This is a genomic window from Noviherbaspirillum aridicola (genome assembly GCF_019656455.1).
Lineage (GTDB): Bacteria > Pseudomonadota > Gammaproteobacteria > Burkholderiales > Burkholderiaceae_D > Noviherbaspirillum > Noviherbaspirillum aridicola.
In genome coordinates this window covers 171,006-257,166 of sequence record NZ_BPMK01000006.1, presented here as the reverse complement: position 1 = coordinate 257,166, position 86,161 = coordinate 171,006, and the positions used below count along the sequence as shown (strand labels likewise).

The following is an 86,161-nucleotide window of genomic DNA, read 5'->3' as shown; positions in this document are numbered from 1 at the left end:
GAGCGCGCCGAAATGCTCCATCAGTGGAACCACCACTACAACTGGCACCGCCCGCACCAAGGTATCGGCGGCAAAGCACCAATGTCCAGACTCTCAACCAACCGAAATAACCTCTTGCAACTTCACAGCTAGAGCGCGCCGGGCGCGTCCGAGCCGCTCGGCTGCGCGGGGCCTTTCTGGCCGGGATTGAGGCCCTTGTCGTCCGGGTTGTGCTGTTTGACCGGCACCTCCTCCCGTGCAACCCGCTCGCGCGCAAGCGCGTTGTCCAGCGCGTCCTTGCCGTTGCCGTTGCCGGGGCCGCCCGGCGTATCGCTGCCTGTCGCCATCAGATTTCTCCTTGTCGGGTGGACGGCGCCTGGCCGTCGCCCGCGTCGCCATCATTGTCCTGGGGCAGATCGCCGCTTTCGAGCGCCTCGATCAGCAGATCCGCCGCCTCGTCGAGTTCCGCCAGCAATTGCGCGATCCTCAGGCCCAGCATCTGCCGGGCCTGAAGCGCGACCTTGCGCTCACGCATCTTCATTTGCCTTCCCTCCTTGAATGCGGCCCGGACGCTGCGCGGTCGCGGGATCGGCTGCCCTTTCCTGCGCGCCCGAGGCACTGCCGGTGGGACTTGCGCCGCCGGCAAAAGATTCGCGCGGTTACGCCGCCTGAGCAGATTTATAACTGGAACTGAAATGGATCAACACCGTCTCAGTCACGCTTGCCCCGCTGCCTGTCCTTCTCGCCCTTTGTCCCGGATCGCCGTGTCTACGCTCGCTTCATTCAGTACCTCCGAAACCAGCATCTGCATCAACGCCTCCTGCGCCGAACTCGCGCTGCTGATACGCGCCAGCAAGGACAGCCTCCTGTCCACCTGGCGGACGGCGCTGCGCGCGCGCATGGCGGCGACGTGCGGCATGAGCCGACCGGCGCTCGACGACCATATCCCCGTGCTGCTCGACGAAATCGTCGCCGCCCTGGAGCGCGCGGAGGATGTGGCCGGCCATCCGCAGGTGGGCCGCAGCACCTCGTCCGATCACGGCCTGCAAAGGCTGGCCGACGGATTTTCGGTGGAGGAAGTCGTCACCGAATACAACATCCTGCGCGACTGCATGCACGATCTCGCCGAGCGCAACGGCCGCGGGCTGTCGGGCAAGGCGCTGCATATCCTCAACGGCGCGCTCGACACCGCGATCGGCACCGCGATCAAGGCCTACGTCGCGCAGCAGGCGCGCGACACGCGCCAGCGCCGCGAAGACTACCTCGCTTTCCTTGCCCATGACCTGCGCACGCCGCTGAGCGCGGTCGCCGTGTCGGCGCACCTGATCGATGCCGACACTTCATCGCACGCGCCGTCGTCGCGGCTGCGGCGGGCGCTCGATACCCTGCAGCGCAACGTGGGCGCACTGACCCGCCTCGTGGACAAGGTGCTGGAGGAGAATGCCGGGCTCGACGACGACATCCGCCTCGAGCGGCGCGATCTCGCGCTATGGCCGCTGGCCGAATCTCTCGTGCGCGAACTGCAGCCGATCGCCGACGCCGGCCGCACCGTCCTGTTCAACCAGGTGCCGGAAACCCTGCGCGTGAGCGCCGACGCGACCATGCTGCGCCGCATCCTGCAGAACCTGGTCAGCAATGCGATCAAGCACGCCCATGGCGGCGAGGTCCGTATCACCGCATCGGAACGGGATGGAGAACCGGGCACCGTGGTCTGCGAAGTCGCGGACAACGGCTCCGGCATCCCGGCCGATCGTCTGCCGCACATCTTCGAGAAGTTCGAGAGCGACGACAGGGAGCAGGGCGACCTGGGACTGGGGCTGACGATCTGCAGGAGTTTCGTTCAGGCACATGGCGGCGAGATCGCCGCCGGCGCCCGGGCGGGCGGCGGCACGGTGATGCGCTTCACCTTGCCTGCACAGCGCGACTGAGCGGCGGCGGGCGCGCCCGGCGACGGGCAGGCACCGGCGCACCCGTCGTACAATACGCGCCATGTACATCGACTCCCATTGCCACATCAATTTTCCCGAGCTTGCCGAGCGCCTGCCGGGCATCTTCGGCAAGATGGCCGAAAACAAGGTGACGCATGCGCTGTGTGTCTCCGTCAACCTGCCCGAGTTTCCGCAGGTGCTCGCGCTGGCCGAGCAGCATCCGAACGTGTTCGCCTCGGTCGGCGTGCATCCCGACTATGAAGACACGCCGGAGCCGGATGTCGAGCAACTGGTGCGGCTGGCCGACCATCCGAGGATCGTCGCGATCGGCGAGACCGGACTCGACTACTACCGCCTGGAGGGCGACCTGGAATGGCAGCGCGAGCGCTTCCGCACCCATATCCGGGCGTCGCGGGCCTGCGGCAAGCCGCTGATCATCCACACCCGTTCCGCCTCGGAGGACACGCTGCGCATCATGCGCGAAGAGGGCGCCGGCAGCGACGCCGGCGGGGCGGCGGGGGTGATGCACTGCTTCACCGAGTCGCTCGAGGTAGCGCGTGCGGCGATGGACATGGGCTTCTACATTTCCTTCTCGGGCATCGTCACCTTCAAGAGCGCGAAGGAGCTGCAGGCGGTGGCGCAGGAAGTGCCGCTGGAGCGCATGCTGATCGAGACCGATTCGCCGTACCTGGCACCCGTGCCGTATCGCGGCAAGACCAACGAGCCGGGCTATGTCTGCCATGTGGCCGAGTTCATCGCCAGGCTGAAGAACCTGCCGCTCGAGCAGGTGGCGCGCCAGACGACCGAGAATTTCTTCACGCTCTTCAAGGCGGCCGCATGATGAACGCATCCTCGCCCGCCGCTTCCGCGCGCCGGCGCGGCCTGCGCCTGCTGGCATCGCTGCCCTTGCTGGGCGTGTTGCCGGGGCTGGCGCTTGCCAGTTCCTATGTCGATTTCTTCCGCGCGGTGAAGATCGATCACGCGCCGAAGGTGAAGGAACTCCTCGCGCGCGGCTTCGACCCCAATGCCATCGAGGAGAGCCGGGGCGATACCGGCATGATCGTGGCATTGCGGGAGGAGGCGATGAATGTCTTCAGCCTGCTGCTGAACACGCCCGGCGTCGACATCGAAGCCAGGGCCTTCAACGGCGACACGGCGCTGATGACCGCCTGCTTCAAGGGCAATCTGCCGGCGGTGCAGGCGCTGCTGGAGAAGGGCGCCGAAGTCAACCGGCCCGGCTGGACGCCGCTGCATTACGCGGCCTATTCCGGCAGCACCGAGATCGTGCGGCTGCTGCTCGACAAGTCGGCCTACATCGACGCCGAGTCGCCGAACAAGACCACGCCGCTGATGATGGCGGCCATGGGCGGGAACATCCACACCGTCAAGCTGCTGCTCGACGAGGGCGCCGACCTGACGCTGCGCAACGAAGCCGGCATGAACGCGGTGGACTTCGCGGTCAAGCATGAACATCCGGACATCGCCGAGGGCCTGACCTGGCGCCTCAGGAAGATGGGCAAGCTCTAGTCCTGCCTCAGGCGATCGGCAGGATGAGCGTCGCTTCCAGTCCGCCTTCGGGATGGTTGCGCAGCTGTATGGCGCCGCCGTGCTGGACGGCGATGTTGCGGGCGATGGTCAGGCCCAGCCCGGTGCCGCCGGTATGGCGGGAGCGCGAGCTTTCGACACGGTAGAAGGGCTCGAAGACCTGCTCGATCTCCTGCTCCGGAATGCCGGGGCCCTCATCGCGGATACGGATCACCGCCTTGCCGCCCTCGCGCGCGACCCGTACCGACGCCCGCCTGCCGTATTTGGCCGCATTGTCGATCAGGTTGCCGAGGCAGCGCCGCAGCGCCAGCGGCCGCGCCATCACCGAGGCGGCGGTGGCGCCGTCCTTGCTCACCTCCTGGCCCGCATCCGACGCATCGTCGCAGACGCTGTCGATCAGCGAATCCAGGTCCATCTTCTGCACGGCCTCGGTCGATTCCATGCTGCGCACGAGTTCCAGCCCTTCGCGCACCATGCCCTGCATCGCCGCCACGTCGCCCGCCAGTTTTTCCTTGAGCTGGGCGTCCTCGATCTTCTCCAGCCGCAACCGCATGCGCGTGAGCGGCGTCTGCAGATCGTGGGTGATCGCGGCCAGGATATGCGCCCTCTGGCGAATGTGCTTGCGCACCTGCGCCTGCATCGCATTGAAGGCGGCGGCGGCCTGGCGGATTTCGAGCGCGCCTTTTTCGGGCAGGGGTTCGCGTTCGATGTTGTGCCCCAGTTCGGTGGCCGCGCGCGCCAGGTGCTGCAGCGGACGCATCGTCATGCGGGCAACGAAGGCGGCAAGCACGCCGAGCCCGGCGAGGAACAGCAGGGCGTAGACCGGGTCGATGCGGGGAGCGAGCGGGGCGGGGCGCGGCGGCAGCACCGCCAGCCGTACCCGCCCGCCGTCCTCGAGCGTGATCAGCAGGGCCTCGCAGCGGCCGGCGCGGTCGGGATGGCGGCGCGCCAGCCGTCCGGGCGGCGGCTCGCAGTCGCCGGGGCGGGTCGCGGTCGAGGCAACCTGATAATCGCCCGCCATGCGCTCGCCGAGGAGGCGGGCCAGGCGCGACTGTTCTATCGCCGGCTCCGCGCGGTCGACCAGTTGGGCCTGCATGCCGAGACCGGCGGCGGCGTCGAGGAAGGGTGCGCGCAGATGGGACGGCACGGTTTCGAGCGTCTGCACGAACTGCGTGACTCTTTCCACCGCATGGAAATCGCGGAACTGGCTGACCATCCGCTGCCGCTCGCCGAAAGACAGGCCGAGCGTCAGCGCCACCGTCAGCAGCACGCCGGCGAACAGCACCAGGAAGACCCGGGTGCTCATGGACTGGAAGAATGCCTTCATTCCCTGGTCACCGGCACCGACAGCACATAACCCTCATTGCGCACGGTCTTGATGATCTGCGGCGAGCGCGCGTCGTCGCCCAGCTTCTGGCGCAGGCGGCTGATCTGCAGATCGATGGAGCGGTCGAACGGATCGGCGTCCCGGCCCTGGGTCAGGTTGAGCAACTGGTCGCGGCTGAGGACGCGGTTCGCGTGTTCGATGAAGATCTTCAGCAGGCGGAATTCGGCGCCCGACAGCGCCACCACCACGCCGTCCTTGCTGATCAGGTGGCGCGCCGTGAAATCCATGGTCCAGCCGGCGAAGCGCGCCTGGCGGTCGGCCGGCTCCTGCATCTTCGGCGGCAGCGCGTGGGTACGCCGCAGCACGCTGCGGATGCGCGCGAACAGTTCGCGCGGCTCGAAGGGCTTCGGCACGTAGTCGTCCGCGCCCATCTCCAGGCCGAGGATGCGGTCGACCGGTTCGCCGCGGGCGGTCAGCATGATGACCGGCAGCGAGGAGCGCGCGCGCAGGTTGCGGCACAGCGTGAGTCCGTCTTCGCCGGGCAGGTTCAGGTCGAGCACGATCAGGTCGATGCGGGAATGATCGAGCACCTTCCACATCGCGGCGCCGTCCGCCGCCGTGGAGGTGCGGTAGCCGTTCTTTTCCAGGTACTCGGCAAGCAGGGAGCTGATGTCGCGGTCGTCGTCGACGATGAGAATGTGTGCGGGCGTGTCCATGGAGCGGATTATGGCAAGGTGCGGCGAGGGAGTTTTAGCGAATTGTATCCTGCTGTTTCCCCCGGAACAGGCGACACACAAGGATACAAAGGCGGCGTCCCGGCGGTACAAGCCGCAATACGGCCGACAATGACGGGATACAAAGCGGTCGCATCATGCCAAGCGTGCCGGGGGCACTGTAATCAACACTCTCACGCAAAGGAAGCATGATGACCACACTACGCAAAAGCATGATGATCGGCCTGCTGGCAGTCGGACTCGGCGCGGGCACCGCCGGCGCCTGGGCCGACATGGGCGAAGGTGGCTTCGGCCACGGCCGCCACGGACATGGCGGTGCGCGCATGCACTCGCCGGAACAGATGAAGCAGGCCTTCGAGAAGCGCCAGCAACAGCTGCATGACAAGCTCAAGCTCGACGCACGGCAGGAAACCGCCTGGAAGACCTATGTCGACACCATCCGCCCGGCCGCGCCCGCGACGCGCCCGAGCCGCGAAGAGCTGGCGAAGCTGCCGGCGCCGGATCGGCTGCAGAAGCGCATGGAATTCCTGCAGGAGCATGAAAAGCGCCTCGCCCTGCGCATCGCCGCCACCCGCGAGTTCTACGCGGTGCTGACGCCGGAGCAGAAGAAGGTGTTCGATGCCGGGTTCGCGCACGGCCCGCGCGGCGGCCGGGACCGCGAGCGCGGCCACCACGGCCCGCACGGCGAAAAGTCCTGACGGTCGGGCAGCCGGCCGTGCCGTGAAAATGCCGGTCTTCGGGGCCGGCATTTTTTTGCCGCCTCACTGTGTCGGCACGCGCCTTGCCGCTATTCGAGGTGAATATCGCGCAGTCAATCAGTGCAGCTTGATCCTCGGATTGCGCGCCCAGTTGATCGTCTCCGCCCAGGTTCCCAGCCAGGTCCGGAAGAATCCGTTCACGACGATCTGGTGATGCTTGTGCAGCCACCAGTACATCCACTTCGCGATCGTGCCCTCGATGAACACCGAGCCGCGCGCGACCGCGCCCATCAGGCTGCCGACGGTGCTGTAATCCCCTAGCGACACCAGCGAGCCGTGATCGCGGTAGACGAACTCCAGCAGCGGCTTGCCCTGCAGCCGGCGCACCAGCGACTTCGCCAGCGTCGCCGCTTCCTGGTGGGCGGATTGCGCGCGCGGCGGGACGGAAGGTTTGCCTTCTCCCTGCGGAATCGCGGCGCAGTCGCCGATGGCGAAGATGTTCGGGTCGCGCGTGGTCTGCATCGTGCGGTGGACCACGAGCTGGTTGATGCGGTTGGTCTCGAGGCCGTCGATCTCCTTGAGGAAGTCCGGGATCTTGATGCCGGCCGCCCACACCACGATGCCGCTCGGGATGAAACTGCCGTCGGCCAGCCTGACGCCTTCGCGGGTGACCTCGACCACGCGCGCGTTGGTGATGACTTCGATGTCGAGTTCGGTCAGTTCGTGTTCGACCGCGCTCGACAGCTTTTCCGGCAGCGCGGCGAGCAGGCGCGGCGAGGCGTCGATGACGACGATCTTGATGTCCTTTTCGGGATCGAAGTTGGCCAGGCCGTAGCTGGAGACGATCTTCGCGGTCATGTGCAGTTCGGCCGAGAGTTCGACGCCGGTGGCGCCGCCGCCGATGATGGTGACGGTGAAGCGGCCTTCGCCCGGCGCGCGTGCTCTCGCCTGGGCGCGCAGGCAGGCATTCACGAGGCGGTCGTGAAAGCGCTCGGCGGACTCCGGGGAGTCGAGCATGATGCTGTGCTCGTGCACGCCCGGCGTGCCGAAGTCGTTGGTCTGGCTGCCCAGCGCCATCACGAGGGTGTCGTAGGGAATGGTCTGGGGCGGCAGCACTTCCTCGCCCTGTTCGTCGTAGATCGGCGCGAGATGGATTTCCTTGCGCGCACGGTTGAGCCCGATCATGCGGCCCAGCCGGAAGTGGAAATGGTGACGCCTCGCGATCGCGAGGTACTCCATCTCGTCCTCGTGGCTGTCCAGCGTGCCGCCGGCGACCTGGTGCAGCAGCGGTTTCCACAGATGGGTGCGCGAGGCGTCCACCAGGATGATCTCCGCCTTGCCCCGTCTGCCCAGCTTCTTGCCCAGGCGTACCGCCAGCTCGAGGCCGCCGGCGCCGCCGCCGACGATGGTGATGCGGTGTGGTGACGTTGCGGTAGGGTGGTTCAATCGCTTCTCCTGACAGAGTGTTTGCTCGCGCTGCTATCGAAACGACAAGAGCGCCGCGCGATAATTCCCGGCCCGTGCAAGGCGGCATTCGCACCGCATGGCGGCCAAGCCGGAGGGCGTTGACTCAGGTCAAACAAATTGCGGGGCGCGTTTGCTAGATTCAAGCCCGCATGCCGCCGGAGCGGCGCAAGACCCACGGAAAATAAAATGACCGCCAAACCCGCCGCCCGCGACTTCCTGGCCCGGCTGCCGTTGTTCGACGAACTCGCGCCCGCCGAACTGGAACAGATCGGCCGGCATACCGCCGACCTCCATGTGGCCAAGGGCGACATCATCTTCCGCCGCGGCGATCCCTGCTCGGGCTTCCATATCGTCATCTACGGCCAGGTCAAGCTTGCCTTCGTCTCGGCGGAGGGCAATGAAAAGGTGGTCGAGATCATCGGCCCCGGCCACAGTTTCGGCGAAGCGCTGATGTTCATGGAAAAGCCCTACATCGTGACCGCGCAGGCGCTGGCCGATACGCTGTTGCTGCATGTGCCGAAGACGGTGATCTTCGAGGGGCTGGAGCGCGATCCGAAGTTCGCGCGCAAGATGCTCGCGGGCCTGAGCCGGCGCCTGCACGGGCTGATCTGCGATGTCGAGGCGTATTCCCTCAGTTCGGGCACCCAGCGCGTGATCGGCTATCTGCTGAAGGAGGCGGAGCGGGCGGAGGACGGCGGTCGCGTCCATCTGGAGGTGAGCAAGGTGGTGCTGTCGTCGCGCCTGAATCTCACGCCGGAGCATTTCTCGCGCATCCTGCATGACCTGAGCGCGCGCAAGATGATCAGCGTGGACGGCCGCGACATCACCATCCTCGACATCGAGCGGCTGCGGAACTACGAGGGCCGCTGAGCCAGGGTTTTGCGGTACAGCAGCACGGCCCGCAGGAGATTCCAGCCCAGCAGCGCGGACGACAGTGCGAACGCGAGCGCGGCCGGGCGCGACAGCGCCTGCGGCCAGACCGCCGCCGCCAGCAGCAGCAGGAGCGCGGCGAGATGCGCGCGGCACTGCCGCATCGCACCGGCGTCGCTGATGATCTGGCGCATGTTCGGCGCCTTCGCGCCCGCCAGCTGTTGCTGCAGGTGATGCCAGACCAGGAAGGGCACGATCTTGTAGAGCATGCCGCTGACGATGGAGGCGCCGAAGCCGACGATCATGAGTATGCCGAGCAGCAGGCCGCGCGCCTCGCCCGCATGCTCGCCGGCCCACAGCAGCAGGCTGCATGCGATACCGCTGGCCAGGCCGATGCGCCAGAACCAGGTGGTGGCATCGGGATTGGGCCGCTTCCGCTGGCGCAGCAGGCGCAGGGTGTAGCCGCAAAAGAGCGCGAGCAGGGCGGCGCCGAGCGCCGACAGCGCGTCGGCGGGCCAGGATGCCGGCATGGCACCGGGCCACCCGGCCAGGCTCCACAGCGGCAGCACGACAAACATGGCCGGCGCGAGCCAGCGGGTCAGTGTGCGCGGATAGACGGGCGTGACCTGGAACATGGGTACCACCTGGTAAGCGACGCCGGCGACCAGGATCAGAAGCCAGCCGCCGAGGCCCCAGGCGGCGTGCGCATCGGTGAGCGCCATCAGCGGCAGACCGAGCGGCCAGGCAAAGGTGGTGGCCGCCGCGGCGCCGAGCGCGACCGTGCCGGCCAGCGCCGCCGTCGCCAGGCGTATCCCCTGAAGCATCTCGCCGCCGGATGCCTTTTGCCACAGCCCGCGCAGGGCGACGCCGAACAGCAGGCCAAAGCCGAGCGGCAGCAGGACGAGGGCCGCCCTGAACGGCAGCGGGGCGCCGCTGAGGAAACCGGCGGCCAGCGCCAGCGTGCCGCCGATCAGCAGCAGATGGATGGCGCCCGCGCCGCGCCTCCCACCGGGAATGTCGATGCCCGACACCACCGGCAGAATCTGCAGCAGCGCCCCGATCATGGTCATGCTCAGGAAACCGAGCGTGAGCAGATGGGTCGCGGCGAGCGTGAGCGGCGACCAGCGCGACGTCATCGCCTGCGGCCCGTACCAGAGCAGCAGCATGGCGGCCGCGAGCGCGAACACCGGCGCGCCGAGAAAGAAACGCAGGGGCACGGAGAGGCCCGGCGTCTGCTCCAGCGACAGGATGCGTTGCATCAGGCGGCGCGGATCAGTATCTCGAACAAGCCGTCGTCGCGCGCGACGGTTTCATGCAGATAGCCGTTCTGGTCGAGGATGCGGTACAGCGGAAACGGCTGCCGCGGGATCAGCACGCGCAGCTGCTGCGCCGGCTGCAGGCGCCCGAGCGCATCGAGCACACGTTCCAGCGGCTCGGGCGGCTCGAGTCCGCAGACGTCGAGCAGGAGATCGTCGGGCGCGTTCATTGTGCTGTCGCGATGGCCTGCATCGCATCGATGAGTTGCGCCGACTCGCCGGCGAGCTGGCGATCGGCGAGGGGATAGAGTACGCCTTCTTCCTTCATGTTGTGCTGCTGAAGCAGCAGATTGAACGTCTCCGACAGGCCGAGGAACAGTTCGCGGTCGCGCGCGCCGAGCGCGGCGTTCATGTCGTCGAGCAGCGCGCGTATCTGCGCATGCTCCTGGCGCATGACCATGGTCGGGCCGAAGCCGGGACCGGTCGTCGATTCCAGGGCGGGAAAGAGAATGTCTTCCTCCATGCCGAAATGACGTTCGAGCAGGGCGGCGAATTCATCGAGCCGCGTCTGCGCCTGCGCCCACTGGGAGCGCGCCACCCCGGTTTCCGCCGCAGCGAACAGCGTGTCGCATTCGTCGTGGCCGTTTTCGAGATAGCTGGTGATGCTGTTCATGTGATGCCTCGCTGTAAAACCCGTGGTCATTGTCGCGGGCGGACCGCTTGGCAAACCTTGATTCAGGTTAAGGAATCCCCGGTCCCCGGGCCGTTAGAGTGATGCCGATCCTGCAAGACCGTGCATAAAATTTGTCGTTTTCCGTCAAGCCGGACGTACTTGACTGAGATCAAACAAATTGAATTTCCGCTTTGCTACATTCGCTCGTCTCATTCAACCCGGAAGGACCCCCGTGCTGCAATCCCCATTCAAATCCCTGCTCGTCAAGGGCAAGTCCCTGCTTCCCATCGTCCAGGGCGGCATGGGGGTCGGCGTCTCCGCGCATCGGCTCGCAGGCTCCGTGGCAGGGCTCGGCGGCGTGGGCACGATCTCCAGCGTGGACCTGCGCCGGCACCATCCCGACCTGATGGCCGAGACCGGCAAGTCGCGCAACAAGGAATTGATCGACAAGGCCAACCTCGTCGCGCTCGACCGCGAGATCGCGGCCGCGAAAGCGCTGGCGCAGGGCAGCGGCATGCTGGCGGTGAACATCATGCGCGCGGTGGAGCAGTACGCCGCCTATGTGAAGCAGGCCTGCGAGAGCGGCATCGAGGCGGTGGTGGTGGGCGCGGGCCTGCCGCTGGACCTGCCTGAACTGACCGCCGAGCATCCGAAGGTCGCGCTGATCCCCATCTTGTCCGACGTGCGCGGCATCGCGCTGATCCTGAAGAAATGGATGCGCAAGAACCGCCTGCCGGATGCGATCGTGATCGAGAATCCGAAATACGCCGCCGGCCACCTCGGCATGGCCCGGCTCGAGGATGCCGACCAGCCGCAGTATGCGTTTCCGGCGGTGCTCGAGGGCACGCGGGAATTGTTCAAGGAACTCGGCATCGAGCGCGAGCGCATTCCGCTGATCACCGCCGGCGGCGTCAACACGCACGAGCAGGTGCGCGAGCTTTTCTCGATGGGCGCGGACGCGGTCCAGCTCGGCACTGCTTTCGCCGTGACGGAAGAGGGCGACGCCCACATCAACTTCAAGAAAGTGCTGGCCGAAGCCAGGCCGGAAGACATCGTGACCTTCATGAGTGTGGCCGGCCTGCCGGCGCGCGGGGTGCGCACGCCCTGGCTGGCCAATTACCTCGACAAGGAAGCCAAGCTGCAGCGCAAGGCGGGGCCGAAGCAGTGCACCGTCGGCTTCGACTGCCTGCATCAGTGCGGCCTGCGCGACGGCATCGCCAAGTCGGGCCAGTTCTGCATCGATACCCAGCTGGCCTTCGCGCTCGAGGGCGACGTCAAGCGCGGCCTGTTCTTCCGCGGCTCCGAGAAGCTGCCGTTCGGCAGCGAGATCCGGCCGGTGAAGGAACTGGTCGAATACCTGCTGACCGGCGTGCGCTCGATCGCCGGCGCCGTCAAGGCACCGGCTGCGCCGGGCATGGTCCCGGCATGAGCGCGACGATGGAACTGGTGTGCCCGGCCGGCAGCCTGCCGGCGCTCAAGGCGGCGGTGGACAACGGCGCCGACTGCGTCTATCTCGGATTCCGCGACGCCACCAATGCCCGCAATTTCGCGGGACTCAATTTCGACGACGCGTCGATCGCCGAGGGCATCCGTTATGCGCACGGTCGTGGCGCCAGGGTGCTGCTCGCGCTGAACACCTATCCGCAGGCGGACAACTGGCAGCCGTGGCGCAACGCGGTCGACCGCGCGGCGCAGGCAGGCATCGACGCCATCATCCTCGCCGACCCCGCACTGATGGCCTATGCGCACGAAAAATATCCGCAGCTGCGCCTGCACCTGTCGGTACAGGGCTCGGCGACGAATTTCGAGGCGATCAACTTCTATCACCAGCGCTTCAACATACAGCGGGCGGTGCTGCCGCGCGTGCTGTCGATGGAGCAGGTGGAGTACGTAACGAAGAACACGCCGGTCGAAATCGAAGTGTTCGGCTTCGGCAGCCTGTGCGTGATGGTCGAAGGCCGCTGCGCGTTGTCTTCCTATGTGACCGGCGAGGCGCCGAACACCCATGGCGTATGCTCGCCCGCCCGTGCCGTACGCTGGCAGCAGACCCCCAGGGGACTGGAATCCCGTCTCAACGGCGTGCTGATCGACCGCTACGACGATGGCGAGAACGCGGGGTATCCCACGCTGTGCAAGGGCCGCTTCGACGTCAACAACGAGAACTACTACGCGATCGAGGAGCCGACCAGTCTCAACACGCTGGAACTGCTGCCGCAACTCGCCGCACTCGGCGTGCGCGCGATCAAGATCGAGGGCCGGCAGCGCAGCCCGGCCTATGTCGCGCAGGTGACGAAAGTCTGGCGCGAGGCGATCGACAACTGTCTCGCCGCTTCCCAGCGCTATTCGGTCAAGCCGGCCTGGATGGCCGAACTCAACAAGGTCGCGGAAGGCCAGCAGCACACGCTCGGCGCCTATCACCGCCCCTGGAAATGACGGAGATCCTGTCTTGAAACTGGCTCTTGGGCCCATCCTGTACTTCTGGCCGCGCAACACCGTATTCGAGTTCTATCAGCAGATCGCGCAGGCGCCGGTCGATATCGTCTATCTCGGCGAGGCGGTCTGCTCGCGCCGGCGCGAACTGCGCCTGTCGGACTGGCTCGACATCGCCGACCTGCTGGCGGAATCCGGCAAGGAAGTGCTGCTGTCCACCCAGGTGCTGCTGGAATCGAAGACCGACGTCGGCACGCTGCACCGCATCGTCGACAACGGCCGCTACGGCATCGAGGCCAACGACATGGGCGCGGTGAACTGCCTCGCCGGCAAGCAATCCTTCGTCGCCGGGCCGCACCTGAACATCTTCAATCCGCCCACGCTGGAGTTCATCGCGCAGACCGGCGCGCGCCGCTGGGTGATGCCGCTGGAAATGAGCGCCGCCAGCCTCGCCCACATGCAGCGGGCGCGGCCGGCGGGACTGGAGACCGAGGTGTTCGGCTACGGGCGCATGCCGCTCGCGTTCTCGGCGCGCTGCTTCACCGCGCGGCATCACAACCTGCCCAAGGACGACTGCCAGTTCATGTGCATGCAGTATGCGGACGGACTGCCGCTGAAGACGCGGGAAGGGCAGCATTTCCTGACGCTCAACGGCATCCAGACCCAGTCCGCGCTGGTCTACAACCTGGTGCGCGAACTGGACGCGATGCGCGGGCTCGGCGTGGACGTGCTGCGGATCAGCCCGCAGGCGGAGCACACGCCGCAGGTCCTGGCCGCGTTCCGCGATGCGATCGACGGCAGCCTGTCGGCCAGCCAGGCCTTCGATCGGATCGCGCGCCTGATGCCTGACGAGGCCTGCGACGGCTACTGGCACGGCAAGCCCGGCCTCGAGCGCATCGCCGCCTGACATCCACGGAAGGATAGAAAAACATGAGTCAAGGCCGCTTCCTGTTGCCCGCCCCGGTGGGCAAGCTGCTTTCCTGCCTGCCGGTCTATCCCGGCTCGCTGCTGTTCTCCACCGGGCTCAACCTGGCCCTGCGCGACACGCTGCCGGCCGACGTGCAGCAGGCCTTGCAGGGCAAGCGCCTGCGCATCCGTGTCAGCGACGCCGGCGTGAGCTTCGACTTCAGCTTCGACGGCGGACGTTTCCGCGCCTGCCAGGGCGACGCCACGCCCGACCTCACGATCAGCGCCAGCGCGCATGACTTCCTGCTGCTGGCGCGCCGGGAGGAGGATCCGGACACGCTGTTCTTCAGCCGCCGGCTGTCGATGGAAGGCGATACCGAGCTCGGGCTGCTGGTGAAGAACACGCTCGACGCGATTGAACTGCCGACTTTCGAGCTGCTGAAGCAGCTGCCCGCAAGGGTGCTGGGGCGCGTGCGGTCGTAGCCGCGGGGCGCTTTTGCCGATCCGGTAGAGCCGGCGTCCCTGCCGGCCCAAAGCAAGTAAGTCCGGAGAGAGTGTGATACGCGGATCGCGACCCAATGAAGGTCGTGCGACCTCCGCCAGGCCGGCACGGAGGCCGGCCCCACTTACGTCGAGTCGGTAGGGCCGGCGTCCCTGCCGGCCCAAACCAGGTGCGTCCGGAGAGAGTGTGATACGCGGATCGCGATCCGATGAAGGTCGTGCCACCTCCGCCAGGCCGGCACGGAGGCCGGCCCCACTTACGTCGAGTCGGTAGGGCCGGCGTCCCTGCCGGCCCAAACCACGTGCGTCCGGAGGGAGCTTGATACGCGGATCGCGACCCAATGAAGGTTGTGCCACCTCCGCAGGCCGGCACGGAGGCCGGCCCTACTTACATCGGGTCGGTAGGGCCGGCGTCCCTGCCGGCCCAAAGCACGTGCGTCCGGAGAGAGCTTGATAGGCGGATCGCGACCCAATGAAGGTTGTGCCACCTCCGCCAGGCCGGCACGGAGGCCGGCCCTACTCAGGCCGGGTCGGTAGGGCCGGCGTCCCTGCCGGCCCAAACCAGGTGCGTCCGGAGAGAGTGTGATACGTGGATCGCGACCCGACGAAGGTCGTGCCACCTCCACAAGGCCGGCACGGAGGCCGGCCCCACTCACGCCGAGCCAATCGTGCCGTCGTCCTTGCCTTCACACCCGGCGTTTCGGGAGCGCCTGATGCGCATGCCCTGACTACGCCGGCCGGAAGCTGAAGGAGGGGAACAAGCCCGCTATCCGGTCGAGCAACGGCTGCAGGCTTTCCGCATTCCCGTTGCCGCTGTTGCGCAGGCCCTTGTCGCGGCAGCCCTGCGGACGGAACATCTGCAACGCATAGTTGCGCACGCCCATGCCGTGCAGGTCTTCGGCGAGCGTCGCCATTTCTTCCGGCGACAGCAGGCCCGGATGCCAGGTGCTGCGGAATTCATGCGGCACGCCGCTCGCCAGCAGCGCCTGCACGCATTGCAGCGCCTGCTCGCCGCTGCCGGCGATGCCGGTGACCCGCTCGTACAGGCCGAACGGCGCCTTCACATCCAGCGCCACCCAGTCGGTCAGGGGCAGGACGCTTTCGAGCCGGTTGGGATAAGCGCCGCCGCACTGCAGTCCGACCGCCAGGCCGAGCCGGCGCACGTCCTGCATCGCAGACGCCAGGGCCGGGTCGAGCGTGGGTTCGCCGCCCGAGAAGACGACGGCGTCGATCTCCCCGGCGCGCTGCGCGAGCAGGGAGAGGATCTTGGTCCATTGCAGCGGGCTGTGATGCAGGCGCAGCTGAAGATGGGGATTCTGGCAGTAGCCGCATTTCCAGGGACAGCCCTGGACGAAAATCACCGCGGCCCGGCGGTCCGGAAAATCCGTGAGCGACATCGGCGTGACGCCGCCGACCTTGAGCGAACGGTTGCCGGCTTCAATCGTGGAGGCGGAGGGGCGGCGCGTGGCGGCGGTGAGGCTCATCGCGCAAACCTAGCCGGCACAGCCGCACTGGCCGCAGCGGCCGCTGCAGCCGTCGTTGCTGGCCTGGCCGAGGTTCAGCTTGCGCACGCCGTAACCCGCCTTCTCCAGCACCGCGGCCACTTCCCTCGGCGCGGTCAGCTGTTCATCGAACTCGACGATGGCGCGATTGCCGGGATAGGAGACGGCCACGGTGCCGACGCCGTCGATCGTCTTGATCGCGCGCATCACGGTCTCGGTACAGTCTTCGGAGTTCATGCCGGTCACGTCCAGTACTTCGGTTTGCATCTTGCTTCCTTTTGTTGCAGTGATACGAATGGCCGCGATCCTAATGGATGCGGCCATCGGTGCTGAATGATCGAGATCAAATTTCCCCGGACTCGCGCCGGCACCCGATCAGTGCGACATCAGCACCGGCACCGTCATCGATTCGAACACGGTGCGGGTCACGCCGCCGAGCAGGATTTCGCGGAAACGGGAATGACCGTAGCCGCCCATGACCATGAGGTCGGAGCCGAGATCGGTGGCGATCGACAGCAGCGCATTGCCGACGTCGATATCGGTCTTCTGACGTACGACGTTGACCTTGACGCCGTGGCGGGCGAGGTAGAGGCCGATGTCGGCGCCCGGCTGCTCGCCGTGCGCTTCCGGACGCTTGTCGGCATTGAAGACGACCACGTCGACGTTCTCCGCGCGCTTGAGCAGCGGCAGCGCGGCGGTCACAGCGCGGGTGGCGCTGGTGCTCGCGTCCCAGGCGATCAGCGCGCGCCGGCTGACGGTCTCGAAGCTGCCGGCATAGGGAACGACCAGTACCGGACGGCCGGCGTTCATCACCACGAATTCCGGGAAGTCGGCGAGCGTGCCGGCCGAGGGTTCGTCGGGATCCGTCTGGCCGATGACGACCAGGTCGCTGTAGCGCGCCTGCAGGCTGACGCCGCTGCCGGCCTCGTCGTCGACCTGGCGTGCCTCGTAGCTGCGCACGCCGGCGCGGCGGGCGATGTCTTCGAATCCGTCGAGCGCGCCCCGGGCGCGGCGGCGCAGTTCCTCGATATGCTGGTCGAGGCCGTTGGCCGAGCCGCCTTCATAAATGAAGCGCGACTGATAGATGAAACGGGAAACGCCGCTCGGTGCGGCACCGATAAGATGGGCTTCCTCGGCGCATGCGATGCGCGCCGCGATATCGATGCGCTTGCCTGCATGCTTGTCGGAGTCGACGTGTACGAGAATGGTCTTGTACGACATGGTTCTTGTTCCTTCTGAATGGTGATTACGCACGTCGCGGGTCACGTGTCGGCCTTGCCCGCAGTGCCTGTTAGCGTAGGGGCTGCCATGGCGCCAGTCCAGTGAAACAGAAGGGCATCAAATCATGTTTCGGGCATTTTTGACTCAGATCAATTTTCCAAAAAGCCCTGCTTCTTAACATGCAAAGCCATTGGATGATGCGGTCCCCTTGCCCGGCGCGCGGCAAGAACGCGGTGGCCGGCGAGGCATCAAACAATCGGTTTTTTCCGCCCCGTGCGCCCAACCCTCGATACGGACCGTCATGACCATCCGCAATCTCAAGCAATTGTTCGAGCCCGCATCCGTCGCAGTCATCGGGGCTTCCGACCGTCCGCACAGCGTCGGCGCCACGGTGCTGCACAACCTGGTCGCCGGCGGCTATATCGGCCGCATCTTTCCGGTCAATCCCAGGCACAAGATGCTGGCCGGCCTCGAGGTCGTGCCCTCGGTCACCCGCCTGCCGCAGGCGCCGGACCTGGCCGTGATCTGCACGCCGCCGCACAGCGTGCCCGGCATCATCAAGGACCTCGGCAAGCTCGGCACGCGCGCCGCGATCGTGCTCACCGCCGGACTGTCGAGCACGCACGATGCACTCGGCCGCAGCATGCGCGACCTGATGCTGGCGGCGGCGAAGCCCCATCTGCTGCGCATACTCGGTCCGAACTGCGTGGGGCTGCTGGTGCCGGGCATCGGTCTCAACGCCAGCTTTGCCCACACCGGCGCCTTGCCGGGCAAGATCGCATTCGTTTCACAGTCGGGAGCGATGGTGACCGGCGTGCTCGACTGGGCGCGCTCGCGTCATATCGGTTTTTCCCGCTTCATCTCGCTCGGCGACAGCGCGGATGTCGACTTCGGCGACGTGATCGATTATCTGGCGACCGATCCCGAGACCGAAGCCATCCTGCTGTACATCGAAGCGGTCACGCATGCCCGCAAGTTCATGTCGGCCGCGCGGGCTGCCTCGCGCAGCAAGCCCACCATCGTGATCAAGGCCGGCAGGGCGCCCGAGGGGGCGAAGGCCGCGGCCTCGCATACCGGCGCGATGATGGGCGCCGACGATGTCTATGACGCCGCGATCCGCCGCGCCGGCATGCTGCGCGTCTACACCACGACCGATCTGTTCGACGCCGTCGAGACCCTGGCGCGCACCCGTCCCGCGCGCGGCGACCGGCTGGCCATCCTGACCAACGGCGGCGGTCCCGGCGTGCTCGCCACCGATGCGCTGATCGGCAAGAAGGGGCGGCTGGCGTCGCTGTCGCCGGAGGTGCTGCAGCAGCTGGACAGCTTCCTGCCCGCGACCTGGTCGCGCGCCAATCCGGTCGACATCATCGGCGACGCCCCCGCGGAACGCTATCTGCGCGCGATGGAGGCGCTGCTGCGCGAACCGGAGGCGGATGCGCTGATGTTCATTCATGCGCCCACCGCGATCGTGCCGAGCGCCGAGATCGCGAGCGCGGTGGCGCCGCTGGCGAGGCAGGCCGGGCGCAATGTGTTCGCCTGCTGGCTGGGCGGCGATTCGGTCGCGCAGGCGCGCAGCGTGTTTTCACAGGCCGGCATCGCCACCTACGACACGCCGGAGGAAGCGGTGCGCGGCTTCATGCAGACGGTCGAGTACCACCGCAACCAGCAGCTGCTGATGGAAGTGCCGGCCTCGCCGTCGGACGGCCTGAACGAAGACCGCGAGGCGGCACGCCGGGTGGTGCGCGCGGCGCTGGCCAGCGGTCGCGGCCAGCTCAGCGAGCCGGAGGCCAAGCAGGTGCTGGCGGCCTACGGCATCCCCGTGGTGCAGACGCGGGCCGCGGCCGATGTCGGGGAAGCGGTGCGGTGCGCGCGCGAGATCGGGTTTCCGGTGGCGCTCAAGATCCTGTCGCCGGACCTGACGCACAAGTCCGATCTCGGCGGCGTGGTGCTCGACCTGGAGACGCCCGAGTCGGTCGAGGCGGCCGCGGTCGCGATGCAGCGCCGCCTGCACGAGCTGCGCCCGGAGGCGCGCCTGCGCGGTTTCTCGGTGCAGACCATGGTGCGCCGGCCGGAGGCGCGGGAACTCATCATCGGCGTGTCCACCGATCCGGTGTTCGGGCCGGTGATTCTGTTCGGGCAGGGCGGCGTCGCGGTGGAAGTGGTCGCCGATCATGCGATCGCGCTGCCGCCGCTGAACATGGTGCTGGCGCGCGACCTGATCTCTCGCACCCGCGTGTCGCGCATGCTTGCGGCATATCGTCATTGCGGCGCGGCCGACGTGGATGCCATCTGCCGCGTGCTGATCCATGTCTCGCACCTGATCGTCGATATCCCCGAGATACGCGAACTCGACATCAATCCGCTGCTGGCCGACGCCGGCGGCGTGATCGCGCTCGACGCCCGCATCGCGGTGGCGGAGGCAGACAGGCGCGGCGTCGACCGGCTCGCCATCCGTCCCTATCCGGAAGAACTGGAAGAGTGGATAGCGTGGCAGGGCGGCCGCGTGCTGCTGCGCCCGATCAAGCCGGAGGATGCGCCGCAGCACGTCGCCTTTTTCAATGCGCTCGACCCCGAGGATGTGCGGATGCGGATGTTCGTGCGCATGCGCGAACTCTCGCCCGCGCAACTCGCGCGCATGACCCAGATCGACTACGACCGCGAGATGGCCTTCATCGCCACCCGCAGCCGGGAAGACGGACAGCCGGAAACCCTCGGCGCGGCGCGGGTGATCTTCGATCCAGACATGGCGAGCGCGGAGTTCGCCATCAGCGTGCGCTCCGACCTCAAGGGCAAGGGTCTCGGCTGGCTGCTGATGAACAAGCTGATCGGCTACTGCCGCGAGCGCGGCGCCGACGAGATCGTCGGCGAGTGCCTGAGCTACAACCAGGGATTGCTTGCGCTGGTGCGGCAGCTCGGCTTCGAGGCGCGCCATGCGATCGGCAGCGACACCATGCAGCTGCGCCTGCCGCTGCGCGACTAGCCCGCCGCGCTTGCTTTTGCCGGCGCGGGTCTTTAAGATGCATAAGAAATGAATCTTTAAGAGGCCGGTCATGTCCGTCATCATCATCGAAGAGCCCGTCAAGCGCGGCGAAGCCCGGTCGGGCCTGTTGCATCATCCGCTTTTCCGGCTCGGTTTCCGTCCCTTCTATCTGCTGGCCGCGCTGCTCGCCGCCGCCGCGATTCCGCTGTGGATCGCGCGCTGGTACGGCGTGCTGCCGGGCCTGGCCCGCATCGATCTGAACTGGCATATGCACGAGATGGTGTACGGGTTTGCGCTGGCGGTGATCATCGGCTTCCTGTTCACCGCGGGCCGCAACTGGACCGGGCTGTGGACGCCGAGGCGCGGCCATCTCGCCGCGCTCGCCGGCCTGTGGCTGGCGGGGAGGGCGGCCATGCTGCTGCTGCCGCCGGTCTTCGCCGCGGTGGTCGACCTGCTGTTCGTTCCGCTGGCCGCCTGGCCGATGTACCGGGTGCTGCAGCGCGCCGGCAACAAGCGCAACATGTTCCTGGTCGGCCTGCTCGGACTGCTGACCGCGATCAATCTCGCGTATCACCTGTCGGTCCTCGGCTGGCTGTCGATGCCGCCGATGCATGCGATGCAGGCGGCCATCCTTGTCATCGTGCTCATCGAGGCCGCGATCGGCGGACGCGTGATCCCGGGCTTCACCCGCAATGCGGTCGCGGGCAGCAACCCCGTCGTGCACGAGCGTCGCGACCGGGTCACCATGGCGGTCACCGCCGCCGCCGCGCTCGGCTGGGTCGCGGGCGTGCCCGCGCCGCTGGCCACCGGACTCGCGGTGGCGGCCGGCTGCGCGCAACTGACCCGGCTGATCGGCTGGCAGCCGCACCTGACCCTGTCCAATCCGCTGTTGTGGATTCTGCATGCATCCTATGCGTGGATCGCCGGCGGCTTCCTCCTGCTGGGGCTTGCCGCCGCCGGCGTGATGAGCGAGAGCGCGGCCTTCCATGCGCTGGCGGTCGGCTCGATGGCGGGCCTGATCATCGGCATGATCACCCGCACCGCGCTCGGCCATACCGGGCGGGCGCTGAAATCCGGGCCGGTGGAGCTGCTGATGTACCTGCTGATCCAGGCGGGGGCGCTGGTCCGCGTGCTGGCGGCCGCCGGCGTCGGCGGCCAGGCCATGCTGGGCGTGGCGGCACTCTGCTGGAGCGCCGCCTTCCTGCTCTACGTCGCGGTCTACGGACCTTACCTGTTGCGCGCCCGGATCGACGGACGCGAGGGATGATTGACAAGATGGCCGGGTACGTTTACGGCATCCGGCCATTTTTGACTTAGATCAAGGCTGCGATTTCCGGCCGAAACGTACACTGCAAGCCATTCCGAAGGTGTCCCGACAGGGGGCGCCGGGCAGCAGGAGTCCTAAACCATGGCAGTCGCCACCAATGCAGTTCCCGTCATCCCCAACGTGCAGTTCGATGCACCGCTGATCCGCAAGCTCAGCCAGCAGGGGCCGCGCTACACCTCTTACCCGACCGCGGACCGCTTCAATGAAGCGTTTGGCATGGGGGACTATCTGCAGGCGGTGAACAATGTACGCGCGATGGGCGCGCGCAACCCGATCTCGCTGTACGTGCACATCCCGTTCTGCGACAAGCTCTGCTACTACTGCGCTTGCAACAAGATCATCACCAAGAACCGCAGCAAGGCCGAGGTCTACCTCACCTACCTCAAGCGCGAGATCGAGATGCAGGGCAAGCTGTTTGCCGACATGAATACCGTCGAGCAGCTGCACTTCGGCGGCGGCACGCCGACCTATCTGTCGCATGAGCAGATGGGCGAGCTGCTGGCGCACCTGCACAAATGGTTCCGTTTCGCCCCCGACGAGGCGGGCGAGTATTCGATCGAGATCGACCCCCGCACCGTTTCGCCGGAGCGCATCCATGCGCTGCGCTCGCAGGGCTTCAACCGCATCAGCTTCGGCGTGCAGGATTTCGATCCGGACGTGCAGAAGGCGGTCAACCGCATCCAGTCCGAGGAGCTGACCCTGGGCGTGATGAACGCCGCGCGCGAGGCCGGCTTCCGCTCGATCAGCATCGACCTGATCTACGGCCTGCCCAAGCAGAACCTGGTGACGATGAACCAGACCCTGGCCAAGGTGATCGCCGCCAGCCCGGACCGCATTTCGATCTACAACTATGCGCACATGCCGGCGCTGTTCAAGTCGCAACGCCGCATCGCCGAGGAAGACCTGCCGAGCGCCGAGACCAAGCTCGACATGCTCTCGCTGTGCATCAAGCGGCTCACCGATGCCGGCTATGTCTATATCGGCATGGATCATTTCGCCAAGCCCAACGACGATCTCGCCATCGCCCAGCGCCAGGGCCGCCTGCACCGCAACTTCCAGGGCTACTCCACGCATGCGGAAGCCGAGATGGTGTCGGTCGGCGTTTCGGCGATCAGCGCGGTCGGCTCGACCTACAGCCAGAACGAGAAAACCCTCGAAGCCTATTACGAGCGCATCGAGCAGGGCGAGCTGCCCATCGTGCGCGGAACCAAGCTCAACGTCGACGATCTACTGCGCCGGATCATCATCCAGAAGCTGATGTGCAATTTCGAGCTGTCGATCCGTTCGCTGGAGCTGGCCTATCCGATCACCTTCGCCAACTACTTCGAAAAAGAGCTGGCGAAGCTGCGCGAACTCGAGATCGACGGCCTGCTCACCCTCGACGAGGACTGGCTGACGGTGACGCCGAAAGGGCGTCTGCTGATCCGCAATATCTGCATGGTGTTCGACCGCTACCTCGGCATGAAGCGGGAAGAACCGCTGCAGCGGCTGCGTTATTCGAAAACCATCTGACCTGGCCGTGCGAACCCCGCGGACGCCCCGGCGGCGTCCGCCTCTACCGGACCTTCAATTGACCGACCTGCATCTTTTCTCCGTGTTCCTGATCGGCCTGCTCGGCGGCGTGCACTGCATCGGCATGTGCGGCGGCATCGTAAGCGCCTTTTCGGTCGCGTCCGGCCGCCGCGTGATCCCGATCGCGGCCGCCGGCGGCGCCGGCGCGCTTGCGCGCGGCGCGGCAGTCGAGGACATGGTGCGGGTGGTTTCCTACAACGCCGGCCGGCTGGCCAGCTATGCGACGGCGGGCGCGATCGCCGGCGGCATCGCCGAAGGCGCGCGCACGCTTTCCTTCATGTCCGGCCTGCAGGTCGGCGGATACTGGCTTGCCAACCTGATGCTGGTGGCCCTGGGGCTGTACCTGATGGACACCTGGCGCGGCCTGGCGAAGCTGGAATCGGCGGGACAGATCCTGTGGCGCCGCCTGCAGCCGATGGTCGGCCACCTGCTGCCGATCGACAGCGCGGCCAAGGCGTTCGCGCTCGGCGGGCTGTGGGGCTGGGTACCCTGCGGCATGGTGTACAGCGTGCTGCTGACGGCAATGATGAGCGGCTCGGCCGTCTCCGGCGCCAGCGTGATGCTGGCCTTCGGCGCCGGCACGCTGCCGCTGCTGCTGACCATGGGCATGCTCGGTAGCCGCCTGCAGACCGCCATCCGCAAGCGCGGCGTGCGCGTCGCGGCGGGGCTGCTGGTGCTCGGCTTCGGCCTGCTCGGCCTGGCGCGCGCCGCCAACGGCGTGTCCTTCGGCTGGCTCGACGCGCTGTGCCTGACGCCGCCGCCCGCGCTGCACGGAGGCCATTGATGGGCGAGAACGCTTCCTGCTTCCATTGCGGCCTGCCGGTGCCTGCCGGCAGCAGCTGGTCGGTGCGCATCGCCGACGAAGACCGCGCGATGTGCTGCCCGGGCTGCGAGGCGGTCGCCAGGACCATCGTCGACAACGGCCTGTCGGCTTACTACCTCAACCGGGAAGGCTATTCCAGCACCGGCGACGAGTCGCTCGTGCCGGAAGAACTGCGCCTGTACGACACGCCCGAGGTGATGGCGCAGTACGGCACCGCCGGCGACGGCCAGCAGTGCGACGCCCTGTTCTCGGTGGAAGGCATCCGCTGCGCCGCCTGCGTATGGCTGATCGAGCGCCGGCTGGCGCGCGTGCCGGGTGTGCAGAAAGTCAACCTCAACGTCGCGACCGAGCGGCTGCAGGTGCAATGGCGGCAAGACCGCTGCAAGCCGAGCGATATCCTGGCCGCGGTGCGCGAGGTCGGCTACGCCGCCTATCCGTTCGACGCCGCGCGGCATGACGCGCAGCTGCGCAAGGCCGAGAAAACGCTGTTCCGCCAGGTCTTCATCGCCGGCCTGTCCATGATGCAGGTGATGATGTACGCGGTGCCGGTCTACATGGCCACCGACGGCACCATGGACGCCGACATGGAAAAGCTGATGGAATGGGCCAGCCTGCTGCTGACGCTGCCGGCGGTCTTTTATTCCGCGCTGCCTTTCTTCCGGGGCGCATGGGCCAATCTGCGCGCCCGCGCGCTGGGCATGGACGTGCCGGTCGCGCTCGGCATCGCCGCGGCTTTCGGCGGCAGTCTCGCCGCCACCTTCAGCGGCAGCGGAGACGTGTATTACGACTCCGTCACCATGTTCATCTTCCTGCTGCTCTGCAGCCGTTACCTCGAACTGATGGCTCGCCGCAAGGCCGCCTCCGCGCTGGAGCGCCTGCAGCATGCGATGCCGGCCTCGGCCTCGCGCATGAAAGCCTATCCGGCCGATCGCGGCACCAGCATGGTGCCGGCGGCGCAACTGGCCGAGGGAGATTTCGTGCTGGTCAAGCCGGGCGAGGCGGTTCCCGCCGACGGCGTGATCGTCGAGGGCAGCACCGCGATCGACCTGTCGCTGCTGACCGGCGAGAGCCGGCCCCAGCCGCACGCCGTCGGCGACCGTCTGCCGGGCGGCGCCGTCAATGCGACACAGGCGATCGTCGTGCGCATTGCCAAGCCGGTCGGAGAAAGCACGCTGTCGACGCTGGTCAAGCTGATCGAGCGGGCAGGGCAGGCCAAGCCGCAACTGTCGCTGTGGGCGGACAAGGTCGCCGCCTGGTTCGTCGCCGCGCTGCTGGTGTTCGCCGTGGCGATCTTCTTCGCCTGGCAATGGATCGACCCGTCGCGCGCCTGGCCCATCGCCATCGCGGTGCTGGTCGTGTCCTGTCCGTGCGCGCTGTCCCTGGCGACGCCGAGCGCGCTCGCGGCGGCCACCGACCGCCTGGTCCGCCAGGGCGTGCTGGTCGTGCAGCCGCACGTCCTGGAAACCCTGCACCGCACCACGCATGTCGTTTTCGACAAGACCGGCACCCTCACGCTGGGTCGCCCCGCGCTGCGCGCCACGACGGGATTCGCCGCGCACGGCGAGGCCTGGTATCTGCGCGCCGCCGCCGCGCTCGAGGCGGGCAGCGCCCATCCGCTGGCGCATGCGCTGATCGAGGCCGCCGCGCGGCAGGCGGGCGCGCCGCTGAAGGCGGTCGAGGTGGTGCACCGCGCCGGCCAGGGCCTGGAGGGCATGGTCGAGGGCCTGCGCCTGCGCCTGGGATCCGAATCCTTCGTCGCCGAGCTGACCGGGGCGCCGCCGCCCGCGCTGCCCGAGGGATACGCCGCCACGCCGGTATGGCTCGGCACCGCCCACGGATGGCTGGCGCGCTTCGATCTCGAGGACGCGCTTCGGGCCGATGCGCGCGACGTGGTCGCGCATTTCAGGAAACGCAACAAGCAGGTGATCCTGCTCAGCGGCGACCAGCAGGCCGTCACGGCACGCATCGCCGCCGAACTCGGCATCCCCGTCGCGCTCGGCGAGCAGCTGCCGGACCAGAAGCTGGCCTACGTGCAGGATCTGCAGAAGCAGGGCGCGGTGGTCGCGATGGTCGGGGACGGCATCAACGATGCCGCGGTGCTGCGCGCGGCCGATGTCTCTTTCGCAATGGGCGGCGGCGCCGCGCTGGCGCAGACGCATGCCGACACGGTGCTGCTGTCGGGCCAGCTGCATTCGGTGGCCGATGCAGACCAGGCGGCGCAGCAGACCATGGCGGTGATCCGCCAGAACCTTACCTGGGCCACGCTCTACAACCTGCTGGCGATTCCGGCGGCCGCGGTCGGGCTGCTCAATCCCTGGCTGTCCGGCATCGGCATGTCGCTCAGCTCGGCCGTCGTCGTGATCAATGCGCTGCGCCTGCGCCGCATACCGCGCGCCGCGCGCCTTCGTGCCGATGCTGCCGTCGCTGCCGATCATGCCGGCCTGCGGCGGCAACAGCCCGCCTGACGAATCGCCATGGAATCCCTCTACCTTCTCATCCCCCTGAGCGTCCTCATCGTGTTCATCGCGATCTGGATCTTCTTCCGCGCCTCCGACGGCGGCCAGTTCGACGACCTCGTCGGACCGGGCATGCGCATCCTGCAGGATGACGACCGCGGCCAGGTGGTGGAAGACGGCGCCAGGCAGTCGGACCGCGTCGGAGAGCGCCAGCCTCCCGCCGCCGGCACCGACGCCTCCCGCTGAAAAAAGCACCACGTCTCCCGCCTCTCTTTGCCTATTTTTTAGGCATAAAAACACCTCTTTTCAGAGGGAAGAGGGCGTTCCGGACCAATTTGATTCAGGTCAAAGTTTTTTGGGGGTCAGACTCGTAACCTCGCCTCCATCCTTACCAACCGGGAGATCGTACGTGGATACATCACTGAACTACAACTACAAGGTCGTGAAGCTGTTCACGATCGCTACTGTAGTGTGGGGCGTGGTGGGCATGCTGGTCGGCGTTTTCATCGCCGCCCAGCTTGCCTGGCCAGCCCTCAACTTCGACATCGCATGGCTGAGTTATGGCCGACTGCGACCGCTGCACACCAATGCCGTGATCTTTGCATTCGGCGGCTGTGCCCTGTTTGCCACTTCCTACTTCGTCGTCCAGCGCACCTGCCAGGTGCGGCTGTTCTCCGATGCGCTGGCCGCCTTCACCTTCTGGGGCTGGCAGCTGGTGATCGTCGCCGCCGCGGTCTCGCTGCCGCTCGGTTATACCTCCGGCAAGGAATACGCCGAACTGGAATGGCCGATCGACATCCTGATCACGCTGGTCTGGGTCTCCTACGCGCTGGTGTTCTTCGGCACCATCGTCAAGCGCAAGGTCGCCCACATCTACGTGGCCAACTGGTTCTTCGGCGCCTTCATCCTGGCCGTCGCGCTGCTGCACGTGGTCAACAGCGCCGCGATCCCGGTCACCGGCATGAAGTCCTACTCGGCCTACGCCGGCGTGCAGGACGCGATGATCCAGTGGTGGTACGGCCATAACGCGGTCGGCTTCTTCCTGACCGCCGGCTTCCTCGGCATGATGTATTACTTCATCCCGAAGCAAGCCGACAAGCCGGTGTTCTCGTATCGCCTGTCGATCGTCCACTTCTGGGCGCTGATCTTCACCTACATGTGGGCGGGTCCGCACCACCTGCACTACACCGCGCTGCCCGACTGGACCCAGTCGCTCGGCATGGTGTTCTCGCTGATCCTCCTGGCGCCGTCCTGGGGCGGCATGATCAACGGCATCATGACCCTGTCCGGCGCCTGGAACAAGCTGCGCAACGACCCGATCCTGAAGTTCCTGATCGTTTCGCTGTCGTTCTACGGCATGTCGACCTTCGAAGGCCCGATGATGTCCATCAAGACCGTCAACGCGCTGTCGCACTACACCGACTGGACCGTCGGCCACGTGCACGCCGGTGCGCTGGGCTGGGTCGGCTTCATCACCATGGGCGCCGTCTACTACCTGCTGCCGCGCCTGTCGGGCAAACAGCAGATGTGGAGCACCCGCCTGATCGAAGTGCACTTCTGGGTCGCCACCGTCGGCATCGTTCTGTACATCGCCGCCATGTGGATCGCCGGCGTCATGCAGGGCCTGATGTGGCGCGCGGTGAACGCCGACGGCACGCTGACCTACACCTTCGTCGAGAGCGTCAAGGCAACCTATCCGTACTACGTGATCCGCTTCACCGGCGGCCTGCTGTACCTCGGCGGCATGATCCTGATGGCATACAACACCTTCATGACCGTCCGTGACGGCAAGGCAGTCGTGGCCCGCATTCCGGCACTGGAACCCAGCCACGCCTAAAGCCCGATCACACATCAAGGAACTGCAATGAAAAAGTTTACACATGAGTTAGTCGAGAAGAACCCCTGGGTCCTGATCGGTCTGGTGCTGCTGGTGATCTCCATCGGCGGCCTGGTCGAGATCGTGCCCCTGTTCTTCCAGAAGTCGACCACCGAGCCGGTGGCGGGCCTGAAGCCGTACTCGGCGCTGCGCCTGGCCGGACGCGACGTCTACATCCGCGAAGGCTGCTACAACTGCCACTCGCAGATGATCCGTCCGTTCCGTGCCGAGACCGAGCGCTACGGCCACTACTCGGTCGCCGCCGAGTTCGTCTACGACCGTCCGTTCCAGTGGGGCTCCAAGCGCACCGGCCCGGATCTCGCCCGCGTCGGCGGCCGCTACAGCGACGAATGGCATCGCACTCACCTGAACAACCCGCGCGACGTGGTGCCGGAATCGAACATGCCCGGCTATCCGTGGCTCGAAAAGGCCAAGGTGGATCCGGCCTCGGTGGGTCCGAAGATGGCGGCGCTGCGCAAGCTCGGCCATCCCTACACGGATGAGGAAATTGCCAACGCCGCCAAGGAAGTCGAAGGCAAGACCGAGCAGGACGCCCTGGTGGCCTACCTGCAGGGTCTCGGCGTGCTGATCAAGGCGAAGAGGTAATCATGAACTTCGAACAACTGATTTTCGACGCGCGCAACCTGGTCACGGTGCTGAGCTTCCTGAGCTTCATCGGCATCGTGCTGTGGGCGTACAGCGCCCGCCGCGGCGCGGACTTCGAAGCGGCAGCCAACCTGCCGTTCGCGGATGAAATGAACATGCAAGAGGCGGACAAAAATCATGGCTGACTTTACTAGTGAATTCTGGAGCATCTACGTCACGGTGCTCACCGTACTCGGCATCGCCGGCTGCGCGCTGCTGCTGTGGCAGCAGTCCAAGGCCAAGATCGTCATCGAGGAAGGCAAGGAAGCCAACACCACCGGCCACTCCTGGGACGAAGGCCTGCACGAGCTGAACAACCCGATGCCGCGCTGGTGGATGTGGATGTTCTACATCACCATCGTCTTCGGCGTGATCTACCTGGCGCTGTATCCGGGCCTGGGTTCGTTCAAGGGCAAGCTGGGCTGGGCATCGACCGGCGCCTATCAGAACGAGCTGAAGAAGGCTGATGAAGACTTCGGTCCGATCTTCGCCAAGTACCAGTCGCAGGACATCCCGACGGTGGCGGCCGATCCCCAGGCCCGCGCCATCGGCGAGCGCCTGTTCCTGACCTACTGCTCGCAGTGCCATGGTTCCGACGCCCGCGGCAACAAGGGCTATCCGAACCTGACCGACGGCGACTGGCTCTACGGCGGCGAGCCGGACGTGATCAAGACCACGATCATGAAGGGCCGCAACGGCATGATGCCGCCGATGGCCGCGGCCGTCGGTTCCGAGAAGGACGTCGAGAACGTCGCCCACTACGTGCTGAGCCTGTCCGGCTCGACCGCGGACCCGATCAAGGCCGCGTTCGGCAAGGAGAAGTTCGCGGCCTGCGCAGCCTGCCACGGCGCCGGCGGCCAGGGCAACCCGGCACTGGGCGCGCCCAACCTGAGCGACAAGACCTGGCTGTACGGCGGCAGCGCCGACACCATCATGGAAACCGTCCGCAAGGGCCGCACCAACCAGATGCCGGCATTCGACGAATTCCTCGGCGAAGCCAAGGTGCATCTGCTGACCGCCTATATCTGGAGCCTCTCCAACGGCAAGCAGACGGTCGCACAGAAGTAAGCGCAGTACCCATACGAAGCAGTACATGGCGATCCGCGGCAATGGCGGCGCGGATCGCCGAAACCTGGCAGTACATGGCGGTCGGCGGCAACGGCGCCGCGGCTGGCCGAAGGAAAGAGCTCCGAAATGAACGAACCTGCACCAAAGGTTTCGGTAATCAGAATGTATGAGGCACGCGCGGAAATCTATCCGCGCGAGGCCAAAGGCTGGTTCTCCAGCTGGCGCTGGGTCTGCGTGTGGCTGACCCAGATCGTCTTTTACGGCTTGCCCTGGCTCTCATGGAATGACCGGCAGGCCGTCCTCTTCGATCTCGCCGCGCGAAAGTTCTACATATTCGGCCTCGTGCTGTGGCCGCAGGACTTCATCTATCTCGCGCTGCTGCTGATCATCTGCGCCTATGCGCTGTTCCTGTTCACCGCGATCGCCGGCCGCCTGTGGTGCGGCTATGCCTGCCCGCAGACGGTCTACACAGAGATCTTCATGTGGATGGAGCGCAAGATCGAGGGCGATCGCAGCGCCCGCATGCGGCTCGACAAGCAGCCCTGGGGCGCCAACAAGATCGCGCGCAAGACCGCCAAGCATGCGGCATGGATTCTCTTCGCGCTGTGGACCGGCTTCACCTTCGTCGGCTACTTCTCGCCGATCGACGAACTCGGCCGCTCGCTGCTGGCGCTCTCGCTCGGCCCCTGGGAGTGGTTCTGGGTGCTGTTCTACGGCTTCGCCACCTACGGCAACGCGGGCTGGATGCGCGAGCAGGTGTGCAAGTACATGTGCCCGTACGCGCGCTTCCAGAGCTCGATGTTCGACCCCGACACGCTCACCGTCACCTATGACCAGAAGCGCGGCGAACCCCGCGGCGCCCGCCGCAAGGACCAGCCGACCAGTCTCGGCGACTGCATCGACTGTACGATGTGCGTGCAGGTCTGCCCGACCGGCATCGATATCCGCAACGGCCTGCAGTACGACTGCATCGGCTGCGGCGCCTGCATCGACGCCTGCAACACGGTGATGGACAAGGTCGGCGCGCCGCGCGGCCTGATCCGCTACACGACTGAAAACGGCATGCGAAATGCGCTGTCGCCGAAGGAGATCCGCCGCCGCACCATGCGTCCGCGCGTCCTGGTCTATACCGCGATCCTGCTGCTCATCATCGCCGGCGTGTTCGGTTCGCTCGCCATGCGCACCAACCTCAAGGTCGACGTGATCCGCGACCGCGGCTCCATGGGCCGCGAGGTCGAGGACGGCATGATCGAGAACGTGTACCGGCTGCAGATCATGAATACGGATGAACGTCCGCACCGTTTCAGGATCAGTGTCATGGGTCTCGACACCATCGCCATGGCATCCGAGGATGTGGTCGAACTGGCAGCGACCGAATCGCGTGCGGTGCCGGTGCGGGTGCGCACCGCCCACGGCAAGGGCGAGAAGGGCTCGAACAAGATCATGTTCGAAGTGAAGGCCCTGGACGACGACGACATGCAGGTCAAGGAAAAAGCGGTATTCATCGTGCCGCGCTAAGGAGCAGAACATCATGCAAAGCAACGCAACACTGAAGACCCCCGGCAAGGACACCGCACCCTGGTACGCGCACCGCTGGCCCTGGCTGCTGATGCTCGGTCCGGCCGCGGTCGTCGTCGCCGGCGTCCACACCACCTATCTCGCCTATTCCAACCAGGATGCGCTGGTGGTCGACGACTATTACAAGCAGGGCAAGGCGATCAATCACGACCTCAGCCGCGACCGCGTGGCGGCGGGCATGAAGGCGGAAGCCGGGCTCGGCTACGATGCGGCGCGCGGCCAGCTCAGGGGCAGCCTGCGCAGCTTCGGCCAGCCGCTGAGCGGCAAGTTCACGCTGCAGCTGGTGCACTCCACGCAGCCGGAAAAGGATGTGCGCCTGACGGTCGAAACCGACGCCGGCGGCGCATTCACCGCGCCGCTGCCGATGCTCGACATCGGCCGCTGGGCGGTCCAGATCGAGCCGGACCAGCGCGCCTGGCGCCTGCATGGCGAATGGAACTGGCCGCAGGAACGCGAGATCCGCCTGCTGCCGCCCGCGCCGTAACAAAGGAACAAGGCGGCCGCGCCACGCGGTCGCCGAATTGTCCGTGCAACAGCGCGTGCTCTGTTGCACAATACAGCCGGAGACCTTTTCTCAAATCTTCGAAACGCTTCCCGGATTTGAGAACTGAATACCGCGATCAACGCGGACCCGGCTTGCCGCAAAGACAAGCCAAAACCTCAGGAGATGGAGGGCAGCAGCATGGCGCGACTGATGATGGTGGTCTTGTGGCCGTCTTTTCTGGTGGCGATCGTGGCCGAGGGTTTTTTCTTCTCGTTCTTCGACCCGCACGAACTGGCCTTGTCCGGCATCCACATAGAGCTGCCGGCGATCGCGATCTACACGATCGGCTTCTTTTGCTTCTGGGTTTTCTGCGCGCTGGCGAGCATGCTCAGCTGCTATCTCGCCAACGTCCCCAACGACAGGCGCATTCCTTTCTGACCCGGGCTCGCGGCCCGGCGAACGACATCGCGCCCGCCCGCCTGCGCGGGCGGCGTATCAGTTGCAGGTCTCGGTGCCCGCCGCCACGGCCTTGAGCGTATTCGGCTGGAGCAGCTCCAGCTCGCGGTTGTTGACCTTGATCCAGCCCTGTTTCTTGAACTTGGACAGCAGGCGGCTGATGCTTTCGATCGTCAGGCCGAGATAATTGCCGATTTCTTCACGCGTCATCCGCAGCTGGAAGGCGGTCGACGAATAGCCGCGCGCGGAATAGCGCGACGACAGGTTGGTCAGGAAGGCGGCGAAACGCTGTTCCGCCCGCATGTTCCCGAGCAGGAGCATCACGCCCTGCTCGCGGGTGATTTCCTGGCTCATCATGCGATGGAAGTGGTGCAGCAGCCTCGGCATCTCGGCGAACAGGCCTTCCAGCCGGGAAAACGGAATCTCGCATACCTCGCTGTCTTCGAGCGCGATCGCGTTGCAGTGATGGCGGTCGGTGCTGATGGCATCCATGCCGAGCAGTTCGCCCGCCATCTGGAAGCCGGTCACCTGCTGGTCGCCGCTCGGGTTGATCTGCATGGTCTTGAAGTGGCCGAGACGGATCGCATAGAGATTGGTGAACGGATCGCCGACACGGTAGAGATGCCCGTCCTTGGGCACCTTGCGGCGACGGCCGATGATCCGGTCGAGCTTGTCCATGTCCGATTCGCCCAGTCCCATCGGCAGGCAGAGCTCATGCATGCTGCAGGCAGAGCATCGGGTATGGTCCTTCGGCGCCGACGCGGACGGCGGGGGGAAGGGGACGGACTGGGTCATGTCGGAAGTGTTCATGCGATGCAGGATCATTTTTTTGCTCGCTTTCTAAGCTGCGGTCTCGAACCCTGGAAATTGAGCCAGGTCAAGAAATCCAATGCAAAGGCCGTGCCACCCGCCGGAACCCGCGCCAGATCAAGGAAAGCCGGGAAAACGCAGGCGGCCGCGTTCCCGAAGCCGGGAATGCGGCCGCTGTCGCCCTGCCAATTGCAGGAAAGCTCAGTCCTTCCCGAGATTCAGAAAGATGTTCGCGGCGAAGGCGAGGATGCTGAGCGCGGCCACGATTTCGCCGATCGCCAGCACGGGAATGAGTTGCCGCTGTCCGTGCAGCACCAGGGCCAGCGCGACCGACATCACCGGCAGCGACAGGTTGGCGAGCCAGAAGTGCAGGCGGCCGAGGCGGGTGTTTCCGGCGGCGGGAAACACGCAGTAGATCAGACCGGCGAGCGCCATCGTCGCCCAGCCGAGCAGGTTGACATGCGCGTGGACGGGACGCAGCGTGAAGTTCTCGCTGGCGCCCATCATGATGCCCATGCCGACGCCGACGATCAGATAGAGGACGGCGAGACGGAGCCAGAGGATGCCGGTATCGGCAAGGACGGTCCGGGCGGGGTTCAGGCCTGGCATGATGAGGGTCTCCTTGTTCAGACGGTTTCGGGAATGAGAGTGGATGCGCGCACGCTGTCCAGGGCGGCGGCGGCGATCGCGTCGGGCTGGGGCAGGAAGGCCTGTTCGAGCGGCCAGCTCGCCGCGGCGGGCGCGTCCGGTCCGGTCAGCCGCCGTACCGGCGACCGGAGCGCGTCGAACGCCTGCTCGCCGACGATGGCGGCGACCTCCGCGCCGACGCCGCACATGCGGCTCGCCTCGTGCACGATCAGCAGCCGGCCGGTCTTGCGCACCGAGCGCAGGATGGCCGCCTCGTCGAGCGGCTTGAGCGAGCGCAGGTCGATCACTTCCGCGTCGACGCCCCGGTCCGCCAGCGTGGCGGCCGCCTGCAGGCAGCTGTCGACCATCTTGGCGTAGGAAACGATGGTGATGTCGCTGCCGGCGCGCCGCACCGCTGCTTTGCCGAGCGGGACCAGGTGTTCGCCCGCCGGCACCTCGCCCGCAACGTAGCCGAGTGCGAGGTCGACGAAGAACAGCACCGGATTGTCGTCGCGAACGGCCGCCTTGAGCATGCCCTTGAAATCCGCCGCGGTGGACGGCATCGCGACCTTCAGACCCGGGCTGTGCACGAACCACGATTCCAGGTTGTGATTGTGCTGGGCGCCGACGCCCCAGCCCGCGCCGGTCATCGCGATGACCACCATCGGGAAGGCGAACTGGCCGCCGGAGAGATAGCGCAGCTTGCCGGCGCTGTTGACGATCTCGTCCATCGCGAAGCAGAGGAAGGGCGCGAACAGCAGGTCGACGACCGGACGCAGGCCGCTGGCGGCGGCGCCGGCGGCAGTGCCGGCGATGATGCCTTCGGCCAGCGGCGTATTGCGCACCCGGGCCGGGCCGAATTCCTCCAGCAGTTCGCGGCGCTTGGTGGCCACGCCCTCGCCGAACATCAGCACGCGCGCATCGCGCCGCATTTCCTCGGCCAGCGCCTGGCCCATGGCTTCATTGACGGTGATCTGCATGGTGCGCTCCTCAGGCGTAGACATCGGTGGTGAGTTCGGACAGGGCGGGGAAGGGCGAGGACCGGGCGTAGTCCAGGGCCGCGGAAATCGTGTCCCGGACGCGCGCTTCCATGGCGGGGAGTTCTGCGGCGCCGAGGCGGCCGTCGGCGAGCAGCCTGCGCCGCAGCGCGGGGATGGGGTCCCGCTCCCGCCAGCCCGCCAGCTCGGCCGCGTCCACATAGGACTGGTCGTCCGGCTCGAAATGCCCGCGCAGCCGGTAGGTGCAGGTCTCGAGCAGGAAGGGCTTGCCCTCGGCGCGCACATACGCTACGGCCTCGGTAGCGGCGGCGAGCACCGCCTCGGCGTCGTTGCCGTCGACGGTCATGCTGCGGATCCCGTAGCCGGGCGCCCAGCCGCTGACATGATCGCCCGCCATGGTTTCGCGCCGGTGCACGAAGGCCTGCCACTGGTTGTTCTCGCATACGTACAGCAGCGGCAGCTGCCATACGCTGGCCAGGTTCAGCGATTCGTGAAAGATGCCCTCGCAGGCCGCGCCGTCGCCGAAGAAGCAGGCGACGATGCCTTCCTCGCCGAGCATCTTCTTCGCGAGGGCAACACCGGTGGCCAGCGACAACTCGCCGCCGACGATGGTGGAGGTGAGCACCACGCCGAGTTCGGCCGCCGAGACGTGCAGGGATCCGCTCTTGCCCTTGCAGTAACCGGTGGCGCGGCCGAGCACCTCCGCCATCAGGCGGCCGGGGTCGGCGCCGCGGGCCAGCAGGTGGCCCGCGCTCCGGTGGTTGGTCAGTATCTTGTCCTGCGGGCCGAGCGCCCGGATCACGCCGACGGCGGAGGCTTCCTGGCCGACGGCGGTGCAGATCCCCGCCGCCGCGCCCTCGGCCTGCAGCGCCGCGAGCCGTTCTTCATAGGCCCGGATCAGCATCATGCATTCGAGCATGGACGCCGGGCGCCGATCGCTGTTTATTGCTGTCATCTTCGTCCTTTCTTGCGCTTGCTGCCGTCATCGGGGCGATGCGGCATGAAGGGAACGAAGCTTACTGCGCGTACGGGGGCGGCGGACGCGGCGGCATCCGGCTTAAGCTTTTTTTAAGATTTGTTGAATGAAGTTTTAAGAATTCAGGCAGGGGCGGCGCCCGGCTGCAGCCGCAGGGGCCGGTCCACCTGCAGGCGGAAGCGGCCGCGTCCGGTCTTTTCGATGCGCAAGGGGGCCTCGCGTTCGACCAGGCGGCGGCCGAGCAGCACCAGCCGCGCTTCCAGGTTGTCGCTCACGCCCGGCAGGCGGATCCGGGGATCGACCCGCAGTTCGCGGTTGGAAAACTCGACCCGCTGGCGCGCCGCATAGTCCTGCAGCAGGGTCCAGAGGATGGAGCCCGCCACGCCCTTGATCAGGTAGTCGCCGTCGAGGAAGACCGAATCGTTTTCCGCATAGTGCCGCACGATCACCGGCGTGCCCTCGGGGCGCGCCGGCAGGCCGGGCGGCGCCGGCGATTCTTCCGCGCAGTCGGCGGCGCTCTGCAGCAGCTGGATGGCCAGCCCGAGCTGGGCGGCCAGGCTGACCAGCGCGTCTTCATCGTCGTAGCTGAAGCGCAGCTCCTGCGGGCTTTCCACGTACAGGACCCCGAGCAGATGCTGTCCCGCCATCACGGGTACCGCCAGCTTGCTGCCGGGCGCGGGCAGGCCGGGCAGCGGGATCTCGGTCTCGAGCGCCCCGGCCATGCCGCCATGCTCGGCGCTGTGGCGGATGGCGCGGCTGTAGCCGTACTCGGCCGTCATGTGGCCAATGCGGATGGCAGCATGGGCGCGGGCGGCGACGCCGATGACGCCCTGACCGAAGGCGATCTCCGAACCGACGCCCGAGCTTTCATAGCCGCGGCTGGCGACGGTGTACAGCCGGCCGGCGGCCTCGTCGGCCATCAGCAGCATCGCATGGCTGATGCCGAACTCCCTGTCCAGGCAGGCGAGGGACTCGGCCAAAAGTTTTTCGAGGTCGTTGCAGGCGGCGAGCCGGGCGCTTGCCGTGCGCAGCGCCGCGAGAAGGTTGCGCTGGGCCGGGGGCGCCGGCATCAGCGCGCCGGGCAGGGGCTGGACCTCGTGCACGCGGAAGATGTCCGCACCGAGCAGCCGGAAGATGCCGCTCATGCCGGTATGGGACGCGATGCCGGCGAGGCGCGCCTTCATGTTCTCGAACAGCGGTCCGGAAGTCTCGGTATGCAGGTATTCCAGCCGCAGCCGGTACTGCTGCAGGGTGGCCGGATTGACGACCACCAGGGAGGCGCGCGGATCGGCGAGGATGTTCTGGCGCGTCTTGTTGAAGAACTGCCAGGACAGGGCCACGTGCCGGCTGTCCACATACTGGACCTGGGACAGATAGGCCACGTTGGGCGTGCCGTCGGCGGCGGCGGTCGCCATGGTGCCGGGGATGACGCCCTCGAGGCATTCGCGGATGGCGTCGAGCTGCACGCTCATGACCTGCTTTGCAGCCGTTCGCCGGCCTGCGGTCCCGGCGTCTGCACATAAGCCTCTGCCAGGGTGAAACGGATGGCCACCACTTCCGATGCCGGGAAACCGAGCAGGGTTTCCACCTGCTCGGCCCGGAAACCGATCGTCGCCAGGTCGGCGGCAAAAGCCTGGCGGTAGCGGATGATCAGCGCGGCGTCGCCCTCATCGAGCGGCACCAGGCGCGCGTCGCGTCCCTTGAGCTGTATGGTGCGGTGGGTGGACGGCTGGCTGAAGGCGGCGGCGATCAGGCCGTTGTCGCGCACGCAATCCAGCACCGGCGCCGCCTGCTGCATCGAAACGAAGACGGTGACCCGCCGCAGGTCCGCCGAGATCCGGCATCCCGTGCCGCGCGCCAGGGTCGGGTGCCTCCCCGGGCCGCAGGCGCCGATCGACATCGAGACGCCGCCCTGGATGAAGGCGGCATGCTGGGCGTCGATCAGCGGTTGCGGCGGGCTCACGGCGGGCGGGGTTCTCGAAATCGGGATGTCGGGATGATAACCGGGAAATCGGCTCACGCGCGCACCGCCGCACCGGGCGATTCTGATAGAGTTGCTCGCCATGGCAAAACTCACTTTGGATCGCATCCTGCAGTCGCAGGGCTTCGGCAGCCGCAAGTACTGCCGCGAACTGGTCGAAGACGGCGAGGTGGCCGTCAACGGCGTTGTTGTAACCGACTGGCGTTCGACGCCGGATACGAGCGGTCTGGTGCTGCGCGTTTTCGACGAAGACTGGACCTATCGGGAGCGGCTCTACATCGCGCTCAACAAGCCGGCCGGCTACGAGTGCTCGCGCAAGCCCAGCCACCATCCGGCGGTGCTCACGCTGCTGCCCGAACAGTTCGGCTGGCGCGACGTGCAGCCCGTCGGCCGCCTGGATCATGACACCACCGGTCTACTTCTGCTGTCCGACGACGGCGCCTTCATCCATGCGCAGTCGTCGCCGCGCCGGCATGTCCCCAAGCGCTATCTCGCGACCACCCACGCCCCCGTCACCGAGCCGCTGCTTCAGGCATTGCGGGAGGGCGTGCAGCTGCATGACGAACCGGCGCCGCTCAGGGCGCTGTCGTGCGAGGCGGTCGGCGAACGGCAGATCGAGATCGTGCTGGAGCAGGGCAAGTACCACCAGGTCAAGCGCATGCTGGCGGCGGCCGGCAACCATTGCGAGGCGCTCAGGCGGATTTCGGTGGGCGGGCTGACCCTGGACATGCTGGGCCTGGCCGAGGGCGAATGGTGCTACCTGGAGGAGGCGCAGCTGGCGCTGTTGCGCGCCGGCTGATTTTCCTCAAGTCAATGCAGATTCCGTAGAGAAACCTGTAACAAGCCTGTACGATTCCGCATACTATATAAGCCATCGTCCCGCATACCGTTTCACCGCTTTTCGCACCTCATGGCAGACACCGAATACAAGCGTCTCATCCAGGTTTCCAAGGACCGCGCCCTGTTCGGATTCCTTGCCGTCGCGCAGCGCGCCATCCAGGACGCGGAGCGGGCGGCGGCGGACCAGCAGTCGGCCGCGCGGTCCGGGGCCGACCGCACGGCGCTCGCCGCGGTCCGCCATTTCCTGCGGCAGGACAGCGCGCAGCTGCTGCGCCGCGCCGAAGCCCTGTACCGCGGCTATCTCGACCGGGCGTTCCAGACCATGTACGTGGACCTGCGCCCGGGCATGCGCAAGCTCAGCGCGGATGAACTCACGCTGATCGACGACGAAGTCGTCAACCACCAGATCGAAGTCGGCCGGCTGGCCGAGCGCATCCGCGAGGCGAACGAAGAAACCATCGGCCGCCTCAACGTCATCGTCGCCCAGCTGCACGGCCAGACGGAGGCGCGCGAGCGCGAGAATCCGTTCCGCCCCTACCTGGTGGCGCGCGCGCTGTACGAGGCGGTGAAGGATGCCGTATCCGACGATGCCCGCGCCAGGACCGCCTTCGAACTGCTCTCGGCCGCGGCACTGGCGCACCTGCCGGGTTTCTATCAGTCGGTGCGCGATGCCTTCGGCAGCCTTGGCGTGCAGGGCAAGTTCGTGATGCAGCGCTCGCGCAACCCGCACAATCCGCGCCACTATCAGGGCCCGACCGCCGAGGCGGCGATGGCCAGGCTGATGCCGGGCCTGCAGCGCCTGGTCGAGACGCTGCAGGTCTCGCACGCCGCAGCGCCCTCCGGCGGCATCGGAACGTCCGTTGCCGCTGGCGGCGGCCAGCAGCCGGATATCCAGGATTTCATCCGCCGCATGTTCAGCGGGCCGCGCGGTCTCGCGGGACTCGCCGGCGGTAACCGGCCCGCGGCGCCGCCGGTCAACCCGCTGGTGGCCGAGCTTGGCAGGCATCAGAAACAGGACCCGGGCGCGGACATCGCCCGGCTGCGCGAGAGCCTCAGCCTGGACAAGGCATCGATGATGGAGCGGATGACGGTCGATGTCGTATCGATGCTGTTCGATTTCATTCGCGAGGACGACAAGATTCCGGTCGCGCAGCGCCAGGCGATCGCGCGTCTGCAGATACCGCTGCTCAAGGCGGCCGTGCTCGAGCCCGACCTGCTGCATGACGAGGGCCATCCCGCGCGCCAGCTGCTCAACCGGCTCAGCAGCGCGGCGGCCGCCGCCGACCCGTCGGACGAAGGCGGCCGCGCGGTCGGCGCCGAGATCGGCCGGGTCGTGCAGCGCGTGCTCGACGAATTCGATACCGACTGCGCCGTCTTTGCCGACTGCCTGCAGGCGTTCGACCGCTTCATGAGCGGTCACCTGCGCCAGGACGACACGGCCGCCCGGCGGGCGACCGAGGCGGTGGAAGCGGCCGAGAGATTCAGCATCCTGCTCACCCGCACCACCGGCGCGCTGTGCGACGTGCTGCTGCCGATGAACGTCGACAAGCGCATCTCCGACTTCATCATCCACGCATGGCCGCACGTGCTGGTCCACGCCAGCTGGCAGGATGTGGAAGCCGGGCGCGGCGGCGATCATCCGCAGAGCCTTTATCGCCAGTATCACGCGGTGCTGGCGGACCTGGTATGGAGCGTGCAGGATAAGCAGACACCGCCGGAGCGCAATGCCCTGATCCGGCTGCTGCCCGACCTGGTGCGCCGGCTGCGCGGCGGGCTGGCGCTGATCCAGATGGAGGAAAGCGAAAGCAAGTCCATGCTCGACCTGCTGATGGACATGCATACCCAGATACTGCGGGGCGCCGCCGGGAGCCAGGCCGCCGCCCGGAATTCGCTCGAGGAACTGCGCGGCGAATTCGCGCGCGTGGTGGTCAACTGGGAGCGCGCCTCCTGGGAACAGGCAGAGCCGCCGCAGCCGCGCGCATCGCTGATCGAGGAAGTCTTTGCCCGCCGCGGCGTCGCCGCCGAGCTGCGGCTCGACGCGGCTTTCGCGGGCGCGAGCGCGGACGAACGCGAATTCCTCGCCCGTACCTGGCTGCTCGGAACCCGCGTCGCCTTCGCCGCACCCGACGGCCAGCAACTGCCCGGCCGGCTGGTATGGATCAGCACCCACCGCTCCCTCTACCTGTTCCGCAGGGAAGGGGGCGAGCTGACGCTCTATACCTATGCCTCCCTGCTGGAAGCGCTGCGCGACGAGTCGCTGGCGCCGGTCGAGTACGCGCCCGTCTTCGAGCGCGCGGTGGAATCGCTGCTGTTCGGCGCGGGCCGGCTCGCGCAGCCGGCCTGACGGCCGGCCGTGCGCGTTATTTGATGACCCGGTAGCAGGGGTTGTACTGCTTGCCGGGCAGCTTCATCCTGTGCTGCGCGACGAACGACGCCAGCAGTTCGTCCATCGGTCCCATGATGCTGCGGTCGCCATGGATCTCGAATGGTCCGTACTGCTCGATCGCGCGGATACCCTGGTCTTTCACGTTGCCCGCCACCACGCCCGAGAACGCGCGCCGCAGGTTGGCGGCGAGCAGGTGCGTCTGCTCCCCCTTGTGCAGCTTCAGGTTGCGCATGTTTTCATGCGTCGGCATGAAAGGCCGCTGGAATTCCGGGTCGATGCGCAGGCCCCAGTTGAAGTAATAGGCGTCGCTGCGTTCCTTCCGGTATTCGCGCACCTGCCGGATGCCGGCCAGCATCTGGCGCGCCACCTCGGCCGGATCGTCGACGATGATCTGGTAGCGCTGGCGGGCGAGCGGGCCGAGCGTCTCGCCGATGAACTGGTCGATGCGGGCGAAATACTCGCGCGCGTTCTCCGGGCCGGTGAAGATCAGCGGGAAGGGCGCCTGCGCATTGTCAGGATGAAGCAGGATGCCGAGCAGATAGAGGATTTCCTCGGCCGTGCCCGCGCCGCCGGGAAAGACCACGATGCCGTGTCCGACGCGCACGAAAGCCTCGAGACGCTTCTCGATGTCCGGCATGATCACCAGGTCGTTGACGATGGGATTGGGCGATTCGGCCGCGATGATGCCGGGCTCGGTGATGCCGAGGTAACGTCCGTTCATGATGCGCTGCTTGGAATGCGCGATGGTGGCGCCCTTCATCGGCCCCTTCATCGCGCCCGGGCCGCAGCCGGTGCAGATATCCATCGCCCGCAGTCCCAGCTCGTAGCCGACCTTCTTCGTATAGTCGTATTCCTCCCGCGAGATGGAGTGCCCGCCCCAGCAGACGACCAGGTTGGGATTGGTCATCGGGCGCAGCACGCCGGCGTTGCGCAGGATATGGAAGACCGAGTCGGTCACACCTTCGCTCGAGCCGAGATCGAAACGCGGGTTGCCGATGATCTCGTCGTTGACGTAGATGATGTCGCGCAGCACGGCGAACAGATGTTCGTGAATGCCCTTGATCATCTTGCCGTCGACGAAGGCATTGGCGGGGGCGCCGCGGATGTCGAGCTTGATGCCGCGCTCGCGCTGCAGGATGCTGATTTCGAAGGAGGCGTAGCGCTCCAGCAGTTCCTTGCCGTCGTCCAGCGTGCTGCCGCTGTTGAGCACGGCGAGCGAACAGTTGCGGAAGACCTGGTAGAGACCGCCCTGGCTGGAATCGAGGAGTTTGGCGACTTCGGCCTTGGAAAGGATTTCGAGACGTCCTTCGGGAGAGATTTGTGTGTCGACTACCTTTTGTTCCATACGCGTTCTCTGTGTTGGGGAGGGAGAGGGAATATCCCGGTGGCATTTAGCTTACACGCATATGCGCCGCAGTGACCATAGCCGCGGCGCAAGAAGGCAATGACGTGGATCACATGCGCGCGCGTCAGTCTGAACATGCGCGACGCCGCCCCATCGAAAAGCGACACACCACCGCCGGTCGCGAGGACGCGCCGGCGATGGCCACCGGATGAAAGAGGAATGGCGGCGACCGAAGAACATCTGAGGCTTGAGGCGCTGAAGGGATATCGGATCTTGGATACCCTGCCCGAGGCGCAGTTCGACGATATCACCATCCTGGCGTCGACGATTTGCGATACGCCGATGGCGATCATCACCCTGGTGGACGAACACCGGCAGTGGTTCAAGGCCCGCGTCGGCATCGACGTGACCGAAACGGCCCGCGAGATCGCCTTCTGCAATCACACCATCCGCGGGCGGCAGCCTTTCATCGTCGGCGATGCCCTGGCCGACCCGCGCTTCGCCGACAATCCCCTGGTCAACGACGAGCCCCGCATCCGCTTCTATGCCGGCGTCCCGCTGCTGACACCGGACGGTTATGCGCTCGGCTCGCTGGCGGTGCTCGACCGCCGCCCGCGCAAGCTGACCCCGCCGCAGGAGCAGGCGCTGCGCCTGCTGGGGCGCCAGGTGGAGATGGAACTGGAACTGCGCAGCAGTCTTGCCGGCCGTACCCAGGCCCTGGCCGAGCGCGACCGCGCCCAGGAACAGCTGGTCGCCTCGCACCGGCAGCTGGAGCAACTGGTGCGGGAACGCACCGGCGAGCTGAGGGCGGTCAACGCGGCGCTGCACGAACGGATCGAGGAAAGCGGCAGGGAAGCGCGCGAGGCGCAGGCCATCCTCGACAGCCTGCCCGGCATCTTCTACATCATCGGCGCCGACCGCCGCTTTCTGCGCTGGAATCGCAACCTCGAGCTGGTGCTGGGACGCAGCGCGGAAGACATACGCGAGGCGCACGCGGAAGCCTTCGTCCATCCCTCCGACCGCGAGCTGGTGATCGAGCGCATCGCCGAAGTGCTGGACAAGGGCTGCGCGACGACCGAGGCGGCACTGCTGGCGCGCAACGGCGATGCCGTTCCCTACTATCTCAGCGGGGTGCGCATCGACTACGGCAACCGCCCCTGCGTGGCGGGGATGGGCATCGACATCACCGCCCGGCGCAACGTCGAAGAAACCCTGCGGCTGCGCGACCGCGCGATCCAGTCGAGCGTGAACGCGATCATCATCACCGACCTCGCTGGCAACATCGAATACGTGAACCCGGCCTTCGAGCGCATCACCGGCTACCTGCCGCACCAGGCGATCGGGCGCAATTGCCGGTTCCTGCAGAACGGCGACCGCGAACAGGCGGGCGTGGCCAGGCTGCGGCGTGCGATCCAGGCGCGCGAGGAAGGCTCGGCGCTGCTGCGCAATTACCGCAGCGACGGCCAGCTGTTCTGGAACGACGTGCATATCGCCCCGGTGCGCGATGCCTCGGGCGAGGCCACGCATTTCGTCGGCGTGCTCAATGACGTGACGGCGATCAAGCATGCCGAGGAACAGCTCGAACGCCAGGCGAACTTCGACCCCCTGACCGCGCTCGCCAACCGCAACGTGCTCAAGGACAGGATAGAGAAGGCCATCGCTGGCGCCGCGCGGCATGGCGAGCGGGTCGCGGTGGGCTTCATCGACCTCGACAACTTCAAGGTCATCAACGACAGCCTCGGCCACAACATCGGCGACGAGTTGCTCAAGCAGGTCGCCGAGCGGCTGTCGGCATGCCTGCGCGAGCAGGATACGGTCGCGCGCTACGGCGGCGACGAATTCGCCTTCGTCCTCCCCGACCAGCACGAGGAGAACGGCATCGGCGGTCTGATGGAGCGCATCCTCGATACGATCGGCATGCCGTTCCGGGTGGATGGCCATGATTTCTATATCAGCTGCAGCATCGGCGTCAGCTTCTATCCGCGGGACGGGCGCGACGCCGACACCCTGCTCAGGAATGCCGATGCCGCCATGTATCGCGCCAAGGAGCGGGGACGCAACAATTTCCAGTTCTATACGGCGTCGATGAACGAGCGGGTCAGCGAGCGGCTGTCGCTGGAATCGATGCTGCGGCAGGCGGTCTCGCGCGGCGAGTTCGCCCTGCATTACCAGCCCAAGGTCGACCTGCGCAGCGGGCGGGTCGTCGGCGTCGAGGCGCTGCTGCGCTGGCAGCGCGGGGACGGCGCCCTGGTGCTGCCGTCGACCTTCATTTCCCTGGCGGAGGAAACGGGGCTGATCGTGCCCATCGGCGAATGGGCGCTGCAGCAGGCATGCCGCGACAACAAGGCGTTGCAGGAGGCCGGGCTGCCCCCGCTGCATGTGGCGGTCAACATCTCCGCCCGCCAGTTCGGCGGCGGCGTTCTCGCCGGCCGGGTGAAGGCGGCGCTCGAGGGCGCCGGCCTCGGCCCGGAGTGGCTGGAGCTGGAGCTGACCGAGAGCCTGGTCATGCAGAATCCCGAGGAGGCGGTGCGCGCCCTGCATGAGCTCAAGGATCTGGGCGTGCGGCTGGCGATCGACGATTTCGGCACCGGGTATTCCAGTCTCAGCTACCTGCAGCGGTTCCCGATCGATCATCTGAAAATCGACCAGTCCTTCGTGCGCGACATCGGCGCCGATCCGAACGACGCCATCATCGCCCGCGCCGTGATTTCGCTCGGCCACAGCCTCGGCATGCAGGTGGTGGCGGAGGGCGTGTCGAGCGAAGAACAGCTGAGCTTTCTGCGCCGGCACGACTGCGACCAGATGCAGGGCTTCCTTTTCTCGCGGCCGTTGCCGATCGCCGCGCTGTCGGGGCTGCTGGAGCGCGCGGGCCTGCAGCACGGTTATCGGGCGTAACCGGCGCACGGCGGGAACCGCCGGTTGACTTGCCGCAACTGCCGGAACTAAACCCCTCTCTTTTGATCTTTTAGCAAAGGAATGCGGTGATGCGCCCGGCGGCGCGTGCCGTCCAGCCTGCGGCGTACAGGATGCACTCTAACGGATCTGGTCTCGTGTCGGACCTGTCACTCTCCATCACCGGGCAGCCTGTCCTCGCCCCGGTCACCTTGTCATCCATCAATGCAAAGCAATCCGGCATGCTGTCGGGCGCGCGCACGCGCGCCGCCGGAGGGAAGGAGTTATGCCGTCCAGACTGATCAGACTGTCTCTTCGATTCGTATTGCCGCTGGCGCTGGCGCTCGGGCTGACCGCCTATGCCGTGGTGCCGCTGGTGGAAAACCTGACGCTGCGCTGGTTCGTGCGCGATCTCGATGCACGCTCGCAGTCGCTTTCCAACGCCCTGCAGGATCCGCTCGGCGAGTACCTGGCCACGCAGAACGCCGACCGCCGGATTCCCCAGCTGTTCGACCGGGCGCTGCGCGACGAGCGCCTGTATGCGATCGCCTTCTGCGACCCGGTCGGCAAACTCACCTACAAGACCAACGCCTACCCCGCGTCCCTCGGCTGCGCGCCGGCGCCCGAAAGCAACGGCAAGCCGGAAGCGCTGATCCAGCTGCCGAAGGGGCCGGTGCATGTGAGCAGCAATCCCGTCGAGCGCGACGGCCAGTATCTCGGCAAGCTGGTGCTGGTCCACGACATGAGCTTCATCGAGCGCCGCAGCGAAGACACGCGCAAGTATGTGCTGATGCTGTTCGGGGTGCTGGCGGTGGTCGTCTCGCTCATCACCGTGCTGGTCGCCCATCTCAGCTGGCGCGACTGGATCTCGTCGGTCAAGGGCATCCTGCGCGGCGAGATCGGGCCGCGGCCCCAGCAGCAGTCGACGCCGCCCGAAGTGCGCCCGCTGGAGGGCGACCTGCGGGCGCTGCTGCATGACCTGAGCATGGAGCGGCGCTCGCGCGACGACACCGCCTACCAGTGGACGCCGGAAAAGCTGCGCACCCTGCTGCATGAAGAGCTGGCCGGCGATGAAGTGCTGGTGGTCTCCAATCGCGAGCCTTACTCCCACGCGCGCACGCCGCGCGGCATCGAGGTGCAGCGGCCGGCGAGCGGCCTGGTGACCGCGGTGGAGCCGGTGATGCGCGCCTGCTCCGGCACCTGGGTCGCGCACGGCAGCGGCTCCGCCGACCGCGAGACGGTGGATGCCAGCGACCGCGTCCCGGTGCCGCCCTCGAATCCGGCGTACACGCTGCGGCGAGTGTGGTTGACCAAGGAAGAAGAGGCGGGCTACTACTATGGCTTCGCGAACGAGGGGCTTTGGCCGCTCTGCCATATCGCCCATGTGCGTCCGGTATTCCGCTCGTCCGACTGGGAAAAATACGAACTCGTGAACCAGCGCTTCGCCGACGCGGTGATCCGCGAGGCGCGCACCGACGACCCGGTGGTGCTGGTGCAGGACTATCATTTCGCGCTGCTGCCGCGCATGGTGCGCGACGTGCTGCCCAAGGCGACCATCATCACCTTCTGGCACATCCCCTGGCCGAACCCGGAATCCTTCGGCATCTGCCCCTGGCGAGAGGAAATCCTGGAGGGCCTGCTCGGGAGCACCATCCTCGGCTTCCACACCCAGTTCCACTGCAAGAACTTCCTCGAGACCGTCGACCGCTATCTCGAGACCCGCATCGAGTACGAGACCTCGACGATTTCCTACGGCGGCAAGCTGACCCAGGTCGAGCATTATCCGATCTCCATCGCATGGCGCGAGCCGCAGCCGGAAGACCCGAGCGTGGCGGAGTGCCGCGACGCCATCCGCCGCGAGCACGGGCTGCCGGACAACCACCTGCTGGCGATCGGCGTGGACCGGCTCGACTATACCAAGGGCATACTCGAGCGCTTCCAGGCGGTGGAGCGCATGCTGGAGATGCATCCTTCGCTGGTGGGCAAGTTCACCATGATCCAGATCGCCGCGCCCACGCGTTCATCGCTCGATGAATACCAGAACTTCGAAGCCCGGGTGAGGGCGCTCGTCCAGCGCGTCAACACCCGCTTCTCGAGCGGCAACTACCAGCCCATCATCCTCAAGGCCGAGCACCATGACGCCGAGCAGGTCAACCGCTACTACCGCGCCGCCGATGTCTGCGTCGTCACCAGTCTGCACGACGGCATGAACCTGGTGGCCAAGGAATTCATCGCCGCCCGCGACGACGACCGCGGCGTGCTGGTGCTGAGCCAGTTCACCGGCGCGGCCCGCGAGCTGCATGAAGCGCTGGTCGTCAATCCCTATCACATCGAACAGAGCGCGGAAGCGCTGTACCGCGCCGTGACCATGCCCGAGATAGAACAATGCGAACGCATGCGCAGCATGCGGGCCCTGGTCAAGGACTTCAATATCTACCGCTGGGCGGGACGCATGCTGCTCGATGCGGCGCGGGTGCGCCAGCGGGAACGCATCCTGGCCAAGATCCGGCAGCACAGCCGCAAGTCCCTGCGAAGGGTGGTGTAGGCATGCGGCCCGTCTTTTCCGAAGCAGGCCTGCAGCGCCTGCACGAGGTGGCGCGCGGTGGACTGCTGTGCGCCTTCGATTTCGACGGCACGCTCGCGCCGCTGGTGCCGGTGCCCGACGATGCGCATCTGCCGGACGACATCCGCGAACGCCTGCTGCGGCTCGGCCAGAGCGCGCCGCTGGCCATCATCACCGGGCGCGGCATGGACGATATCCGCCCGCGCCTCGGCTTCACGCCGGAATTCCTGGTCGGGAACCACGGCCTGGAAGGCGTGCCCGGCTGGGAGAGCCTGACTGCCGCGCATGCCGAGGCCTGCCAGGCCTGGCTGTCGCAGCTGCGCGCCGCGCTGCCGGGGCATGACCCCGGCATTCTGCTGGAGGACAAGCGCTACTCGCTGTCCCTGCACTACCGCGAAGCGGCGGACCCTCCCGCCGCCGCGCGCGCGCTCGAGGCCCTGTTCGCCACGCTGACCCCCGCGCCGCGCGTGGTGGCCGGCAAGTTCGTCTACAACCTGCTGGCCGAGGACCGGTGCCACAAGGGCAGCGCATTGCTGAGGCTGATGGAATGCTGCGGGGCGCGCAAGGCGATCTACGTCGGCGATGACGTCACCGACGAGGATGTGTTCCGCATGGGTCATCCCGATATCCTGTCGATACGGATCGAGGCCTCCGCATCGAGCAGTGCCGAGCTGTACCTGCCCGATTTCTGCGAGACAGCCAGGCTGCTCGACGTGCTCGGTGAGCGCCTGCGCCAACAGGGCGCCCGCAACTGGCTGCGCGCGGCGCCATGAGCAGCCTCGACCTCGGGCTGGTCGGGAATTCCCGCACCAGCGCCCTCATCGACCGCAACGCCGGCATCGTCTGGTGGTGCTATCCGTATTTCGACAGCGACCCGATCTGCTGCTCGCTGCTGCAATCGGAAGGGCAGCGCGGCGCGCACGGCGAAATCGGCATCGAGATGAAGGGCACGAGCGCGCGGCAGCAGCACTATGAGCGCAACGCCGCCATCCTCGTCACCCGGCTGTCCGACGAGGCCGGCAATGCGATCGAAGTGCTCGACTTCGCACCGCGCTTCTACATGCACGACCGCATGTTCGCCCCGGTCATGCTGGTGCGGATCGTGCGGCGGCTGTCGGGACGCCCGCGCATCACGCTGCGCGTGCGGCCGGCGGTGAACTACGGCAGCGCGCCGGCCGACGTGCGTACCGGCGCCAATCACGTGTCCTACACCGGCGGCGCCCAGGCCCTGCGCCTGACGACAGACGCTTCCGTGACCGATGTGGTCGACGAATGCGCCTTCTTCCTGCATGACTGCGTCACCATGCTGTTCGGCCCGGACGAGACGGTCAACGGCGCGGTACACGAGGTCGGCCGCACCTTCCTGGAAAAGACCCGCAACTACTGGCACCACTGGGCGCGCAACCTCGACATTCCGTTCGAATGGCAGCAGCAGGTGATCCGGGCGGCGATCACGCTCAAGCTCAATGCCTTCGACGACACCGGCGCCATCACCGCCGCGGTCACCACTTCCATCCCGGAGGCGCCGCACAGCGGCCGCAACTGGGACTACCGCTACTGCTGGCTGCGCGATGCCTTCTTCGTGGTCAATGCGCTCAACCGGCTCGGTGCGACCGGGACCATGGAGAAATACCTGGACTACATCCTCAACCTGATCGCCGACGCGCAGGATACGCCGCTGCAGCCGGTGTACGGCATCCGCCGCCAGGTGGTGCTGGAGGAAAACAACGCGCCGGCCCTGGCCGGCTATCGCGGCATGGGACCGGTCAGGATCGGCAACCAGGCGTACTTCCAGATCCAGAACGACGTGTTCGGCTCGGCCGTGCTGGCCGGGACCCAGGCATTTTTCGATACGCGTCTGGCCCGGCCCGCCGGCCAGGACATGTTCCGCAAGCTGGAGCGGCTCGGCGATCGCGCGGTGGAGCTTTATAACGTGCCCGATGCCGGCATCTGGGAGCTGCGCGGCGCCCAGCGCGTGCATACCTATTCGAGCATGATGTGCTGGGCCGCCTGCCACCGGCTGTCGGTGATCGCCGCCCATCTCGGGCTGCCGGAGCGGGCCCGGTTCTGGGACGGCCATGCGCGACGCATGCACGCCGAGATCTGCAAGGCCGCGTGGAACGAGCGGCTGCAGAGCTTCGTATCCACCTTCCATGGCGACCGCCTCGACGCCAGCCTGCTGCTGATGGCGGAGTTCCGCTTTTTCGAGGCCGACGATCCGCGCTTCGTCTCCACCGTGCATGCGATCGAACGCCACCTGCGGCGCGGCGACTTCCTGCTGCGCTACGATGAGGAAGACGATTTCGGGCGCCCGGAATCCGCCTTCCTGGTCTGCACCTTCTGGTGGATACTGGCGCTGACGCAGATCGGCGAACGCGACCGGGCGCGCGCCCTGTTCGAAAACGTGCTCGGCAAGTGCAACCATCTCGGCCTGCTCGCCGAGGACGTGACGATCGACAGCGGCGAGCTGTGGGGCAATTTCCCCCAGACCTACAGCATGGTGGGCCTGATACAGTGCGCTGCCCGGCTCAGCAAGAGCTGGGAAAACGCTTACTGAACGAATCCGCAAGGGAGGATGATGGAAGAGCAATACCTGGCCGCGCTCGACATCGGCGGCACCAAGATGGCGGCTTCGGTCGCCGGGCCGGAGGGGCCGCTGGCGCGCGTGACGAGGCCCACGCCGAAGTCCGGGACCGTGCGGGCACTGCCGGAACTCGGAATGGCCATGGTCGAGGAAGCCTGCCGCGAGGCCGGCATCGCACCGGACCGGGTGGGTGCGCTCGGCGTCGCCTCCTGCGGCCCCTTCGTCAAGCAGGAAGGCATGATCGCGCTGGCCGCGCCGAACATCTGCGGCGGCGGGCGCAACGCGCCCGATCTGCCCAACGACTGGACGCTGATCCCGCTCGAGCAGGTGCTGCGCGAGCGGTTCGCCCGCGTGGCGATCGACAATGACTGCGTGGCGGCGATCGCGGCCGAACGCGCATTCGGCGCCGCCGTCGGCGAGCCGGACTGCGCCTATGTGACGTGGAGCACCGGCGTCGGCTTCGGGCTGTGCGTGGACGGCCGCATCCTGCGCGGCAAGAACGGCAATGCCGGCCATGCCGGGCACATGCTGCTCGGCGACGACCCGGACGCGGTCTGCGGCTGCGGCAACCGCGGAGATCTGGAGGGGCTGATCTCGGGCCGCAATCTCGGCAACCGGATCGGCAAGAGCGCGGCGGAGCTGTTCGAGGCCGCGCGCGCGGGGGATCCGCAGGCGCGCCAGGTCGGGGAGTACGCGGCGCACTGGCTGGGCCGCGGCCTGTACAACCTGGCGGCCGCGCTCGACCTGCGGCTGTTCGTGATCGGCGGCAGCGTCTGGCAGCATCACGGCGACTGGCTCGCGCCGCTGGTGCTGCGGGAAATCCATGCGCACCTGCCCGCGCTGACCGAGGGCGTGCGCATCGAGACCGCCGCGCTCGGCTCGCTGGTGGCGGATGTCGGCGCCTTCACCCTGGTGCTGCCCGAGGAATGGGAGGCGCGCTGGCGGGCCGCCCGGCCATGGGATGTGCTGAAGGATTAGCTTTCGCGGCGGAACCTTCCGGCTTGACTTGCGTCACAGAAATCTCGCGGCAAGCAGCTACGCTTGCCGCTGATGGTCAATCTGGCAAGTCCCTATGCAAACCCTCAATACTTCCGCCTCCGCACTCGCCCGCCTGCCGCAGGAGTGGCGGCACTGGATCAACGAAAACCTCGCGCGCCGCTGCGAGCCGGCCGTCATGGCCGCCGTCATGGTGCGCGACGGCCATTTCGACAACCGGCTGGCGCAGGCGGCGATCGAAGAAGCGCGCCGCGCCTGGTTCCCGCAGCTGCCGCCGGCGCCGTCGCCCGAGCCGCGCGTGCTGCCCCGGATTGACACCTCGTCCAACCGCGTGCTCGCCGGCGACCGGCAGGTCGGGATCGTGCTGTCCCTGGCGGCGCCCCGGGTGGTGGTGGTCTCCGACCTCCTCAGCGATGAAGAGTGCGACGAGCTGATCGCCTACAGCTACGACCGGCTCGAGCGATCGCCGGTGGTGGCCGACAGCGACGGCAAGACCCAGGTGCACGCGCACCGTACCAGCCGCGGCGCGATGCTGCAGCGCGCGGAGTCGCCGCTGGTGGCACGCATCGAGGCCCGGCTGGAGGCGCTTACCGGCTGGCCCGCCGAGCGCGGCGAAGGCCTGCAGGTGCTGCGCTATGAAAAAGGCAACGAGTACCGTCCGCACTTCGACTGGTTCGACCCGGCGCTGCCCGGTCCCCGCAAGCACCTGGAACGCGGCGGCCAGCGCGTGGCGACCATCGTCATGTACCTGAGCGACGTCGGGCAGGGCGGCGGCACCTCCTTCCCCAAGGCCGGCCTGCAGGTGCAGCCGAAGAAGGGCAGCGCCGTCTTCTTCCTCAACGTCAGCGAATTCGGCGAACCCGACCAGCTGTCCCTGCACGCGGGCGAGCCGGTCGAAACCGGCGTCAAGGTCGTCGCCACCAAGTGGATGCGCGAACGCGCCTACGTCTGATAGAGCCAGCCGCGCCGCACCATCCATTTCTCGACTTCGACCACCGCGAACACCACGGCCGACAGCAGCAGGCAGAACAGCAGCTCCTGCCATGACAGCGGCTGGGTGCTGAACACCGGGTTGAGAAAGGGCAGGTAGATGGTGGCCATCTGCAGCAGGAAAGTCAGCAGCACCGCGCCCAGCAGCAGGGGATTGCTGAACAGGCCGAGCCGGAACAGCGACTCGGTCTCCGAGCGGATGGCCAGCACATGCGCCATCTGCGACAGCGTCAGCACGGTGAACACCATCGTCTGCCAGTGCGCCGAGCCGGACTGGATCGCCCATGCCTGGGCAAACAGCGTCACCCCCGCGATCGCGAGTCCCACCCATACGATGTGCTGCCACATGCCGTGCGCGAAGATGCTCTCCGCGGGCGGGCGCGGCGGCCGCCGCATGATGCCGCGTTCGGCGGGTTCGGCCGCCAGTGCCAGGCCGGGAAGGCCGTCGGTCAGCAGATTGATCCACAGGATGTGAATCGGCAGCAGCGGTATCGGCAGGCCGAGAAAGGGCGCCAGGAAGATGACCCAGATCTCGGCCGAGTTGCCGCTCATCGCGAAACGGATGAACTTGCGGATGTTGTCGAAGATCCGTCGTCCCTCCCGCACCGCGCCGACGATGGTGGCGAAATTGTCGTCGAGCAGGACCAGGCTCGACGCCTCCCGCGCGACGTCGGTGCCTCCCTTGCCCATGGCGACGCCGATGTCGGCGCGCTTGAGGGCGGGCGCGTCGTTGACGCCGTCGCCGGTCATGGCGACATATTCGCCGCGCGCCTGCAGCGCCTCGACGATGCGTATCTTCTGCGCCGGGTCGACGCGCGCGTAGACCTTCACCTGCGGCACCAGGCGCCGGAAGGCTTCGTCGTCCATCGCCGCGAGTTCGGCGCCGGTCACTGCGCGGTCCTCGCCCGACGCGATGCCGAGGTCGCGCGCGATCGCCAGCGCTGTCGCCGCGTGGTCGCCGGTGATCATGACCGGCGTGATGCCCGCCGAACGGCATTGCATCACCGCGTCCCGCGCCTCGGGGCGTGGCGGGTCGATCAGGCCCACCAGGCCGATCAGCACCAGCCCGTCTTCCAGGCGATGGCTGTCCTCCGCCGCCGGCAGCGCCGGCCAGTGACGGCGCGCCACCGCCAGCACCCGCAGTCCGCGTTCCGCCATCCTGCGCGCGGTCTCCAGCACCGCTTCGCGGTCCAGCGGCTGTTCGCCCCCGGGGCCGAGCGCGGCGCTGCACAGCGGCAGCACGCTTTCCGGGGCGCCCTTGGTGAAGGCGAGGAAGAAGGACGGCTGCCGGTGCACCGTCGTCATCCGCTTGCGCTCGGAATCAAAGGGCAGTTCGAACACGCGCGCCGCGGCCACCTCCAGCTCCCGCTTGTCGTGGCCGGCCTCGAGCGCCGCCAGGTACAGCGCCACCTCGGTCGGATCGCCGGTGGTCATGCCGTTGTGGTCGCGGCTGGCGTCGTTCGACAGTGCCAGCGCGGCGAACAGGCTGCTCCACGGCTCCAGCGCGGGCGCCTCGCTTCCCTGGCGCAGGGTGGAGACGGCGGTCGAGATCTCTTCCACCCGCATCCGGTTCTGCGTCAGCGTCCCGGTCTTGTCGGTGCAGATGCAGGTGACCGAGCCCAGGGTTTCCACCGCCGGCAGGCGACGAATCAGCGCGTTCTGCCTGACCATCTTGCGGGCGCCCAGCGCAAGCGAAATCGTCACCACCGCCGGCAAGGCCTCCGGTATCGCGGCTACCGCCAGGCTGACCGCCGTCAGGAACATCAGCACGACCGGTTCGCCGCGCAGCAGCCCCACGGCAAAGATCACCGCGCAGATGGCGAGCACCGCCAGGCCGAGCCGCTTGCCGAAACCGGTCAGGCGCTTTTGCAGCGGCGTCTTCATGTCTTCCGTGCTGTCGAGCAGGCCGGCGATGCGGCCGATTTCCGTCGCCATGCCGGTGGCGACCACCACGCCGCGCGCGCGGCCGTTCGTGACCGTCGTCCCCTTGAAGGCCATGTTGCGGCGGTCGCCGAGCGGTGCGTCGGCCGCCGGCAGATGCTGCGCGCTCTTTTCCACGGTCACGGCTTCGCCGGTCAGCAGGGATTCGTCCAGTTTCATCTGCGCCGCATCCACCAGGCGCAGGTCGGCCGGCACCACGTTGCCGGCTTCCAGATGCACCAGGTCGCCGACCACCAGTTCATGCGCCGGCAGGTTCTGCCGCTCGCCGGCCCTGATCACCGCCGCGCTGGTGGCCGCCATCTTTTTCAGCGCCGCCATGGCACGTTCGGCCCGGGCTTCCTGCACGAAGCCGATCAGGGCATTGAGCAGCACGATGACCACGATGGCCAGAGTGTCCTTGAGGTCGCCCACGATCCCCGACACCACGGCGGCGGCCATGAGCACCAGGATCATGAAGTCGCCGAACTGGTCCGCGAGCATGCGGAGCACCGACCTCGGCGGTTTCTCACGCAACTGGTTGGGGCCGTCGCGCAGCAGGCGGGCGGCGGCTTCCTGCGCCGCCAGGCCACGGTCGAGATCGGTGGCGGCGCGCTCGGCCACCGCGCCGGCGTCGAGCGTGTGCCAGTCCGGCGGGCGGGATGCGGGGGAAGAAACGGCGGGTTTCGACGAAGAAGAGGGGGGTGACATCGCGGGCGGGTCCTCGGTCTGCCTGGAGGCCGCGGACACATCCGCGGCAGGATTCGGGCAGGCTACGCTCCGCCCCGGCGAATTTGATTGCGCTGGATCAAGAAGGCCGGGGCGCGCGGATCAGCGCCCGGCGTCGGCCTTGCGCTCGACCATCTTCATCAGCGCATAGAGCGCTTCCAGCGAGGGCGCGGCCACGTTCTCCCGTCGCGCCGCCCGCACCGCGTTGCCGAGGATGACCTCGGTCTCCATCTGCCGGCCGTTCTCGAAGTCGAGCGCCATGCTGGTCTTGTAAGCCGGTGCCCTGGCGGTGCTGTCGATGAACTGGTCGATCAGCCCTGGCGGCTGCGGGTGGCCCGACGCGGCGGCGACCGCGCAGATCTCTTCCATCACCTTGCGCACGAAGGCAGTGCCGCCCTCGGCGCCGAGGATGTGGCCGGTATCCAGCACGCCGCCGAGCACCGAGATCGGATTGAAGGCCGCGTTCCACACGCACTTCTGCCAGCGCGCGCCGACTACGTTGTCGCTGGTCTTGGCCTTGATGCCGCCGGCCTCCAGCAATCCGGCCAGGCGGCGCGCGCGCTCGCCCAGGCCGGAAGGGTAGTTGCCGAACATGAGGTCGCCGAAGGCGAAATGCCGCACCTGGCCGGGACCGACGCGGCTGACCTGGACGAAGGCGAGCGCGCTGATCAGTTCGTTGTCGGGGAAGGCGTCGGCGATTTCCTGTTCGATCTCGACGCCGTTCTCGATCAGGACGATCGCGGTGGCCGGCCCGACCGCGTCGCGGATGAGCGCCGCCCGGTCCACGCCTTCCAGCACCTTGACGCTCAGCACCAGGTAGTCGGGCGCGCCGCCCTGGTAGTCGGACGGGGTACGCACCGTCTGCGTCGGCCTGAAGAGCCGGTCGCCGATGCGCTGGCTCTCGACCGCGATGCCGTGTTCGCGCACCGCATCGTAATCCGAGCGGCATACCGCGCTGACGTCGGCGCCCGCTGCCTGCAGCGCGGCGCCGTAAAAGCTGCCGATGGCGCCGGTGCCGACGATAAGAATTCTGTCCTTGCTCACGTATGTCTCCTGTTCTCCCGGTCCGCGGCTGCGTCCGGCCTGCCGATTTTAGCGGGGACGGCAAAAGCGCGCCGCCGCCGGTCCCGGCCCCGCCTTGAAAACCCGGCAAGGGCGGCTTCGCAACAGCGCAAGAAAAATTTCTCAATACTTCTCATAGGCTACTTTGTTGCTCCTGATTAACGCGATATGATTCATTACGCAGGACAACATTTCGTTACAGCTACCTATGTTCAAGAAAACCCTTATGGCGCTGCTGCTCTCGGCAGCGGCGTCGGCCTTCGCCGTTCCCTTCAGCTCCCAGCATGCGCTGGTGATGGAAGAGGATTCCGGCAAGGTCTTGCTGGAGAAGAATGCGCACGAGATCGTGCCCATCGCTTCGCTCACCAAGCTGATGACCGCCATGGTCGTGCTCGATGCCCGGCTGGACATGGACGAGCAGATCGCGATCGAGGAGAGCGATGTCGATACCCTGAAGTTCAGTTCATCGCGGGTGCCGGTCGGCGTCGTGCTCAGCCGCCGCGAGCTGCTCGAGCTGGCGCTGATGTCGTCGGACAACCGCGCGGCCCACGCGCTCGGCCGCACCTACCCCGGCGGCCATCCGGCCTTCCTGCGCGCCGTGCAGGCGAAGCTGGTGGCGCTCGGCATGCACAACACCTCCATCCAGGAGCCGACCGGCCTGTCCCCGTACAACCGTTCGACCGCCGCCGACCTGGTCAAGATGGCGGCCGCCGCCTCGGCCTATCCCGAAATCAGCCGCATGACGACCGAGACCGGCGAACTGATCGACATGAACGGCCGCCTGGTCCAGTACCGCAATACCAATCGCCTCGTCGGCCGCGATGGCTGGGACATCATGCTGTCCAAGACCGGCTTCACCCGCGAGGCGGGCAAGTGCCTGGTGATGCGCTTCCAGGCAGCCGGCAAACGGGTCATCATGGTCCTGCTCAATGCCCGCGAAAGCGCGGCGCGCATCGCCGATGCGGAGAATGTGCAGCGCTTCCTCACCGGCGAGCCGCTGTATGCGGCCGCCGCCGCGCCCAAGCCCCGGCGCGCCAGCGCGTCCGTCGTGAAGGTCGGCCAGCGGCAGGCCGCGCGGGCCAAGACCCGGGTCAGCGTGAAGTCGGGCGGCAAGCGCAAGCTGATGTGAAATCAGCCCCCGCGGCAGGAAAAAATGGACCGGCAACGGTCCATTTTTCTTTTCCGCTAGAATCAAACGATCGTTCGCTTTCTCGCGATCCCGATCCACCAGGAATACATACGGAGACACCATGACCCAGCCCGCCTTCAGCGGTTTTTCCGCCGCCCGGCTCGACCTGCTGACCCGCAGGATGCAGCAAGACATCGAGCGCGGCCGCATTCCCGGCGCGATGATGCAGATCAGCCATCGCGGCGAGACCGTGTACCGCAAGGCGCTCGGCGTGCAGGACCCGGCGTCCGGAGCGCCGATGACGCACGACACCATCTTCCGCATCTACTCGATGACCAAGCCGGTCGTGTCCGTCGCCGCGATGATGCTGGTCGAGGAGGGCCGCATCCTGCTGAGCGATCCGGTGGATCGGGTGCTGCCCGAACTCGCGGCGCTGCGCGTCGGCGTCGAGCGCACCGGCGCCGACGGCAAGCCCGTGCTGGAACTGGAGCCGGCCCGCGCGCCGATCACGCTGCAGGACCTGCTGCGGCATACGGCCGGCTTCACCTACGGCATCTTCGGCGACTCCCTGGTCAAGGCGGAGTACCGCCGGGTGCGCGTGGGCACCCCCGGCGCGGACAGCAAGGAATTCATGCGCGTCCTCGGCGAGCTGCCGCTGATGTACCAGCCGGGCACGGTATGGGAGTACAGCCATGCCACCGATGTGCTCGGGGTGCTGGTGGAGCGCCTGTGCGACATGCCGCTCGACGAATGCCTGAAGGCGCGCATCTTCGACCCGCTTGGCATGGGCGACACCGGCTTCTGGGTCGAGCCGGCCCGGCAGCATAGGATCGCCGAAGCCTTCGAGACCGACCCGGTCACCGGCGCCGCCGTCCGCCTCAACCAGCCGCGCCGCCGGCCGGCCCTGTTCGGCGGAGGCGGCGGCCTGATGTCGACCGCCCATGACTACATGCGGTTTGCACGCATGCTGGAGGGCGGCGGCAGCCTCGACGGCGCCCGCATCATCGGCCGCAAGACGCTCGAACTGATGACCTCGGATCATCTCGGCGACCTGCCGGCGGCGCGCAGCGGCCTGAACTTCCTGCCCGGCCCCGGCTACGGCTTCGGGCTCGGCTTCGCGGTGCGCCTGGGGCAGGGCGGCGCCGTCATCCCCGGCTCACCGGGCGACTACACCTGGAGCGGGCTGGCGGGGACGTATTTCTGGGTCGATCCGAAGGAGGCGCTCTCCGCCGTCCTGCTGATGCAGGCGCCCGAGCAGCGCACCTACTACCGTCAGCTGTTCAGGCACATGGTCTACGCGGCGCTCGACTGAGTCATCCGCGCAACAGGACGGGCAGCGAATGCGGGCTGTCCGGTTTCCGGACAGTGATCCGCGTTTTCCCTCTTGTGGGAATGCGGGTTGTAGCACGCCTCGATGGCAGGTCTCGACCCGGGCGTCCGGATTTCAGTCACTTTTCCAGCTGTACAAATATTGTCCTATGGAAATATTTGTACAGCTACTTTACACTCGACGTAAGGATGCGCCGTCCGTCAACCGGCGGAGCGCGCCGGCGGGCAGGAGACCGGAAAAATCCGGCGCGGCACGGCAACCGCATTACATCGAGGAGACGGCAGTGAATTTACGTACGGTGAAGATCGGGACCCGGCTCGGTCTCGGCTTCGGCATCATTCTTTTGCTGGTCATGGGCGTGCTGATCGCCGACCTGGTGCTGAGCGCGCGGTCCAGACAGGAACAGAATGCCGGCCTGCAGCGTGCAAGCGCCAAGGCGGCGCTTGCCAACGCGATGCGCAGCGCGTTGCTCGAGGGCGGCATCGCGATGCGCAACGTGGGCCTGCAATACAGCACCCCCGAGATGCAGCGCGAGGAAGCCAAGGCGACCGCCCAGCGCAAGCGATTCCAGGAAGCGCAGAACAGGCTGCTCGCGCTCGGCCTCGGCGCCGAGGAAAAGGCGCTGGTGGCGAAGATCGCAGCGCTCGACAAGCAGACCGACGCGCCGTTCCAGGAAGCCATCCAGAAGGTCAAGGAATATGCGAACGAGACCGCCGGCAAGCTGATCTCCTCGCAGATCGATCCCCTCAACCAGCAGGCCATCGCCGAGATCGACCGTCTCGTCGCCATCCAGCAGAAGTCGGTCGACGAGTTGCTCGCCGCCTCGGAGACGGCGGGCCGGCGCATGACCTGGGTGCTGCTCGGCCTGGGACTCGTGACCCTCGTCATCGGCGGCCTGCTGTCGCTGCTGACCACGCGCAGCATCGTCGGCCCCCTGCGTGCCGCGGTCGCGGTCGCGCAACGGGTGGCGGCGGGCAAGCTCGGCAGCCGCATCGAGGTGGTCGGCAAGGACGAAACCAGCGAGCTGCTGCACGCGTTGCGGGAAATGGACGAAAGCCTGGCGCGCATCGTGAGCCAGGTTCGCAGCGGCACGGATGAAATCGCCACGGCTTCCGACGAGATCGCCAGCGGCAACAGCGACCTCTCGCGCCGGACGGAGGCGCAGGCCAGCGCCTTGCAGGAGACCGCTTCGTCGATGGAAGAGCTGACCTCGACCGTGCGCCACAACGCCGAGAATGCGCAGCAGGCCAATCAGCTGGTGCGTTCCGCGTCGGAGTCGGCGGTCAGGGGCGGCGAGGTGGTCGGCCGCGTGGTCGACACGATGAGTTCGATCAAGGACAGCTCGCGCAAGATCGTCGACATCATCGCCGTCATCGACGGCATCGCCTTCCAGACGAATATCCTCGCGCTCAACGCCGCGGTGGAGGCGGCGCGCGCCGGCGAGCAGGGACGCGGCTTCGCGGTGGTGGCGGCGGAGGTGCGCAATCTCGCCCAGCGCTCCGCCCAGGCGGCCAGGGAAATCAAGGACCTCATCAACGACTCGGTGAAGAAGGTCGAGGACGGCCACACGCTGGTGGACCATGCCGGCCGCCAGATGCAGGAGATCGTGTCGGCGGTCCGGCACGTGGCCGACATCATGAACGAGATCACCGAAGCCAGCCGGGAGCAGAGCGTCGGCCTGGAAGAGGTGAACCGGGCGGTCGCGACCATGGACGAGATGACCCAGCACAACGCGGCGCTGGTCGAACAGGCGGCCGCCGCCGCGGCGAGCATGCAGAACCGGGCGGCCTCGCTCGGCCAGACCGTGGCGGCTTTCGATCTGGCCGGCATCGGGGCGCCTGCCTTGCCCCCGGTCCCGGTGCCGCCGGCGCTCCCCCGCCAGGCGCCGCTGCGCGTGGCCAACGCGATGAAGGGCTGACCGGCGCCCGCGTGCTACCGCTCGCCCGCCGGTTGCTGAATCCGGCGAGGCGACAGCGCTTCCGGCTGTACGCCGAAATCGGCGATATGGGTGGGCACGGGCTGCTGACGCAGCAGCGCCGCATACAGCTCCCCGGCCGCGGCCGAGGACTGTATGCCGTAACCGCCCTGGCCGGCGGCCCAGAAAAATCCGGGCGCCTGGGCATCCCATCCCCCCACGAAACTGCCATCGCCGACGAAGGACCGCAGCCCGGCCCAGACATGCCTGGGCCGGCGGATGGTCAGCGTGGTCATCTGCTGGATGCGGTCGATGGCGAGCGCGATGTCGAGCTCTTCGGCCTGCACGTCGTGCGGCGCCACCGGATCGGCATTGGCGGGGGAACCGAGCAGCAGGCCGGCGTCCGGCTTGACGTACCAGGATTCGTCGACGCCGATGAACATCGGCCAGCGCGCGACATCCATCCCCGCCGGCGGCTCGAAGGTGAAGGCCGAGCGCCGCATCGGTGCCAGACCCACCGGCTGCACCCCTGCAAGTCCGGCGATCACATCGCACCAGGCGCCGGCGGCGTTGACAATGACCGGCGCCGAGAAGCTCCCGGCGCCGGTCTCGACCTGCCAGCCGTCTCCGGTACGGCGCACCGCATGGACCTCCGCATTGCAGGCCAGGCCGCCGCCGTGCGCGCGCATCCCGCGCAGAAAACCCTGGTGCAGCGCATGCACGTCGATGTCCATGGCGTCGGGTTCGTAGACGGCGCCCGTCACGCAGTCCCGGCGCAGCGCGGGTACCAGTTCGCATGCGGCGGCGGCGTCGAGGCGCTGCGCCAGCGGCGAGACCGAGCGCACGATCGCCTCATGCTCGTCGAGCAGCGCCTGCTGTCCCTCGGCGCCGACCATCAGCGCGCCGCGGGGGGAAAGGATGGGGTGTTCGCAGAAGCCGGCGGGCGGATTGGCGAAGAAGCCGCGGCTGGCGCAGGTCAGCGCACGCACCTGCGGCGGGCCGTAGCTTTCGAAATACAGCGCGGCGGAGCGGCCGGTGCTGTGATAGCCGGGCTGGGATTCCCGCTCGAGCAGAATCACTTTCGCATGCGGCGCGAGCCAGTAGCCGATCGACGCGCCGGCAATGCCGCCGCCGATAATCAGGTAATCTGCATGCTTTGAATTCATGGCGGCTTGAATTTTTGGAATGGACCTGCGGAGATTATGCGCCCGGGCCGCCGAAGTTGCAGAAGACGGATGGCAAGAATCCTGGTTGTCGAAGACACGCCGGCAAACATGAAACTGATGCTGCTGATCCTGGCCACTGCCGGACACAGCGCACTGCAGGCCGCCACCGGCCGCGACGCGATCGCGGTTGCGCTGGCGGAGAAGCCGGACCTGATCCTGATGGATGTGCAGCTGCCCGACATGGACGGACTGAGCGCCGCGCGCGAGCTCAAAGCGCTGGCCGCCACCCGGCACATTCCGATCGTGGCGGTCACCGCGATGGCCATGAGGGGCGATCGCGAGCGGATACTGGCCGCCGGCTGCGACGGCTATGTCGAAAAACCGATCGACTACCGGAAGCTGCTGGATGACATCGCGCGACGGATTCAGGCCGGCGGCGCGGACAGAACCGTCCCCTGATCGATCCGTGCGCAGGCATCGGTGACGGCTTCGCGGATGATCCCGGCAAGCCGGCGCGTGGCGGGGCCGGCGGCGTCGGGGTCGCCGATGATCAGGTAGAGCTGGGCGAAGCGTTCGCCGCCGTCGCGCATCGGCAGCATCTTCAGGCTGCCGTCGCGCAGCTCTTCGCGGATCTTCTCTTCCGGGAACCAGGCAAAGCCGAAACCCATTTTCGCCGCCTCGATCGAGGTGGCGGGATGGCTTACCGTCCAGCGGCGGGCGGTATCGACGCCGGTACGGGTGTCGCGCCGCGCACCGGACTCGCGCACCACCAGGTGCAGATGCCGGCGCAGGTCTTCGGGTGTCAGCGGACGGCCGAGCGCGTGCAGCGGATGCGCGGGGCTGGCGACCGGGATGAAGCGCAGCGGCATCAGCGGCGTCCCGAAAAAGCCGGGCGGCACGGTATTGGCGATGGCCAGGTCCACCCGTCCCTCGAGCAGGGCTTCCGTCGTCCCGCCCAGCACCGACTCGATCAGCTCCACCCGGGTGTGCGGGCTTTCCTGGCCCAGGCGGTCCAGGCATTGCAGCATCAGCCAGGTGGGAAAGATGACTTCGGCGGCGATACGTATCTCGGCCTCCCAGCCGGCCGACAGCCGCTTCGCCGCCCGCTCGAGCGCGGCGGATTCCTCCAGCAGCGCCCTGGCCCGCCGATAGAGGAACTGCCCGGTAGGCGTGAGAACGGCCTTGCGGCCCTGGATCTCGAATACCTTCACGTCGAGCAGCGCCTCGATCTTCTGCACCGCATAGGTCACCGCCGACTGGCTCTTGTGCAGCGCCTGGGACGCCTGCGCATAGCCGCCCGCATCCACCACCGCGATCAGGGTCCGCCACTGCTCCAGGCTGATGTACTGGCCGTCCATTTATCAGATGAGTAGATAGTTATACGCTAATCATTCTACTTTTTTATCTACTGGTTGGATAGTTTAATACACACACCCAACACCCAATCAGGAGAAAAAGATGAAAACCCTACTGCAAGTGAATTCCAGCCTGTTCGGCGAAAACGGCCAGTCCACCCGCCTGAGCGAGCAATTCGTCGCCGCCTGGCAGCAAGCCCATCCGCAGGGCCGCGTGATCAGCCGCAGCCTGGCGGCTTCCCCGGTCCCGCATCTCGACGGCGCGCGTTTCGGCGCCTTCCTCAGCAAGCCGGAAGATCGTACGCCCGAACAACAGCAGGTCGTCGATTTTTCCGACAGCCTGATCGAGGAACTGCGCGCCGCCGACGTCATCGTGCTCGGCGTGCCGCTGTATAACTTCGGCGTGCCGTCCCAGCTCAAGGCCTGGTTCGACCATGTCGCGCGCGCCGGCGTGACTTTCCGCTATACCGAAAACGGCCCGGTCGGCCTGCTCGGCAACAAGAAGGTCTACGTGTTCGCCACCCGCGGCGGCCTGTATGCCGGTACCCCGAAGGACACCGCGTCGGCATGGCTGCGCGACATCCTCGGCTTCATCGGCCTCACCGACGTGGAAATCGTCTATGCCGAGGGCCTGTCGCTGGGCGAAGACAGCCAGAAGGCCAGCCTGGCGCGTGCGCAGGATGAAGTGCGCCAGCTGGTCGAGCCGCTGCGCGCCGCCGCCTGAACTTCTACACTAGTGCCCGAAAGGAGAGAACGCATGACCACCACCACCGCCACCCGCACCCTGCAGCGCGTGATCGAAGGCCTCGCCACCTCCGACGGCGCCGGCGTCAAGCTGCGCCGGACCCTGGGCCAGGGGCAGGGGACCCGGCTGGATCCCTTCCTGATGCTCGACGAGTTCTTCTCCGACAATCCGGGCGATTACCTCGCCGGCTTTCCCGCCCATCCGCACCGCGGTTTCGAGACCGTCACCTACATGCTCGACGGGCACATGCAGCACCAGGACCACCTGGGCAACGTGGGCGAGCTCACCAGCGGCAGCGTGCAGTGGATGACGGCGGGACGCGGCATCGTGCATTCGGAAATGCCGCAGCAGCAGGACGGCCGCATGCGCGGCTTCCAGCTGTGGATCAACCTGCCGGCGAAGGAAAAAATGAAGCCCGCCGGCTACCGCGACATCGCGCCCGACGAGATTCCGGTCGCCGCGCTGCCGGACGGCGGCAGCGTCAAGGTGATCGCCGGCAGCGTCGAGGTCGACGGCCGCAAGATCGACGGCCCGGTACGCGGCCAGAGCACCGATCCGGTCTACCTGGATGTGCAGCTGCCCCCCGGCGCCTCGTTCAGCCAGCCGCTGCCCGGCGGCCACAATGCCTTCGTTTATGCCTACGAGGGCCAGCTCGAGGTTGGCGAAGACCGTCGCCGCCTGAAGGAGCGCAGCGCCGGCGTGCTGTCCCCGGGCGAGCGGGTGGCGCTGCGGGCCGGCGAGCGGGGCGCGCGCTTTCTGCTGCTGGCCGGACGCCCGATCGGCGAACCGGTGGTGCAGTATGGCCCCTTCGTCATGAACACCGTGGAAGAGATCGAACAGGCGATACGCGATTTCCAAAGCGGCAAGTTCACGCAGGACGCCGCTTGAGCGGATAATGACCCCACCCCGCCAACAGCCCGAGGAGCCGCCCATGCCGTCCGCCATCAGCCTGCTCAAGCCGCATGAAAAAGACATCGGCGGCTTTTTCGTGCGCCGTCTGCTGCCCGCCCATCCGCACAGGATGGTCGGTCCCTTCATCTTCTTCGACCACATGGGACCGGCCGGCTTCGATGCCGGGCGCGGCCTGGACGTGCGGCCGCATCCGCATATCGGGCTGGCGACCGTCACCTATCTGTTCGAGGGGGCCATCCTGCATCGCGACTCGCTCGGCAGCCTGCAGGAAATCCATCCCGGCGACGTGAACTGGATGACGGCGGGCGCCGGCATCGTGCATTCCGAGCGCTCCCCGGACCGGGTGCGCGAGGCCGGCGGACCGGTGCACGGCATCCAGGTCTGGGTGGCGCTGCCGAAGGAACATGAACAGACGGCGCCGGGTTTCGAGCATCATCCGGCCGCCACGCTGCCCGAGATACGGCAGCCCGGCGTGCGCATGCGGCTGATCGCCGGCTCCGCCTTCGGCAAGACCGCGCCGGCCACCACGTTCTCGCCGCTGTTCTACCTGGCAGTGGAGATGGAAGCGGGCGCGCGTTTCGTGCTGCCGCCGGAATATCCGCAACGGGCCGTGTATGCGGTCGATGGCGACGTGTCGGTGGAACTGCAGGCGCTGCCCGAGCGACACATGGCCGTGCTTCCCGAGGGACAAGAAACTACAATAGAGGCCCGCACCGCATCGCGCCTGATGCTGCTCGGCGGCCAGCCGCTCGACGGCGACCGCTTCATCTGGTGGAATTTCGTCGCCAGCAGCAAGGAGCTGATCCTGCAGGCGAAGGAACGATGGAGGGCGCAGGATTTCGGCCGGGTGCCGGAAGAGACGGAATGGATTCCGCTGCCGGATGAACCGAAACCGGCCGAGTCTTTCAGTTAAACTTCCGCCCTGGCATTTTCAGGATGGATTGAATGAATATCAACGGAGACCCGAAGACGGCTGCCGCCGGCTCCGAAAAAATCATCAGGCTGCTCGCCTCGTCGCTGCTGCCCACCCGCCACGGCGAGTTTCGCATCCACGTCTACCAGCCGGTCGACGAGACCGTCGAGCATGTCGCCCTGGTCAAGGGCGACGTCGCCGGCAAGGATGGCGTGCTGGTGCGCGTGCATTCCGAGTGCCTGACAGGCGACGTACTCGGGTCGATGCGCTGCGACTGCGGCGAGCAGCTCGACGCCGCGATGGCGAAGATCGCCGAGGCCGGCGAGGGCATGATCCTCTACCTGCGCGGGCATGAAGGCCGCGGCATCGGACTGGCCAACAAGATCCGCGCGTATCAGCTGCAGGACCAGGGCCAGGACACGGTGGAGGCCAACCTCGCGCTCGGCCTGCCGGTCGATACCCGCGACTATGAGGTCGCTGCCCGCATCCTGTCCCACCTCGGGGTCAAGAGCATTCGCCTGATGACCAACAATCCGCGCAAGATGAACAAGCTCGCCGACTACGGCGTGGTGGTCAACGAGCGCATCCCGGTCATCACCCCGCACACGCCCCACAACATCGGCTACCTGCGCACCAAGCAGCAAAAGCTGGGTCACATGTTCGACTTCGAATAAGGAAGACGGCGGCGCCGCCGTCTTCCATCAGCCGTTCCACAACACGATGAAATCCGTCTTTCTGTCGGCAGCCCTGCTGCTTGCCTCCGCTGTCGCCCACGCCGCCGAGCCCATCCGCATCGGCATGATAGAAGGCATGTCGGGCGCCTTCGCCAATGCCGGCCAGGCGGTCGTGCGCAACCTGCGCTTTGCGATCGATCGCATCAATGCCGGCGGCGGCGTCGCGCTGCCCGGCGGCGCACGCCCGCTGGAGCTGGTCATATGGGACAACAAGCAGGGCGTGGAAGAGTCCCTGGTGGGGCTGCGCCATTTCGCCGACCAGCGCATTCCCTTCATCGTGCAGGGCAACAGCTCGGCGGTGGCGGCGGCGCTGATCGACGCGGTGGACAAGCACAACCAGCGCTCCCCGCAGTCGCGCATGCTGTTCCTGAACTACTCGGCGGTCGACCCGGCGCTGACCAATGAAAAATGCAGCTACTGGCATTTCCGCTTCGATGCCCATGCCGACATGCGCATGCATGCGCTGACCGAGGTGATCAGGGGCGACAGCGGCGCGAGCAAGGTCTACCTGATCGGGCAGGACTACAGCTTCGGCCAGCAGCTTGCGCGCTCGGCGCGTGCCCAGCTTGCCGCCAAGCGTCCGGACATCGCGATCGTCGGCGACGAGCTTCACCCGATCGGCAAGATCAAGGATTTCAGTCCCTACATCGCCAAGATCAAGGCGAGCGGCGCCGATACCGTCATCACCGGCAACTGGGGCAACGATCTCACGCTGCTGGTCAAGGCCGCGCGCGAACAGGGCCTCAACCTGAAGTTCTATACCTTCTATGGCAATGGCCTGGGGGCGCCGGCATCGATCGGCGACGCCGGCGTCGGCCGCGTGCGCGCGGTGGCGGAATGGCATCCGAATACCGGCGCCGGCCGCCGGGACGGCGCCAGCGACGATTTCTATCTCGACTTCCGCAGGCGTTACCCGAAGCCGGAAGAGGATTATGTGCACCTGCGCATGCAGCTCATGATCGCCATGCTCGCCGACGCGGTCCGCAAGGCGGGCGGCACCGAAGCCGCGGCGGTCGCCAGGGCGCTCGAGGGCGCGCGCTACCGCAATGCCTTCCATGAAGCGACCATGCGGGCCGAGGACCACCAGCTGATCCAGCCGCTGTATGTGTCGGTGATGCAGAAGGCCGGCGATGCCGGGCTGCGCTTCGACAATGAAGGCAGCGGCTACGGCTTCAAGACCGAGCGCTATCTCGCGCCGGCGCAGACCGCCTTGCCGGGTACCTGCAGGATGCGGCGCTGAGCCCTCAGCTGCGCAGGTAGGCCTCGGCCGCATAGCGGCGCATCGTGCGGTGCGAATTGAAGAGCACCGCGTTGTGCCCGATGGTTCCCTTCATGACCTCGACCCAGCCCGCGCGGTCGTGGAAAAACAGCGGCAGTACCACGTCGCCCAGTTTTTCATACAGCAGCCGCGCATGCTCCTGCGGCGCCGCCACTTCATTCTCGGTGCCGATGGCCCATCCCGTCACGCCTTCGATGCAGCCCTCCATCCACCAGCCGTCCAGCACGCTGAGGCTCGGCACGCCGTTGAAGGCGGCCTTCATGCCGCTGGTGCCCGAGGCTTCGAGCGGCGGCAGCGGGGTGTTGAGCCACACATCCGCGCCCGCCGTCATCAGCCCGGCGATTTCCATCGTGTAGTCCGGGATGAAGGCGCCGCGAATGTCTTCCCTCAGGTCGCCGAGGCAGGCGTGCACCATCTCGATGAGGCGCTTGCCGTCAGTGTCGCGCGGATGGGCCTTGCCGGCGATGACGAGCTGCAGCGGATAGCGGCGGGCGATCGAACGCAGGCGCGCGAGGTCGGTAAACAGCAGGTCGGGCCGCTTGTAGCCGGTCATGCGGCGCGCGAAGCACAGCGTCAGCGCGCCTTCCTGCAGGCTGACGCCGCAGCGCTCCCGCACCAGCGCGAACAGCGCGTGCCGGGCCTGCTCATGCGCGGCCCAGATCGATTCGGCGTCGACCAGGCCGATGCGCATCAGCGCTTCCGGCTCCAGCTTCCAGTCCGGAAAATGGCGGTCATATAGCTGCCGGAAGGCGGGGCTGGTCCAGGTGCGGGGATGCACGCCGTTGCTGATCGCATGCACGCGGAAACCGGGGAACATGCGGCGCGAGACCTCGGCGTGGCTCTTGGCGACGCCATTGACATAGCCGCTCAGGTTGAGCGCGAACTGCGTCATGTTGAAGTGCTGTTCGCCGCCCAGCCGCCGCAGCAGTTCGGTATCGGCGTCCGGGCCCAGCAGGCGGCGTAGCAGCTCATAGGGGAACTTGTCGTGGCCCGCCTCGACCGGCGTGTGGGTGGTGAATGCGCATTGCGCGCGCACCGGCGCCGTGCTGCCGTGCGCGCCGCTCCGCAGGAGTTCCAGGCACAGCAGCGCGGCATGGCCTTCGTTCAGGTGATAGCGGGAGACGGTGAAGCCGAGCGCGCGCAGCATGCGCACGCCGCCGATGCCCAGCACGATCTCCTGCTTGAGGCGGTACTCCGGATCGCCGCCGTACAGGAAATGCGTGATGCGCCGGTCTTCCTCGCTGTTCTCCGGCAGGTCGGCGTCGAGCAGCAGGACCGGGATGCGGCCGTCGCCTTCCCCCTGCAGACGGTAAAGCCAGGCCATGATCCAGACGTCCCGGCCGTCGATCGACACCGCGACCTTGGCCGGCAGTGCATGGGCGTGCTGCGCCGGATTCCAGGGCGAGGGATGCTCGACCTGACGGCCGCCTTCGGTGATCTCCTGCCTGAAATACCCGGCACGGCTGACCAGCGTCACGCCGACCACGGGCAGTGCGAGATCGGCGGCCGAGCGCATCATGTCGCCGGCGAGGACGCCGAGGCCGCCGCTGTAGGTGGGAAGCTGAGAGTCGAGCGCGATCTCCATGGAAAAATAGGCGACGCGCGGGGTGTGGAGGTCTTCTTTCAATTCGAGCGATTGCATGCCTGCTCCCACTGACGGTGATGACTGTCCGCCCAAGGATGCCCAATGCGGGCAGGGCTGAAAATCGCCTCGCCCCGTTTTCGCTGCGGGTTTTGACTCAGGTCAACGGAATCAACGGAAGGCGGCGCCTGCCTTTGCGGTCAGCGCGCGTCCGTAAGGCGCAGGCGCAGGACCTCGACCCGCCCGATGCTGCCGACGACCGCCAGCGCGCCGATGCAGCCGGCGCCGACCGGCAGGTCGACCGTGGTCCAGTCGCCGCGTGCCGTCTTCGGCGGCGGCTGGCGCAGCCAGCCGGCGGCGGCGGGGCCGGGATCGACCGCATAGTCGCGCAACGGCAGCGACAGGCCCAGGCCGGTGGCCTTCGACACCGCCTCCTTGCGGCACCAGCAGCGCATGGTCGCCAGCCGCGCATCGGGCGCGCGGCGCAGCGCGGCGAGTTCATCGGGATGGAAGCCGGCGGCGATGTCGCGGTATTCCTGCGCGGCGTCGGCCGACTCGATGTCGATGCCGACCTGCGGATGCGCGGCCACCGCTACCCAGAGCTGGCTGCCCGCGTGACTGATGTTGCAGCCGACGGTGCAGCCTTCCAGTTCCGGCTTGCCCCAGGTGCTGATGCGGATGAGCTGGCGCGGGTTCATTCCGCCGTAGTGCGCGGCGACGGTGCGCAGCAGCGCGCGTCCCAGCAGATTGCGCAGGCTGTCTTCCGGCCGCGTGAAGCGTGCCGCCCGCGCGTGCTCGTCCGGCAGGGTGCGAGCCAGCGCATAGTCGCGCAGGGCGTCCTGGCTGCGCCAGTCGATCGCCAGCCCGATGCACACCGCCGACCCCGCCATCAGCGGCGGAAAGTCGATCGCGAAAGGCTGGTCGGCGCGCACCCCGGCGTCGCGCGGAAGCAGCTGGACGGAGAGTGCGGAAGAGGCTGGGGGCATCTGCTGGCTGAACACGGCAAAAGATGCGCAATCATACGGCAGATGCACGCCCTTCGCCCGCTGCGGCGCATCAGATCGCCATGTACCGGCCGGGACGATGGTTGATGGCCAGGATCATGTTCAGCATGGCCGCGCCGAGCAGCGAAATGAACACCGCCGGCAGCGAGATCAGCGGGATCGCGCACAGCAGGATGGCTGCATCGAGCGCGAGCTGCACCACGCCGGCGCGGATGCCGAAGCGCTCCTGCAGCCACAGCACGAGCACGTTGATTCCGCCGAGGCTGGCCCGGTGACGGAACAGCACGAGCAGGCCGACGCCGCACAGCAGGCCGCCCATGACGGAGCCGTAGATGGTGTTGAGTTCGTCGAGGTGCAGGACCATCGGCAGCAGCTCGGTGCTGGCCGACAGCAGCGCCACCGCGCAGAAGGTCTTGAGCGTGAACTTCCATCCCATCTTCCTCACCGCCAGCACATAGAAAGGAATATTGATGGCGAAGAACAGCTTGCCGAAACTGATGCCGGTCAGGTAATGCAGCAGGAAGGCGATGCCGGCGGTACCGCCGGTGATCAGGCCGGCCTTGCCGAGGAAGGCGACGCCGAGCGATACCAGCAGGGTGCCGGTGACGAGCGCCTGCGCATCTTCGAAGGCGCTGTGTTTCGACAAGGGCTTCTGCATGGCGGACGATGCGGGTTCGGCGGACAGGGTGTTTGCTGCGCCGGCGGCGGGTAGGCCGGCGGCGGATAGGTGCTGGGTCATGGCGGACGACACGTGGGGCGCGCGCCCCGCTTGTGGTGGAACGGCGCCGGTTGACAAAAGTTCAGGCGCGCAAGCTTATCGCATGCGCGCCGCGAATTTTATTGACCCCGGTCAAGAAAATCCAGCAGCTTCGCGCGCGGCCGGGCGCTGCCGGCGCAGCCTGCGGCATATAAAACGGTAGCGGTTTTTTTTCGCCGCCGATGCTTCGGCGTGCGCTTGCCATTTCCTCCATTTCTTCAGGTCTTCCGCATGGATTTCGAATACTCGCCAAAGGTCGCCCGGCTGCGCCGGAAATTGCTCGATTTCATGGAAAACTACGTGGTGCCCAACCTCGGACTGTGGCGCAGCCAGGGCGGCAACGCGCTCGCCCATCCCGAGTGCGTGGAGCAGCTCAAGGAACTGGCGCGGGAGGAAGCGCTGTGGAATCTGTTCCTGCCCTCGCAGCTGAGCAATCTGGAATACGCGCCGCTGGCGGAGATCATGGGGCGGGTGCACTGGGCGGCGGAGGTGTTCAACTGCAGCGCTCCCGATACCGGCAACATGGAGCTGCTCGAGAAATTCGGCAGCGATGCGCAGCGGGAGCGCTGGCTCGCGCCCCTGCTCGACGGTAGCATCCGCTCGTGCTTCGCGATGAGCGAACCGGACGTCGCTTCGTCGGACGCGACGAACATACAGCTTGCCATTCGCCGCGAGGGCGATCATTACCTGATCAACGGACGCAAGTGGTTCATTTCCGGCGCCGCGCATCCGCTGTGCCGCTTCGCCATCGTCATGGGCGTGACCGATGCCACGGCAGACCCGCATGCGCGGCAGAGCATGGTGATCGTGCCCATGGACGCGCCCGGCCTGGAAGTGGTGCGCAACATCCCCGTCATGAGCCACAGCTTCCCCGGCGGCCACTGCGAACTCGTGTTCCGCAATGTCCGGGTGCCGGTCTCCCAGCTGCTCGGCGAGGAGGGTGCGGGCTTCGCCATGGCGCAGGCGCGCCTCGGGCCGGGCCGCATTCATCACTGCATGCGCTCGATCGGGCAGGCCGAGCTGGCGCTGGAGCTGATGTGCGAGCGCGCCGCGGACCGGCGCAGCTTCGGCCATTACCTGCACCAGCACGGCGCGGTGGCGGAAAGCATCGCGCTGTCCCGGATGGAGATCGAGCAGGCCAGGCTGCTGGTGCTCAAGACGGCCTGGAAGATAGACCGTGAGGGCGCGCGCGCCGCGGCGCCCGAGATTGCGATGATCAAGGCCGTGGTGCCGCGCATGCACACCGCGGTGTGCGATCGCGCGATGCAGGTCTTCGGCGCGATGGGACTCAGTCCCGACACGCCGCTGGCGGAACTCTGGACCTGGGGCAGGGTGCTGCGTATCGCCGACGGCCCGGATGAAGTGCATATCCGCAGCGTGGCGCGGCAGGAGATGGCGGCGGCGGCCGGGAGGCGCGGGGCCACGCTGCCCTGGCTGCAGACGCCCGAGGGAGTGTGAGTACCATGGGCGGAGCCGACGGAGTATGAGGCGCGCTGAAGCATTCCATCAGTTCCACTAGAATGGCAGGCATGTCGTCCCGTTCCGCCGGAACGCGGGACATGCTTCCGCCTTTCGCTCCATGACCCCCGATACCGCAGCAGAACAGCCGACCATTCCCGCCATTGCCGTTCCGCTGCTGTCGCTTGCCGCCTTCGGCAGCGGCGTCTCGCTGCGCCTGACCGATCCGATGCTGCCGCAGCTCGCGGCTGAATTCGCCGTCACCCTCGGCGACGCTTCGCTGGTGATCACCGTGTTCTCGATCGCTTACGGGCTGTCGCAGCTGTTCTTCGGTCCCGTCGGCGACCGCTACGGAAAATATTTCGTGATCGGCTGCGCCTCGCTCGCCTGCGCGCTGACGGCGGTGCTGTGCGGTCTCGCACCGGGCTACCATGCGCTGCTCGGCGCGCGCCTGCTCGCCGGGGCGACGGCGGCTGCGGTCATTCCGCTGGCGATGGCCTGGATAGGCGACGTGATTCCGTATCAGCAGCGGCAGCCGGTGCTGGCGCGCTTCCTGATCGGACAGATTCTCGGCCTGGCGGCGGGCGTACTGCTCGGCGGGATGGCGGCGGACGCGCACAACTGGCGCCTGCCGTTTCTGCTGGTGGCGGTGGTCTTTCTCGTCGTCGGGGTGGCCCTGCTGCGGCTCAACCGCCGCCTGCCGCCCGCCGCGCGCCGCACCAGCCGTCAGCCCGGCCCGGCGCTGCCGCGCATGGTTTCCGAGTTCGCGCAGGTGCTCGCCCGCCCATGGGCGCGCCGCGTGCTGCTTGCTGTCTTTCTCGAGGGCGCGCTGCTGTACGGCGCATTTGCGTTCATCGCCTCGCATGTGCACCACCGTTTCGGCCTGTCCCTGACCTCTGCGGGATCGATGGTGATGCTGTTCGGGCTCGGCGGCTTCGTGTTCGCGCTCGCCTCGGCGCGGCTGGTGCGCGGGCTCGGCGAAACCGGCCTGTCGCTCTGGGGCGGCGTCCTGGTGGCGGCCGCCTTCGTCGCCATCGGCGTCGGCCCGGCGTGGTGGTGGGCGGTGCCGGGCTGCTTCTGCGCGGGTCTCGGCTTCTACATGCTGCACAACACGATGCAGATCAACGCCACGCAGATGGCGCCCGAGCGGCGCGGCGCGGCGGTGTCGGCGTTTGCCTCCAGTTTCTTCCTCGGCCAGTCCATCGGCGTCGGCATCGCCGGCGCGCTGGTCGAGCGCCTCGGCACCGGGCGCATCATGGTCATCGGCGCCGTAGGGGTGCTGATGGTGGCCTGCGGATTCTCCGCCGGCCTGCGAAAACGTTTGAAACCCCAATAAAAGAACAACAGACCGAGAGGAGACAAGCATGGCAGAGCAACCCGTCTGGATACCCACGCCCGAACGCATCGCAGCCAGCCGCATGCACGACTACATGCAATGGCTGCGACGCGAGAAACAGCTCGACTTCGACGGCTACGACGCGCTGTGGCAATGGTCGGTGGACCGGCTGCCCGAATTCTGGGATTCCATCTGGCGCTATTTCGACGTCCAGTCCTTTGCGCCGTTTTCCCAGGTGCTCGAACGGGAAGCGATGCCCGGCGCCCGCTGGTTCCCGGGTGCGCGCCTGAATTTTGCGCAACAGCTGTTCCGCTTTCATGAGGATGAACCCGAGCGCGTGGCGGTGATCGGCAAGTCGGAACTGCGCCCGACGCTGACACTGAGCTGGCGCGAGCTGCGCCGGCAGATCGGCAGCGTTGCCAACGCCCTGCGCGAGATGGGCGTGCAGCCGGGCGACCGCGTAGTGTCCTACCTGCCGAACATTCCGGAGACGGTGGTCGCTTTTTATGCCTGCGCCAGCATCGGCGCGATCTGGTCGAGCTGCTCGCCCGACATGGGCACGCCGAGCGTGCTCGACCGCTTCGGCCAGATCGGCCCCAAGGTGCTGTTCGCGGTGGACGGCTATCGCTACGGCGGCAAGGACTTCGACCGCCGCGAGGTGGTGCGTTCGCTGGCCGGCTCGCTGCCGACGCTGGAGCACCTGGTGGTGCTGCCGTATCTGCACCGGGAAAACACGATCGCGGACAGCCGCAGCTGGCAGGATCTGCTGGCATTCGACGGCACGCCCGATTTTGCCGCGCTGCCATTCGACCATCCGCTCTGGGTGGTGTACTCATCGGGTACCACCGGGCTGCCGAAGCCGATCGTGCACGGCCAGGGCGGCGTGCTGCTGGAGTCGCTCAAGGGGCATGCGCTTCATAACGGCATCGGGCCGGACGACCGCTTCAACTGGTTCTCCACCACCGGGTGGATCATGTGGAACAGCCAGGTCACGGCCTTGCTCACCGGCGCCGCCATCGCCGTCTACGACGGCAACCCCGGCTATCCCGACCTCGGCGTGTTGTGGCGCTTCGCCGAGGAGGCGGAACTGACCGTGTTCGGGGCCGGCGCCGCCTGGTTCGCCAACTGCATGAAGGCGGGCATTTCGCCGACGACGATCGCCGACCTGCATCGCCTGCACACGATAGGCGCGACCGGCTCTCCCTTGCCGGCGGAAGCCTTCGACTGGATCTACCGGGAGTTCGGCCAGCAGGTGCTGCTGGCGCCGATCAGCGGCGGCACCGACATCGCCGCCGCTTTCGTCGGCGGCTGTCCCATCCTGCCGCTGTATGCCGGCGAGATGCAGTGCCGCTGCCTCGGCGTCGCCGTGCATGCGATGGACGAGCAGGGCAAGCCGCTGCAGGACGAGGTGGGCGAACTGGTGGTGACCCGGCCCATGCCGTCGATGCCGCTGTATTTCTGGAACGATGCGGATGGACGCCGCTACCACGACAGCTATTTCGACATGTATCCCGGCTGGTGGCGCCACGGCGACTGGCTGCGGATCACGCCTCGCGGCGGCGCCGTCATCTACGGCCGCTCCGACACCACCATCAATCGCCACGGCGTACGCATGGGCACCAGCGAAATCTACAGGGTGGTGGAGGGCCTGCCGGAAGTACTCGACAGTCTGGTGGTGGACCTCGAGTATCTCGGACGGGAGAGCTACATGCCGCTGTTCGTGGTGCTGCGGCCCGGGATCGCGCTCGACGAGCCGCTGCGCCGCCGCATCGGCGATGCGCTGAGGACCTCGCTGTCGGCGCGTCACGTGCCGAACGATATCTTCGCCGTGCCGGAAATCCCGCGCACCATGAGCGGCAAGAAGATGGAGCTGCCGGTCAAGAAGCTGCTGCTCGGCATGCGGGTCGAGGAGGTCGCCAACCGGGATGCGATGAGCAATCCGGACAGCCTCGGCTGGTTCATGGCATTCGCGGGCGAACGGCAGGCGCGGGAGCCGGCCGGGGACAAGTGATCTGCCTCAACCCGGCCTTCGGCCTGGCCGCTACCATCGGCAAATCACCTTACCGGGACAAACGATGAGCAACGACCAGGACTGGCAGACCGAGACCTACAAAGGCATGGAAGTGCATGTGAGCCCTTTGCCGCGCGACGGCGGCAACTGGGATTTCACGGTGCGCGTCGCATGGCCTGGGGAGGACAGCAGCAGCGAGGCGGAACTCGCCGCCGCGTCGGGGGACGACGCCGACTATCCAAGTCCCGAGGCCGCGGTGGCTGCAGGCTTTGCCCGCGGCTACCGGATGGTGGACGAGCTGCAGGCCCGCTAGCGGCGCTCAGCCGTATCGGCGTCCATACGGCTTGTCCGCGCGCTGCGCGCCCATGCCGGCCGCCCAGCGCCCGAGCGGCACTTCCAGCCATCGATGAAAGGCATAACCGGCCGCCAGGCTCGCCACCCAGGCGAGCACGACGCCGGCCATCTGCACCTCCGCGTCGCGCGGCGCGAAACGCTGGAAGGCGGCATTCACCACCAGGCTCACCGGGAAATGCACGAGGAACACGGCGTAGGAAATCCGTCCGAGGAAGCCGAGCACGGCCGAATGCTCGCCGGGCACCCGCAGGCGCAGCCGGAACACCAGGATCAGCAGCAGCGCGATGCCGAGCGCGAGCGCGATGCGCGAGCGGAAGTCCACGAGCAGCGCGATGCCGCCCAGCGCGAGAACGGCGGTCGTCAGCAGTCCGCCCGCGCGCTCGTGCGAGCAAGCCCACCATGCCAGCGCCCCGAGCGCATAACTGCCGAAGAAATACGGCGCCCACACATCCCAGTCGGGGTCCAGGTTCAGGTGCCACAGCGAGAGCGCGGCCAGCGCCATCACCGCCAGCGCCGCGGCGCGCTGCCCGCCGCCGCCGGCGCGCACCAGCCATAGCAAGGCCGTGAGCAGCGCATACAGCTGAAAATCGATCGCCACGTACCAGGCGCCGGCGGACAGGGCCTCCAGCCCGAGCACATCGTGCAGCAGCAGCGCATGGGCGGCGAGCTGCTGCGGCGTGGCGGGGGCGGAGATGGACGCATGCTGCATCCACGCGCGCGCCAGCTCGGAGGCGAGCGCGGCGATCAGCATGGCCGCGATGAAGGGCGGCGCCAGTTTCAGATACCGCCGCAGCAGCAGCCAGTGCGGTTCGCGCAGCAGGACCGCCGGCGCCGCCGACAGCGACCGCGCCGCCAGGAAACCGCCGAGCACCAGGAAGGCCTGTACCGCGATGCGCGCGTCGCCGGCGAGCCAGGCGAAGAGGTCGGGCAGCAGGGGAGCGGCGACATCCGTCATCGGGCCGTAAAAGGCCAGGTGATGGAGAACGATGAGATTGGAAGCGATGGCCTTGACGGCGTCGATGAGGCCTAGGCGGTGGACGGCGGCGACGGACACGGGAGAACGCGGGGTTGAAAACCCGTCATTTTCTCATGCTTCAGTGCAAAGTTTCCTGGGGCACGTTTTTGTCATCGCGCGCGTGGCGCTCGACCACCGCATTGATCTCCGCGCCGAACAGCAGCACCGCCGCCGAGAGAAAGAAGTACAGGAGCAGCACCACGATCGCGCCGAGGCTGCCGTAGGTGGCGTTGTAGTCCGCGAAACTGCGGACGTAATAATCGAAGGCGAGCGAGGCGAGAATCCAGACCACGACCGCCACCGCCGCGCCCGGGGTGATCAGCCTGAAACGATGGGACACGTTGGGCGCTGCCCAGTAGAGAATGGCCAGGGCCAGCATCATCAGCACCAGCGCCGCCGGCCAGCGCACCCAGGCCCAGAGCGTGACGAACAGCTGCTCGAGCCCGACCTGGTGGGCCAGCCACTGCATGAACTGCGGCCCGACCACCAGCAGCACCGCCGCCGAGATCAGCAGCACGGCCAGGCCGAGCGTATAGAACACGGACAGCGGGTACAGCTTCCACGCCGGACGGGTTTCGCGCACGTCGTAGGCGACGTTGAGCGCATTGATGACCGCCCGCACCGCGGCCGACGCGGTCCAGAGTGCGAGCAGCACGCCGATCGACAACAGGCCGCCCTGTTGCTGCTGCAGCTCGCCGATCACCTGGTTCACCTGGGGCATGGCCTGCTGCGGCACCAGCATCTCGGCATGCTGGCGCAGCCAGTCGAAGAACTGCGGCACCCGCAGAAAGCCCAGCAGGGCGATGAGGAAAATGACGAAGGGGAAAATCGAGAACAGTACCTGGTAGGCCATCGCCGAGGCATGGGTGCTCATGTCGTCGTCGATGAAGTTCCTGAGCGCGGCCCTGGCCACCTCGAAAAAGCCGCGTGCTCGCTTCCCCGCTTTCCCCATCCGCAGTTACCCCTCCGGTCAGTGGCGGCGGCCGGGCACCGGATTCATCGCGCGCTTGGCCAGGTAGGTGCCCGCCAGCACCGCGCCCGCCGCCACGATCATGGAGCTGGTCGGGAAGCCGCGCATGGTGTTCATCGCGATCTCGCCCGCGCGCGGCGCGGTCAGCTGCAGCCTGCGCTTGGTCATTTCCGCGCCCAGCTCGCCGAGGCGTCCCGCCAGCAGGCGCTCCGCCTGCGGCAGCAGCGTCGTTTCCTCGTCGGCCACGTGGTGCATCACATCCCGCATCAGCGCCATGAAGGTATCGTCATAGGCGGGATTGTCGGGAGTCATCGTCCGCAGTTCGGTGATCAGGCGGCGCATCTCGCTGTGCTCCGGCACGGCGCGGCCGAGGAAGTCGCCGTCGCCGCCGGCGGCACGCATGGCGGGGTAGAAAATTTCCTCCTCCAGCTGGGCATGGATCTCCAGCGCGAGGCATACGGTGCTGACGAGCGCCTGCTTGGTCTGCGGGCGGGAGTCGATTTCATACTGATGGAAAGTCTCCATCACGGTGGTGTGATCCATGCGGATCATGTTGGTGATGGTGGGCGACAGCGACTCGGTAATCGATTTCATTGCTTCCTCCAGGGTGGCTTGAGATCGGGCAAGGCGGGGCCGCCGCCCGCTGCTTGGAGCGGGATGACGGCATGACAGTTTCAAATGCTTTTCAGAACCGGCCGTTGCCCTGGTCCGGCGCCGCGCCGCGATGGCGGGCTTCGTCGGCCGTGGGCTTGTTCGGCACGCCGGGTTCGGAGATTTCTTCCAGCGCCCCTTCGACGCTGGCGCCGGTCCGGGTCGCCGCATCCCCCAGGGAGACCATGCCCGTCAGCTCGAGGTTGCGGTTGACGACCGGAAGGCGGCGCACCTGGGCGTCGCCCATCTCCAGCAGGACTTCGTCCACCGTCTGATCGTCGAAACACCAGCGCACGTCGCCGCTCATCACTTCATCCACGCGGCACTGCTGCGGATCGCGCCCCTCGGCGCTTGCCCGGATCGTGATGTCGCGGTCGGTGATCATCCCGCGCAGCTTGCGGCCATCGCAGACGGGCAGGGCGCCCACATTCCAGTCGCGCATCATCTGCGCCGCGCGCTGAAGATTGTCGTCCGGCCCGATCACGGTGACGTCGCCGGTCATGATTTCGGAAATCTTCGTGCTCATTGCGTTCTCCTTTGCATCCTTGGCTGGTGCTGCCGGGGAAAGCCCGGCGGGCAGGACATTGAACGCAGCAAGACGCCTGCCAGCATCGCAGGGCACTGCAGTGTCCGACGCGCGCTGGCGGGCGGTATAAATTACGCGGCGCCCGGAAAAGTTTTCGTAACATCGCGTTACATGCCGTCGCCCGCGTCCTGTTACAGTTGCGGATTATTCGGACCAGAGGGGAAAACGGTGCGCAGGAAATCGCGACCAGCAAAACGCAGCGGCAAGGGCAAGTCTTTTTCGGGGAAGGGATGGCTGCTCAAAGCCTCCCTCGCGCTGGCCGGCGTCGCCGCTGCCGGCGTCGCCCTGATCTTCGCGTATGCGTTTCTCATCGTCGCGCCCAGCCTGCCGGATCTCGACGCGCTGGTCGATTACCGACCCAAGATCCCCCTGCGGGTCTACACCGCCGACAATGTGCTGATCGGCGAGTTCGGCGAGGAGCGCCGCGATTTCGTGCCGATCGCGGAGATGCCGGCGGCCATGAAAAAAGCGCTGCTGGCGATCGAGGACGACAACTTCTACGAACACGACGGCGTCAACTATTCGAGCATCGCGCGTGCCGTGGTCGCCAATCTCCGCAGCAGCCGTTCGCAGGGCGCCTCCACCATCACCATGCAGGTGGCCCGCACCTTCTACCTCAGCCGCCAGAAGACCTACGCCCGCAAGATCCAGGAAGTCATGCTCGCCTACGAGATCGAGCGTCGCCTGAGCAAGGACCAGATCCTCGAGCTCTACATGAACCAGATCTATCTCGGCGAGCGGGCCTACGGCTTCGGCAGCGCCGCGCGCGTCTATTTCGGCAAGCCGGTGCAGGAACTCACCGTCGCCGAAGCGGCAATGCTCGCGGGCTTGCCCAAGGCGCCGGCGGCCATGAACCCGGTGGTCAATCCCGTCCGCGCGCGTCAGCGGCAGCAGTACATCCTGACCCGCATGCGCGATCTCGGCTATATCTCCGCGGCGCAGTACGAGAAGTCGGCGCAGGAAAAGCTGACGGTGCGCAAGGATAGCCGCCGTTTCGCCACCCATGCCGAACACGCGGCCGAACTGGTGCGGCAGGCGATGTATGCCCAGTACAAGGACGAGATCTACACGCGCGGCTTCAATGTCTACACCACGCTCGACAGCGCGCAGCAGGACGCGGCATATGCGGCCGTGCGCAAGGGCGTGCTCGACTACGAAAGGCGGCATGGCTATCGGGGTCCGGAGGCGCACGTGGAGCTCACCGGCGACCAGGACGATCGCGAGCAGGCGATTTCCGAAATCCTGCTCAAGCATCCCGACAGCGATGAGTTGCGTTCCGCCGTCGTCACCGCGGCTTCAGCGAAGGGAGTGCGGGCGCAGCTGCTGTCGGGCGAGCAGCTCGAGATCAGCGGCGACGGACTGCGTTTCGCCGCGCCGGCGCTCGGCGCCAAGGCGAAGAACCGCATCCGGGCCGGCTCCGTCATCCGGGTCGTGCAGGATGCGCGCAAGCGCTGGGCCATCACCCAGCTGCCCGAAGTGGCTGCCGCCTTCGTTGCGCTCGACGCGCGGGACGGCAGCTATCGCGCGCTGGTCGGCGGCTTCGACTTCGCCCTCAACCAGTTCGACCACGTGACCCAAGCCTGGCGCCAGCCCGGCTCCAGCATCAAGCCGTTCATCTATTCGGCCGCGCTCGAGAAGGGGCTCTCGCCGGGGACCATGATCAACGATGCCCCGTTTTTCATCGACCCCGCGCAGACCGGCGGCAAGGTCTGGCAGCCGCAGAACGACGACGGCAGCGCCGACGGCCCGGTCAGCATGCGCACCGCGCTCAAGCGCTCGAAGAACCTGGTCTCGATCCGCATCCTGCAGACGATCACGCCCGTCTATGCGCAGGACTGGCTCGGCCGCTTCGGATTCGATCCCGACCGCCATCCGGCCAACCTCACGCTGACGCTCGGCACCGGCGCGGTGACACCGCTGCAGCTGGCGGCGGCCTACGCGGTATTCGCCAACGGCGGCTACCAGGTGCAGCCGCAGCTCATCCGCAAGGTCACCGACGCCCGCGGCAATCTCCTGAGCGAATACGTGCCCGAGCCTGCGTCGAGCGAAGGTCAGCGGGTCATCGACGAGCGCAACGCCTTCATCATGGACAGCATGCTGCGCGACGTGGTCGGCGGCGGCACCGCCTATGCGGCCAGCCAGCGACTCGGACGGCGCGACCTCGCGGGGAAGACCGGCACCACCAACGATGCGGTCGACGGCTGGTTCGCCGGATACGGCGGCGACACGGTGGCGGTGGCATGGATGGGTTACGACAAGCCGCGCTCGCTCGGCGGTCGTGAATTCGGCGGCACCGTGGCGCTTCCGATCTGGATCGACTACATGAAGACGGCGCTGCGCGGGCAGCCGCCCGTCCAGCGCGCCGCGCCCCCGGGCCTGGTGCAGGTCGACGGCGACTGGATGTATGCGGAATACCAGGGATCCGGCCAGGCCGTCGAGTCGGTCGACGTCAGCCCGGTGCGCAACTTCCTCGAACGGCTGTTCGGCAACTGGCCTTCGGCGCCCGCGCCGTCGCCGGCACCGTCACGGCAGCAGCGGACGGAGGAGCCCTGGGACTCGTCCATCTACCGGGGCGGCAACTAGTACAACGGCCGCATTTTTGCTGTACGGATAAACATACTGTTGATTTGTACAGTACTTGTGGTACAGTAACGCCATCTCAACCCGCTTGAAGAAAAAGGAGATGCGCCATGGCTTACCTGCACCAACCCGTCGGCTCCCGTTTCGGCGTCGAATACGCCCCCACCTCGTTCCTGATGCGCGTGGGCCGTCGTGAAATCTTCGTCTGCCGCGATTTCCGCAAGCGCTATTACCGGGTCAACCCCATCCTCGACTGCAGCGCGGGCGTGGAACCGGGCCATGTCGAATTGCTGCTGCTGCGCCGCTGGCTCGTCATCCTCTCCCGTGCGCGCTGATCAACCGAAGAACCAGTAGCAGACCGCGACCGCGGCCACCACGCCGGCCAGGTCGGCCAGCAATGCGCAACCCACTGCATGGCGGGCGCGCTGTATGCCGACCGCGCCGAAATAGACCGCCAGCACATAGAAGGTCGTCTCCGTGCTTCCCTGTATGGTGGCGGCGACCAGTGCGGGAAAGCTGTCCACCCCCGCGGATTTCATCAGCTCGATCAGCATCGCGCGCGCGGCGCTGCCGGAAAACGGCTTGACCAGCGCCGTGGGCATCGCTTCCACGAACCGGCTGTCGAGGCCGCCGGCTTCGACCAGCCAGCGCAATCCGGCCAATGCGAAGTCGAGCGCGCCCGATGCGCGCAGCACGCCGACCGCGCACAGCATCGCCACCAGATAGGGCAGCAGATTGCGCGCGACGTCGAAACCTTCCCGCGCGCCCTCGATGAAGCATTCATAGACCTGGATCCGCCGCCAGGCGCCAAACACCAGGAAGCACAGCACGAGGCCGAAAAGCACCAGGTTGCCGGTCAGGGAGGAAGCCGCCGCCAGCGTCGCCGCCGACATGCCCGCGAGAGTGCTCATGATCCCGCCCAGCACCAGCGCCGCGCCGGCGAGCCAGGCCAGCACCACCGGGTCCCAGAGGCGCAGACGCTGCATCAGCGCCACCGACAGCAGGCCCGCCAGGGTGGATGCCGATGTCGCCAGCAGGATGGGAAGAAACACCATCGTCGGGTCGGCCGCTCCCTGCTGCGCGCGGTACATGAAGATCGATACGGGCAGCAGGGTCAGCGACGACGCGTTCAGCACCAGGAACAGGATCTGGGCGTTGGTGGCGGTACCGGGCACGGGATTGAGTTCCTGCAGCGCCCGCATCGCCTTCAGACCGATCGGCGTTGCCGCATTGTCCAGTCCGATCGCATTGGCGGTGAAGTTGAGCGTGATGAGACCGAGCGCCGGATGACCGGCGGGGACTTCAGGCATCAGGCGCCGGAAGAGCGGCGCGAGCAGCCGCGCGAGGATATCGACCAGCCCCGCCTTCTCGGCGATGCGCAGAAAGCCGAGCCACAGCGTGAGCGTGCCGAACAGCAGGATCATCACCTCGACCGACAGCTTGGCCATCGCGAACAGGCTCTCCACCATCGCGGCGAACACCGCCGCCTCGCCGGCCGCGAGCCAGCGTATCGCGGCGCTCGCCGCGGCAATCAGGAAAAAGCCCAGCCACAGGGCGTTCAGCATGTCGTCATCCTTCCTGGCGTGAAGCGGGCGCGGGCGGCGCGGGAATGCGCGCATGCGCCAGTGTCGAAAAGCACGGCAGGATAGCATCCGGCAAGTCCGCGGCCCAGATGGCGTTTGAATCTAAGAGCTGAATAGGAGCGTCCTGTAGCACGACGGCGACATCGAAATTTCATCTGTATTTTCCGCGCGCCCGCCTGTCATAGCGCTTGAAACGGCGACCGCCCGCGGCAAGGGTCCACCCGCGGGCGCGCGTCGTCCGGCCGGCGCCACGAGTGCCGGCGCAGCAGACAGACAGGACCCGCTGCCGAGAGAAATGACCATGGCATCGACCGCGCCAGACCATGCCCGGAGCCTGCCCATTCAGCAGGTTGCGCCCCGCAACGAAAGGGAAGACACGATACAGCTCGGGCGCTATCTCGCCTTCCTGTACGACTACCGCTGGCTGATCGCGGGCGTCGCGCTCGCGCTGACCCTGCTCGGCGCCCTCCATGCGCTGCTCGGCAAGCGGGTTTATGAAGCCAATATTCTGATCCAGGTGGAGGACAGTACGAAATCCAGCGCCGGCGCGCCGAAGAACATCCAGACCGACCTGTCGACGGTGTTCGACATCAAGACGGCCACCGCGTCCGAAATGGAAATACTGCGGTCGCGCGCCGTCGTCGCCCGCGCCGTCGACAGGACCCATCTGCACATACAGGTGCGCCCGCGCTACGTCCCGCTGATCGGCGAATGGCTCGCCCGGCGCAGCAAGACGCTGACCGGGCCCTTGCTGCCCCAGCTTGAAGGCTATGTCTGGGGCGCCGAGTCGGCGCGCGTGCCGGCATTTACGGTACCGGAGGAGTTCGAAGGGACTGAATTCATCCTGACCGCGCTCGGCGACAGCCGCTACCGGCTTCGCCTCGACGAGCACGGCATCGCGCTGGAAGGAAGGACAGGCGAGACGCTGTCGGCCGATACCGAGCATGGCCGGATCGCGCTGCGCGTCGATCAGATCCACGCGCTGCCCGGGGCCGAATTCCTGCTGGTGCGCCACAACCGCCTCGAGACGATAGAGGGCGTGCGCAAGAAGCTCAAGATCACCGAGAACCGCAAGGATTCGGGCATCATCGAAGTCGCGCTCGAGGGTGACGGTGCGAGGTCCACCAGCGGCATACTCAACGAGATCGGACGTGAATACGTGCGGCTCAACGTCGAGCGGAAATCGGAAAAAGCCAAAAAATCGCTGGCCTTCCTCGACCGCCAGCTGCCCGACCTGAAGACCGAGCTGGACAGTTCCGAGGAGCGCTACAAGGCCTTCAGAAACCGGCACCGCACCTTCGATCTCGGCACCGAGGCGCGCACGATGCTCGAGCGCCTGGTCTGGGTGCAGAACCGGATGACGGAACTGCAGCAGAAGCGCGTCGAGCTGCTGGTCAAGTTCGAGGAACAGCATCCCGCGCTGGAAGAGGTGGGCCGTCAGCTCGCGGTGCTCGGCCGGCAGCTCGGCAGCCTCGAGACCGGCCTCAAGTCGCTGCCCGAACTGGAGCAGGAGGTGGTGCGGCTGCAGCGGGACGTGAAGGTCAATACCGAGCTGTACACCTCGCTGCTCGCGACCGCCCAGCAGCTGCGGCTGGTGACGTCGAGCGAGGTCGGCAACGCGCGCATGCTCGACGCCGCGGAAGCGCCGGTGCGGCCGGTGCGGCCCAGGCCGCCGCTGGTGATTCTGCTGTCGGCGATGACGGGACTGCTGCTTGGCGTGGTCGCCGCGTTCTGCAAGAAGAATCTCTACGGCAGGCTGGACGCGCCGGAAGAGATCGAGCAGACCCTGGGCCTGCCGGTCGCGGGCGTCATCCCCTACAGCGAGAACCAGGACAGGCTGTACGGCCAGATGCGCCGCGAAGGCAAGATGTATCCGGTGCTGCCCTGCGACGCGCCCGCCGACCGGTCGATCGAAAGCCTGCGCCGGCTGCGCACTTCGATGCAGTTTTCCATGCACGATGCCAGCAACAACATCATCATGGTGACCGGACCGACGGCGGGCGTGGGCAAATCCTTCGTCACCGTCAATTTCGCCGCCGTGCTCGCGTCGTTCGGCAAGCGGGTGCTCGTCATCGATGCCGATCTGCGGGCCGGCAACCTGCACCGGTATTTCGGCGTGGAGCGGCATCTCGGACTGTCCGACGCCGTGCACGACCCGGCGCTGTTCGACCGGGCCGTGCACCGCCATGCGGTGCGCAATGTCGACTTTCTGGCCACCGGCGCGCTTCCCGAGCGCACCGGAGAACTCCTCGCCGACAACGGACTGGCGGTCCTGCTCGAACAGTGCGCGCTGTGCTACGACGTGGTGCTGATCGATACGGCGCCGGTGCTGGCGGTGTCCGACGCCCTCGAGGTCGCGCCGCACGCCGGCACGATACTCAACGTGGTGCGCGCCGGGCTGAGCACCGTGCGCGAAATCGAAGACGCGGTCAAGCAGCTGAACCAGGCCGGGCAGACGGTGACGGGCGTGGTCTTCAACGACCTGAAGTCCCGGGCGACGCATTATGAATACGGCCGCCAGGCCGATGAGGGAAGACGTTGAAGAGAGCGCCGCACTCCGGAGACCTGCAGCGGCGGCGCCTGCTGCTCGCGGCCGCCGCCGCGCTCATGCCCTGGCGGGCGGCGGCCGGCGGCCAGGTGAAATCAAGCGACACGGTCAGCATCCTGGATTTCGGCGCGCAGCCGGGCACCGACTGCACCGGGGCCTTCAACCAGGCGTGTTCCGTCGCCCGGCGCGTGCATGTTCCGGCGGGCGAATACCTGCTGCGCGAGGCCGGCTGGCCGTCGGATACCGAGAT

Annotated in this window: 78 protein-coding genes (1 of these 78 running past the window's edge); 48 read left to right on the top strand and 30 right to left on the bottom strand. The window is 67.0% G+C overall.

Translation table 11 applies throughout. The features are described 5' to 3' along the window. A partial coding sequence (locus NCCP691_RS08670) for an integrase core domain-containing protein (RefSeq protein ID WP_220807874.1) occupies positions 1 to 132 on the top strand: 132 nt, incomplete at its 5' end. Here NCCP691_RS08670 and NCCP691_RS08665 read toward each other — a convergent pair. Beyond that, entirely contained in the window at positions 129 to 326 is a 198-nt protein-coding gene (locus NCCP691_RS08665) for a hypothetical protein (RefSeq protein WP_220807855.1), read from the bottom strand. The two genes, NCCP691_RS08670 and NCCP691_RS08665, sit on opposite strands and share 4 nt — an antisense overlap. Beyond that, complete coding sequence (locus tag NCCP691_RS08660; RefSeq protein ID WP_220807854.1) at positions 326 to 520, bottom strand: hypothetical protein; 195 nt, start codon at positions 518 to 520, stop codon at positions 326 to 328. The genes NCCP691_RS08665 and NCCP691_RS08660 overlap by 1 nt, the downstream gene beginning before the upstream one ends. A gap of 223 nt (positions 521 to 743) precedes the next feature. On the opposite strand from NCCP691_RS08660, the gene NCCP691_RS08655 reads away from it, so the two are divergent. From NCCP691_RS08655 to NCCP691_RS08645, 3 genes are all read left to right on the top strand, one after another. Continuing rightward, positions 744 to 1,907: a sensor histidine kinase gene (locus NCCP691_RS08655; RefSeq protein WP_220807853.1), complete on the top strand. Its 1,164-nt coding sequence runs from the start codon at positions 744 to 746 to the stop codon at positions 1,905 to 1,907. A gap of 61 nt (positions 1,908 to 1,968) precedes the next feature. Next, a complete protein-coding gene (locus NCCP691_RS08650; protein WP_220807852.1) occupies positions 1,969 to 2,748 on the top strand; it encodes a TatD family hydrolase in 780 nt (259 codons plus the stop codon). Next, entirely contained in the window at positions 2,745 to 3,434 is a 690-nt protein-coding gene (locus tag NCCP691_RS08645) for an ankyrin repeat domain-containing protein (RefSeq protein ID WP_309295113.1), read from the top strand. The genes NCCP691_RS08650 and NCCP691_RS08645 overlap by 4 nt, the downstream gene beginning before the upstream one ends. A 7-nt stretch (positions 3,435 to 3,441) precedes the next feature. Here the strand turns inward: NCCP691_RS08645 and NCCP691_RS08640 are convergent, their stop codons facing one another. Continuing rightward, positions 3,442 to 4,779 (bottom strand): ATP-binding protein, encoded by a 1,338-nt coding sequence (locus NCCP691_RS08640; protein WP_220807851.1) that lies wholly within the window; start codon positions 4,777 to 4,779, stop codon positions 3,442 to 3,444. Next, on the bottom strand, positions 4,776 to 5,495 hold the full coding sequence (locus NCCP691_RS08635) for a response regulator (protein WP_220807850.1): 720 nt from the start codon (positions 5,493 to 5,495) through the stop codon (positions 4,776 to 4,778). Before NCCP691_RS08635 ends, NCCP691_RS08640 begins: the two co-directional genes overlap by 4 nt. Before the next feature lie 206 nt (positions 5,496 to 5,701). Between NCCP691_RS08635 and NCCP691_RS08630 the strand changes: the two genes are divergently transcribed. Next, positions 5,702 to 6,211 (top strand): Spy/CpxP family protein refolding chaperone, encoded by a 510-nt coding sequence (locus tag NCCP691_RS08630; RefSeq protein WP_220807849.1) that lies wholly within the window; start codon positions 5,702 to 5,704, stop codon positions 6,209 to 6,211. A 117-nt stretch (positions 6,212 to 6,328) separates the two neighbouring features. On the opposite strand, the gene NCCP691_RS08625 is transcribed toward NCCP691_RS08630, so the two are convergent. Beyond that, positions 6,329 to 7,657: an NAD(P)/FAD-dependent oxidoreductase gene (locus NCCP691_RS08625; protein WP_220807848.1), complete on the bottom strand. Its 1,329-nt coding sequence runs from the start codon at positions 7,655 to 7,657 to the stop codon at positions 6,329 to 6,331. A gap of 207 nt (positions 7,658 to 7,864) precedes the next feature. Here NCCP691_RS08625 and NCCP691_RS08620 point away from each other — a divergent pair, with 207 nt between their 5' ends. Next, positions 7,865 to 8,548, top strand: coding sequence for a Crp/Fnr family transcriptional regulator (locus tag NCCP691_RS08620; protein ID WP_220807847.1), 684 nt, complete (start codon positions 7,865 to 7,867; stop codon positions 8,546 to 8,548). Here NCCP691_RS08620 and NCCP691_RS08615 read toward each other — a convergent pair. The 3 genes from NCCP691_RS08615 to NCCP691_RS08605 are packed head-to-tail and all read right to left on the bottom strand — an operon-like array spanning position 8,533 to position 10,477. Further along, positions 8,533 to 9,807 carry a hypothetical protein gene (locus NCCP691_RS08615; protein ID WP_220807846.1) on the bottom strand — a complete coding sequence of 425 codons (1,275 nt, stop codon included), beginning with the start codon at positions 9,805 to 9,807 and terminating at the stop codon, positions 8,533 to 8,535. The genes NCCP691_RS08620 and NCCP691_RS08615 overlap by 16 nt on opposite strands. Then, positions 9,807 to 10,034, bottom strand: coding sequence for a DUF2249 domain-containing protein (locus NCCP691_RS08610; protein ID WP_220807845.1), 228 nt, complete (start codon positions 10,032 to 10,034; stop codon positions 9,807 to 9,809). The genes NCCP691_RS08615 and NCCP691_RS08610 overlap by 1 nt, the downstream gene beginning before the upstream one ends. Further along, positions 10,031 to 10,477 carry a hemerythrin domain-containing protein gene (locus NCCP691_RS08605; protein ID WP_220807844.1) on the bottom strand — a complete coding sequence of 149 codons (447 nt, stop codon included), beginning with the start codon at positions 10,475 to 10,477 and terminating at the stop codon, positions 10,031 to 10,033. The genes NCCP691_RS08610 and NCCP691_RS08605 overlap by 4 nt, the downstream gene beginning before the upstream one ends. 301 nt (positions 10,478 to 10,778) lie before the next feature. Here NCCP691_RS08605 and NCCP691_RS08600 point away from each other — a divergent pair, with 301 nt between their 5' ends. The 4 genes from NCCP691_RS08600 to ubiT are packed head-to-tail and all read left to right on the top strand — an operon-like array spanning position 10,779 to position 14,296. Beyond that, a complete protein-coding gene (locus NCCP691_RS08600) occupies positions 10,779 to 11,906 on the top strand; it encodes an NAD(P)H-dependent flavin oxidoreductase (RefSeq protein WP_373870337.1) in 1,128 nt (375 codons plus the stop codon). Next, positions 11,903 to 12,910, top strand: a complete 1,008-nt coding sequence (gene ubiU, locus NCCP691_RS08595) for a ubiquinone anaerobic biosynthesis protein UbiU (RefSeq protein WP_220807842.1) — start codon at positions 11,903 to 11,905, stop codon at positions 12,908 to 12,910. Before NCCP691_RS08600 ends, ubiU begins: the two co-directional genes overlap by 4 nt. Before the next feature lie 13 nt (positions 12,911 to 12,923). Next, the gene (gene ubiV, locus NCCP691_RS08590; protein WP_220807841.1) at positions 12,924 to 13,814 is read left to right on the top strand and encodes a ubiquinone anaerobic biosynthesis protein UbiV; all 891 of its coding nucleotides are present in this window, start codon (positions 12,924 to 12,926) and stop codon (positions 13,812 to 13,814) included. A 23-nt stretch (positions 13,815 to 13,837) separates the two neighbouring features. Continuing rightward, the gene (gene ubiT / locus NCCP691_RS08585) at positions 13,838 to 14,296 is read left to right on the top strand and encodes a ubiquinone anaerobic biosynthesis accessory factor UbiT (protein WP_220807840.1); all 459 of its coding nucleotides are present in this window, start codon (positions 13,838 to 13,840) and stop codon (positions 14,294 to 14,296) included. A gap of 746 nt (positions 14,297 to 15,042) precedes the next feature. On the opposite strand, the gene NCCP691_RS08580 is transcribed toward ubiT, so the two are convergent. The 3 genes from NCCP691_RS08580 to NCCP691_RS08570 all read right to left on the bottom strand — a co-directional run bounded on the left by NCCP691_RS08580 (position 15,043) and on the right by NCCP691_RS08570 (position 17,037). Further along, positions 15,043 to 15,798 carry an anaerobic ribonucleoside-triphosphate reductase activating protein gene (locus NCCP691_RS08580; protein ID WP_220807839.1) on the bottom strand — a complete coding sequence of 252 codons (756 nt, stop codon included), beginning with the start codon at positions 15,796 to 15,798 and terminating at the stop codon, positions 15,043 to 15,045. A gap of 9 nt (positions 15,799 to 15,807) precedes the next feature. Beyond that, positions 15,808 to 16,083, bottom strand: coding sequence for a heavy-metal-associated domain-containing protein (locus NCCP691_RS08575; RefSeq protein ID WP_220807838.1), 276 nt, complete (start codon positions 16,081 to 16,083; stop codon positions 15,808 to 15,810). A gap of 108 nt (positions 16,084 to 16,191) precedes the next feature. Next, on the bottom strand, positions 16,192 to 17,037 hold the full coding sequence (locus tag NCCP691_RS08570; protein ID WP_220807837.1) for a universal stress protein: 846 nt from the start codon (positions 17,035 to 17,037) through the stop codon (positions 16,192 to 16,194). Between the two features lie 301 nt (positions 17,038 to 17,338). Between NCCP691_RS08570 and NCCP691_RS08565 the strand changes: the two genes are divergently transcribed. From NCCP691_RS08565 to NCCP691_RS08505, 13 genes are all read left to right on the top strand, one after another. Next, positions 17,339 to 20,017, top strand: a complete 2,679-nt coding sequence (locus tag NCCP691_RS08565; protein ID WP_220807836.1) for a bifunctional acetate--CoA ligase family protein/GNAT family N-acetyltransferase — start codon at positions 17,339 to 17,341, stop codon at positions 20,015 to 20,017. 70 nt (positions 20,018 to 20,087) lie between these two features. Next, positions 20,088 to 21,284, top strand: coding sequence for an NnrS family protein (locus tag NCCP691_RS08560; protein WP_220807835.1), 1,197 nt, complete (start codon positions 20,088 to 20,090; stop codon positions 21,282 to 21,284). 141 nt (positions 21,285 to 21,425) lie between these two features. After that, the gene (gene hemN / locus NCCP691_RS08555) at positions 21,426 to 22,856 is read left to right on the top strand and encodes an oxygen-independent coproporphyrinogen III oxidase (RefSeq protein ID WP_220807834.1); all 1,431 of its coding nucleotides are present in this window, start codon (positions 21,426 to 21,428) and stop codon (positions 22,854 to 22,856) included. A gap of 58 nt (positions 22,857 to 22,914) precedes the next feature. Further along, positions 22,915 to 23,700: a sulfite exporter TauE/SafE family protein gene (locus NCCP691_RS08550; protein WP_220807833.1), complete on the top strand. Its 786-nt coding sequence runs from the start codon at positions 22,915 to 22,917 to the stop codon at positions 23,698 to 23,700. Beyond that, the gene (locus NCCP691_RS08545; protein ID WP_220807832.1) at positions 23,700 to 26,204 is read left to right on the top strand and encodes a heavy metal translocating P-type ATPase; all 2,505 of its coding nucleotides are present in this window, start codon (positions 23,700 to 23,702) and stop codon (positions 26,202 to 26,204) included. Before NCCP691_RS08550 ends, NCCP691_RS08545 begins: the two co-directional genes overlap by 1 nt. A 9-nt stretch (positions 26,205 to 26,213) precedes the next feature. Next, complete coding sequence (gene ccoS / locus NCCP691_RS08540) at positions 26,214 to 26,441, top strand: cbb3-type cytochrome oxidase assembly protein CcoS (RefSeq protein WP_220807831.1); 228 nt, start codon at positions 26,214 to 26,216, stop codon at positions 26,439 to 26,441. 163 nt (positions 26,442 to 26,604) lie between these two features. Beyond that, positions 26,605 to 28,032 carry a cytochrome-c oxidase, cbb3-type subunit I gene (ccoN, locus tag NCCP691_RS08535; RefSeq protein WP_220807830.1) on the top strand — a complete coding sequence of 476 codons (1,428 nt, stop codon included), beginning with the start codon at positions 26,605 to 26,607 and terminating at the stop codon, positions 28,030 to 28,032. A 27-nt stretch (positions 28,033 to 28,059) separates the two neighbouring features. Then, positions 28,060 to 28,677, top strand: coding sequence for a cytochrome-c oxidase, cbb3-type subunit II (gene ccoO, locus NCCP691_RS08530; RefSeq protein ID WP_220807829.1), 618 nt, complete (start codon positions 28,060 to 28,062; stop codon positions 28,675 to 28,677). A 2-nt stretch (positions 28,678 to 28,679) separates the two neighbouring features. Then, on the top strand, positions 28,680 to 28,862 hold the full coding sequence (locus NCCP691_RS08525) for a cbb3-type cytochrome oxidase subunit 3 (RefSeq protein WP_220807828.1): 183 nt from the start codon (positions 28,680 to 28,682) through the stop codon (positions 28,860 to 28,862). Further along, positions 28,855 to 29,784, top strand: a complete 930-nt coding sequence (gene ccoP / locus NCCP691_RS08520) for a cytochrome-c oxidase, cbb3-type subunit III (RefSeq protein WP_220807827.1) — start codon at positions 28,855 to 28,857, stop codon at positions 29,782 to 29,784. The genes NCCP691_RS08525 and ccoP overlap by 8 nt, the downstream gene beginning before the upstream one ends. A gap of 162 nt (positions 29,785 to 29,946) precedes the next feature. After that, entirely contained in the window at positions 29,947 to 31,302 is a 1,356-nt protein-coding gene (gene ccoG, locus NCCP691_RS08515) for a cytochrome c oxidase accessory protein CcoG (RefSeq protein WP_373870334.1), read from the top strand. A gap of 13 nt (positions 31,303 to 31,315) precedes the next feature. Beyond that, positions 31,316 to 31,846, top strand: coding sequence for a FixH family protein (locus tag NCCP691_RS08510; RefSeq protein WP_220807825.1), 531 nt, complete (start codon positions 31,316 to 31,318; stop codon positions 31,844 to 31,846). Positions 31,847 to 32,044: 198 nt separating this feature from the next. After that, the gene (locus NCCP691_RS08505) at positions 32,045 to 32,284 is read left to right on the top strand and encodes a hypothetical protein (RefSeq protein ID WP_220807824.1); all 240 of its coding nucleotides are present in this window, start codon (positions 32,045 to 32,047) and stop codon (positions 32,282 to 32,284) included. A 57-nt stretch (positions 32,285 to 32,341) separates the two neighbouring features. On the opposite strand, the gene fnr is transcribed toward NCCP691_RS08505, so the two are convergent. The 6 genes from fnr to NCCP691_RS08475 form a co-directional block, all read right to left on the bottom strand. Continuing rightward, positions 32,342 to 33,097, bottom strand: coding sequence for a fumarate/nitrate reduction transcriptional regulator Fnr (gene fnr, locus NCCP691_RS08500; RefSeq protein ID WP_220807872.1), 756 nt, complete (start codon positions 33,095 to 33,097; stop codon positions 32,342 to 32,344). 216 nt (positions 33,098 to 33,313) lie between these two features. Then, complete coding sequence (locus tag NCCP691_RS08495; protein ID WP_220807823.1) at positions 33,314 to 33,721, bottom strand: cbb3-type cytochrome c oxidase subunit I; 408 nt, start codon at positions 33,719 to 33,721, stop codon at positions 33,314 to 33,316. A gap of 17 nt (positions 33,722 to 33,738) precedes the next feature. Beyond that, on the bottom strand, positions 33,739 to 34,719 hold the full coding sequence (locus NCCP691_RS08490; RefSeq protein WP_220807822.1) for an alpha-ketoacid dehydrogenase subunit beta: 981 nt from the start codon (positions 34,717 to 34,719) through the stop codon (positions 33,739 to 33,741). 10 nt (positions 34,720 to 34,729) lie between these two features. Continuing rightward, positions 34,730 to 35,692: a thiamine pyrophosphate-dependent dehydrogenase E1 component subunit alpha gene (locus NCCP691_RS08485; protein WP_220807821.1), complete on the bottom strand. Its 963-nt coding sequence runs from the start codon at positions 35,690 to 35,692 to the stop codon at positions 34,730 to 34,732. A gap of 143 nt (positions 35,693 to 35,835) precedes the next feature. Further along, positions 35,836 to 37,185 carry a GAF domain-containing protein gene (locus NCCP691_RS08480; RefSeq protein WP_220807820.1) on the bottom strand — a complete coding sequence of 450 codons (1,350 nt, stop codon included), beginning with the start codon at positions 37,183 to 37,185 and terminating at the stop codon, positions 35,836 to 35,838. Further along, positions 37,182 to 37,733: a hypothetical protein gene (locus NCCP691_RS08475; RefSeq protein ID WP_220807819.1), complete on the bottom strand. Its 552-nt coding sequence runs from the start codon at positions 37,731 to 37,733 to the stop codon at positions 37,182 to 37,184. Before NCCP691_RS08475 ends, NCCP691_RS08480 begins: the two co-directional genes overlap by 4 nt. Before the next feature lie 43 nt (positions 37,734 to 37,776). Here NCCP691_RS08475 and NCCP691_RS08470 point away from each other — a divergent pair, with 43 nt between their 5' ends. Both NCCP691_RS08470 and NCCP691_RS08465 read left to right on the top strand, forming a co-directional pair. Then, entirely contained in the window at positions 37,777 to 38,493 is a 717-nt protein-coding gene (locus NCCP691_RS08470; RefSeq protein ID WP_220807818.1) for a pseudouridine synthase, read from the top strand. 111 nt (positions 38,494 to 38,604) lie between these two features. Further along, positions 38,605 to 40,878, top strand: coding sequence for a DUF1631 family protein (locus tag NCCP691_RS08465; protein ID WP_220807817.1), 2,274 nt, complete (start codon positions 38,605 to 38,607; stop codon positions 40,876 to 40,878). A gap of 16 nt (positions 40,879 to 40,894) precedes the next feature. On the opposite strand, the gene ppnN is transcribed toward NCCP691_RS08465, so the two are convergent. Next, positions 40,895 to 42,265, bottom strand: a complete 1,371-nt coding sequence (ppnN, locus tag NCCP691_RS08460) for a nucleotide 5'-monophosphate nucleosidase PpnN (protein WP_220807816.1) — start codon at positions 42,263 to 42,265, stop codon at positions 40,895 to 40,897. A 273-nt stretch (positions 42,266 to 42,538) separates the two neighbouring features. Here ppnN and NCCP691_RS08455 point away from each other — a divergent pair, with 273 nt between their 5' ends. The 6 genes from NCCP691_RS08455 (at position 42,539) to NCCP691_RS08430 (ending at position 52,252) form a co-directional block, all read left to right on the top strand. After that, a complete protein-coding gene (locus NCCP691_RS08455; protein ID WP_220807815.1) occupies positions 42,539 to 45,160 on the top strand; it encodes a sensor domain-containing phosphodiesterase in 2,622 nt (873 codons plus the stop codon). 283 nt (positions 45,161 to 45,443) lie between these two features. Then, a complete protein-coding gene (locus NCCP691_RS08450; protein ID WP_220807814.1) occupies positions 45,444 to 47,702 on the top strand; it encodes an alpha,alpha-trehalose-phosphate synthase (UDP-forming) in 2,259 nt (752 codons plus the stop codon). A 2-nt stretch (positions 47,703 to 47,704) separates the two neighbouring features. Then, positions 47,705 to 48,493 (top strand): trehalose-phosphatase, encoded by a 789-nt coding sequence (gene otsB / locus NCCP691_RS08445; protein ID WP_220807813.1) that lies wholly within the window; start codon positions 47,705 to 47,707, stop codon positions 48,491 to 48,493. Continuing rightward, positions 48,490 to 50,277: a glycoside hydrolase family 15 protein gene (locus NCCP691_RS08440; protein ID WP_220807812.1), complete on the top strand. Its 1,788-nt coding sequence runs from the start codon at positions 48,490 to 48,492 to the stop codon at positions 50,275 to 50,277. Before otsB ends, NCCP691_RS08440 begins: the two co-directional genes overlap by 4 nt. Before the next feature lie 18 nt (positions 50,278 to 50,295). Further along, positions 50,296 to 51,282: an ROK family protein gene (locus tag NCCP691_RS08435; RefSeq protein ID WP_238482366.1), complete on the top strand. Its 987-nt coding sequence runs from the start codon at positions 50,296 to 50,298 to the stop codon at positions 51,280 to 51,282. A 94-nt stretch (positions 51,283 to 51,376) separates the two neighbouring features. Then, positions 51,377 to 52,252: a 2OG-Fe(II) oxygenase gene (locus NCCP691_RS08430; protein WP_220807811.1), complete on the top strand. Its 876-nt coding sequence runs from the start codon at positions 51,377 to 51,379 to the stop codon at positions 52,250 to 52,252. Here the strand turns inward: NCCP691_RS08430 and NCCP691_RS08425 are convergent. Both NCCP691_RS08425 and NCCP691_RS08420 read right to left on the bottom strand, forming a co-directional pair. Further along, positions 52,243 to 54,918 carry a calcium-translocating P-type ATPase, PMCA-type gene (locus NCCP691_RS08425; protein ID WP_220807810.1) on the bottom strand — a complete coding sequence of 892 codons (2,676 nt, stop codon included), beginning with the start codon at positions 54,916 to 54,918 and terminating at the stop codon, positions 52,243 to 52,245. The genes NCCP691_RS08430 and NCCP691_RS08425 overlap by 10 nt on opposite strands. Positions 54,919 to 55,038: 120 nt before the next feature. After that, complete coding sequence (locus NCCP691_RS08420; RefSeq protein ID WP_220807809.1) at positions 55,039 to 55,980, bottom strand: ketopantoate reductase family protein; 942 nt, start codon at positions 55,978 to 55,980, stop codon at positions 55,039 to 55,041. A gap of 244 nt (positions 55,981 to 56,224) precedes the next feature. Between NCCP691_RS08420 and NCCP691_RS08415 the strand changes: the two genes are divergently transcribed. The 3 genes from NCCP691_RS08415 (at position 56,225) to NCCP691_RS21520 (ending at position 60,375) form a co-directional block, all read left to right on the top strand. Beyond that, positions 56,225 to 57,127: a serine hydrolase gene (locus tag NCCP691_RS08415; RefSeq protein WP_238482365.1), complete on the top strand. Its 903-nt coding sequence runs from the start codon at positions 56,225 to 56,227 to the stop codon at positions 57,125 to 57,127. A gap of 121 nt (positions 57,128 to 57,248) precedes the next feature. Next, the gene (locus tag NCCP691_RS08410) at positions 57,249 to 58,439 is read left to right on the top strand and encodes a serine hydrolase domain-containing protein (protein WP_220807807.1); all 1,191 of its coding nucleotides are present in this window, start codon (positions 57,249 to 57,251) and stop codon (positions 58,437 to 58,439) included. 301 nt (positions 58,440 to 58,740) lie between these two features. After that, on the top strand, positions 58,741 to 60,375 hold the full coding sequence (locus tag NCCP691_RS21520) for a methyl-accepting chemotaxis protein (protein ID WP_274387228.1): 1,635 nt from the start codon (positions 58,741 to 58,743) through the stop codon (positions 60,373 to 60,375). A 14-nt stretch (positions 60,376 to 60,389) separates the two neighbouring features. Here NCCP691_RS21520 and NCCP691_RS21350 read toward each other — a convergent pair whose 3' ends face one another. Beyond that, complete coding sequence (locus NCCP691_RS21350; RefSeq protein WP_238482364.1) at positions 60,390 to 61,538, bottom strand: NAD(P)/FAD-dependent oxidoreductase; 1,149 nt, start codon at positions 61,536 to 61,538, stop codon at positions 60,390 to 60,392. 36 nt (positions 61,539 to 61,574) lie between these two features. Here NCCP691_RS21350 and NCCP691_RS08390 point away from each other — a divergent pair, with 36 nt between their 5' ends. Beyond that, a complete protein-coding gene (locus NCCP691_RS08390; protein WP_309295112.1) occupies positions 61,575 to 61,997 on the top strand; it encodes a response regulator in 423 nt (140 codons plus the stop codon). Here NCCP691_RS08390 and NCCP691_RS08385 read toward each other — a convergent pair. Next, on the bottom strand, positions 61,964 to 62,896 hold the full coding sequence (locus NCCP691_RS08385) for a LysR family transcriptional regulator (protein WP_220807805.1): 933 nt from the start codon (positions 62,894 to 62,896) through the stop codon (positions 61,964 to 61,966). The two genes, NCCP691_RS08390 and NCCP691_RS08385, sit on opposite strands and share 34 nt — an antisense overlap. A gap of 100 nt (positions 62,897 to 62,996) precedes the next feature. Between NCCP691_RS08385 and NCCP691_RS08380 the strand changes: the two genes are divergently transcribed. The 5 genes from NCCP691_RS08380 to NCCP691_RS08360 are packed head-to-tail and all read left to right on the top strand — an operon-like array spanning position 62,997 to position 67,437. Further along, on the top strand, positions 62,997 to 63,617 hold the full coding sequence (locus tag NCCP691_RS08380; RefSeq protein ID WP_220807804.1) for an FMN-dependent NADH-azoreductase: 621 nt from the start codon (positions 62,997 to 62,999) through the stop codon (positions 63,615 to 63,617). A gap of 33 nt (positions 63,618 to 63,650) precedes the next feature. Continuing rightward, positions 63,651 to 64,526 carry a pirin family protein gene (locus NCCP691_RS08375; RefSeq protein WP_220807803.1) on the top strand — a complete coding sequence of 292 codons (876 nt, stop codon included), beginning with the start codon at positions 63,651 to 63,653 and terminating at the stop codon, positions 64,524 to 64,526. Positions 64,527 to 64,569: 43 nt separating this feature from the next. Next, entirely contained in the window at positions 64,570 to 65,463 is an 894-nt protein-coding gene (locus NCCP691_RS08370; RefSeq protein WP_220807802.1) for a pirin family protein, read from the top strand. A 32-nt stretch (positions 65,464 to 65,495) separates the two neighbouring features. Then, the gene (gene ribA, locus NCCP691_RS08365) at positions 65,496 to 66,137 is read left to right on the top strand and encodes a GTP cyclohydrolase II (RefSeq protein WP_220807801.1); all 642 of its coding nucleotides are present in this window, start codon (positions 65,496 to 65,498) and stop codon (positions 66,135 to 66,137) included. 46 nt (positions 66,138 to 66,183) lie between these two features. Further along, positions 66,184 to 67,437, top strand: coding sequence for a branched-chain amino acid ABC transporter substrate-binding protein (locus NCCP691_RS08360; protein WP_220807800.1), 1,254 nt, complete (start codon positions 66,184 to 66,186; stop codon positions 67,435 to 67,437). Positions 67,438 to 67,441: 4 nt separating this feature from the next. Here the strand turns inward: NCCP691_RS08360 and glgP are convergent, their stop codons facing one another. The 3 genes from glgP to NCCP691_RS08345 all read right to left on the bottom strand — a co-directional run bounded on the left by glgP (position 67,442) and on the right by NCCP691_RS08345 (position 70,801). Continuing rightward, positions 67,442 to 69,118, bottom strand: coding sequence for an alpha-glucan family phosphorylase (gene glgP, locus NCCP691_RS08355; RefSeq protein ID WP_220807799.1), 1,677 nt, complete (start codon positions 69,116 to 69,118; stop codon positions 67,442 to 67,444). A gap of 140 nt (positions 69,119 to 69,258) precedes the next feature. After that, entirely contained in the window at positions 69,259 to 70,044 is a 786-nt protein-coding gene (locus NCCP691_RS08350; protein ID WP_220807798.1) for a 4'-phosphopantetheinyl transferase family protein, read from the bottom strand. A 70-nt stretch (positions 70,045 to 70,114) separates the two neighbouring features. Beyond that, positions 70,115 to 70,801 carry a YitT family protein gene (locus tag NCCP691_RS08345; protein WP_373870333.1) on the bottom strand — a complete coding sequence of 229 codons (687 nt, stop codon included), beginning with the start codon at positions 70,799 to 70,801 and terminating at the stop codon, positions 70,115 to 70,117. A gap of 249 nt (positions 70,802 to 71,050) precedes the next feature. Here NCCP691_RS08345 and NCCP691_RS08340 point away from each other — a divergent pair, with 249 nt between their 5' ends. The 4 genes from NCCP691_RS08340 (at position 71,051) to NCCP691_RS08325 (ending at position 75,937) form a co-directional block, all read left to right on the top strand. Beyond that, complete coding sequence (locus NCCP691_RS08340) at positions 71,051 to 72,277, top strand: acyl-CoA dehydrogenase family protein (RefSeq protein WP_220807797.1); 1,227 nt, start codon at positions 71,051 to 71,053, stop codon at positions 72,275 to 72,277. Positions 72,278 to 72,398: 121 nt separating this feature from the next. Continuing rightward, positions 72,399 to 73,613 (top strand): MFS transporter, encoded by a 1,215-nt coding sequence (locus NCCP691_RS08335; protein WP_220807796.1) that lies wholly within the window; start codon positions 72,399 to 72,401, stop codon positions 73,611 to 73,613. Positions 73,614 to 73,641: 28 nt separating this feature from the next. After that, the gene (locus tag NCCP691_RS08330; RefSeq protein ID WP_220807795.1) at positions 73,642 to 75,624 is read left to right on the top strand and encodes an acetoacetate--CoA ligase; all 1,983 of its coding nucleotides are present in this window, start codon (positions 73,642 to 73,644) and stop codon (positions 75,622 to 75,624) included. 64 nt (positions 75,625 to 75,688) lie between these two features. Then, a complete protein-coding gene (locus tag NCCP691_RS08325) occupies positions 75,689 to 75,937 on the top strand; it encodes a hypothetical protein (RefSeq protein ID WP_220807794.1) in 249 nt (82 codons plus the stop codon). Between the two features lie 6 nt (positions 75,938 to 75,943). On the opposite strand, the gene NCCP691_RS08320 is transcribed toward NCCP691_RS08325, so the two are convergent. The 4 genes from NCCP691_RS08320 to NCCP691_RS08305 all read right to left on the bottom strand — a co-directional run bounded on the left by NCCP691_RS08320 (position 75,944) and on the right by NCCP691_RS08305 (position 79,140). Then, positions 75,944 to 77,032, bottom strand: coding sequence for an acyltransferase family protein (locus NCCP691_RS08320; RefSeq protein WP_220807793.1), 1,089 nt, complete (start codon positions 77,030 to 77,032; stop codon positions 75,944 to 75,946). Between the two features lie 40 nt (positions 77,033 to 77,072). Beyond that, positions 77,073 to 77,945, bottom strand: a complete 873-nt coding sequence (locus NCCP691_RS08315; RefSeq protein ID WP_220807792.1) for a YihY/virulence factor BrkB family protein — start codon at positions 77,943 to 77,945, stop codon at positions 77,073 to 77,075. 18 nt (positions 77,946 to 77,963) lie between these two features. Further along, a complete protein-coding gene (locus NCCP691_RS08310; RefSeq protein WP_220807791.1) occupies positions 77,964 to 78,557 on the bottom strand; it encodes a hemerythrin domain-containing protein in 594 nt (197 codons plus the stop codon). A gap of 91 nt (positions 78,558 to 78,648) precedes the next feature. Beyond that, positions 78,649 to 79,140 (bottom strand): CBS domain-containing protein, encoded by a 492-nt coding sequence (locus NCCP691_RS08305; RefSeq protein WP_238482362.1) that lies wholly within the window; start codon positions 79,138 to 79,140, stop codon positions 78,649 to 78,651. A 171-nt stretch (positions 79,141 to 79,311) separates the two neighbouring features. Here NCCP691_RS08305 and NCCP691_RS08300 point away from each other — a divergent pair, with 171 nt between their 5' ends. Then, entirely contained in the window at positions 79,312 to 81,783 is a 2,472-nt protein-coding gene (locus NCCP691_RS08300) for a penicillin-binding protein 1A (protein ID WP_220807790.1), read from the top strand. Positions 81,784 to 81,890: 107 nt separating this feature from the next. Beyond that, on the top strand, positions 81,891 to 82,115 hold the full coding sequence (locus NCCP691_RS08295; RefSeq protein WP_220807789.1) for a hypothetical protein: 225 nt from the start codon (positions 81,891 to 81,893) through the stop codon (positions 82,113 to 82,115). Here the strand turns inward: NCCP691_RS08295 and NCCP691_RS08290 are convergent, their stop codons facing one another. Beyond that, a complete protein-coding gene (locus NCCP691_RS08290; protein ID WP_220807788.1) occupies positions 82,116 to 83,345 on the bottom strand; it encodes a spore maturation protein in 1,230 nt (409 codons plus the stop codon). It lies immediately after the preceding gene. A gap of 319 nt (positions 83,346 to 83,664) precedes the next feature. On the opposite strand from NCCP691_RS08290, the gene NCCP691_RS08285 reads away from it, so the two are divergent. Further along, on the top strand, positions 83,665 to 85,905 hold the full coding sequence (locus NCCP691_RS08285; RefSeq protein WP_220807787.1) for a polysaccharide biosynthesis tyrosine autokinase: 2,241 nt from the start codon (positions 83,665 to 83,667) through the stop codon (positions 85,903 to 85,905). Beyond that, on the top strand, positions 85,902 to 86,161 hold the 5' end (the start) of the coding sequence (locus NCCP691_RS08280) for a right-handed parallel beta-helix repeat-containing protein (protein ID WP_220807786.1). 1,141 nt of this gene lie beyond the right edge of the window; 260 of the gene's 1,401 nt are visible here — the first part of the coding sequence; it begins with the start codon at positions 85,902 to 85,904; its stop codon lies off the right edge, out of view. The genes NCCP691_RS08285 and NCCP691_RS08280 overlap by 4 nt, the downstream gene beginning before the upstream one ends.

Excerpts from the sequence above, each read along its gene's own strand:
- NCCP691_RS08665 (WP_220807855.1), bottom strand. The coding sequence starts at position 326 with ATGGCGACAGGCAGCGATACGCCGGGCGGCCCCGGCAACGGCAACGGC.
- NCCP691_RS08660 (WP_220807854.1), bottom strand. The coding sequence starts at position 520 with ATGAAGATGCGTGAGCGCAAGGTCGCGCTTCAGGCCCGGCAGATGCTG.
- NCCP691_RS08650 (WP_220807852.1), top strand. The coding sequence starts at position 1,969 with ATGTACATCGACTCCCATTGCCACATCAATTTTCCCGAGCTTGCCGAG.
- NCCP691_RS08645 (WP_309295113.1), top strand. The coding sequence starts at position 2,745 with ATGATGAACGCATCCTCGCCCGCCGCTTCCGCGCGCCGGCGCGGCCTG.
- NCCP691_RS08640 (WP_220807851.1), bottom strand. The coding sequence starts at position 4,779 with ATGAAGGCATTCTTCCAGTCCATGAGCACCCGGGTCTTCCTGGTGCTG.
- NCCP691_RS08635 (WP_220807850.1), bottom strand. The coding sequence starts at position 5,495 with ATGGACACGCCCGCACACATTCTCATCGTCGACGACGACCGCGACATC.
- NCCP691_RS08630 (WP_220807849.1), top strand. The coding sequence starts at position 5,702 with ATGATGACCACACTACGCAAAAGCATGATGATCGGCCTGCTGGCAGTC.
- NCCP691_RS08620 (WP_220807847.1), top strand. The coding sequence starts at position 7,865 with ATGACCGCCAAACCCGCCGCCCGCGACTTCCTGGCCCGGCTGCCGTTG.
- NCCP691_RS08615 (WP_220807846.1), bottom strand. The coding sequence starts at position 9,807 with ATGCAACGCATCCTGTCGCTGGAGCAGACGCCGGGCCTCTCCGTGCCC.
- NCCP691_RS08610 (WP_220807845.1), bottom strand. The coding sequence starts at position 10,034 with ATGAACGCGCCCGACGATCTCCTGCTCGACGTCTGCGGACTCGAGCCG.
- NCCP691_RS08605 (WP_220807844.1), bottom strand. The coding sequence starts at position 10,477 with ATGAACAGCATCACCAGCTATCTCGAAAACGGCCACGACGAATGCGAC.
- NCCP691_RS08600 (WP_373870337.1), top strand. The coding sequence starts at position 10,779 with ATGGGGGTCGGCGTCTCCGCGCATCGGCTCGCAGGCTCCGTGGCAGGG.
- ubiU (WP_220807842.1), top strand. The coding sequence starts at position 11,903 with ATGAGCGCGACGATGGAACTGGTGTGCCCGGCCGGCAGCCTGCCGGCG.
- ubiT (WP_220807840.1), top strand. The coding sequence starts at position 13,838 with ATGAGTCAAGGCCGCTTCCTGTTGCCCGCCCCGGTGGGCAAGCTGCTT.
- NCCP691_RS08580 (WP_220807839.1), bottom strand. The coding sequence starts at position 15,798 with ATGAGCCTCACCGCCGCCACGCGCCGCCCCTCCGCCTCCACGATTGAA.
- NCCP691_RS08575 (WP_220807838.1), bottom strand. The coding sequence starts at position 16,083 with ATGCAAACCGAAGTACTGGACGTGACCGGCATGAACTCCGAAGACTGT.
- NCCP691_RS08570 (WP_220807837.1), bottom strand. The coding sequence starts at position 17,037 with ATGTCGTACAAGACCATTCTCGTACACGTCGACTCCGACAAGCATGCA.
- NCCP691_RS08565 (WP_220807836.1), top strand. The coding sequence starts at position 17,339 with ATGACCATCCGCAATCTCAAGCAATTGTTCGAGCCCGCATCCGTCGCA.
- NCCP691_RS08560 (WP_220807835.1), top strand. The coding sequence starts at position 20,088 with ATGTCCGTCATCATCATCGAAGAGCCCGTCAAGCGCGGCGAAGCCCGG.
- hemN (WP_220807834.1), top strand. The coding sequence starts at position 21,426 with ATGGCAGTCGCCACCAATGCAGTTCCCGTCATCCCCAACGTGCAGTTC.
- NCCP691_RS08545 (WP_220807832.1), top strand. The coding sequence starts at position 23,700 with ATGGGCGAGAACGCTTCCTGCTTCCATTGCGGCCTGCCGGTGCCTGCC.
- ccoS (WP_220807831.1), top strand. The coding sequence starts at position 26,214 with ATGGAATCCCTCTACCTTCTCATCCCCCTGAGCGTCCTCATCGTGTTC.
- ccoO (WP_220807829.1), top strand. The coding sequence starts at position 28,060 with ATGAAAAAGTTTACACATGAGTTAGTCGAGAAGAACCCCTGGGTCCTG.
- NCCP691_RS08525 (WP_220807828.1), top strand. The coding sequence starts at position 28,680 with ATGAACTTCGAACAACTGATTTTCGACGCGCGCAACCTGGTCACGGTG.
- ccoP (WP_220807827.1), top strand. The coding sequence starts at position 28,855 with ATGGCTGACTTTACTAGTGAATTCTGGAGCATCTACGTCACGGTGCTC.
- ccoG (WP_373870334.1), top strand. The coding sequence starts at position 29,947 with ATGTATGAGGCACGCGCGGAAATCTATCCGCGCGAGGCCAAAGGCTGG.
- NCCP691_RS08510 (WP_220807825.1), top strand. The coding sequence starts at position 31,316 with ATGCAAAGCAACGCAACACTGAAGACCCCCGGCAAGGACACCGCACCC.
- NCCP691_RS08505 (WP_220807824.1), top strand. The coding sequence starts at position 32,045 with ATGGCGCGACTGATGATGGTGGTCTTGTGGCCGTCTTTTCTGGTGGCG.
- fnr (WP_220807872.1), bottom strand. The coding sequence starts at position 33,097 with ATGACCCAGTCCGTCCCCTTCCCCCCGCCGTCCGCGTCGGCGCCGAAG.
- NCCP691_RS08495 (WP_220807823.1), bottom strand. The coding sequence starts at position 33,721 with ATGCCAGGCCTGAACCCCGCCCGGACCGTCCTTGCCGATACCGGCATC.
- NCCP691_RS08490 (WP_220807822.1), bottom strand. The coding sequence starts at position 34,719 with ATGCAGATCACCGTCAATGAAGCCATGGGCCAGGCGCTGGCCGAGGAA.
- NCCP691_RS08485 (WP_220807821.1), bottom strand. The coding sequence starts at position 35,692 with ATGACAGCAATAAACAGCGATCGGCGCCCGGCGTCCATGCTCGAATGC.
- NCCP691_RS08480 (WP_220807820.1), bottom strand. The coding sequence starts at position 37,185 with ATGAGCGTGCAGCTCGACGCCATCCGCGAATGCCTCGAGGGCGTCATC.
- NCCP691_RS08470 (WP_220807818.1), top strand. The coding sequence starts at position 37,777 with ATGGCAAAACTCACTTTGGATCGCATCCTGCAGTCGCAGGGCTTCGGC.
- NCCP691_RS08465 (WP_220807817.1), top strand. The coding sequence starts at position 38,605 with ATGGCAGACACCGAATACAAGCGTCTCATCCAGGTTTCCAAGGACCGC.
- ppnN (WP_220807816.1), bottom strand. The coding sequence starts at position 42,265 with ATGGAACAAAAGGTAGTCGACACACAAATCTCTCCCGAAGGACGTCTC.
- NCCP691_RS08450 (WP_220807814.1), top strand. The coding sequence starts at position 45,444 with ATGCCGTCCAGACTGATCAGACTGTCTCTTCGATTCGTATTGCCGCTG.
- otsB (WP_220807813.1), top strand. The coding sequence starts at position 47,705 with ATGCGGCCCGTCTTTTCCGAAGCAGGCCTGCAGCGCCTGCACGAGGTG.
- NCCP691_RS08440 (WP_220807812.1), top strand. The coding sequence starts at position 48,490 with ATGAGCAGCCTCGACCTCGGGCTGGTCGGGAATTCCCGCACCAGCGCC.
- NCCP691_RS08435 (WP_238482366.1), top strand. The coding sequence starts at position 50,296 with ATGATGGAAGAGCAATACCTGGCCGCGCTCGACATCGGCGGCACCAAG.
- NCCP691_RS08430 (WP_220807811.1), top strand. The coding sequence starts at position 51,377 with ATGCAAACCCTCAATACTTCCGCCTCCGCACTCGCCCGCCTGCCGCAG.
- NCCP691_RS08425 (WP_220807810.1), bottom strand. The coding sequence starts at position 54,918 with ATGTCACCCCCCTCTTCTTCGTCGAAACCCGCCGTTTCTTCCCCCGCA.
- NCCP691_RS08415 (WP_238482365.1), top strand. The coding sequence starts at position 56,225 with ATGGCGCTGCTGCTCTCGGCAGCGGCGTCGGCCTTCGCCGTTCCCTTC.
- NCCP691_RS08410 (WP_220807807.1), top strand. The coding sequence starts at position 57,249 with ATGACCCAGCCCGCCTTCAGCGGTTTTTCCGCCGCCCGGCTCGACCTG.
- NCCP691_RS21350 (WP_238482364.1), bottom strand. The coding sequence starts at position 61,538 with ATGAATTCAAAGCATGCAGATTACCTGATTATCGGCGGCGGCATTGCC.
- NCCP691_RS08390 (WP_309295112.1), top strand. The coding sequence starts at position 61,575 with ATGCGCCCGGGCCGCCGAAGTTGCAGAAGACGGATGGCAAGAATCCTG.
- NCCP691_RS08385 (WP_220807805.1), bottom strand. The coding sequence starts at position 62,896 with ATGGACGGCCAGTACATCAGCCTGGAGCAGTGGCGGACCCTGATCGCG.
- NCCP691_RS08380 (WP_220807804.1), top strand. The coding sequence starts at position 62,997 with ATGAAAACCCTACTGCAAGTGAATTCCAGCCTGTTCGGCGAAAACGGC.
- NCCP691_RS08375 (WP_220807803.1), top strand. The coding sequence starts at position 63,651 with ATGACCACCACCACCGCCACCCGCACCCTGCAGCGCGTGATCGAAGGC.
- NCCP691_RS08370 (WP_220807802.1), top strand. The coding sequence starts at position 64,570 with ATGCCGTCCGCCATCAGCCTGCTCAAGCCGCATGAAAAAGACATCGGC.
- ribA (WP_220807801.1), top strand. The coding sequence starts at position 65,496 with ATGAATATCAACGGAGACCCGAAGACGGCTGCCGCCGGCTCCGAAAAA.
- NCCP691_RS08360 (WP_220807800.1), top strand. The coding sequence starts at position 66,184 with ATGAAATCCGTCTTTCTGTCGGCAGCCCTGCTGCTTGCCTCCGCTGTC.
- glgP (WP_220807799.1), bottom strand. The coding sequence starts at position 69,118 with ATGCAATCGCTCGAATTGAAAGAAGACCTCCACACCCCGCGCGTCGCC.
- NCCP691_RS08350 (WP_220807798.1), bottom strand. The coding sequence starts at position 70,044 with ATGCCCCCAGCCTCTTCCGCACTCTCCGTCCAGCTGCTTCCGCGCGAC.
- NCCP691_RS08345 (WP_373870333.1), bottom strand. The coding sequence starts at position 70,801 with ATGACCCAGCACCTATCCGCCGCCGGCCTACCCGCCGCCGGCGCAGCA.
- NCCP691_RS08340 (WP_220807797.1), top strand. The coding sequence starts at position 71,051 with ATGGATTTCGAATACTCGCCAAAGGTCGCCCGGCTGCGCCGGAAATTG.
- NCCP691_RS08335 (WP_220807796.1), top strand. The coding sequence starts at position 72,399 with ATGACCCCCGATACCGCAGCAGAACAGCCGACCATTCCCGCCATTGCC.
- NCCP691_RS08330 (WP_220807795.1), top strand. The coding sequence starts at position 73,642 with ATGGCAGAGCAACCCGTCTGGATACCCACGCCCGAACGCATCGCAGCC.
- NCCP691_RS08325 (WP_220807794.1), top strand. The coding sequence starts at position 75,689 with ATGAGCAACGACCAGGACTGGCAGACCGAGACCTACAAAGGCATGGAA.
- NCCP691_RS08315 (WP_220807792.1), bottom strand. The coding sequence starts at position 77,945 with ATGGGGAAAGCGGGGAAGCGAGCACGCGGCTTTTTCGAGGTGGCCAGG.
- NCCP691_RS08310 (WP_220807791.1), bottom strand. The coding sequence starts at position 78,557 with ATGAAATCGATTACCGAGTCGCTGTCGCCCACCATCACCAACATGATC.
- NCCP691_RS08305 (WP_238482362.1), bottom strand. The coding sequence starts at position 79,140 with ATGAGCACGAAGATTTCCGAAATCATGACCGGCGACGTCACCGTGATC.
- NCCP691_RS08300 (WP_220807790.1), top strand. The coding sequence starts at position 79,312 with ATGCCGTCGCCCGCGTCCTGTTACAGTTGCGGATTATTCGGACCAGAG.
- NCCP691_RS08295 (WP_220807789.1), top strand. The coding sequence starts at position 81,891 with ATGGCTTACCTGCACCAACCCGTCGGCTCCCGTTTCGGCGTCGAATAC.
- NCCP691_RS08290 (WP_220807788.1), bottom strand. The coding sequence starts at position 83,345 with ATGCTGAACGCCCTGTGGCTGGGCTTTTTCCTGATTGCCGCGGCGAGC.
- NCCP691_RS08285 (WP_220807787.1), top strand. The coding sequence starts at position 83,665 with ATGGCATCGACCGCGCCAGACCATGCCCGGAGCCTGCCCATTCAGCAG.